Genomic DNA, 112,476 nt, shown 5'->3' with positions numbered 1-112,476 from the left:
GTTGGGCTCGGGTTCCAGGGCAGCGGTCGCCATCGTTGCCTATGCCGCCTTCTTCCCGATCCTGATCAACACCATCTCGGGCGTGAAGCGTATCGAGCCCAGTCTGATGCGCGCCGCGCTGACCATGGGGCTGGCGCCGCTGACGCGGATGCGGGTGGTGCTGCTGCCGGCCGCCTTGCCATCCATTCTGGTCGGCATGCGCATCGGCCTCGGCATCGCCTGGACGGCGATCATTGCCGCCGAACTTGCGGTCGGCGCCAAGTCCGGCAGCAGCGGCGGCATCGGCCAGATGATGTTCGTCTTCTACGCCTACTCGATCAACCTCAACGGCATGGTGGTCTGCATGATCGCGGTCGGCATCGTAGCCTTCGCGCTCGACCGCATCCTGCGTGCCGCACTCGCCTTCGCCGTACCGTGGAGCCAGCCATGAGCGATGCCAAGATCCGCCTCGACGGCGTCAGCAAATCCTTCGGGGGATCTGCCTCCGTGGTGGCGGTCGACAGCCTGTCGCTGGACATCAGGGCCGGCGAGTTCATGGCTATCGTCGGCCCGTCCGGATGCGGCAAGACGACCGTTCTCAACATGCTCGCCGGCCTCGACAGGCCGACGTCGGGCACGATGAGCCTGAACGGCAGGCCGATCGAAGGACCGGGGGCCGAACGCGGCGTGATGTTCCAGGACTATGCCCTGTTTCCCTGGCGCACCGTGCGCGGCAATGTCGAGTTCGGATTGATCTATGGGCCGGCCGGGCGAGGGCTTTCGCCCGCGCAGCGCGCCGACCGCGTCAACCGCACCGTCGAAATGGTCGGCCTGACCGGCTCCGAGGACAAGTACCCGCACCAGCTATCGGGCGGCATGCGCCAGCGCGTGGCACTGGCGCGCCTGATGGCGAACGAGCCGGAAATCCTGCTGATGGACGAGCCGCTGGCGGCGCTGGACGCGCAGACCCGCGTCATCCTGCAAGACGAATTGCTGCGCATCTGGGGGCAGGACCGCCCCGCCACCCTGCGGCGGACGGTCGTCTTCATCACGCACGCCATAGACGAGGCGGTGTTCCTGGCCGACCGGGTCGCGGTGCTCAGCAGCCATCCGGGCCGCCTGAAGCAGGTCATCGACATCGACCTGCCCAGGCCGCGCGGCGACGAGACGCGGCGCTCCGGCGATTTCGCCAGGCTCAGCCAATCGATCTGGGAACTGATCCGCGAAGAGGCTTACCGCGCAACGATGAACTGAAGCGACAACAGGGAGAGGATTGTCATGAGGAAACTTCTGGAAACCGCATTCAACCGACGCGCAGTCCTGAGTGGTGCCGCGGCTGCCGTGCTGGCCATGCCATCGATCGTGCGGGCGCAGGATCGCAAGCCGGCCAAGGTCTCAATCGGCCGCCAGCCTTACGCGGCCGGCAACTCGCCGCTGACGCAACGCATGATCAACGAAAAGCTGCTGGAGAAGGCGGCTGCCGAACTCGGCTACGACCTGACAGTCGACTGGCGCGACTATCCCTCCGCGCTGCCGATGGTGGAAGCTTTCGTCTCCGGCGATCTCGACATCGGCATGTGGGGCAACACGCCGATCGTGCGGCTGCTTTCGCAGGCGCAGCCGATCAACATTCTCACCGTCGGCGAGGGCCACATGCGCATGGTGCTGGCGACCCGCAAGGGCTCCGCCATCAAGAACATCGGTGACCTCAAGGGCAAGACCGTCGGCGCGCTTGTCGGCGGCGATCCCTACAACGCGCTCTCGCAAATGCTGCTGCAGGAACTGGGCGACGCCGACCCGCGCGCCTTCGGCATCAACATCGTCAACACGCCGACCCAGGCCGTTGCCGCGTCCCTGCCGGAGGGCATGGACGCGTCGGTGGTGATCTACCCGGCCTTCCTGAAGGCGAATGCCGAAACCGGCCTCACCGGGATCATGAATTCGTTCGGCTATACCGAGGCCGGCTACAGCGGACCCGCGGGCGAGGGCGAGGGGCACATGCTGCCCGGTGTCAAGAAGTCGAAATTCTACCCCGACGGCTACTACCTGCATCGCTCCTTCTGGATATGCAGCGATCGAATCGTCGGCGACGATGCCGCGCTCGGCCAAGCCTTCCTGACGGCCGCGCAACGCGCGCTCGCCGATCTCCAGAAGATCGACCCGCGGGAGATCTCGCAGTCGGTTGTCAAATATTGGGGGCTCGATCCCGCGCTGGGCGCCAAGGTCATCGGCGACGAGGTGCTTTTCCAGCGCGGCTGGATCTGGCCGACCGAAGGCGATGCAGCGGCGATCAGCCAGATCTCCCAGTTCATGGTTGCCGGCAAGATGATTCCTGAGGCGCTGAGCTGGGACCAGGTCAAGGCGGCCTTCGGCAAAGCGGCGCCGCTGCTTCAGAAAGCCTATGAGGGCACGGGCAAGGTCCCGGACGAAAGCGGCTTCACCGACAAGAATGCCAAGGATCTGCGTGGCCTGCCGGCATGGCAGCTCGACCAGTGGAAAGTGCCGTCCTGAGGAGTTCGGGCGGCACGCGCATTCGCAGTAGAGTCATTCAGGGAAGGAAGCTGATCCATGACGTCAGTCGGTTTTGTCGGACTTGGAACCATGGGCGCACCGATGGCCCGCAACGTGCTCAAGGCGGGGCACCCACTGACGGTCTTCGACCTCAATCCCGCGGCGGTGAAAAAACTGGTCGACGCCGGCGCCCGGGCGGCGGCGTCGCCGCGCGAGGTTGCGCAGCAATCGGAAATCGTCATCACCATGCTGCCGGATGCGCCTGATGTGGAGGCCGCCGTGCTCGGTGCCGACGGCATCGGTCAGGGCCTCAAGGCCGGCAGCCTCTATATCGACATGAGCACGATCGACCCGCAGACCACCCAGCGCATCGGAGCATGGCTGGCGCAGCGCGGCGTCGACATGATCGACAGCCCGGTCGGCAAGACGGTGGAGCACGCCATCGCCGGAACCTCGACGCTGATGATCGGCGGCGATGCCGCCGTGCTGGAGCGCGCCCGCCCGATCCTGTCGAGCATGGGGGCCGACCTCATCCATTGCGGCGGGCTCGGCATGGGGCAGGCAATGAAGCTCACCAACAACCTGCTGGCCAGCGTGCTGATCACGGCCAGCTCCGAGGCGCTGGTCGCCGGCGCCAAGGCGGGCCTGACGCTCGACACCATGATCAGCGTGCTGAAGACGACGATGGCCTGGAACCAGCAATTGGCGGTGGCGATGCACAATCGCGCGCTCAAGGGCGACTTCGAGCCCGGCTTCATGGTCAAGCTTGCCCACAAGGATTGCCGGCTTGCCCTGGCGATGAACGATGCGCTCGGCGTCGAGACGCCGGTCGGGGGCGCCACGCTCGCCGTGCTCAGGGAGGCGATGGACGCCGGCATGTCCGGCAAGGACGTCGGCGCCGTGCTGAAGCTGCGCGAAGACGCGACCGGCGTCCAGGTCCGGCTTGCCGGCGCATGACCAAGCCTGGAGCCATAGTGCTGCACGCTGACGACGACGTGGCTGTCCTCGTCGAACCAGTCGAGGCAGGCGCCGAAGTGACGACGCGAGGCGCCCGCGAGGGGCTTGTCCTCAAGGCCGGCGCCGCGCTGCAAGCCGGCCATAAGCTGGCGTTGCATGACTTGGCCGCCGGCTCCATCATACGCAAATACGGCGAGGCGATCGGCCGCCTGACGGCTGCCGTGGCGGCCGGCGACCACGTCCACGTGCACAATCTGCAAAGCCTGCGCGGACGCTGACGCCGGACCAGCATCCCGAACAGGCCGGACCTTATCGATCGGCCATGGCCACGCCGTCCTTGCGGTTGCCTCCTGGCCGGTTCACTGCCACATATTGCAACATCATTCGTTCGATATGAGGCTCTTCATGTCCCCCGACAGCCGTCTGCCGGCACGTGCCCTTGCTCCCCGCCGCCATGACGAGATCCTGAGGCGCCTGGGCGTCCAGGGCTCCGTCAGCGTCGCCGAACTGGCCGGTTTCTTCGACGTCTCGCGCGAGACCATCCGCCGCGACCTGAAGCTGCTTTCCGACCAGGGACGGCTCGGCATCGTGCATGGCGGCGCCGCTCGCTTCGAGCCGAGCGAGCCGGCGATGGAGCGCATCACCGCCCGCGCCACGGGATCGTAGCGCTGCCTCAGCCGGGTTTGCGTTCGACGATGTAGATGTGGTCCGCGGCCAGCACCACTTCATCGCGCTGGTTGATCACCTCGCAGCGCTCGATCACCCGGCCCGCGGCCGGCCGCTTCGGATCGTCCTCTTTGGCTGCGATGGTGGTGCGCGTGCGGATCGTGTCGCCGATGAACACCGGTTTGATGAAACGCAGCCGGTCATATCCATAGGAGAAGGCAACCGGGTTGACGACGCTCGCCGTCAGTCCGATCCCGACCGAGAACACCAGCGTGCCGTGTGCGATGCGCTGGCCGAACGGCGTCGTCTTCATGAACTCGGCGTCCATATGGTGTGGGAAGAAATCGCCGGTGTGTCCGGCATGGACGATGAAGTCGGTCTCGGTAATGGTGCGGCCGCTGGTCAGCCGCGAGGAGCCGATCTCGTAGTCTTCGAAATAAATTGTCTGTTCCATGTCCTGCCTTACGGCTTTTCGGCCAGCGGCGTCGCCGGCGCCGCGCTCGATTTATAGGCGGCTTCCACCAGCGCCATCGTGCTCCAGGCGTCCTCGACCGAGCTGACCAACTCCTCGTCTTCCCCGCAAGCAAAGCGCTGGACATTGGCCATGCGCCCGACAAAGGCATCGGGGAACCATTCGCCGGCGAGTGGCACGGCAATCCAATCCGTCCCGCCTTTCGGGTATATCTCCAGGACATCCGGTTCGCCGCGGGGATAGTCGAGATTGAGGCCGAGTTTGAGATAGGCCGCGCCCTCGGTGCCGCAGATGCGGAATTCGCAGGCCTGGTGCCGGCGCCCGAACTTGTGATCATGATTGATCGACAGCGCGCAGCGCACGGTGTCGCCATAATCGAGGATGGCGCTGGTGCGCGTCTGAGCCACGGTATGGTTGGGGTGGCCGAGCGTCTTGGCGTGCACCCCTTTGGGATCGCCCAGCAATTGCCTGACGAGGTCGAGATAGTGGATCGAATGCATGGCGATCTCGACACGCGGCGCCTTGAGCAGGAATTCCCACAATTCCCAAGGAGTCGCCAGCGCCAGCCAGGCGTCGAAGTCGACGAACTCGCCGAGCCACCCCTTGGCGATGGCATCCTTGAGCGCCAGCATCATCGGCGCGAAACGCAGTTGGAAATTCACCGCAGCCTTGAGTTTCCTGGAGCGGCAGATTTCGAGGATTTCGGTTGCCTCGCCGAGATAGTTGCCCATCGGCTTCTGGATCAGTGCGACGGCCCCCTCGGGAAGCGCCTTCAGGATCTCGGCATGCCGACCGGGCGGTGTCGCGAGATCGAAGATCGCGTCGTTGATTCCGGCGGCTTCTTCCACGGAGCGGAATGCGGTGACCCCCCATTTCTCGGCCAGCGTCCGCGCCTTGGCCTGGTCCGGATCATAGAGGCCGGCAATCGGAAACTTGGCCTTCCGGTAGGCGGGAAAATGGGCATCGCCGACAATCGAACCTGCGCCAAAGGTGACGATCGGCCGGGGCTTTGTAGGCTTAGGCCAGGACTGGATGAGTGAGGCAGGGTCGAAACCGCCATCAGTCATGATGGAAGACCTCGTCCATCGAAGCCCACCATTCGCCCTCCTTGCGGGTCGCCAGCGGCTCCTGGCAAGGCATGCAGAGGGCCCACCATTCCTGCGTTTTCGGGTCTGCCGCCATCTTGGCCATGTCGGCGGCATAGTCGGTGCCATGGTATTCGAAATAGGCAAACAGCAGGTTCTCCGGCCGCTTCAGGTAGATCGAATAGTTCTTGATGTTGCAGGCCGAGATCATGGTCAGCACGTCGGGCCAGACGGCGGCATGGAGGCGGACATACTCCTCGACCTTTTCCGGCTTCAGTCCCAGCACCATTCCCATCCGCTGCATATCAGTTCTCCTATTTGGTGATCGCCGTGGTGAATTCGGCGATGCTCATGGCCTTGACCGCGTCCCAGTCCCAATCGATGCCGATGCCGGGCTCGTCGGGTGCCAGCGCCTGCCCATCCTCGATGCGCATGCGCTTGCCGGTCAACTGGTCAAGCTGCGGAATGTACTCGACATACCGGCCGTTCTGAACAGCGCAGGTGAGGCTGACATGCAATTCCATAAGGAAATGCGGGCAGACCGGGATGTCGAAGGCCTCCGCCGCGTGCGCCACTTTTAGCCAGGGCGTGATGCCGCCAATGCGACCGACATCGACCTGCACGATCGAACAGGCGCCTTTCTGCATGTATTCGCGGAAATGCCTGATGGAATAGAGCGACTCGCCGATGGCGATCGGCGTCGGCGTCGAGTTCGACAGCCTGACATGCCCATCGATGTCGTCCGCCGGCAGCGGCTCCTCGATCCAGGCGAGATCGAGTTCACGCAGCCTCGCCGCGCGGCGGATCGCCTCATCGACCGAAAATCCCTGATTGGCGTCGGTCATGATCTCGTAGCCGTCGCCCACCGCCTTGCGCACCGCCGCCAGCCGCGCCAGATCTTCCGATCCGTGCGGTTTGCCGATCTTCACCTTCGAGCCGCGAAAGCCCTTGGCCTTGGCGGCCAGCGCGTCATCGACCAGCGCCTGCGTCTCGATGTGCAGCCAGCCGCCCTCTGTCGTGTAGAGCGGGCAGCGGTCCTTGGCGCCGCCGGCGAGCTTCCACAGCGGCAGGCCCTGTTTCTTCGCCCTGAGATCCCACAGCGCCGTGTCGATCGCGGCTATGGCTATGGCGGTGATCGCGCCGATGGTCGTTGCGTGGGTGGCGAATTCGAGATCGTGCCAGATCGCCTCGATCATGTCGGGGTCGCGGCCGATCAGGCGCGGCGCCAGATGGTCGGACAAAAGCCGCATCACCGACGAGCCGCCGGTGCCGATCGTGTAGCTGTAGCCGGTGCCGACGGCGCCGTCGGAATCGGTGATCGTGACGAGAGGCGTTTCCTGGCTGACGAAGCTCTGGATCGCATCGGTGCGCTTGACCTTGGGCACAAGGTCCACCATCCGCAGTTCTATTTTCTCGATCTTGGCCATGTCTCAGCTCCGCAATGACTTTCCGGTGTCGGCGGCAAACAGATGCGCCTGCGACAGGTCGAGGCTCATGGCCACCCGCTCGCCCGATCCAAGCGGTCGTGGGTTCAGCATCCGCGACACCCAGTCTTGGCGGTTGAATTCGACGAACACCAGCGTCTCGTTGCCGAGCGGCTCAGTGACCGTGATCGGCAATTCGATCTGGTGGACATCGGCCGCGCCGCCGGAACTGATACCATGGCCGGTCGGATAGATGTCGTCGGGCCGCAGCCCGAACACCACCTTGTCACCCCGGGCGACATTGGGTTTGAACTGGTTGGGCAGTGGCAGCTTCTCGCCACTGGCGAAAACCAGTTGGCCGTCATCGATCGTCGCCTCGTGCAAATTCATCGGCGGCGAGCCGATGAAGCCCGCGACGAACCGTGTCGCCGGCCGCCGGAACACCTCGTCTGGGGTGCCGACCTGTTCGATATGGCCGTCGCGCATGATCACGATGCGGTCGGCAAGCGTCATCGCCTCGACCTGGTCATGGGTGACATAGATCACCGTCGACCGCACCTTGGCGTGCAGCTTCTTGATTTCGGTCCGCATCTGCGTGCGCAGTTTGGCGTCGAGATTGGAAAGCGGCTCGTCGAACAGGAACACGTCGGGATCGCGTACGATGGCGCGGCCCATGGCGACACGCTGGCGCTGGCCGCCGGAAAGCTGCGACGGGCGACGGTCGAGGAGCGTGTCGAGGCCGAGGATGGCCGAGGCTTCGGCGACGCGGCGCTCCATGTCCTCCTTGGCGGCCCCGGCGATCTTCAGGGAGAAGCCGAGGTTCTCGCGCACCGTCATGTGCGGATAAAGCGCGTAGGACTGGAACACCATCGAGATGTTGCGCGAACGCGGCGGCAAATCGTTGACGACACGGCCGCCGATCTCGATCGAGCCGGCGCTGATCTCTTCCAGCCCGGCGATCATCCGGAGCGTCGTCGACTTGCCGCAGCCGGACGGACCGACCAGCGCGATGAATTCGCGGTCCGCGATGTCGAGGTCGATGCCGTGCACGATCCCGACATTGCCGTAGCGCTTGGTCAGCTTTTGGAGGGAAACCGTTGCCATGGGATCAGCCTTTCACCGCGCCGGAGGTCAAGCCGCCGACGAGGTGTTTCTGGACGATGTAGGTGAGGGTGAGCGCCGGGATGATCATCACCACGGCGAGCGCGCACATGCCGCGCCAGTCGATGGTGAACTCGGCCGTGTAGTCGAGCAGGCCGACCGGCAGCGTCTTGGCGCTGACCGAACGGGTCAGCTGCGAGGCCAGCGCAAACTCGTTCCAGCAGGTCAGAAAAGCAAAGATCGCGGCGGACGCGATGCCCGGCCCCGCAAGCGGGAACTCCACCTGCCAGAACGCCTGCCAGCGGGTGCAGCCGTCGATCTGCGCGGCTTCCGCGAGGTCCTTCGGCACCTGACGGAAGAAGCCGTCGATCAGCCAGATCGTAAACGGCACGTTGAGCGCGACATAGGCCAGGATCAGCCCGAAATGCGTGTCGATGATGCCGAGCCGCACGTAAAGGAAGAACAGCGGCAGCGACAGTGCGATGCCCGGCACCGTGCGCGTCAGCATCAGGCCGAGGAAGACGCCCGACTTGCCGCGGAAACGGTAGCGCGCGAAGGCATAGCCGCCGGCCATGCCGATGGCCACCGCGATCACCGTCGAGGTCACCGAGATGATCAGCGAGTTGCGGAAATATTCGATGACCGGGATGCCGCCCTTGCCAATGCCTGAGAACATCGCGACATAGGCGTCGAACGAGATCTGCTGGGGGATCCACACCGGCGGCTTGGCCATGATCTCCACCGTCGGCCGCAGCGACGAAAGCACGATCCACAGGCCGGGCAGGCAGATGGTCAGCATCGCCAGGAACAGGCCGATGCGATAGGCGATGCCCAGCAGCCGGCGCTTGAGGCGGGCGGAAGAATTCTCGTCCATCACCACTCCGCACCGATCTGCGTGCGCGCCGCGGCGAGCTTGTTGAAGAAATAGACGGTGAAGGCGATCGAAAGCAGGATCGAGAAATAGGCCATGGCGTTGGCCATGCCCATGCGCCCGTCGCTGTAGGCGGTGCGCGCCACCAGCGTCCACAAAAGCTCGGTGCGGCCGGCCGGTCCGCCATCGGTCATGATCTTGACGATGTCATAGGCGCGCGCGACGTCGAGCGAGCGTATGGTCATGGCGATATAGGCGAAAGGCATGACGAACGGCCACGTCACATAACGGAATGTCTGCCACGGCGTGCAGCCGTCGACGCGTGCCGCCTCGATGGGCTCCTTGGGCATGGCGAGCAGGCCGGCGAGGATCAGGATGGCGAAGATCGCCGTCGATGACCAGATCTCGGCGATCGAGATGGCGATGAAGGCTAGATGGCCTTCGATCAGCCACGGGATGGCATCCCTGGTGATGCCGAGCGATTGCAGGGCGTTGTTCACCAGGCCGATATTGTCGTTGAACATGAACTTGAACTGGAAGCCGACGAGGATCGGCGAGAACATCATCGGAAACATCATCAGCGTGCGCAGGATGCGCTGGCCTCGGGTCGCCTTTTCGACCAGCATGGCGAGGCCGAGGCCCAGCAGCATTTCGAGATTGAGCGCGATGGTCAGCAGCAGAACCGTGCGGCCGAACGCCCACCAGAAATCGGCGTTAGCCAGGATCGAGAGATAATTGCGGAAGCCGACAAAGACGAAGAACGTTTCGGGCTTGGTCAGCCGGAACGGCGTGAAGCTGGAATAGAGCGACAAAAGCAACGGCACCACGACGACCGCCGCCAGCACGATGATCGCCGGAAGCAGCAGCAGGAATGGCGCGGATGGCTTGAAGCCCTTCATTGGGACCCTGTGAGTTGCATTCGATTGCCGCCTGTCGAGCCCGGCGGGGCAGGCGTCGTCATCGTGGAACACCCGAGGCAGTGCGCGCCTTAAGACGCGCGCGCCTCCCCCATGACTGATGGGGGAGGCGGCCTTGGAGCGGTTCTACAGCTTGCCGGCGTCTTCGAGGATTTGCGTCGCCTTGGCGGCGGCTTCGTCGAGCGCCTGCTTGGACGTCTTGTCGCCGAGAATCGCCGCCTGCAATTCGGGATAGACGGCGTTCGAGATCTCGATCCATTCAGGCGTCTGCGGCACGGCGAAGGCGTGCTTGGCTTCTTCCTGGAAGGCGGAGAGAACCTCCTTCTTGTACGGATCGTTTTCGGCCTGCTTCAGGTCCCAGTCCCAGACCGCGGTGCGGGTCGGCAGCGGGCCCGCGGCGGCTTCCAGCTTCTGGCTGTCCTCGTTGGTGAGCCACCACACCAGCGATGCCGCGGCCTCCTTGTTCGGGCAGTTCTCGGTCACCGAGAAGCCATGGAAACCGGACCAGCCGGTGCGCTTGCCGGACGAGCCTTTCGGCGCGACCTTGACGCCGACATTGCCGGCGACCTTCGACGACTTCGGATCGTTGAAGAAGCCGGCCCAGCCCGGCCAGTCCAAGTTGATGGCAACGGTGCCGGAGGCAAAACCCTGGCCGAGATCGTCCCAGAGATAATTGGTGGTTCCGGCCGGCACGGCCTTGGCCTTGTAGAGGTTGACGAACCAGTCGAGCGCCCGCACGCCGGCTTCGGAGTTGAAGACCGGCTTGCCGTCCTTGTCGAGATACTCGCCGCCCTCGGCCACCACCATCTCGTAGAAGCGGCCGTTGATCGCCTCTTCCTTGCCGGCGAACTGTGTGCCGTAGAAATTGGGCGGGTTGGCGAAGAACTCGGCCTGGTCGGTGACCTCTTTCCAGGTGTCCGGGGGCACCAGATCATAGCCGTATTTCGCCTTGAACTTGGCCTTGTTGTCGGCGTTCTCGTAGAGGCTCTTCTGGTAATAGAGGGCAGAGACGTCGAACTGCGCGCGCGGCAGCATCTCCAGCTTGCCATCGATGGTCGCCGCCTTGATCGTCGACGGCACGAAGGCGTCGATCTCTTCCTTGGGCAACAATTTGCTGAGGTCGGTATAGAGGCCGGTATATTGCGGCGCGAAGGAGGAGTGATTCCAGCCGACGCACCAGTTGGTGCTGCCCGAGGCAATGTCGGACTTCAACTCCTTGTCGATGTCGAAGCCGTTCTTCTTGGTCAGGATGTTGACCTTGGCGCCGGTCGCCTTCTCCCATTCGGGGATGCGCTCGTAGAGCTTTTCATATTGCTGGCCGCCGATCAGCTTCACGTCGACGGTAACGCCTTCGAACTTGCCGGGCAGGTCGCCGGCAAGGGCTGCGCCTGCACCTGACGCAAGCAACAATGCGCCGGCGCACACGCCGGAAAGCAGTCTGTTCATTGGTATCCTCCCTGGGTGCGCCTCAGCGGCGACCGCAACTCGTCTGATGACAAGAAGCGTTACATTCATATACAAACAAAACATTCATGGATACGTCAAGGCGAAATTTGTTTCCGTCGGCTGCGTTCCTGCGTATATGAAGAATCGATTTCACTGGAGGGAAGCCCATGGATGATAGCGAAGACGAGCGGTATCGCGCGCCTGCGCTCGACAAGGGGCTCGACATCCTGGAACTGCTGGCCGGCGTCGACGGCGGCCTGACGCAGGCGGAAATCGCCAAGAAGCTCGACCGCAGCCCCAACGAGTTCTACCGCATGCTGGACCGGCTGGTGCGGCGCGGCTATGTTACGCGGCTCGACGGTGACCGCTATTCACTGACGCTCAAGCTGTTCGGCCTGGCGCAACTGCACGCGCCGGTGCGGCGGCTGGTTTCCTATGCGACGCCCTTGATGCGGGAACTGGCGGAGACATCGCAGCAGGCCAACCAACTTGTTGTTTTTGATCGCGGTTCCGCCGTGGTGATCGGCCAGCAGGAGGCGCCGAACTACTGGGGCATCTCGATCCGGGTCGGTGCCCACATCAGCCTCTTCGACACCGGTTCGGGACATGTGCTGCTCGCCTTCCGTTCGCAGGAGGAGCGCCAGATGATGATCTCCGAACATGTCCGCAGCACCGACAATACCGCGCAGCCGCCCGAGTTCTTTGCCCGTCTCGACCAGATCAGGGAACGGGGATATGAGATGATGGCCTCGATGCAGACCGCCGGGGTCTACAATCTGTCGGCACCGGTGCGCGGCTCCGACGGCAAGGCCATCGCGGCGCTTTCGATTCCTTACATCACCGTCGTCAACGCACCGTCCGCGCCGGACATGACCCGCACCATCGAACTGCTGCTGGCGACATGTGAAAAGCTGTCGCGTCTGGCTGGGTCGGCCGTCGGCTCATCGGTGTAATTCTTATTTGAATGAAGAATTCCTCCGTGAGATGATGGGAAAGACATAGGGAGGAGCCTTGCCATGATCGTCGACACCCACCTGCATCTCATCGATCGCTCGGCCCTGCGCTACCCGTGGCTTGCCGGCGTGCCGGCACTCGATCGCGACTTCTCCTATGAGGAGTATGCCGGGGAAGCCCAGCGTGTCGGCGTCGAGCGCGTGCTGCATATGGAGGTCGATGTCGATCCGGCCGACATCGAGGCCGAGACCCAACGTATCGAAGGCCTGTCGAGACAGGCCGGCAGCATGCTGGCCGGGGCGATCGCCGCCTGCCGTCCGGAAGAGGCCGGCTTTGCGGCCTATCTGGAGCGCCAGCGAGCAAAGCCGTTCGTCAAGGGTTTTCGCCGCGTCCTCCACGTCATGCCCGACGAACTCTCGGAAGGCGCGCTGTTCCGGGACAACGTCCGGCGGCTTGGCGGCACCGGGCTCACCTTCGATCTCGTCGTGCTGCCGCACCAGATTCCCAAGGCGATCGCGCTCGCCGACCTGGCGCCTGAGGTCCAGTTCGTCCTCGACCATTGCGGCGTTCCGGACATCAAGGGCAATGGCGAGCACCCGTGGCGCGAACACATGAGCGACATCGTGCGGCGTCCGAACGTCGTGGCCAAGATTTCCGGCGTCGTCGCCTATGCAGATCCCGGCAGTTGGACGGTCGAGACGTTGCGGCCCTATGTCGAACACACGATCGGTTCGTTCGGCTGGGATCGTGTCGTCTGGGGCAGCGATTGGCCTGTCTGCACGCTGGGTGGCGGTCTGTCGACCTGGGTGGCGGCGACCCATGCGCTGCTTGCCGGCTGCAGCGTTGCGGAACGCGACAAGCTCTTGTCGGCGAACGCCCGCAAGCTCTGGCGGCTTTAACCGGCTCTGCTTGGGGTTCTTCAGATCGTCGCCGAAACGTGCCGTTCGCGGCCGTAGAGCGAAACCAGCAGCACGATGATGAAGCCGAGTGCTGCCTGCACGGCCGAGGGCTGGAAGCCGAGCCCGATCAGCAGCGTGTTGATCTCGGTCAGCACCAGCACGCCGGCGATGGTCCCGAGATAGCTGCCGCGCCCGCCGACCAGCGCGGCGCCACCGACGACCACGGCCGCGATGGTCTGGAACAGGTAGGGCTGCCCGACATCGCCATAGGCCGAGCCGGTGAAGCCGAGCAGCAGCACGCCCGCCACCGCGGCGAAGAAGGCGCTTGCCGCATAGGTGATCACCCACATGCGGACGGGATCGATCAGCGCCAGCGGCGCGGCACCCGGATTGCTGCCGAGTGCGTAGAGCCGGCGTCCATAGGGCGTCCGCTCCAGCACCAGGACGACGAGCGCCGCCAGCACGACAAGGCAGGGCACCAGCCATGGAACCGGCAGCGGCCCGGCCGATCCGCCGATCGACACGAAGCTCGAAACCGCTTGCGGCGCGGAGCCTGAAGGGAAGCCGGCTGTCCACAAGAGCACCAGCCCTTGCACGACCATGCCGATGCCGAGCGTGACGATGAGCGGCTGGATGTCGAGGCTGCGCGCGATCAGCCCGTTGAGGCCACCGATCAGGATCGCCAGCACGCCGACGAGGCCGCAGACCAGGACAAAATTCCAGCCATCGCCGTAGAGTTGCGCGGCCACGACATTGGCAAAGCCGATGACGAAGGGGATCGACAGGTCGATGCCGCCCATGATGACGACCAGCGTCTGCCCGATCGAGGCGACGGCGAGCAGCGAGGCAAGCACCAGCATGGCGCGCACCGCAAACGGGCTGGAGTAACCCGGAATGAGGATGGTGCCGGCAAGATGCAGAAGGGCGGCAACACAGAAGGCGCCGACGACACGGGCATTGGTTGTCGCGAATAGATTTCGACCAGCCATGTCAGCGCCTCCCGATGGCAAAGCGTTCCTGCAGCGCGGTCAGCATCACCGCCAGCACCAGTATGGCGCCGTAGGCGATCTGCAGCACGAAGGTCGAGACGTTGAACGTCGTCAGCACGCTCTGCAGCAGGAAGATGTCGACAGCGCCGATCGCAGCACCCGCAACGCCACCACGGCCGCCGGCAAGACTGACACCGCCAAGCGCGACAGCCGCAATGGCGATCAGCGTGTAGGTCGGGCCGATGTTGGGATCGGCCGAACCGATCAGCGCGGTCAGCATCAGTCCGGCGCAGCCGGCAAGGATGCCGGTCATGACATAGGCGATGAAGCGCACGAGCGTGACGTCGACGCCGGCCGTGTAGGCGGCGCGATCATCGCTGCCGACAGCCATCAGTTGGTCGTAATAGGGGCTGCGCCGCACCAGCCACCAGAAAAGCAACATCAAGGCCAGCGGCAGAAGCGAGAACGGGCCTGCCAGGGCTTTCAGCCAGCCCGGCGCCGGGCCGATCGGCGCCGGCAGGATGGTCAGCGTCACCCCGGTCAGGATCAGATAGGTGCCGAGCGTGGCTACGATCGGCTGGATGCGCACGATTGTCGCCAGGAACCCGTTCGCCGCCCCGACCAGCGCCCCGATGAGTAGCGCCGCCGGAACAAGCACCAGCGGCGAGGATATTCCGGCGCGCAGAAACAGCACCTGGATCACGATGGCGTTGACGAAGCCCATCAGCGGCCCGACCGAAATATCGATGCCGCCGCGCCCGGCGAGGATAACCGGGGTCGAGGCGATGGCCGCGCCGATCAGCGGCGCCGCCAGCCCAACCAGCGCACCCCAGGAGCCCGGCTGGAACCGTGCCGGGCTCAGCATCAGGTTGACCACCAGCAGGACGATCAGCAGCACGACGGCGAAGCCGACGCTTCGCCCGAAGGACAACAGGCGTGCAAAGGGTCTCATGCTGCGCGTCCGAACATGGCTGCGATCACGTTCCCGGTGGTCATCGCCTGGCCGGCGATTTCCGCCGCGACTTCATTTTCGCGGAACACCAGCACGCGATGGCAGAGAAGAAGGATCTCCTCGATCTCGCTGGACAGGATGACGAGCCCCATGCCGTCGGAAGCCAGCCCGCGAAAGACGTCGTAGAGGACATGCCGGGTCGCCACGTCGACGCCGCGCGTCGGGTCGTTGAGAAGCAACATTGCGGGGTCCAGCGCCAGGGCTCGCGCCAAAAGCACCTTCTGCTGGTTGCCGCCAGACAGGGTGGTGATCGGCGCGTCGGGCCGGGGCGCTGATATCGACAGCCTTTCGCGATAGGCCTCGTAGCGCGCCTTGCGCGCCGCCGGGCTGATCAGGCCGAGGCGGGTGTCGCGCGACAGCGTCGAGACGGCGAAATTGTCGAGCACCGACTGGGTCGGGAAAATGCCATTGGCACGCCCGCGCGGAAGATAGGCGATGCCGCTCGATACGGCCTTGCGAAAGCCGGTGATGGCGCGGGATGCGCCGGGCAGATCGAGGGTGATCGAACCGCCAAGCGGTGCGACGAGGCCGGCGAGCATTTCGAGGAAAAGCTCCTGGCCATGGCCATCCAGGCCGGCGAGCCCAACGATCTCCCCGGGAGCTATTCGCTGCATGATCGGGCTGGCGCCCGGTGCGATGACGAGGTCGCGGATGGTGAGGGCGGCGCGATCAGCCATGCGCCAGCTCCGCGGCGGTGCGTGGCGCCATCGCCTTGAGAAGTTCCGCCGGCGTTGAGGCGCCGCGCTCCTCGGTGCGCACCACGCTGCCGCCGCGAAGGATGGAGATGCGATCCGAAAGCGACGTCACCTCGTCCATGCGGTGCGTGATGAACAGGATCAGGCAGCCATCGCCGGCAAGCCTGCGCATCAGCGAAAAAACCGATTCGCGGTCGGCGAAGTCGAGTGCTGCGGTCACTTCGTCGAGTATCAGGATCTTTGGATTGCGCACGACCGCACGGGCAAGAACGACGAGTTGCTGCGCTGCGAGCGGCAACTGCCCGGCGGGCATGTCGAGCGGCACGTAGGTGACGGCGAAACGTTTGAGCGCGGCGGCTGCCCTGTCGCGCCGCTCGTTGCGGGGAACCGCGCGCCGGACCAGGCCGTCGAGGCCAAGCAGGATGTTGTCGGTGACGCTGCGGTCCGGCGCGATCAGCACTTCCTGGAAGACCGTGGCGAAGCCTTGCGCCTGGAAGGCCGAGGGGATTCCGCCCGAAAACGGCCTGCCTTGCAGCAGGACCGCGCCGCTGTCTGGCTGAACGATGCCGGACAACAGCTTGACCATGGTGCTCTTGCCCGAGCCGTTCTCGCCCAGGATGGTGTGGATCGTCCCCGCCCGGAACGCGATCGAAGCGTCCGCAAGCGCGACCGTCTCGCCATAGCGTTTGGATATGTTTCTGATTTCAAGCATGTCGAGTTTCAAAGCTGGCAAGCCGGCCCTCCGAAAGAGCCGGCTTGTCGAGGTCCTATCTGGCCCAGGCGTCACTTCGCGCAGGCGTCAGGTACTTTCGAGTAATCCCATCCCTTGGTCGGCGCCGGGTTGGAGAAATAGGCGTCGAGCCATTCTTCCGGCATCGGATCCTTGGGCGGCACCGGGAAGATCGATACGGCATCCGTCGTCATGCAGTCCTTGTACCATTGGCCGAGATCGGCGTTGTGGACCGGCGGAATCGGAATGAGCAGCGTGTTCAGCTTCGGCTTCTGGCCGTCGAGCATGCGTTCGCCGACGCGAAACAACGTTTCGGCGGTCCAGTGCGGCAGCACGGCATGGCCTTCGAAGCGGTACTTGTCGGGGTTGGCCTTCCAGTAGCCCAGGGCATCGCCGGTGATCGAACCGGTGATCAGCGGCGCCGGCCGGCCGGCTTCGGCGAAGGCTTCCGCGACGACGCGGCTTTCGCTGCCTGTCGTCCATACCGCATCGATCGGGGCCGGGTTGGTGGCGATCGCCTGCAGCACGACCGTCTTGGTGACATTGGCCGTCCAATTGCCGTTGACCGTGCGCGAGACCTTCAGCTTGGGGTTCTCCGCCAACGCCTTGTCGGCGCCCTGGCGCTCCTGAACCACGATCGGGTGGCCGGCGATGCCCTCGACCAGCAGGATGCTGGCGCCATCAGGCTCGGCCTTGCCGATCGCCGTCATCATGTCGTAGCCCCAGCGCGCATAGTTGGAATCGACATTGATCGCGTTCGGGCTGGTCACCGAACCGGCGGCGGTGATGAATGGGATGCCGGCCTTGGCGGCGGCATCGATGGCGTCGTCGAGCGCTGTTGCCGAGCCCGGGATCGAGGTGATGATCGAGCACTTCTTGTCGATGAAGGCGCGGATCTGGTTGATCTGCTGGCTGGCGTCGTTGTTGGAATCCGACACTTCGAAGCTGGAGACGGTGCCGTCGGCGATCAGTCCGTCGACCAGGCGCTTCAGCTCCTTGGTGACGGTGACCCGCCAGGGGTTGCCCTGGTAGGATTCCGAATGGCACCATTTCCATGGCTTGGGCGGCGGGGTGAAATTGTCCCAGGCCGATGGCAGAACCTTCTGCGGCGCGCCGTCATATTGCGCCTTGAGTTCATCGGGCAGCCCGCTGATGACGCCTTGCACGTCTTCGGCAAGCGCGGTCGTTGCGAGTGAGGCGAAGGCGGTTGCGGCCACAAGGCCGCGGATCAGGCTTTTCATTTGTCTCCTCCGTTCGATTTCTTCAGGCTCCTCCACCGGCAGTGCCGGTCGCCTGCGTCGGGGCGCTCTGCCGAAACAGGCGATTGAGATCGGCAATGACCTGGCTGGAACGATGCCCTGAGGTGATGCCGGAATTGACGCGGTCGGACGCGGCCTGCTGGAACGCCATGTAACCATCATGGCGAGGCCGCACCCATGCGCCCTCCAGGGTCGCGCGCGTATCGCGATAGAAATTGCCGGTCGCCGCATTGACGGCCTGATCCTCCCAGGCCGCGGCATGGCCGGGCTGGCCGCCGGCCGCGGCATAGGGGCCCCGCTGGACCTCGCCGCTGGCGAGCCAGTAGGCGAAATCGGTTGCCGCCTCTTTCGCCTTCGAGAAGGCCGACACGGCTATGCCTGTGCCGCCAAGCGCCGTGCCAACCGGGCCGCTGGCGCCGACAACAGGGATGTCGCCAAAAGCCAGGCGATGTGGGCGAAACCCGGCCATCGCATAGGAAACGTAGCCATAGATCAGCGGCGAGCAGGCGATCGGGGATCCGGCCTCACCCATCCGCTCCGAGACGGCGATCGGGTCCATCTCGAGGCAGGCGGGGTCGACCAGCGCGGCGATCTCTCGCATTGTCTCGAAGACCTCGCTGCCGGCCTCGCCGTCGATGAGATCGCGCGATGGGTCGGTCGCGCAAGCATGCCCGAGATTGCCAGCGAGCGTGAAGAACACCATCATCGAATGCGGTGGCCGCAACGGCAGCAGCACGCGTCCCTGCCGGGCGAGATCGAGCACTTCGCTCCATCGCGATGGCGGTGCCTCGAGCGCATCGGGTCGCCATGCCTGCACCTGCGTCGCCGCATCGATGGGGAACGCCCACTGCCGTCCTTGCCATGTATAACTCGGATAGGACTGGCCGACGCTACCGGAGGAAAGGGCTGCGCGTTCCGCCTCGCGGCCGGCGACATCGAGCGGCTCCAGGCAGCGTTCGGCTGTGATCTGGCCGACATGCGGATGATCGATGACGATCAGGTCATAGGCGCGCGCCAGTTCCTCGACCGGGAAGGACTCGAAGTCCTGCAGCGAACGCTTGTCCCATTCGACGGCAATGCCGGTTTTCTGCTTCCACAGCGACGAGCAGGCGACCATCGGATCATAGCCGCGCGGATGGTTCCAGGTCATGCCCCTGAGCGTGGGTTTGAGGAAGCGCGTGGTCACAGGCCGAACTCCTCGCGGATCGCGGCGCTATGCTCGCCGATGCGCGGTGCTGCCCGATCGACCTTGGCCCTGATGCCGTCGACCCTGAGCGGCGAGCTGGTGGTGAGGATCGAGACATCGTCCTCGCGCGTCACCGTCTGCAGCATGTCGAGCGACTGGAACCCTCCGCTTGCCAACATTTCCGGCCACGTCAGCACCTTGGCGCACCAGATGTCGGCGGGTTCGAGAATGGCCAGCCACTCGTCGACCGTCCTGGTGGCGATCCTCTGCGCGATGATCGCCTTGATGTCGTCGCGCGCGGTGAACCACGATGCCGGCTCGTCGCGGTAGGGCGCCAGTTCCTCCAGCGACAGCAGGTCGGCGAGCTTCGGGATCGGCGTCATGGCGATGGCGAGGTACCCGTCCTTGGCGGGATAGACGCCGTAAGGCGCCGACAGATAGGCATGCGCGCTGCGGAAGCTGGAGCGGCGCGGCAAACGGCGGCCGTCATTGAGATGCGTGGTCAGTACCTCGAACTGGAAGTCGACCAGCGCTTCCAAGAGGCTGGTTTCGATATGGCTGCCCTGGCCGGTGATGCCGCGCCGCACAAGGGCGGCCAGTATGCCTTGCGCGCATGCCGCGCCCGCCAGCATGTCGCCGATGGCAAGCCCGAACGGCACCGGCCCCTGGTCCTCGTCGCCGTTCAGCCACATCACCCCGGAGCGCGCCTGCGCCAACAGGTCCTGGCCGGGCCGCTTGACCCATGGGCCTTCCTCGCCATAGCCGCTGATCGAGGCATAGACCAGGCGCGGGTTGACCTTGCGGACCGCCTCGTAGTCGAGGCCGAGCCGTTCGATGACACCCGGCCTGAAATTCTGGATCAGCACGTCGGCCTTGCCCAGCAGTCCGCGCAACGCCTTGAGATCCGCCTCGTCCTTGAGATCGATGGCGAGGCTTTCCTTCGCCCGGTTGATGGCATGGAAGATGGTGGAATCGCCGCCGATCTCGGTGTCGCTGAGATAGAGCCGGCGCGACAGGTCGCCGCCGTCCGGACGCTCGATCTTGATGACGCGGGCGCCGAGATCCAGCAGCCTGAGCGAGCAGTAAGGCCCGGAGAGGAACTGGCTCATGTCGACGACGACGAGACCGGCAAGCGGCAATTCGGCTGCTGCCGGCATTTCTACTTCTCCGTCTTGCCGACGAAATCGGCAGGGTTGCGGTACTTCACCGTCTGCAGATGCTCGCAATAGAGAACGAGTTCGCCTTCGCCCTTGAACACCTCGTAGCTGGCGCGGATCAGCCCCATTTCCTTGTAGCGCGGCGTCTTGTCGAGGTTGGAGCGGATCGAATAGATCGTATCGCCGATGAAGACGGGCTTTATGAAGCGGAGCTTGTCGTAGCCATAGGAAAACGCATTGACGCAGTTGGTTGCGACGAGCCCCAAGCCAGCCGAGAAGACGAAGGCGCCCGCCACCAGCCTCTTGCCGAAAATGCCCTCTGTCTCGGCAAATATCTGGTCCTGCACGTAAGGATGGATGTCGAGCACCAGCGTGTTGAAGAGGTGGCTGTCGCCCTCCGCCATGGTGCGGCGCAACGAGCGGATCTTCTGGCCAACCGGCCAGTCCTCGTAGAACCAGTTCTCGGCGTTCCAAACCGGCAGGGCGGCATGCGCCTCGGGCATGTTGGCCGGGTGCGTCGAGGCGACGCCGACGGTCGGTGCGAAGTCGTTCATCGCTGGCTCCGGAAGCCCTGCGCGAGGCACGGCACAAGTTTCGGAACACGCGTCAAGGCGCCAGATTGCACGACGTCTCCTCCCGTCAATCTTCTTTTGTAAATACTATTTTCACATATGGGGTTGCGTTGCAAGCGAGGACAGGCGAAATTTTGGCTGTTCCGCTGCGCTCGAGCCCGGCGGAACAGGGAGGAAAACATGCGCGATGCCTGTCTGGTCTTTGTCGGCAGCCTGAACCGGGAGGCGCCCTATTTCCAAGGCGCACGCGGCGTCGGTCTCGGCGTCTACAGTTTCGACGAGGAGACGCTGGAAACACGCAAACTGGCCGAGACCGGTGACATCGACAATCCGACCTTCCTGTCGGTGACGCCGGACGGTTCGCGCCTCTACGCCAATTCGGAAGTCTTCGCCTGGCGAGAAGGAACGGTTTCTGCCTACGGCTTCGACCGCGCCTCGGGCACGCTCACTTACCTGAACAAGCAGCCGTCGCTCGGCAGCATCACCGCGCATAACACCATCAGCCGCGATGGCACGAAGCTGCTGGTCGCCAATTACGGCATGGGCGAGGGCGGTCCGGATCGCGCAGTCGCGGTCTATGGCTTCGACAGGGATGGCGCCTTGTCGGCTCCTCTGGCCAGCGTTTCGCACAAGGGCACCGGCCCGAACGCGGCCCGGCAGGAGCGCTCGCATGCCCATAGCGTCACCGAAACCATCGCCGGCGGAACGGCCATCGTCGCCGATCTCGGCATCGACCGGCTGGTGTCCTACCGGATCGAGCACGATGGCAATCTGACCAAACTGGCCGAATCCGCTTTGCCGCCGGGCGCCGGTCCGCGCCATCTCGCCTTGCATCCGAATGGCCGTTTCGTCTTCGTCATGAACGAGCTGGATTCGACCATCGTGTCGATGGCGCTGGACGAGGCAAGCGGCAAGCTCTCGATCATCGACGCCAGGCCGGCCGTTCCTGCCGAGGCGCGCCAGGCCAATCACTGCGCCGATATCCAGATCTCGCCCGACGGCCGCTTCCTCTACGGCTCCAACCGAGGCCATGACAGCGTGGTCATCATGGCCGTCGACCAGCAAAGTGGTGCACTGAGCCTCCTCGGCTATGTCCCTTGCGGGGGCGCCACGCCGCGCAACCTGGCGCTGACGCCGTCAGGCGGCCATCTGTTCTCGGCCAACCAGAATGCAGACCGCATATCGATCTTCGCGCGCGACGCCGAGAGTGGCGGGCTGACCGACACCGGCCGTGCCATCGAGATCGGCACGCCGATGTGCGTCAAGATCGTGCGGTGAATCGTGCGCAACATCGGCATCGAAACCTCGGACTGAAACGGGCCGGAGCTCAGGCCAAGGCAACAAATCCGAGCTGATGGATCGCTCGGACCCTTCGCCGGAGCTGTTGACGGAGCCTTGAACGAAAAAACCCGCCTGCGCGGCGGGTTCCTGGCGCAACTCAGCACCATAGATAAATATCTACCATAGCTGCCTGCACCCAGTCAAGAAAAAATTCCTATCTTGAGCAGTTGCGGGCTATGGAAGGCTGCTGGCACAGCCGGACCGGCCGTCGTCAGGCCGCCTTTGTCAACTCGAGTTCACACTCTGGAGCTCAGGCCTGTTGTATTGCCGAGAGCTTCCAGCTCGAGCCATTCTGACGCGTGAAGGTCCACAGCTCCGTCGTCTCCGTGGGATGATCCTCGTCGCCCTCGACGACCTTGCCGCTGGCCCGTTCGCGCATCACGTCGCGCGATTCGTAACGCAGTGCGGCCGTGGCATAGTCGCGGTCATCCTCGCGCCAGCTTTCCGCGATGTCGGCCTCCAGGAGGGTGACGTCGGACACCTCGTTCCTGAGGCCCCTTTTCGCATTGTCGGCCAGCTCTTCCGACAAAAAGGACACCATTTCGGGCGTCAGCGCACGCCGCAAGGCGGCATGATCTTCACGCCCGAACGCTTCCTGGACATCGCTCAACAGCTGCTGGAATGCGTCGAGGTCGGCCTGGGCGAGCCGGATCTCATCGGAACCGGCGGCCGCCGCGGAGCCTCCGCCTGAACCGCCGCCAAAGCCGGGAATCGTGAAGGAACGCGCATTGTTCGCATCGCTCTGTCCGGCGGCGCGGTTTTCAAATCGCGAGGCATTGCCGGCGCCGGCGAGCGCAGGGGCGGGGCCACGCGCGGATTGCGACCGGAAGAACCTGATTGCCAGCATGATGGCGCCACCGATCAGCACGGCCTGCAGCAGGAAACCGAACATGCCGGCCAGCCCGCCGAAGCCTTGGCCCAGGAGCAGCCCGATCAGGCCCCCGATCAGCAGGCCGCGCATCATTGTCCCACCGAAGCCGCTCATGAAGCCGGGCCTCTGCGGGCCGGCCTGCGGCTGCCGGGCCGCGGTGTTCACGCCGGTGTTGGGTGTCATCGAACGCTCGACCGGAGCGGTCGGCGCCGGAGCGGTCCTGGTCGGCGGCGCCGATTGGAACGTGCGCATGCCGCGGCTGCCGAAACTGCCGCCGCGACGGGCCTCGGCATGATCGATCGCGACCATTGAGAATGCCAGGAACAGTCCGGCAAACAGGGCGGCAAATCGGCTTGTGCGGGAAGTCATCTGGACGGACCTTTTATCGATGTGGTTTCGGAAATTCTCGGCGGACGCCGACCCGGCTAACCGGGCGTCGTGCGGTCAATCGAACAGCTCTTCGAAGAACGATTTCTTCCGTTTCGGATAGCGGTGGCCCTGCGAGCGCGCATAGTCGTCATCGCGGTCCCGGCCATGCTGGGGCTGGGAGAACGCGGCCGGCTGTGGCGCGGGCGAGGCCTCCTTGGCCGACCGCTCGATGATCTTGTCGAGTTCGCCTCGGTCAAGCCAGACGCCACGGCACTGCGGGCAATAATCGATCTCGATACCCTGGCGTTCGCTCATCACGAGCGCGACGCGGCAGGAGGGGCAAACCAAGCCAAGAAGGGAAGAAGATGTCATATGGGGCTCCAAACCAAAAGAGATGAGCCCGCTTGACCGAAAGGATGGACGGGCCCGTTAAAGCGGTCCGACATCACGGTCGCGAGATGCGACAGTCAGAGGGGCCCGGCCCGCATGCGAGAATTAGGAACGCAGAGCGGCGCCTTCAAGGGCGACATTGTCCGCGAGGATCGAATTTGTTCCCCATCGCTGACGTCATTGCGCGTCGAGCGCTGGGTACCGCGCCTGCGCCCACGACCCCGGCGTCCCTGCTCAGACCGTCACCACGATCTCAGATCGTCACCACGATCTCAGATCGTGACCACGATCTTGCCGAACTGCTCGTTCGATTCGAGATAGCGATGCGCCTCGACGATGTGCTCGAACGGGAAGGTCCTGTCGATGATAGGCTTCAGCGCGCCGGCCTCCAGCCCTTCGAGGATGAATGCCTTGGCGGCTTCCAGCTTCGCTGGGTCGCCGGTGATCTCGTGGACGAGGTAGCCGCGCAGCGTCAATGTCTTGCCAAGCACGGCGGGCAAGGGAAACGGCGTCGGCTCGGGGCTCAACCCGCCATATTCGATGAGAATGCCACCACGGGACATCGCCGCCGCGAGCGGCTCGAAGATCGGGCCGCCGATCGCGTCCAACACGATGCGCACGCCTCGCGGCCCGGCGATCCGGCGTAGCCGCGTCTCCAGATCCTCCTCGGTCAGGACTACGACTTCAGCCGCGCCGGCGTCAAGCAGGGCCTGCTTCTTTGTCGAGGTCCGTGTCACCGCGATCGCCGTCGCGCCGAAGCTGTTGACGATCTGGATCGCGGCAAGCCCGACGCTGCTCGAGGCTGCCGTGATGACGACGAAGTCCTCGTTGCGCAGCCTGGCGATGTCGATCAGCGCGCCATAGGCGGTGAGGTACGCCATCCACATCGCGGCGGCGGTCTGCCAGTCGAGTGATGTCGGGTTTTTGACGACGAGCCCGGCGGGATAGGTAACAAGCTCTCCATAAGCCGGCCAGCGGATCATCGATTGTGGCGGGATGACGCTGACGGCATCACCCGGCGCCAGACCCGTCACAGCTTCGCCGACCGCTTCGATGAGGCCTGCGGCCTCCAGGCCAAGCCCGGACGGCAGGGTGGGCGTCTCGATATAGGTGCCCGCGCGCAGCAGCGCCTCGGCGCGATTGAGGCCGAGCGCCTTGACGCGGATCTGAACCTCGCCCGGGCCGGTTTGGGGAGGGTCCACATTTTCGATCCGCAAGACCTCGGGCCCACCATGCTGGTGAAAGCGAACGACGCGCGCCATTGGGTTACTCCAAATTGTCTGAACCGAAAGGAGCTATGCCCGTAAGACAAAGTTGGATAAATGGCATCGGAAGCAGGACAGTAGAAACCAGGAGTTTCGAATATGGATCGGCTTGAGAGCATGGCCGTGTTCGTCAGGGCGGTCGACCTCGGCTCGTTCGCGGCGGCCGCGGCCGCACTCGATCTGTCAGCACCGATGGTCGGCAAACACGTCCGGTTTCTGGAGGAGCGCCTCGGCATGCGCCTGCTCAACCGCACCACGCGCCGGCAGAGCCTCACCGAGTTCGGACGCGCCTATTACGACCGCTGTCGGCTGGTGCTGGCCGAGGCCGAAGCGGCCGATCAACTCGCCGCCGGCCAGCTCTCGGAACCGCGCGGCAAGCTGCGCGTCACCATGCCGGCGCATTTCGGCCGCCACTGCGTAACACCCGTGCTGCTGAACTTGGCGCGGCAATATCCGATGCTGGAACTCGACCTGTCGCTCAGCGACCGCTTCGCCGATCTTGCCGAGGACGGCTACGATCTTGCCATCCGAACCGGCGATCTGGAGGACAGGGCAGGCGTGATCGCGCGCCGCGTCGCTCGCCAGGGCATGGTTGTCTGTGCGGCGCCGTCCTATCTGAAAACCCAGGGCGAGCCACGGCGGATCGAAGACCTCGCCAATCATCATGCCATCGTATACCGCCGGCTCGGCCAAGCCGTTCAGCCTTGGCTGTTCCCGCGCGAGGGACAACCAGCACAGGAGATCATGCCCGGCGGCCGGCTGCGGCTCGACGATCTCGATGCCATCGCCGACGCTTCGGCCGAGGGCATGGGGCTCGCCTGGTTGCCCTGGTGGCTGGTTCGCGAGCGCATTCAGGCCGGCGCGCTGGTCGAGCTCCTGCCGGACCAGCCGCGATATCTCTATGACTGCCACGCCCTTTGGCTGCAGACGCCCCATTTGCCGCTGAAAGTTCGGCTGGCCGTCGATGCGTTGGCGGCCGCCTTGCCGAAACGGATGGCTTGATCGCCAGCGCTCGCGACCACTCCCGTTTGGGATCGCGCGGACATTTTGTGAAGAGGCGCCTCGGCTCTTTGAGGCATCGCTTTCCAGTGCCATATCAGGCAAAGCTGGCGGCATGCAGGCACATTGCAGGAGAGACGGTTGATGACCAAAGGTTCGGATCTGTTCGTGGCGGCCCTCGAGAACGAAGGGGTCGACCGGATATTCGGCATTCCGGGCGAGGAGAATCTCGACATCGTCGAATCCATCCGCCGCTCCTCGATCCAGCTCGTCCTGACCCGTCACGAGCAGGCGGCCGCCTTCATGGCAGCCACGTATGGCCGGCTCACCGGCAAGCCAGGTGTGTGCATCACCACGCTCGGCCCCGGCGCGCTCAATCTGACGACCGGCTCGGCCTATGCGCTGCTCGGCGCCATGCCGATGATCATGATCACCGGCCAGAAGGGAATCCTGTCGTCCAGGCAGGCGCGGTTCCAGATCGTCGACATCGTCGCGGCGATGAAACCGCTGACCAAGCTGTCGCGCCAGATCGTCTCGCCCAAAATGATCCCCTCGCTGGTGCGCGAAGCCTTCCGCGTCGCCCAGGAAGAGCGGCCAGGCCCCGTGCATCTGGAACTGCCGGAAGACATTGCGGCGGCGGAGTGCGATCCGGTTCCGCTGGTGCCGACGCATCCGGTCGAACTGCCGTTGGCCGGTGCGGGCGCGCTCGACCGCGCCGCCCGCATGATCATCGAGGCCAAACGTCCCCTGCTGATGTTCGGCGCCGCGGCGTCGCGGCCGCGCGTCACGCCTGATGTCGCCCAGTTCGTGCTGCGCACCCAAATTCCCTATTTCACCACGCAGATGGGCAAGGGCACCGTGCCTGGCGGCACCGAACTCTACATGGGAACGGCGGCCCTTTCGGAACGCGACTACGTGCACGAGGCCATAGAACAGGCCGACCTGATCATCACCATCGGTCACGATACGGTCGAGAAGCCGCCCTTCATCATGGGCGCCAACGGGCCGAAGGTCATCCATGTCGGCTATCAAACCGCCGATGTCGAGCAGGTCTATTTCCCGCAGACCGAGATCGTTGGCGACCTCGGCCCTTCGCTGGCGCTGCTGGCGGATCGCATCGAGGGCAAGATCCCCAACGCGCAGGCCCTGCTGCCGCTGCGCGAAGGCATTCTGAGCCGCATCGCCGCGCGCGCCACCGAGGACCGCTTCACGCCGCAACGCATCGTGCATGACGTGCGTTCCGTGATGCCGGCCGACGGAATCCTTGCCCTCGACAACGGCATGTACAAGATCTGGTTCGCGCGCAACTACCGCACGCGCATGGCAAATACGCTGCTGCTCGACAATGCGCTGGCCACAATGGGCGCGGGGCTGCCGTCGGCGATGATGGCGGCACTGCTCTATCCGCAGCGCCGCGTCATGGCCATCTGCGGCGACGGCGGCTTCATGATGAACAGCCAGGAACTGGAGACCGCCGTCCGGCTCAAGCTCAACCTTGTCGTCCTGCTGCTCGAGGACCACGCCTATGGCATGATCCGCTGGAAACAGGCGGTCGACGAGTTTCCGGATTTCGGCATGACCTTCGGTAATCCCGACTTCGTCAAATACGCCGAGGCCTATGGCGCCAAGGGAACCAGGGTCGGCGCGATCGCCGAATTCCGGCCGGCGCTGGAACAGGCCTTCACCGGCGGCGGCGTCCATCTCGTCGTCGTGCCCATCGACTATTCCGAAAACATCAGGGTGCTTGTTGACGAATTGCGTGAGCGGCTGCCGGCGGTGCAGGCGACCTGACGGCGGTCGGCGCCAAGGCGTTGCCGGCAAAGACCAGATTCGGTGCGATGGCTGCGCGGCTGGGGCAAACCCGCATGCCGCGCAGCCGGGACTCCTACAGCTTGCAGTAGGGCGTTACCGGAGCAATGGTGCCAAAGTCCTTGACGATCTCGTAGCTGATGCCATCGGTCGCCGCCTTGCCGACATAGGAATGGCAGAGCGTGTGGTTGTTGCTGGCGTCGACGCGGATCTTGCCCTGAGGCGCGTCGAACTCGATGGTCGGCAGTGCCTTGAGCACGTCGTCGTCCTTCAGCGACCCAGCTTTTTCGACGGCAAGCGCGTAAAGGTGCAGGCCGTTGTAGCCGGCCTCGCCGATACCGTTGACCATCTTCTCCTGGCCGAACTTTTCGCGGAAGCTCGAAATGAACTTCTTGTTGACCGGGTTGTCGAGCGCCATCCAATAGGGCTGCGGCGCATAGGTTCCGGCCGCCACGCCGGGCGGCAGCGCGTCCTTGTTGAACACCTCGTCGAGCGGCGCGATCAACGGCTGCTTGACGTCGAAGCTGCGGTACTGCTTGAGCTGCGTGACCGCGTCGTTGCCGACCACCATCGACCACACGACATCGGGCTTCAGCGACTTGATTTTCTGGAAGGCGGGACCGAAATCCGTCGTGCCGAACGGATAGTAGTCTGCGCCGATGATCTTGCCGCCGGCCTTTTCATAGGCGGCCGTGATCGCCTCGGTCATCTTCTGCGGCCAGGCGTAGTCTGAAGCCATGATGTAGATCGTCTTGCCGAGATTCTCCGCCACCCATGGCATCATCGGGTCGACCTGCTGCATCGGGATCGGACCGGTGGCGACGAAGTAGCGGTTGCACTCGCCGCCCTCGAAATTGGTCGGATAGAAGAACAGTTTCTTGGCCTTCGATGTCACCGACAGCGTGGCACTTCGCTCGGGCGAAATGATCGTGCCCATGATCACGTCGACCTTGTCTTCGTTGAGGAGCTTGCGCGCCTTGTCGATCGAGCCCTTGGTCGTGGTCTGGTTGTCCTCGACGAACAGTTCGACTTGGCGCCCGCCGATGCCATTGGCGGCGTTGAGCTCCGCGGCGGCGAGCTTATAGCAATTGAGCAGCGTCTCGCCGAGTATCGCCTGCAAGCCGGTGATCGGGATCGACAGGCCGATCTTGACGGTGTCGGCCGCGCGCAGGATGCCCGGAGCGCCGACTATGGCGAAGGCAGCCGCGGCGCCGCCGGATTTCAAGACAGTTCTTCTGCTTATCATTGTTGTGTTCCCTTCCAGTCCAGGCGCGCCCCATGCACGCCTTACAAAGTCAACAGGTTCCAGGCGCTTCAGGCGCGCCCTATAAGGCCAACAAATCCTTGAGCAGGCTCTCGTCGGCGAATGACTCCGGCGGGCCTTCGTGCACGATCCTGCCTTTCTCCATCACCAGACAGCGGTCCGCCGCCTTGAGGACGAGATCGAGATTCTGCTCGACCAGGACGATCGCGATGCCGCGCTCGCGCGCGATGCGCGGCACCAGTTCGGCGATCGTCTGGACGATGTTCGGCTGAATGCCTTCCGAGGGCTCGTCGAGCAGCAGCACCGATGGCAGGCCGCACAGCGCACGGCCGATCGCCAGCATCTGCTGCTGTCCGCCCGAGAGCGTGCCGGCGATTTGCGCCTCGCGTTCGCGCAGGATCGGAAAATAGCCGAAAATGTCGGCCGGAATGCCGCCGTCGCCACGATCTTTGGCGGCACGGGTGCCGACTTCAAGGTTCTGTCGCACAGTGAGCTGGTTGAAGATGCCGCGCCCTTGGGGCACATGCGCGATGCCGGCGCGCGCGCGGCGGAAGGCCGGCGCACTGGTAAGGTCCTGGTCACCGAGAACCACCGCGCCGCCGCTCGCCTTCAAACCGCCGGCGATGACGCGCAGCAGCGTCGTCTTGCCGGCGCCGTTGCGGCCGAGCAGGCCGACGACTTCGCCCGCCGCGACGCCGAGATCGATGCCGTTCAGCACCGGGAGCAGGCCATAGCCGGCCGAGACGGCAAGTGTCCGCAGCATGCTCAGCGCCTCCCAAGATAGACGTCGCGGACCATCTCGTCGGCTTCGATGTCGTGGAAGGGGCCGCTGCGCAACCGACGCCCCTGGTGCAGCACCAGCGTCTCGCAATTCAGCGCCCGCACGAAACGGATGTCGTGCTCGACCGCGACGATCGAGAACTCGCCCTTGAGCCGCAAAAGCATCTGCGCCGTCGCCAGCGTCTCCTGCGGCGTCATGCCGGCGGTCGGCTCGTCGAGCAGCAGCAGGCGCGGCTCGATCGCCAGCGCCATGCCGATCTCCAGCCACTGCTTCTGGCCATGCGCAAGTTCGCCGGCCAGCGTGGCGGAGCGGTTGCCGAGCGCGACCAGCTCCATCAACTCGCCGACCGGGCGCGCCGGGGAGGGGGCGCCCCAGCGCGCCACCTTCAGATTGTCTTCCACCGACAGGCTGGGGAACACCGACGGGATCTGGAATTTGCGGGCGATGCCGAGCCGGGCGATACGGTGCAGCGGCAGGCCGGCTATGTCGTGGCCGAGGAAACGCACGCTGCCGCTGGTCGGGCGCAGCGTGCCGGTCAGAACGTTGAGGAACGTGCTCTTGCCGGCTCCGTTCGGCCCGATGATGCAGCAGAGTTCCTTGTCGCGCACGGTAAGGTTCAATCCTTCCAGCGCTTGCAGCCCGCCAAAGCGGATGCCGACATTCTCGGCCTCGAGCAGGACGTCGCTCATTGCGTGCGCCTCCGGGCCCTGAACAGGTTTTTCAGCCGTGCATAGATCGACAGGATGCCGTCCGGCAGCACGAAGACGATGATGACGAAGACGCAGCCGAGCAGCAGCGGCCACAGGCTCGGGTTGAAGCTGCTGATCTGCTGCTGCGCGCGCTGGATGAAGATTGCGCCGAGCACCGGCCCAAGCAGCGTGCCGCGCCCGCCGACCGCCACCCAGACGATGACTTCCGTCGACAGAAGCAGTCCGGAGAGGTCCGGTGCCACCAGCCCGGCCATGCAGACGTAAAGCGCGCCGGCGAGCCCGGCGATTGCCGCCGATGCGATGAAGGTCACCAGCAGCCGCAGCGGAGCGTTGTGGCCCAGTGCTGCTGCCCGAACCTCATTGTCCTGGATCGCGGTCAGCACCGTGCCCCAGCGGCCACGGCCGATCGACCACAGCGTCAGCACGGCCACCGCCGCGATGGCCGCGACGAAGATATAGCTCGGCAGGTCCTGGCTGAGATCGACATGCAGACCGCCAAGATCGAATTCGATCGGCGGGATGCCTATCAGGCCGCTGTCGCCGCCCGTGACCGAACTCCAGGAGATGGCCGCCTGCTGGCAGATGACGCCCATGGCCAGCGTGACGATGGTGAAGTAGCTGCCGCGGATGCCGCCGAAGAACAGGAAGTAGCCGATGATGGCGGCGACGAAGGCCGCGCCCGCGACCGCGCCTGTGATGCCGACAAGGCTGGCGAAGGGGATCGCGTCATTGAGCGTGACCAATGCCATGATGTAGCCGCCGATGCCGAAGAAGGCGGCGTGGCCGAAACATAGGATTCCGGTGCGGCCCCAGAAGAAGTCGAGGCTCGCCGCGAACAGGCCGAAGATCAGCGCGTCGCGGATCACCGTCAGCTGGTAGCCGTCGGCGAAGAAGGGATAGACGATGGCAAGCGCCACGCAGACGCCGAAGATCAGCAGCCAGTTGCGGTCCCGGGCGATCATCGAGAAGCCCCGTTGAACAGGCCGTTGGGTCGCGCGCGCACGGCGACGATGGCCGCCAGCAGCACGACCGCCTGCGCCAGCGATGGCGAGATCTGGTAGTTGAGGATGCTGGTCAAGCCACCGACGAAGACGCTGCCGGCGACGAGGCCGCCGATCGAGCCGACGCCACCGACGATGACGACGAAGAAGGCGTTGGCGAGATAGTTCACCCCCATCTGCGGCAGCACGATCGCCAGCGGCGCGACCAGTCCGCCGGCCAGCCCCGCGATTGCCGCGCCGAAGGTGAAGGCGATGGCATAGGTGCGCCGCGTGTTGATGCCGACGCCCTCCGCCATTTCGCGATTCTGGATGACGGTGCGGATGTCGAGCCCGAACGACGTCCGGCTGATCAGCAGGATGACACCGAGCAGGGTCAGCATGGCGATGGCAATCAGGATCAGCCGGTAGGCCGGATAGACTGTGAAGAAGAGGTCGAGCGTGCCCTCGACCGGCGGCGTCACGGGCTTGGCGCCGAGGCCAAAGGTCAGTTCCAGCCCCTGCTGGAGGATGAGGCTGACGCCCCAGGTGGCAAGCACCGTCGACACCGGCCGCGAATAGAGGTGGCGAATGATGGCGAATTCCAGGATGCAGCCGACCACGGCGCCGGCGATGGGTGCGGCCGCCAGGCCCAGCCAGAACGAGCCGCCCATGCTCTGGATGAAGTAGACCGCGAAGGCGCCGACGCTGACGAACTCGCCATGCGCCAGATTGGTCACGTTCATCAGGCCGAAGCTGATGGCGAGTCCGAGCCCGACCAGCATAAGGATGCTGATCAGCGTCAGCGCATTGAGCAATGTCGTGATGGCGAAATCCATCGCTTCAGGCCGCGCTGGCGAGGCGTTGGCACAAGCCCGCGAGCAGGCCTTCGGCCGCATCGATCACCGCTGCCTGATGCGGCTGCAGGTCCTGCCCCGCCCAGTCGTCGATATGGTCCGACAGCGGGTCGACCACCTCGGTGCGGTGATTGGCTAGCGTCTCGATGACGGCGTGGCCGCAGAATGGCACATAGCCTTCGGAATAGCCGCCTTCATGGCTCATCATCAGCCGTCCGTTCGAGACTTCGGCGGCGAGGGCCACCATGCGTGCGGCAAGGCGGCGAAAACATTCGCTGTTGAGCATCATGCGGCCGAGCGGGTCGAAGCCGGACGCATCGAAACCGGAAGCGACGATGACGAGGTCCGGCTTGAACGCGCGCAAGGCAGGGCCGATGACGCGGTCGAACGTGGCTTCATAGGCGCCGGTGCCGCTGCCGGCCGGCAGCGGGACGTTGATGTTATAGCCTTCGCCGGGCCCCTTGCCGTTGTCGCGGAGCGCGCCGCGTCCGGTCGGATAGAGATTGTCCTGATGCACGGAAATGGTCAGCACCGAGGGGTCGGAATAGAAAACCGTCTCGGTGCCATTGCCATGATGCACATCCCAGTCGACCACGGCGGCGCGGCCGAGCAGGCCCTCATGCTGCAGCCGGCGGACGGACACGCCGATGTTGGAGAACAGGCAATTCCCTATGGCCTGGTCGGGCTCGGCATGGTGGCCCGGCGGCCGCGCCAGCGCGTAGGCGTTGTCGACACGGCCGGTCAGCACGGCGCGCATGGCGGCATAGGTCGTGCCGGCGGACAAAAGGGCGATGTCGAAACTGTTGAGGCCGATCGGGGCCTGCGGCCCGGCGAAGCCGGAACCGCGTTCGCTGAGCATCCTGATGTCGTCGACATGGCGACGCGTATGCACGCGCAGCAGATCCTCGACCGAAACCGGCTCCGCGATGATCGGCACGAGATGGCGTGACAGGCCACTGACCTGGATGAGATTGTTGAGCCGGCGCTTCGAGCCGGGTGACTCCAGGTGCCGGCCGGGCTCCACGAAACGGCCGGGAGGCATCATGTCGGCGCTGGAGCCGGTGTCATGCCACATCAGCTGTTCGTGAAAAACGTAACCTGTCGCCATCCGCAGCGTCCTCCAAAACGATTTCGAGGCTAACAGGCCTGAGCAGGCTTCGCCCGACCCGAAAGGATGGGTTGGCCAGTTGCCTATACCCCTCCTTTCGGAGGGGCATGCCGGCTCTCGGCGGCCTGGGCTGCGCGCACCGCCTGGACGCGATTGGTGACGGCCAGCTTGCCGAAGATGTTCTTCAGGTGCCATTTCACCGTGGTTTCGCTTACCGACAGGGCAACCGCTATATCGCGATTGGACATGCCTTCGGTCAGGCAGTGCAGCAGTTCGGACTCGCGCTGCGTGAGTTGCTCCTTCTCCGCGGCCGGTGCGGCTGGCTTGCGCGTCCCGAGGGCCATCGTCTGCGCCGCATCGATGATGCGCGTGGCATAGGCCGACAGTGCCGGATCCGACTTTGCCTGCGCCGCACGCAGCCGCATCAAGCCTTCGATGACGAGCCTTCCCTCGTCGACGAAGGAGCGGATGAAGCCGGACGGTCGGGCAAGCCGCAGCGCATCGAGCAGATAACGGTCGGCTTCGCGCATGTCATGGCTGGCACTGGCCGTCTTGGCGCGCAGGATCAGCGCCAGTATGTGCCGGCGGATGCGTCCGCCGCTTCTGGTCCGCGCCAGAAGAGCATCGAAAATCCCGGCCGCTTCGGCATGGGCTTTCTCGGCTGTCAGCAGGCGGCCTTCGGCAAAGAACTCGAACTCGTTGGCGGTGGTGATGGCCATCGGGGCTACGGCGTCACCGCGGTGCTCGGTCAGCAGTGCGCGCGCTTCGGCATTGCGGTTCTGGTCGAGCAGCATCCGTATGCGGTCATGCAGGACCATCGATGCCAGGCGACGGTACACGGTGCCGCGCACGCGCTGGTAGACGCGGTCGAGCATGTCGAGCGCGGCCTCCGGGCGGCCGGTCAATTGCAGCACGCGGGCATATGTCGGCACGCTGGCCAAGGGATAGACGATGACCGCCGCGCCCTCGATCAGCGGTCCGAGGTTCTCCACCAGCGCCAGGGCTTCGCCCGAGGAATTGGTCTCATAGGCGAGTTCGGCAAGCAGCGTTCCGGCGAGCGCCTCGGCATAGGAATTGGCGCCGATCCGGGCCCTCGCCTCGATGATGGCGTTGCGCAGCAGCCGTTCGGCGGCGGGCAGCCGTCCGGCCGAACGCTCGATGACAGCCATGTAGCAGTTGGCGATGGTAACGCCGAGCAGGCTGCCGCTTCGTTCATGCGCCAGCCGCGCGGCATCAATCGCGGCGCGTGCGCCATCGAGATCGCCCAGCGCATAGAGATTGTAGCCGATGACGTTGGCGGTGGCGCCCTCCATGAACCAGGCGTCGGGCGCGATGATGCGCAGGGCCGCCAATGCGGTGTCGCGCGCGTCCTCGAACTGCTCCAGAGTGCTGTGCACCGCGGCATCGAGCACCGCGAGTTCGGCTTCGATCGTGGTGCCGGCCAGCGTGCCCGGATCCTTGCCGTCAGCAGGCCCGCTTTCGACGAGCTTGCGCGAGGAGGCGAGTGTCTGCTTGGCAATCTCCGGTTGGCTGCTGTGCACCGCCAGCCACAGCACGACCAATTGCAGCCGGATGCGCTGGTCGATCAGTTTTTTTGGCAGCAGCGCCAGCAGCTGGCGCACATAGAGCAGCTGGCATTGGGCGATGAGATCGAGCGCGTTGTTCTCGACGAACACCGCCGCGCGGGCCTGGTCGCCGGCGGCCAGCGCGTGGCCGATCGCCTCGGTCAGCATCTTGCGTTCGCCGAACCATTCCGAGGCCGCCAAATGCAGCGGCGCGATCATTTCCGGTTCGCGCCGCTCCATTTCGCGGCTGAGGAAATCGCGGAACAGATGATGGTAGCGGAACCAGCGCCGCTCGTCGTCGAGCGGCACCAGGAACAGATTGCGCGTTTCGATTTCCGTGATCGCCGCCTCCGCGTCCGCAGCGCGCATCACCGCGCGGCAGGCGTCGGCGCAGAAGCGTTCGAAGATCGAGCTGTAGAGCAGGAATTTTGCAATGTCGGGCGGCAGTTCCCCGAACACTTCGCCCATCAGGAAGTCGGCCACGTTGCGGCTGGCGCCGGTGAAATTGCCGATGACGGTTTCAGGCGCACGCGCGGCGCTCAGCGACAACGAAGCGAGCTGCAGGCCGGCTGCCCAGCCTTCCGCGCGGGAACACAAGGTTTCCACCGTGGTGGCGCTGACGCTCAGGCCGAGTTTGTCGTTGAAGAACGCCTCGGCTTCGGATGAGGCGAAACGCAGATCGTCGGGCCCGATCTCGAACACGTCGCCGAGCACCCTGAGCTTGCCGAGCTGCAGGTCGGGCAAGCTGCGCGAACCGATGACGAAGGCGACATTGGCAGGCGCCTGCCGCGTCAGCCGTTCCATGAAGCGCTTCACGGCCGGCGCTTCGACGGCGTGATAGTCGTCGAAGAACAGGGTGATGTCGGCCTCACGGGCGGCAAAGCCCGCGACCAGTGCGGCAAGCACGACATCGAGCTGCGGGATCGGGCTCGACTGGAACGCAAGATCGAGTTCGGCCGGATTTTGCACGAGATGGCGAAGCGCCCCCACCAGGTGGGCGAGGAAAGCGCCTTCGTCATTGTCGCTCGCCTCGCAGGACAGCCATGCCGTCAGCCGGCCGAGGCGTGCCGTTTCAGCCATCCATTGGGCCATCGTGGTCGATTTGCCAAAGCCGGCGGGCGCCGAAAACAGCACGATGCGGGTGTCGACATGCCGGTCCAGCGTCGACAGGATGCTCTCGCGCCGTACCCATCGGCGGTGGTGGAGCGATGCCTGGCTGGCTGGTTGTGAAGGTGTTTTCATCTGGCGTGGGGACACCATTCCGTCTCGATCAAGGGAATCTGCGGCGCCGCGTCACGCGGCAATGTTCCCTTGATCCTGGGATCGTCGGCGATTTCGAAGCCGGTCGCAAAGGGCTCGAATCCGCAGGCCCTGTAAAAACCGATGACGCTGTGATGGTCGAAGCTGCTGGTGTGCAGCCAGATGCGGCTGGGCTTGAGGCGCCATGCCAGGTCGAGCGCGCCGGCCATCAGCCGCTTGCCGAAACCACGGCCGGTCACGGAGGGGAACAGGCCGAAATAGGTGATCTCGATCTCGTCGTCGGCCACCAAGAATTCGACCATGCCGACATGGGCGCCGCTTTCATCATGGCCGTGATAGAGGTGCTGGCGCGGATCGGCGAAATGCGTGGCGATCTCGGCATCCGACATTTCGGCAGCGCGATCCCAGAGCCAGGGTGCACCGATCTCCAGGAAGATCGTGCGGTAGGAAGCACTGTCGGGTTTCGTGATCCTTGTCATGGTCAATGGCCGAGCGAGATCCGGCACCGGTGCGAGCGCTTCCATCCATGTCACCGCATTGACGATCTTGCCGGCCGGCACGCGCCGATAGCCGACCGTCAGATTGGTGTTTTCATCAGGCAACCTGCCTTCGGTGACCAACATCTGTCCTCGACCTTTCGCCGCGTCGTGACACCGGCATGCAGGAAGCTGATGCCAACTCTGCGCTCGCCTGCCAAGGGGTTCTCGGGGTGGGTCAAGATTTTTGGCCCGCCTGTCCCTTGCATTTCACAGAGATGGCATATGAGATATGATACACCATCGAAGGGAAAGCGGAATATCATGCCTGAGCGAATTGCGGACGAGGCCATTTTGAACGCGGTCGACGACGGCTTCGCGCGGCAGGTGGAATTCCTTGCGGACCTCGTGCGCTTTCCCTCGCAACGGGGCGAAGAACACGCGGCGCAATCGTTCATGACAGCCGCGTATGAAGCGGATGGCTATACGGTGGACATGTGGCGCGTCGATGTCGATGCCATTCGCGACCTGCCAGGCTTTTCGCCCGTCGCCGTCTCCTATGACGACGCCTTCAACGTCGTCGCCACCCACACGCCGCGAAACGCGACCGGCCGCTCGCTGATCCTCAACGGCCATATCGACGTCGTGCCGACGGGGCCACTCGATCGCTGGCTGCGCGACCCCTATGACCCGGTCATCGAGGACGGCTGGATGCATGGCCGCGGCGCCGGCGACATGAAGGCCGGCCTCTCGGCCTGCCTTTACGCGCTGGCCGCATTGCGCAGCCTGGGCTATCAGCCGGCCGCGAAGGTCTTCCTGCAATCGGTGGTCGAGGAAGAATGCACCGGCAATGGCGCGCTCGCTTGTCTGCAGCGCGGCTACCGCGCCGACGCCGCCTTCATCCCCGAACCCCTGGAGCCGAAGCTGATGCGGGCGCAGGTCGGCCCGATCTGGTTTAGGGTCGAGGTCGACGGCGATCCCCAGCATGCGTCGGGCGCTTTCTCGGCCGGCGCCAACGCCATCGAAAAGGCTTTCCTCATCATCCAGGCGTTGAAGCAGCTCGAAATCGTCTGGAACGCGCGCAAGGTCGACGACAGGCATTTCTGCGATCACCCGCATCCGATCCGTTTCAATCTCGGCAAGATCGAAGGCGGCGAATGGACATCGAGCGTCCCCGCGCGCTGCGTGTTCGAGATGCGTGTCGCCACCTATCCCGGCCAGAAGCTGGAGGATGCGAGAGCCGAGCTCGAGGCCTGCATCGCCGATGCGGCCCGCGCCGATCCGTTCCTGGCCAACCGCCCGCCCAGGATGACCTACAATGGCTTCATGGCCGAGGGCTATGTGCTGGAGGGCGCCGACGAGATGGAAGCCGTGCTGCGCCGTAGCCATACCGCCGTCTGGGGTGAGCCGCTGCAGGAACACGTCACCTCGGCCACCACGGATGCGCGCTTCTTCGGCCTTTACGCCGACACGCCGGCCATCGTCTACGGCCCGATCTGCCGCATGCCGCATGGCTATGATGAAGCGGTGGACCTCGATTCCGTGCGCAAGGTGACCCAGACGATCGCGCTGTTCATCGCCGACTGGTGTGGGCTGGAGCCTGTCGACCCCGAGGCGAGGCCATGACCGGCGCCGTGACGGACGCATTCGGCGAGACACTGGCCGAGGACGCGCCCGATGTCTCGATCGCCGATGCGCTTGCCATCCTGAGCCGGCACTACGGCCTTGTCGGCACCGCTCAGCCCTTGCCTGGCGAGCGCGACCACAATTTCCACGTCCGCACCGATGGCAATGGCGAGTTTGTCCTGAAAATCTCGCATCCGGCGGAAGAGGCCGGCTTCACCGATTTCCAGAACAAGGCGCTGGACCACATCCTTGCGGTCGACCCCACCTTGCCGGTTCCTTCAGTGCGCAAAAGCCTCGATGGCGATGCGCAGTTCACCGTCGGCATCGGCGGCTCGCAGCCGCGCATCGTCCGCCTGGTCACCTATTTGCCCGGCCAGTTGCTGTCGCGCTCGCCGGTATCGGCTGCGCAAGATCGCAATCTCGGCATCTTCCTCGCTCGTCTTGCCCGGGCACTGCGCGGCTTTTTCCATCCGGCCGCCGGCAGCGACCTTTTGTGGGATATCCGCAAGGTCCCCAAGACGCGGCCCATGCTGGCGCATATCGCCGATGCCGGGCATCGGGCCATGGTCGAGCGCGTCATCGATGCCTTCGAGGAGCACGCCGCGCCCCTCATCCCCAGCCTGCGCGCCCAGATCGTCCACAACGACATGAATTCCTACAATGTGGTGATGGACGCATCGCGGCCGGAGATCGTCAGCGGCATCCTCGACTTCGGCGACATGATCCATTCGCCGCTGATCTGCGATCTCGCCATCGGCGCCGTCTACCGCTGGCCGGCCGACGGCCACCCGCTGGCGCCCGCCGCGCGCTTCGTCGCCGGTTATCAATCGGTGCAGCCGCTCGAGGCCGAGGAGATCGGCATCCTGTTCGACCTGATCCGTGCCCGCCTGGCGCTCATCGCCAACATCGCGACCTGGCAGGCGGAGCGCTTTCCGGCCAAGCGCGATTACGTGCTGCGCCTCATCACCGAGGTCTGGGCCTCGCTCGAGCGGCTGGACGGACTGTCACATGGCGACGCCCGTCGCTATTTCCTCGATCATTCCAATCCGGAGTAGATGTTCGTGTCCCAATCCTCGCCCGCAAATGCCTCCGCCGACGCCGGCGCATCAGCATCCGAACGTGCTTTGCTCGAGCGTCGCGCCAGGCTGCTCGGCCCGACCTATCGCGCCTTCTACCGCAATCCGATCCATCTCGTGCGTGGCAGCGGCGTCTGGCTCTACGATGCCCAGGGCCGCAAGTTTCTCGACGCCTACAATAACGTCGCCTCGGTCGGGCACTGCCACCCGCGCGTCGTCGAGGCGCTGTCGGGGCAGGCGGCCACGCTCAACACCCATACGCGTTATCTCAGCGAAATCATCCTCGACTACGCCGAAAGACTTCTCGGCACGCTTCCGCCCCATCTCGGTCATGCCATGTTCACCTGCAGCGGCAGCGAGGCCAACGATCTCGCCATCCGCATCGCCCAGCATTCCAGCGGCAATACCGGCGTGATCATCACCGATTTTGCCTATCATGGCGCCACCATTGCCACCGCGCAGCTGTCGCCGGCAGCGGTCGGGGCAAAGGGCGTGCCCGCGCAGCACAGGACCGTGGCGGCGCCGGACACGTTTCGCGATCAAGGCCGGGCCGCGCGCGATTTCGCCAGGAACGTCGCCGCCGCCATCGAGGACATGCGTGCGCAAGGCATCCGTCCGGCGGCGCTGCTGCTCGACTCCGCCTTTTCCAGCGACGGAATTTTCTTCCCCGATGCGTCGGTGATGTGCGAGGCGGCCGATCACGTCAGGAAGGCGGGCGGCATCGTCATTGCCGACGAGGTCCAGTCCGGCTTCGGCAGGCTTGGCCAGGGCATGTGGGGTTTCGCCAATTACGGCCTCGAGCCCGACATCGTGACCATGGGCAAGCCGATCGGTGACGGGCATCCGATGGCCGCGGTCATCGTGCGGCCGCAGCTTGTTGCCTCCTTCGGCTCCAACACCGGCTACTTCAACACATTCGGCGGCAATCCGGTCGCGGCCGCCGTTGGCATCGCGGTGCTCGACGTGATCCAAGGCGAGGGACTGATCGAGAATGCCCGCATGGTTGGGGCCTATACGGGCGAGCTGCTGCGCGCCTTGCAGGGTCGCCACGGCATGGTCGCCGATGTCAGGCATAACGGTCTCTATTTCGGCGTCGAGTTGACGGCGGAGGGAGACGAGGCGCTGGCCTCCACCAGGACGTCGGCGGTCGTCGAAGCGATGCGCGAGGATGGCGTGCTGATCTCGTCGTGCGGTCCGCGCGGCAACGTGCTGAAGATCAGACCGCCGCTACCCTTCGCCAGGGACAATGCCGAGCAACTGGTCGAAACGCTCGATCGCACCCTGTCGCGCTGGGGATAGGAAAGGGGCGGCGATCGACATGCTGAAGCTCGAACATCAGACCCTGAACGACCGCGCCTATGGCGCGCTCAAGCAGGAGCTGATTTCGGGCGGCTTCAGCCCGGGCCAGACATTGGTCATCCGCAAGCTTGCCGAGACGTTCGGCATTTCGACGACGCCGATCCGGGAGGCGCTGCAACGGCTCGTCGCCGAGCGGCTTCTGGAGTTGCAGAACAACCGCTCGGTCATCGTGCCCTTGCTGTCTGCGCCCGCCTTCGAGGAACTGACGCGCATCCGCGTCGCGGTGGAGGGACTGGCGGGCGAGATGGCCGCCTCGCGCATCACCGAAGACGGGCTGGTCGACATACAGGCCACGCTGGCGGGCATGCAGCGCGCGATCGAGGCGGGCGACGCCGGGGCCTATCTCACGCTCAACGAGGCCTTCCACTTCGCCATCTACCGGCATGCCGGCGCGCCGATCCTGCTTAACATGATCCGTGACCTCTGGGGACGGGTCGGCCCCTATCTCAAGCTCCTGATGCAGGCCGAGCGCTATATACCCCAGTCGAACGAGGCGCATCGCAAGATCGTCGCCGCGTTGGCGCAGCGCAATGGCGCCGGCGTCAGGGCCTTCATAGAACAGGACATCGCGACGGCGGCAGCCGTGCTGGCAGGGAATCTTCGCGCGGCCGAATGACGACGCGATCCCGTCGCGGCCCGGCGTTCGGCTATCCGGTCTTGTCCAGCCGGTCGCGAAGCATGCTCCACGGCAGCAGCGCGTTCGGCGCAAAGCGCAGCAGGCTGTGGAACGGCATCGGCGACGGCGGCGCAAAGGGCAGCGGCAGATCGCGGGCGTCGGTTCCGCCAGCCCAGTCCGCAAGCACCTTGCCCATGGCCGTGGTCATGGCGATCCCGCGTCCATTGCAGGCGCGACCGGCGATCAGCCCCGGTCCGAGATCGATGAGGTGGGGCAGGAAATCGGGTTCGACCGCTGCCATCCCCGACCAGCCATAAGCGAGTGGCGGCAGGTCCGGGAGCTCGAGATGCCGGGCCAGCCGCCGCCGGATCGTCTGCGGCAGGCGTCGGTCGGCACCGAGGCCGAAGACATGCATGCCGCCGCTGATCAGCCTGTTCTCGGCATCGAAGCGGTAGGTGAAGAGATTGCGTCTCGTGTCGCCGACGCCTTGCCCGCCGGGCAACAGGCGGCTGCGCACCTCGCGCGGCAGCGGCGCCGTCGCGATCTGGAAGATCTTCAGCGGGAAATAACTTTTCCGAAGCCCCGGATTGAGCTGTCCGCCATAGGCATTGGTGGCGATCAGCACCTTTCCGGTGCGCACCGAACCCATTTGCGTCTTCAGCGACCAGCCGTCCGCGATGGGGTCGATCGCGGCGACGCGCGTGTGCTCGAACAGGCGCGCGCCGGCTTTTTGCGCCATATCGGCCAGGCCGCGCGCATAGGCGACCGGATTGAGCACGCCGCCGGAGCGGTCCATCCAGCCGCCGGCATAGCCGCGCGCGCCGGTCAGCGCCCCGACTTCTTGGCGGTCCAAGACGACGGCCGGCCGGCCGCGCTGCGCCCATTGCCCTGCGCGTGATTTGACCTTCTCGAGCGCGGCGGGGGAATGCGCGGGCTGGATCCATCCGCTCTGCAGCGCGTCGCACTCGATGCCGTGCCGCCTGATCAGGCCGAAGACCAGGTCGGCGCTGCCGGCGGCGAAATCGATCAGCCTCTCGCCGCGCGCGGGTCCGAGATGGGCTTTTATCGCATCCGGATCCATTTTGGCGAAGTTCGGCACGACGAAGCCGGCATTCCTGCCGGTAGCGCCCCAGGCGATGGTTTCGGCCTCGAGAACGGCGACCGAAAGACCTCTGGCCGCGGCATGCAGGGCGGTCGAAAGCCCGGTGAAGCCGCCGCCGACGATGGCAAGGTCGACACTAAGCTCGCCTTCCAACGCCGGGCGGAGGCGGGTCTCACGGCTGACCGCATGCCACAGCGAAAGCGCTTCCTGCCGGGCCATTGCGGTCACGAGCCGCTCTTGCCGGCGGCAACATTCGCCCGCGTGCCGAGCCGTGCCCGGCGCGGGCGTTCCCCGAACAGGCCGTTGGGGCGGACCAGGAGGATGACGCACAGCATGACGCCGATTGCGACGATCTGCAAAGATGCGGCGCGGGCCTGTTGCTCCGGCGGGAACAGCGCGCTGGTCAGCGTGCCCGATCCGGCCCAGATCCCCCAGACCAGGATGCTGCCGACGACGGCGCCAGGATTGCTGCCCGAGCCGCCAACGATGAGCATCACCCAGACCTGGAAGGTCAGGATCGGCAGGTAATTGTCCGGCGCGATGAAGCCGGTGAAATGCGCCTGCAACGCGCCTGCCAGCGCCATGATGGCGCCGCCGACGGCGAAGGCCTGGACACGGTAGAAGCGCGCGCTCTTGCCGAGCGAGATCGCCGCCCGTTCATCCTCCCGCAGCGCCCTCAGCACCCGGCCCCACGGGCTTCGGGACAGGTGCTCCAGCGCCAGATAGGCGACCAGCGTGACCGCTGAGACGACGGCAAGGTTCGACAGGTTGAACAGCAGCGGCGTCTCGGCGAGGCTGCCGAAAGGGCGCGGGATGAAGCCGATGCCGAACGGCCCACCGGTCAGTTTCTGAGCGTTGAGCGCGACCAGTTGCACGACGACGGCGACGCCGAAGGTGGTGATGGCCAGATAGTCGGATCTGAGCCGCAGCGTGGCGATGCCCGTCAGGGCCGCGGCGATGCCGCCGACGACCATGGCGCCGACCCAGCCGGCCAGGATCGGTAGCCCAAAACCGCCCAGACGCGCGGCATCGTCCGGCGTCGTCAGCAGCGCCGACGTGTAGGCGCCGATGGCGACGAAGCCGGCGAGCCCGACATTGAAGAGCCCGGTCAGCCCCCACTGCAGATTGAGCCCCAGCGTGACCAGCGAAAAGATCAGCGCCGTGGTCAGGAAGAATGCGCCGTAGCCGACGAGGTCGATCATCTTTCCCGAACTCCGAAAAGGCCGATCGGCCGCACGAACAGCACCGCCATCAAGATGATGAAGGAGACGGCGGCGCGCCATTCGGCGCCGATCAACTGCACGGCGCCCGCTTCAGCAAGCCCGATGATCAGCCCGCCGAGCACGGCGCCGGGGATGCTGCCGATACCGCCGAGAATGGCCGCGGCGAACATTGGCAGCAGCATGTCGAAACCCATGAACGGGCGGATCTGCACCAGGATGCCGATCATCACGCCGGCGACGCAGGCAAGTGCTGCGCCGATGATCCAGGTGACACGCACCACCTTGGCGACGTCGATGCCGACGATGCGGGCAAGTGCCGCATTCTGGCTCAGGGCCTGCATGGAACGGCCGGTCTGCGTGCGCGTCATCAACAGATGCACGCCCAGCACCAGAATCGCCGTCAGCAGCAAAAGTGCGATCTGGTCGGGCGTGATGCGGATGCCGAAGCCGACCGGCATGGCGATCTGGATGGCGCGGCTGAAGTAGGTCGGCCGTGAGGTGAAGGTGAACTCGAGCAGGCTGCGCAGCGCCATCGAGGCGCCGAAGCTTGCCATCACCACGATGATGGCCTGGCCCTGAGAGCGCAGCCGCGCGAACAGCACCTTGTCCAGCAGCAGCGCCAGCAGGGCGGTGAATGCCATGCCGACAACCAGCGCGACGATGAGCGGCCAGCCAAAGGAAAGCGGGGCGATCGGCGCCACCTTGCCGACCGTGGCGCCGATGGCGCCGACGACGGCCAGCGTCGCATAGGTGCCCCAGGCCATGAAGTCGCCATGGGCGAAGTTCGAAAAGCGCAGGATCGAATAGGTCAGCGTCACGCCAATGGCGCCGAGGCCGATCATCGAGCCCGTCAGGAATCCGTCGACGATGAATTGCAGGTTCATGCCGCACTTCCGTTTCCTGAAGGCGCGGCCTTGCCGGCGCTGTTCGGGCGCTGGCCGAGATAGAGTTCGGCGACCACCGGATCGCTCCACAGTTCTGAGGCAATGCCCTCGTGCCGGTCCTTACCTTCGACCAGTACATAGGCGCGGTCGCCGATGGCGAGCGCTGCCTTGGCGTTCTGTTCGACCAGCAGGATGGTGACGCCGGACTTGCGGATGCCGGCCAGCATCTCGAACACCATCGAGACGAATTTCGGCGACAGGCCGGCCGACGGCTCGTCCAGCACCAGCACCTTGGGATGGACGATCAGCGCCCGTGCGACGGCCAGCATCTGGCGCTGTCCGCCCGACAGATTGCCGGCAGCGATGCGGCGCTGGCGCGCAAGGTCCGGGAAGGTCGCGTACATCTCGTCGATGCGGGCGGGGACCTCGCGGCGCTCGATGATGCCGCAGGCAACCCTGAGATTGTCGTCGACCGACATCAGTGGAAATACGTTCTCCGTCTGTGGCACGAAGGCGAGCCCAAGCCTCACCATGGTGTGGGCCGGTGCGGTGGTGATATCCTTGCCGTCGAGGAGGACCGTACCGCCGGTGACCGGGACGAGACCGGCAATTGCCTTGATCAGGCTCGACTTGCCGGCACCGTTGGGGCCGAGAACGATGACGATTTCACCCTTCCTCACCGTGATCGAGGCGCCGCGCACGATCGGCACGCCGGGTTCGTAACCGGCTTCGAGGTTGCGGACGTCAAGCACGGTTCCGCTCATGCCGTGCCCCCGAGATAAGCCTCGATGACGCGCGGATCGCGCGCCACCTCGTCGGCCGTGCCCTCGCACAGAAGCTCGCCGCCGGCCATCACCAGGACGCGATGGCAGAGCCGCGTCACCATGTCGATGTTGTGCTCGATCAGAAGAAAGGTGATGCCGCTTCTGTTGATGTCACGGATGCGGTCGATGATGACTTCGAGCAGCGTGGCGTTGACTCCGGCCGCGGGCTCGTCGAGCAGGATGATGGCCGGGTCGGCCATCATCACGCGGGCAAGTTCGAGCAGTTTGCGCTGGCCGCCGGAAAGCACCCGCGCCGGTTCGTCAGCCAGCCGGGTGAGCGAGACCAGTTCAAGCAGTTCGGCGGCCTTCTCGGCGGCTGCCTTCTCTTCGGCGGCGACCCGCCACGGAATCAGGAAATTGGCGAGCAGCCGCTCTCCGGCCTGACCTTGCGCGGCGAGCATGACGTTTTCGATCAGCGTGAGATTGGGCAAGGGCCGCGGAATTTGGAAGGTGCGCCCGAGACCGCGGCCAATGCGCAGATGCGCTGCTTCGCCGGAGACGAGCGCCCCGTTGAGACGGATCTCGCCGCTTGTCGGCAGGATGCTGCCGGCAAGCAGGTCGAACATCGTCGTCTTGCCAGCGCCGTTGGGGCCGATCAGGCCGAGGATCTCGCCCGGGCGGACCTCGAACGAGACGTTGTTGACGGCGACGAGGCCGCCGAAACGCCGCACGACGTTCTTCGCTGCCAGAACCGGCGCCTGGGTCTCCGTCCCATGCCGTTTCGCCGTGTCGTTCATCAAGCCCTCTGGCCGAAGCGACCTTTGCCGCTTTCTGATTTTTTGATTTGTGATCACGCTTGCTTTGATCACGCTAATCAGCTTTAATTTTCTCCGCAAGCCGAAAACAGGCCAGGCCGACGAAAAGGCCGAGATCGGGAACGCCATGCAAAGGGCTGCTGTCGAGCGCAACAACGAGGTCATCGCCGCGCAACTCGCGCCGGTCGGCCGCGAGACGGTGCAGGACCGCGTCTATTCCGAATTGCGCCGGGCGCTCATCGGCGGTCTGTTCGAGCCGAGCCAGGTTCTGACCATACGCGGCCTTGCCGATGCGCTGGTCACGTCCACCATGCCGGTGCGCGAGGCGCTCGGGCGGCTAATCACGGAAAAGGCGCTGGAAGCGCTTCCCAACCGGTCGGTGCGGGTGCCGCCGATCACGCTGGAACGCATCGACGACCTGCTGCGCGCCCGTGCCTTGATCGAAGGCGAGGCGATCGCGCTTGCCGCCGCGCGTATGGATCCGCGCCAGATCGCCACCATCGAAACCATTCTCGGTGAATGGGACGAGATGCGGGCGCTGAAGCACAAGAAGGATGTCGATCGCGAGGTGACGCTCAACCAGAGTTTTCATTTCGAAATCTATCGCGCCTGCGGTTCCGCCGTGCTGATCCCGATGATCGAGAGCCTCTGGCTGCAGTCGGGACCATGCATCCGCGTTGCGATCTATGCTTTTTCCGAGGCCGGCGAGGTCGACACCGCTCACTATCATCGCAGCATCGTCGCCGCGCTTGCCGCACAGGACGCCCAGGCCGCGCGCGAGGCGCTGGTGGCCGACATCAGCCGTCCCTTCGCTTTCCTGCGCGACAAGCTGAAGTTGACGGCGAAGGCGGAGTGAATGACCGATATGACCAGACGCGCCATCAGGATCACCGAGCCGCGTTCCGAGCTGTCGGTGACGGCGCAGTTGCTGCCGGAAAAAGCACCCGAGAACGCCGCGTTTTTGTGGTCCTATCTGGCCGAGCCGCGCGTCGTCGTGGGCATTCATGCCATGTGGACCGGCCCGGAAATCTCCTGTCCGATCCCCACGACACATCTGAAGGGCGAGGCCTTTGCCCAGGCCTTGCCAGCGGAGAACGCGACGCTGACGCCGCAGCCCGGCGATATCGTGCTTTCCTACGTGCCGCCGCGCATGTGGGGCGGCAACCCGCATGCGATCTTCGACATCGGCCTGTTCTACGGGCAAGGCGCGCGCTTGCTGTTTCCGATCGGCTGGCTGGCGGGAAGCGTCGTTGCGCAGGTGCTGCCCGAAGAACGCGATCAGTTCGCTTCTGCCTGCGGCATCATTCGCCGCAACGGCGCCTGCGATGTCACCTTCACGCGGCTGGAGAGCTGAAATGGCTGAACGCGACGACAGCTTCGAACTTTTCGACCTCCGCGTCGAGGCCGTCGTCCCCCAAGGCAAGCCGGTTTATTGCGGCGCCAGGCCCGGCGACTATTTCGAGCTGAAGGGCGAGATGCTGTCGATGCCGGCGGGCCAGGGATTCTCGATCTATTCCATAGCGGCCGTGCTGCCGCTGCTGGCGGCAAAGCAACGCCCCACCCATGCCAATGACTGGATGACCTCGGATGCCGAGATCGCCTGTCCCGATCCCAATTGCGCCAGCAGGCTCAGGATCGTCAGGACCGGCAAACGGCGGTTCAGCCACGCCGAGACCACGGCGGTGCCGCTGCCGAAGGAGAGTGGAGAGAGATGACCGCCAAGACTTTCGAACTCAGCCCCGGCTACACCATCTCGCGCGTCATTCGCGGTGGCTGGCAATTGGCCGGCGGCCACGGCGCGGTCGACCGTCAGCAGGCGGTGGCCGATCTGGTCGCCACTTTCGACGCCGGCATCTGGACCTATGACTGCGCCGATATCTACACCGGCGTCGAGGAGCTTATCGGAGCGGCGCGGCTGCGTCTGGCCAACGAACGTGGCCTCGATGCCGCCGCCAGGATGAGAGTCCACACCAAGCTGGTGCCGGACCTCGAGCGGCTCGCCGGCATCAGTCGCGATTACATCAGAGGCATCGTCGACCAGTCTCTGCGGCGGCTGAAGACCGAGCGGCTCGACCTCGTGCAGTTCCACTGGTGGGACTATTCGGTGCCTCGCTATGTCGACGCGATGGGCTGGCTCGACGAGCTCCGGCTGGAAGGCAAGGTGCGCAATGTCGGCACCACCAATTTCGATACGCAGCGTCTCGGCGAGATCCTATCGGCGGGCGTGCCAGTCGTCAGCCAGCAACTGCAATACTCCGTCCTCGACCAGCGCCCGGCGGCGAGCCTCGCCGCGCTCGCCGCACGCAACGGCGTCAGCTTTCTCTGCTACGGTTCGGTGGCCGGCGGCTTTCTCGGCGACAGATGGCTCGGCGTCGCCGAGCCGGACATGCCGCTCGAAAACCGCTCGCTGGTCAAATATAAGCTGATCATCGACGACTTCGGCGGCTGGGAGCTCTTCCAATCCCTGCTCAATGTGCTGAAGCGGATCGGCGATCGCCACGGCGTCGACATCGCCACTGTCGCCAGCGCCTGGGTGCTCGAGCAGCCGCAGGTGGCGGCCGTCATCGTCGGCGCCCGCAACCAGGCGCATGCGCTGGCCAATGCGAAAATCATGGATGTGGCGCTCGGGACCGAGGACCGGGCAGAGATCGGCGCCGTGATCGCCCAGGGCCGCGGTCCCCTCGGCGACGTCTACACGCTGGAGCGCGACCGTCACGGCCGCCACGGCTCGATCATGCACTACAATCTCAACGCGGCCCGGCCATGAGCACCGCCATCGAAAGCCTGTTTTCGCGGGCCAGCACCGAGATCGTCGAGTTGCATCGCTTCTTCGTCGACTGGTTCGTCGCATCGCGCGCCGACAAGGCCGATTTCAGCCGCTTCGAACGCGTCATGGGCGAAGGCTTGGCCATGGTCACGCCGGACGGCAAGGTCCTCGATCGCGATGCGGTCGTCGACCACGTCCGCACGAGCCGCGCTTCCTGTGACGAAGCCTTCGCCATCTCGATCGAGGACATCCGGCCGGGCTGGCAAACCGGCGACGCGATCGTCGTGCTCTATGTCGAGGCGCAGTTGCGGGGCGGCAAGCACAGCCGCCGTCAGTCGAGTGCGCTCTTCACCACCAATCCATCGGCGCCCAACGGCGTCGAATGGCGACATCTGCATGAAACCTGGCTGCAGGTGCCGGAAAGCTGAACAGGCTCCAGACGTGAAATTTGGTTCGTGTAACTCAATTCGTGTAGCTCAAGGGGAACAACAATGAGAAAGACGATACTCCAACTCACCACCGCGCTCGCTCTCGTGACGCTCGCCGGCGCGGCCCATGCCGCCGACTGCAAGATCACGGTCGGCCTCGTCATGGAATTGACCGGACCGGCCGGTGAATACGGCCAGGCCGGCGCAAAATCGGTCGAGATGGCCTTCCGCGACATCAACGACGCCGGCGGCGTTCGCGGCTGCGATCTGGTGACCGACACGCGCGACAGCCAGAGCCAGGGCAATATCGCCGTCGATGCGGCGACCCAGCTGGTTCAGGTCAAGAAGGTGCCGGTGATCATCGGCGGCATCATCTCCTCGGTGTCGATCCCGATCCTGACCTCGGTCACCGCACCGGCCAAGATCGTCCAGGTCTCGCCGGCGTCCTCCTCGCCGACGCTGACCGCGCTCGGGCGCGACGGCAAGACCAACGGCATCTTCTTCCGCACCATCACCTCGGATGCGCTGCAAGGCGTGGCCGCTGCCAAATACGCCATCGACAAGGGCTTCAAGAAGCTGTCGATCATCCATGTCAACAATGATTTCGGGGTCAACATGGTGGCCGAATTCTCGCGCGCCTACAAAGCGCTCGGCGGCACCGTCGTCTCCGACACGCCCTACAACGAGAAGCAGTCGAGCTATGCCTCGGAAGTCACGGCGGCCATGGCCGGCGAGCCGGACGGGCTTTACCTCGTCAGCACGCCGGTTGACGGCGCCACCGTCGCCCGTACCTGGATTTCGCAGGGCGGCGTGCAGAAATTCCTGCTCAATGACGGCATGAACAGCCCTGATTTCATCGAGTCCGTCGGCGCCGACTATCTCAAGGAGGCCTATGGCACCTCCTCCGGCACCAGCCCGACCGCCTCCACCGATTATTTCACCAAGAACTACAAGGCGTTCTCGGGCATCGAGCCTTCGAATCCCGCGGCCGACCGTTCCTATGATGCCGGCGCCATTGTCGGCCTGGCAATCGCCATCGCCGGCTCAGAGGATCCGGCCAAGATCAAGGACGCCATGTACAAGGCGGTCGATCCGGCCGGCGCGCCGATCTTTGCCGGCAAGGAAGAATTCGCCAAGGCGCTCGGATTGATCAAGGACGGCAAGCCGATCCGCTACGAAGGTGTCATCGGCCCGGTCGCCTTCGACAAATATGGCGACATCACCGGTCCGTTCCGCTTGTGGAAGATCGTCGACGGGAAGGTGACGACCGACGGTGAAATGACCACCGACGACGTCAATGCCCTGCAGGCGAAGCTCCAGTAGGCCGTCACATCGGCAGTCCGGCACCGGTCGCTCCATGCCGGACTGCTCGCAATGCCGCTCCCGCGGTCCAAAGCGCGTCGCGCCGAAACGGATTCATGCGACGCGCTTTAGGTCTTTGTTTTTATGCATGTCGTTTTCCCAAAACCGAGGTCACTTTTGGGCGACATGCATTAACTCCGTGCCGCCACGGCAACGGCGTCCAGGCTCATTCTCCGGATTCGCGTGACAACCAGCGCCTGCGCGCTTCGCGCTGTTCGGCGAGTTCGGCCTCGTCCCAGTAACCGATCAGCACGCCGGGCTCGATCAACGGATCGAAGTGCCGCATCTTGTCGTCGTTTCCCGTCAGCCACTCGTCGGCGGCGGTGATGCGGTTGTTGGGCAGGGCCAGCCAGCGGAACAGCGCCTGCCGCAAGCGTTCGATGTCGGCCGCCGCCGATGCTTCGGTGCCGAGATCGTTGAGTTCGTACGGATCGCTGTGCAGGTCGAAGAACATCGGCGCCAGGCCCTCGCCATGGACCAGTTTGAAGCGACCGTCGGTGATCATGTAGAGCTTGCAGTCGGCGACCGGCATGGCGAGCTTCAGCCGCGCGGCATCGCCGCCATAGTCGTACTCGCTCACCGCGTGGCGCCGCCAGTTCACGTCCTGGCCGGCCAGCAGCGGCGCCAGCGAGCGGCCCTCGAGGATGTGAGGCTTCGCCTTGCCGCCGAAGAAGTCGAGGAAGGTCGGCGCGAGATCGATCATCTCCACCAGCGCATCCGATGTCGTGCCGCGCGTCGCGTCGGCCTGCCGGCGTGGATCGTAGACGATCATCGGCACCTTGGCCGCGACGTCGTGGAACAGGTATTTTTCGCCCAGCCAATGGTCGCCGAGATAGTCGCCATGGTCGGAGGTGAACACGATCATCGTGTTGTCGAACAGGCCGCGCTCTTCCATGAACTCGAACAATCTGCCCAACTGATCGTCGATCTGCCTGATCAGGCCCATATAGCAGGGAACGACCCTCTCGCGGACCTCGTCGCGGGAGAAGTTCCTGGAGTAGCGCTCCTGCTGGAAGGCTTCGAAGATCGCGTGAGGCGAGACGCGTTCTGCTTCGCTGCGCACGACCGGCTTTATGTCGGCCGTGCCGTACATGTCGTGATAGGGCGCCGGCACGATATAGGGCCAGTGAGGCTTGATGTAGGACAGATGCGCGCACCAGGCCTCGCCCTTTGCCTCGGCCTCCTCGATGAAGCGCATGGCGCGGCGCGTCATGTAGGGTGTTTCCGAATGCTCCTCGGGGATGCGCGCCGGCTTGTCGGCATGGACGAGCAGCCAGCCGTTGAAATTCTCGCCATCCTCGCCTTCACCGGAATTGGCCCAGTGCTCCCACGGATTGGCGGCGTCGAAGCCGTGCTCGCGCAGATATTGGTCGTAGGCCGGGTCGGGATCGTAGGCGGATGACGGATGCAGCCCGTCATCGCGCTCGAACGGTTCGAAGCCGCATTCGGCAACGCGCACGCCGATGATGGACGTCTTGTCGATGCCGAGGCGCTCCATGCCTTCCTCGTCGGCCCTCATATGCGTCTTGCCGATCAGCGCGCAGCGCACGCCGATCTCGCGCAGATGCTCGCCGAGCGTAGGCTCGCCGACCCTGAGTGGCACGCCGTTATGCGTCGATCCATGCGAGCGGACATAGCGGCCTGTATAGGCGCTCATGCGCGAGGGCCCGCACACGGTCGATTGCACATAGGCGTTGGTGAAGCGCACCCCCCGGCTGGCCAGCCGGTCGATGTTCGGCGTGTGCAGGGTCTTGTGTCCGGCGCAGCTCAGATAGTCGAAGCGCAACTGGTCGCACATTATGAAAAGGACGTTGCGGCGGTCTGTCATTGGTTGTCCGTCATTGTGGTCTCGCAAGACCGGTGTGCCAGAACGGCGGATGTCCTTCAACGATGCCTCAAAATATCATTTTACCGAACCAAATGCCTCATGCACTGTGGGAGCCGGAGGGTCGAAATCGTGCCGTTCGTCACCATTGGCGGCCTTGCGCTGCACCATCGTTACATCGAGGCGACCGGCACCGCGCGGCCGGTGGTGTTCATCAATTCCCTGGGTACCGATTTGCGCATCTGGGACGATGTCATCTCGCAATTAAGCGGTGACAGGCCTCTGCTGGTCTACGACAAGCGCGGCCACGGACTGTCCGACATCGGCGGCGGCATCCGGTCGATCGATGATCATGTCGACGACCTCCTGGGCCTCATCGATCACTTCGATCTCGGCAGGGTCGTGCTGTTCGGCCTGTCGGTCGGCGGCCTGATCGCACAGCGGCTCTATACCCGTCATCCCAGCTGCGTGGAGGCTCTGATCCTGTCCGGCACGGCGCACAAGATCGGCACGGACGAGAGCTGGAACACGCGCATCGCCACCGTCGAGCGCGATGGGATCGAGGCGATAGCCGACGGCGTGATGAAAGCATGGTTCACGCCGGATTTCCATGCCGCGCGCGCTGCCGACCTTGCCGGTTGCCGCAATATGCTGACCAGGCAGGCGCTGCCGGGTTATATCGGGACATGCAAGGCGGTCCGCGATGCCGACCTCACCGAGGCCGCGCGGCGCATCGCGGTGCCCACGCTCTGTATCGTCGGCGACCAGGATGGCTCGACGCCGCCCGATCTCGTCCGCTCGCTGGCAGCGCTGATCCCCGGCGCCCGCTTCGAGATCATCCCTAACGCCGGCCACATTCCCTGCATGGAACAGCCGGAGGCGGTGGTCGCATTGATCCGCGATTTTATCGCGTCGCTTCCCCCGGGGGAGAAACCTTTGAGCGCGGCTACCCCTTGATCGCCGAGCCGACGATGGAATCGACGAAGAAGCGCTGCAGCAGGACGAAGAGGATGAGCGGCGGCAGCACGGCAAGCGTCGCGCCTGCCATCACCAGCCCGGTGTTGACGGCGCCTCTGTTGTAGCTCAAGAGCCGGCTGAGGCTGATGACGATCGGATAGGCGTCGGCATTGCCTTGCAGCACGGTCAGCGGCCACAGATAGCTGTTCCAGCGATAGACGAAGGCAAACAGCGCCAACGCCGCGATCGCCGGCGCCACGCTGGGCGCCACGATCTTGAACAGGATCAGCAGTTCGGATGCGCCGTCAATGCGCGCGGCGTCGATCAGATCGTCGGGCACGCCCGCAATGAACTGGCGCATCAGGAAGATGCCGAAGCCATTGGCGAGGTTGGGCACGATGATGCCGGCGAGGCTGGCATTGAGGCCGATCGAGCCGACGAGGAATGGCGCTGCGAGTTCCATCCCCCGGCGCATCTCCTGCAGCCGCCCGGCGCGCCGGGCATGGAGGCGGCCGGCATCATCGAAGCCCGTCGCACGACGGGGGGCGCTGGTTCTGGCGCCGGTGTAGCCAACTCGGGGCCATCTCCCTCGGGTTGCTTCGACGCTCCGGTGTTTTTAAGCGTAAAAAAATAATTTGACGCGCGTAATAATTGTGCGTTGTATGGGAACCGTTAAAACTTGACTGGACAAGTTCGGTCGAGCATTGCTGCTTCCAGGCAACGGCCGCATGGCTGGTGTCGGCTGGAGCGATGGAACCGACGGGCGAGGGCAAGGGACCCTGAATATCGATGGCGGAAAAGACGCACCGCACGATGGATGACTTCGCCCGGGCGTGCGGTGTGTCACGGCCGACCCTGTCCAAATATTTCGATGATCCGGCGAGCGTCAAGCCGGCGACGCGGGCCCGCATCGAGGCCGCACTTCGCTCCTCGGATTATCAGCCGAACCTCTTCGCCCGCAATCTCAACCGCAAGCGCACCCGCAATGTCGGCATCGTCGTGCCGGCGATTACCGATCCGTTCTATGCCGAGATGGTCAGCCGCATTGAACTACGCTGCCGCGACGAGGGTTTTTGGCCGATCGTCATCTCCTCGCACGGTTCGCCCAGGCTTGAGTCGGAATCGGTCAAGACGCTCACCTCGCTGAAGGTGGCGGGCGCCATCGTGGCCCCGCTGGGATCGGTTTCCGAGCCGGGCGTCTTCGAACGGATGGGCGAGGACATCCCGATCGTCTATTTCGACACCTATATCGAGGGCGACACGCCCTTCGTCGGCAACGACAACCACCAGAGCACGTCGATCATGGTCGATTATCTCTGCCGGTCCGGCGAGCCGCCGGTGTATGTCGACATCCCGCACGTCAACCACAATTCGGGCGAGCGGCTGCAAAGCTACATCGAGACGATGCGGGCCGCCGGCCTTGAGCCTGTCGTCATCGACGCGGCGCGTGATTACACCTGGGACTTCGAGCGGATCGGCCATGAATGGATGGAAAGGACGCTCGACAAGGGAGGCCTGCCTGGCCGCACCATCCTGTGCGCCAATGACCGTCTTGCCTTCGGCATCATGTCGGCTGCCTTCACGCGCGGGCTGAAGATCGGCCGCAAGCCCGATTGCGACTTCCGTGTCGCCGCCCATGACGACCACCCGTTGAGCCGCTACACTTGCCCGCCGCTCACCACCATGGCGCAGGACTTCGCGGCAATGGCCGGCCGCAGCGTAGAGATCTTGCTGGCGTTGCTCGACGAGGCCGGCCCGCCCGCGCATGACATCGTGCGAAACGTCAAGCTCGGCGCGACCCTGGTGATGCGTCAGTCGGCCTGAGCGCGCGTTTGCAATTCGAACCAGGCCGCGGCCTCGCTCATCGCTTGCCGCGCGGCGAGAATATAGCGGCCCATCGACACGAAGCCGTGGATCTGGCCCGGCCAGTGCCGCAGGACCAGCGGCACCCCCTCGGCGAGCAGGCGTTCGCCATAGGCGGTCCCTTCATCGACCAGGATATCGTGACCGGCGGTCACGACAAACGCCGGCGCCGCGCCTGCAAGGCTCGGTGCCAGCAGCGGCGAAACGCGCCAGTCCTTGATGTCGTCCGGGGTGCGCACATAGTGGTCGCGGAACCAGGCCATGGTGGCGGCGGTCAGTCCAAACCCATTGCCGAAACGGCGGTAGCTGTCCGCCGCCTGGCGGGCATCGGTGTTGGGATAAATCAAGATCTGGGCGGCAAGCGGCGGTGCTTGCCCATCGCGGGCGAGCAGTGCCAGCACGGCGGCAAGATTGCCGCCGGCGCTGTCGCCGGCAACGGCGATGCGAGCCGGGTCGATGCAGAGCTCCCCGGCGTCTTGCGCCATGAAGCGAAGCGCTGCCGCGCAGTCCTCGAGCCCGGCGGGGAATTTGTGCTCCGGTGCCAGTCGGTAGTCGGGGCAGACGACGACGGCATTGGCCAGATTGGCCAGCCAGCGGCAGATCTCGTCATGCGAATCGAGATTGCCGATGACCCAGCCGCCGCCATGCAGATAAAGCACGGCGCGCGCCCCGGTTCGCGGTGCGCCGATGCCGCGATGCACGCGGATCGGAACCGGGCCGTTCGGTCCGTCGATCTGCCGCTGCGAGGTCGCCGCGACCGGCTCATGTTCGCCCTGCTGCGTCGGGAACGAAGCGTTGTAGGCGGCCCGCGCCGCCGCCACGCTGCCGTTCTCGAACGGCTCACCACCGGCCGCGCGGCCGATTTCAAGGGCACGCAGAGCATCAGGATCGAGCGTCATCGCAATCTCCGTCATGATCGCATCTAGGCGAGCAGGCCGCGGGCTTCGTCCTCCGAGAGTAGGGCCGGCTGCACGACATCGCCAGCAATAGCGACGGAGCTTTTCGTTTCGCCCGAGAGCAGGATCGCCTCCATGATCTCCAGCACGTGCAGCGCCAGATTGCCCGACGCGCGGGGCGTGGCACCTGTCGCGCGCGAACGCACGAGGTCGGCGACGCCGAGCATGCGATAGTTGGCGCGGTCGGGCGCGGCATAGGGCCAGTTGCGGGCGCCGTAGAGTTCGCCCTCGCTGGCGAAATCCTTCCAGTCGGCGCCGCGCTCGGACAGCGACACGGTGCCGCCGAACGTGTCGGGGTCGGGCAGGCGCAGCGAGCCCTCCGTGCCATGCAGCTCGATCGGATGATTGGAGTGCTTGAACACGTCCCATGAGGCGCCGAAGGTGACTGTCGCTCCTGACCGGAATTCGAGCAGCGACAGCACGTTGGTCGGTGTGCCGACCTTGAAGGTCGTGTTCTTGAACGGTCCCTCGGCCGATATCAGCCGCTCCTGCTGGCCCCGCGTAGCCATCGCCATGACGCGGCTGACCGGGCCGAGCAGATTGACCAGCATGGTCAGATAGTAGGGCCCCATGTCGAACACCGGGCCGCCGCCCGGCTGGTAGTAGAATTGCGGGTTGGGGTGCCAGTGCTCCATGCCGCGCCCCATCATGAAGGCGGTGCCGGTGACCGGCCGGCCAATGGCGCCTTCATCCATCAGGCGCCGCGCCCGCCGCCCGGCGGCGCCGAGGAAGGTGTCGGGGGCCGAGCCGAGCAGCAGCCCCCGCTTGGCCGCCTCCGATACCAAGCGGCGCCCATCGCTGGCCGAGGTCGCCAGCGGCTTTTCGGTAAACACATGCTTGCCCGCCGAGAGCGCCGAAAGCGAAACGTCGAAATGTGCTGCCGGGATGGTCAGATTGAGGACGAGATCGATCTCGGGATCGGCCAGCATGGCGTCGACGCCGAGCGCACGGATGCCATATTCCCTCGCCCGCAGCGCCGCCATGTCGGCCGAGATGTCGGCGCAGGCGCGCAGCTCGATGCCGCCGAAAAGCGCGGCATTGCGCAGATAGGTCATCGAGATGTTGCCGCATCCGACGACGCCGATCCCAAGCTTCGTCCTCGATCTTCCGTGCATTTTCTTGTCGCTCTTCCGATGCATGGCCTGCCCAATCCGTTGCGCCGGCAGCCGATCACGTCTGGCAAACCGCTATACAGCATTTTGAATATTGACGCGCGTAAAATTTTTATAGAACATGCGAAAAAGCTGGCGATATCGGGAGGCTGCCAGCCCTAGGAGGAGAAAATGACAGATATGAAAAAACGGCCAATCGCCGCATCTGAGCCTGTGGGTCATGTAACGATTGCCGACCGCCGGCAATTTCTTATCGGTTCCGCCGGCCTTCTGGGCGCGGCGGCGTTCGGGGCAGGGACCTCTCTCGGCATTGGACGTGCTCGCGCCCAGTCGCGCGCCGAAATAAGCTTCGCCAGCGCTGCCTTCTTCGGCAAGGAGACCTTCGGCGACCTGATCAAGGCCTTCAACGAATCGCAGGACCGCGTCCTGGTCAAGAACATCGAACTGCCCCCGCCGAGCTCCTCGACGGAAGTCTACCAGGGGCTGGTGCAACAGCTTGCCCGCCGCAGCGGCACGCCGGACGTTTTCAGCCAGGACGTGATCTGGATCGCCGGCTTCGCTGCCGCCGGCTGGGCGCTGCCGCTCGACGAGTATTTCCCAGCCGACAAGCGCACTGCTTACTTCACCGGAACGCTCAACGCCTGTACCTATGGCGGCAAGCTCACAGCACTGCCGTGGTTCATGGATTCGGGCATGTTCTATTACCGCAAGGACGTGCTGGACAAGCACGGCGGCAAGGTGCCGGACAACTGGGCCGATATGGCGACGCTCGCCGCTGCCGCGCAGAAGGCCGGCGACGTCGATTTCGGCTATCTCTGGCAGGGCAAGCAGGCTGAGGTTCTGGTCTGCGACGCGGTTGAGATCATCACCTCCAACAACGGAGCGATCCTGGCGCCCGACGGCAAATCGTCGCTGATCAACCAGAAGGGCGCGGTGGAAGCGATCCAGTTCCTGCACGACACCATCGCCACGACCAAGATCAGCCCGCAGGACGTGTTGTCCTGGGATGAGGAGCCGTCGCGCCAGCCCTTCACCTCCGGAAAGGCGATGTTCATGCGCAACTGGTCCTATGTCTATCCTATCGCGCAGGACCCCAAGGCCTCGCAGGTGGTCGACAAGGTCGGCGTTGCGCCGCTGCCCGCCTTCCCTGGCGGCAAGAGCTCGGCCTGCCTCGGCGGCTATCAGCTCGGCGTCAACGCCAACTCGAAGCAGCGCGAGGCCGCGATCGAGCTTTTGACCTGGCTATCGTCGACCGAGACCCAGCACCGCATCGCGCTGAACTTCGGCCTGGCGCCAACACGGCCGGCGCTGTTCCAGGATGAGCAGATCAAGAAGGAACAGCCGTTCATGGCGAGCCTGGAGAAAGTCTTCACCGGCGCCACGGCGCGGCCGATCACGCCTGAATATGCCAAGGTGACGCTGGCGCTGCAGTCCGGCATCTCCAAGGCCCTGGTCTCCGGCAAGGTCCAGGCCGAGATGGACGCGCTCGCCGACCAGATCAACAAGATCGTCGCCTGATCATGACCGCGGCCGCCACCGTTTCGGGCTCCGGCCGGCCGCGGCGGCTTGGCAAGGCGCTTCCCGGCGCCTTCTGGGCCCTCATCCTGCTGACGCCGGCCTTCGTGTCGCTGGCGTCGGTTTCCTTCTACCCGATCGTCAACGGGCTCTATCTCTCGCTGACCAACACCTCGCTGATCACGCAGGATCAGGATTTCACCGGCTTGGCCAATTACGTCCAGCTCTGGGGCGATCAGCAGTTCTGGAATGCCTGGTGGCATACGATGTGGTTCACCGCTGCCTCGACGGTGCTGGAGACGGTGATCGGGCTCTGCATGGCGCTCATCCTGTGCGAGGCCTTCAAAGGGCGCGGGCTCGTCCGCGCGGCCATGCTGGTGCCGTGGGCGATGCCCACAGTCGTCACCTCGAAAATGTTCGGCTGGCTGTTCGACGGCCAGAACGGCATCATCAATTACATCCTCCTGCATGCGGGCCTGATCGACCACAACATCAACTGGTACGGTTCCCCCGATACGGCGATGACCACCATCATCATCGCCGATGTCTGGAAGACGACGCCGTTCATGGCGCTGCTGCTTTTGACAGGGTTGCAGACCGTGCCCAATTCGCTGATCGAGGCGGCGCGCATGGACGGCGCCAGGGGCTGGACCACCTTCTGGCATATTCGCCTGCCGCTATTGATGCCGACCTTGCTGATTGCCGGCCTGTTCCGGGCGCTCGACGCTTTCCGCGTCTTCGACCTTGTGTACGTGCTGACCGGCGGCGGCCCGGCCGATTCGACCGAAACGCTGTCGACCCTGTCCTACAAGGTGCTGTTCTCGACGCTGCAATTCGGCTACGGCTCGGCCGTGTCGACGGCGATGTTCATCACCGAAGGCATCATTGCGCTGGCCTTCGTCCTCTACCTCGTCAGACAGATCAGGAGGGCGCAATGAACCGGACGCGCCCGCCGCTGCAAAGCCTCGCCATCTATGCCGGCGCCGTGCTGATCCTGATCTGGTCGGCCGGACCGTTCATCTGGCAGTTCTCGACCTCGTTCCAGCTCGACAAGATGCTGACGTCGGGCTCGCCGTCGCTGATCCCGCACCCTTTCACGCTGGAGCACTACTACAACGCCTTCGTCGAGAAAGAGCTTCACCGTTATGTCTGGAACTCGCTGGTGGTGTCGCTGGCGACGACATTCCTGTGCCTCTTCGTCGGCTCGCTGGCCGCCTTCGCGCTGTCGCGGCTCAACGTCAAGGGCCGCTTCGGCATCCTGATGGTCATCCTGTCGGTGTCGATGTTCCCGCAGATCGCGCTGGTCGGACCGCTCTATCTGGTGGCTACCAATCTCGGCCTGCTCGACACCTACACGGCTCTGATCATCACCTATCTGGCGCTCGGCCTGCCTTTGGTGACCTGGGTGCTGTTCGGCTATTTCGAGACGCTTCCGCGCGAGATCGACGAGGCGGCGCGCATGGACGGTGTCAGCGTTCCCGGCCTGCTCTGGCGCATCATCCTGCCGATGTCGCTGCCCAGCCTGGTGACGACAGGCCTGCTCGCCTTCATCACCGCGTGGAACGAATTCCTGTTCGCGCTTGCCTTCACCTCCAACATCGACCGGCAGACGATCCCGGTCGGCATCGCCAATTTCACCAACCTCTATTACGTCCCCTGGGGCGACATCGCCGCGGCCTCCGCCGTGGTCACCGTGCCGCTGATCCTCCTGGTGCTGTTCTTCCAGCGCCACATCATCGAGGGATTGACCCAAGGCGGCGTCAAGGAATGAACGACATGACGAAGACGAAGCTCAAGGTCGGCTGCCAGACCTTCACCTGGGAGATGCTCGGCAAGGCCTGGACCGGCGGCCCCGACGATCTCCTCAAGGCGATCGCCGATGGCGGCTATGCCGGCATCGAGATCACCGACACCATGATCGGCCGCTATGCAGGCAAGCCGGTCGAGTTTGCCGCGGCGCTGGAGTCATCCGGCCTGATCCTGGTCTCCTTCGCCTTCGGTTCGAAAAGCGGCTTCACGCTGAAGGACGAGATCGGCGCCGACCTCGACACCGCAAAGCGCTGGATCGACTTCGCCGCCGCCTTCCCCGGCGCGCTGGTGTCGATGGGCTCGGCGACCGTCGTCTCCGACGGTTCGCGCGACGACAAATTCGCCATCGCCGCGGAGGTCTATAACAGGGCCGGCGAACTCGGGCGTAAGGCCGGCGTCCAGGTCGCCGTGCATCCGAGTTCCCACCACAACACGCTGCTGTTCGACCGCGCCGACTACGACGCGATCTTTGCCTTGCTCGAACCCGACCTGGTCGGCTGGGTGCCCGATACCGGCCACATCCTGCGCGGCCACAAGGATATGGCCGATACGCTCACCACCTACCGCGACCGTATCCGCTACATCCATCTGAAGGACGTCGACGCCAAGGGCGATTGGGCGATGCTGGGTGAAGGCGTCTGCGACACGCCTGAAGTGATCGAGATCGTCGGTGCGGCGCCGCGCTTCAACGGCTGGCTGGTGCTTGAGGAAGAATCCGACACGGCCGCTGCCGATCCCGCCGGCGCGGTCAAGACCAACCGCCAGACGATGCGCGGCTACGGAGCCTGAGACCATGATCAGGAAACAGGACAGGCGCCTCAGGGTCGGCGTGCTCGGCTGCGGCCCCATCGCGCAGTTCGCGCATCTGGAATCCTGTGCAAAGGCCGGGAATGCCGACCTTTACGCCATTTGCGACGCCGCACCCGACCTGCTCGCCCGCATGGGCGCCACCTACGAACCGCGGAAGATGTATGCCGACTATGACGCGATGCTCGCCGATCCCGAGCTGGAAGCCGTCATCGTCGCCACGTCGGACGCCTATCACGTGCCGATGTCGGTCAAGGCGCTCGACGCGGGCAAGCATGTGCTGTGCGAAAAGCCGATCGGCACTTCGGTCGAGGAGGGCGAGGCGCTGGCGGCGGCAGTGAAGCGCTCCGGCAGGATCCTGCAGGTCGGCCACATGAAACGCTTCGATCCGGCACTGGAGGCGGCGCGCGACTTCGTGCGCGACGAAATGGGCGAGGTGCTGGCGCTGAAGGCCTGGTATTGCGATTCCACCCACCGCTACACCAACACCGATGCGGTGCAGCCGCTGCCTGTCACCAGCAAGCTGGCGAAGAAACCGTCCGGCAATCCGAAGGCGGATCTCCGGCAGTATTTCATGCTGGCGCACGGCTCGCATTTGGTCGACACCGCGCGCTTCCTGTGTGGGGACATCCTTGCTGTCCGCGCGCGCCTCAACGAGCGCTTCGGCGCCTATTGCTGGTTCGTCGAGACCGAGTTCGCCAGCGGCGCGCTTGGCCATCTCGATCTCACCGTCGCCGTACGCATGGACTGGCACGAGGGTTTCCAGCTCTATGGCGAGAACGGCTCCGTCATCGCCAAGACGTTCAATCCCTGGTACTTCCGCGCCAGCGAGGTCGACATCTTCCATGAGAAGGACGCGACCTCGCGAAAACCGCTCGGCGCCGACGGCCATTTCTTCCGCCGCCAGCTGGAAGGTCTCGCCGACACGGTGCTGAACGGCGCGCCGATGCGCGGCGCCAATGTCGAGGACGGCATCGCCTCAATCCGCGCCATGGTCGCCATTGCCCGCTCCGTCGAGACCGGCGAGCGGATTGAGCTCGCCTCGGTCTCGGGTGCGGTCTGATGCGTCTCGGCATCTTCGCCAAGACCTTTGCGGGCACCGAGCCGGCTGCTGTGCTGAAAGCCGTGCGGCAGGCGGGTTATGAGACGACGCAGTTCAATCTCGCTTGCGCGGGCCTGCCGTCGATGCCCGATGCCGTGCCTGACGCAGCCATTCCTGCCATCCGCGCCGCCGCCCGATCGTCAGGCATATCGCTCGCCGCCCTGTCGGGCACCTACAACATGGCGCATCCCGACAAGGCGGTTCGCGACGATGGTCTTCGCCGTCTTGCCGTCGTCATCGGTACGGCGGCCGCCCTCGACATTCCGCTGGTCACGCTCTGCACCGGCTCGCGCAATGCAGCCGACCAATGGGCTTACCATCCCGAGAACGCCACACCGGCCGCCTGGTCCGACATGGCCGCAGAGATGGAAAAGGCGCTGGCGCTGGCCGAAGAGGCCGGCGTCGATCTCGGCATCGAACCCGAGCAGGCCAACATCGTCACCTCGGCGAAGGATGCCACCCGGTTGATGGCCGACATGGGCTCGAAGCATCTGAAGGTCGTGCTCGATCCGGCGAACCTGTTCGAACATGCGACTGCGGATGAAGCGCGCGCCATCGTCGCGGCGGCGATCGACGAGGCCGCCGGCCATATAACCATGGCGCATGCCAAGGACCGCTTTGCCGACGGACGCTTCGCCACCGCCGGCCGGGGCGTTGTCGACTTTCCGGATTTCGTCGGGCGGTTGAAGGCTGCCGGGTTCGACGGCTCGCTCGTCACCCACGGGCTTGCCGCCGAAGAGGCGCCTGGCGTCGCCGCGTTTCTGCGCGGGCTGCTCTGATGGTTGCCGCGCCGACGATCATCCTTCGCGACGATGCCGCGCTTCGCGTCTTCGATACGGGGCAGGGCGGGCTTCCCGTCGTCTTCCAGCACGGCCTCGGCGGCGACGCCGCCCAGGTGGCGCAGAATTTTCCCGACGGCCCGACGCGACGCCGGCTCACCGTCGAATGCCGCGCGCAAGGCGGCTCCGGTGCCGGCCACAAGCGCCCCTTTTCGATCGCCATGTTCGCCGACGACGTGCTGGCCGCCGCCGATGCGGCCGGCATCGAACGCTTCGTCGCCGGCGGCATCTCGATGGGTGCGGCGATCGCGCTGCGCCTGGCCGTCCGGCATCCCGAGCGCGTCACCGGCCTGGTGCTGGTCCGTCCGGCCTGGGCCTTCGACGCGGCCCCTGAAAATATGCGTCCCTATGCGGAAGTGGCCGAGCTCATCCGAAACCGTCCGCCGAACGAGGCGCGCGCCGTCTTTGCCGCTTCGGCCACGGCGGCCCGGTTCCGCGCCGAAGCACCCGACAATCTGGCGTCCCTGCTCGGTTTCTTCGAGCGCGACAACGCAGCGATCTTCGCCGAAATGATGCAGGCAATCGCCGCCGATGGACCCGGCGTCTCGCGGGCCGCAGCCTTTGCTCTGTCAATCCCCACGCTCGTCGTCGGAAGCGGCGTCGATCTCGTCCACCCACTGGCGACCGCGCGCGAACTCGCCAGAACCATCCCCGACGCGGTCTTCGCCGAAGTGGCGCCGAAGGCCACCGACAAGGCCCTTCATTTCACCGAGATCCGCGCCGCCATCGGCAGTTTTCTCGAAACGAATTTCAATCAACGGGACCACCACGACTCATGACCTCCAAACCCCTTTCAGGACAGGCCGCCATCGCCGCCTTGCCGCGCGATCGTCTGATCGCCGAGTTCTCGCTCTGGTCGGCCGATCTCGCCAATTTCGAGAGCGACCTCCGGCGCATTGAACCCTATGTCGATCTGCATCACATCGACGTAGCCGACGGTCTCTTCGCCCCGTCCTTCCTGTTCTTTCCCGATCTCGTCGCCCGCATCGCCAAACTGACGGCCAAGCCCATCCACGTGCACCTCATGGTCGACGCAGGGATTGTCGAGGCGCAGACGCGCCAGTTCATCGAGGCCGGCGCCGACATGATCAGCGTCCATGCCGAAAACGGCGAGGCGGGTCTGCGCGCGGTTCGGCTGGCACGACAACTCGGCGCCGAGGCCGGCGTCGTGCTGCGGCTGGAAACGCCGGTCGAGACGGTGGCGCCTTTCGTCTCCGAAGTCGCCTTCGTCACGCTTCTGGGAACCGCGATCGGCGTCAAGGGGCAGGGCCTTTCGGAGAAAGCCTGCGACAGGTTGGTTGAGGCCCGCGCCATCCTGCGCAAGACCGGCCGCGAGGCGGCCGTCGTTTTGGCAGCCGACGGCGGCATCCGCCATGAGACGGTGCCGCGGCTTCGCGCCGCAGGCGCCGAGACCGTGGTGCTCGGCTCGCTCGCCTTCGGCGACAAGGATCTGGCCGGCCGCATCGGCTGGCTGCATGGGCTGAAAGTCGCGGCATGAGCAACGAAGCCGCTCTCGCGATCGATCTGGGCGGCACCGAGCTTCGTGCCGCCCTGGTCGACCGCGAGGGCAAGATACTGGCATTCGCGGCGGTGCCGACACAGGCGCAGGCCGGTCCCGAAGTGGTGATCGGCCAGATCGAGGCTCTCGCCGCGACCATCCATGCCGAGGCACCGGCGCTCGCCATACTCGGTGTCGGCGTCGGTGCGCCCGGACCGCTCGATCCGCTGGCCGGCATCGCGGTCGGGCCGCCGACGCTTGCCGGCTGGCTGGACGTGCCGCTGGCCGACATCCTCGAGCGGCGGCTCGGCTTGCCGGTGCGGCTGGAGAACGACGCCAATGCCGCAGCACTTGGCGAGTGGCGCTTCGGCGCCGGCCACGGTGCCCGCTCGCTCGTCTTCGTCACCGTCTCGACCGGAATCGGCGGCGGCGTCGTCGTCGACGGGCGCATCCTGCATGGCCGCCGCGGGCTTGCCGCCGAGATCGGCCATATGACCATCACCAACGAAGGCGAGCGCTGCATGTGCGGTGTCGTCGGCTGTTTCGAGGCCATCGCCTCGGGCACCGCGCTCGGCCGCCGCGCCAATGCCGCGACTTCAGCCTTCGACGGCTCGACGCTGCGCCGCCTCTCGGCCAACGGCGAGGTTACTGGCCGCCATGTCGTCGATGCGGCGCGGCTGCAGGACGATCTCGCCCTGGCCCTGCTCGAGGAGGAGGCGCGCTGGCTGGGCGTCGGCTTCACCAACCTCCTGCATCTCTATTCGCCCGACGTGCTGGTCGTCGGGGGCGGCATCGCCAATGGCCTCGATCTAATGGCTCCGGCAATAGAGGCGACCGTCCGCCAGCGCGCCATGCGCGCCTATCGCGACGTGCCGGTGGTTCAGGCCCAGCTCGGCCGCCACGCCGGGCTGGTCGGCGCGGCAAGCCTTGTCCTGTTCGACGACGGCACGGCCCGCGTGCCTGTCGAAGGGCCGAGCAGATATCCCGGACATGGGGAGGGACACTGATGGCCGAGCTGCGCGGCGTGCGCAAGTCCTGCCGCCTCACACCGTGAACACACGAAAAATGGCCGGAGGCAGCAATGCCTCCGGCCATTTGCTATCGCTGCGCGGCCGCTGCGATTACTCGGCGGGAACGATGTCCGCCGGCAGGCTATCGTCGGTCCCCGCCAGCGCCCTGGCCAGCTTGGCCTCGTCGAGTTCGCCTTCCCAGCGCGCCACCACCAGCGTCGCCACCGCATTGCCGACGAAGTTTGTCAGCGCCCGGCATTCCGACATGAAGCGATCGACGCCGAGGATCAGCGCCAGCGCGATGCCGAACAGCACCGAAAAGAACAGCACCTGCAATATGTCGCCGTCCGCGAAGGCGCCGACGATGGTCGCAGGGATGATGTTCATCAGGAAGCCGGTGACCGACTGGTCGTGCGCCTTGGCGGCGTAGCTGTTGACGGTCGCGGCGTCGAGCGTCGCCGGGTCGATGTTGAAGCCGGCGCCGGGCTGCACGACATTGGCCACGATCAGGCCGATGATGAGCGCCAGTGTCGAGAAGGTGAGGAAATAGAGCATCGCCTTGCCGGCGACACGCCCGACCTTCTGCAGGTCGCTCATGCCGGCGATGCCGGTCGCGACCGTCAGGAAAATGACCGGGGCGATGATCATCTTGACCAGCTTGATGAAGGCGTCGCCGAGCGGCTTCATGCTCTCGCCGAGCGACGGATAGTAATGGCCGAGCAGGATGCCGACGGTGATCGCCACCAGCACCTGCACGTACAGTTGGGCATAGAGCGGCTTGCGCTGCGCGGCGGGCGCGCGTGATTGGTTTGCCATGTGCATCTGCTATCTCCCTGGCCGGAGGGGACGGCGCGCGCCGCCCCGCAAGACTTCTCCCATCGCGGCGCTCCGGTCGCTCGCCGCTGTCGAGAGTTTTGCAAGCGCCGTGCCAGATCGAGAAAACGCCGGACCTACGGATTTCCGGCAGTTTTGTCACCGTTTCGATGGAGGCGTGTGCGGATTTCCGCACTCACCCCTTGTTTGCCTGGGCGGAGTTTCGCATTACAGTGGCTGCTGAACAGCGAACGGTGGAGAGGTCAGACGCCGCAGGCAGGCACCGATAGCGGATATCCGGAGTTTGCCGGCCGCGACCTGCTGCGCGAAGCGATGGCCAGGCTGCGTGACGGCCGCTGGCTCATTCTCCTGATCGCCCTGGCAATGCTGGCGGGAGCGGTCGCGATTGCCGGGCGCCTTGCCGCCAACCAGGCCGCCGGCGATCTGCGCGACGGAGCACTGGCGGCCTTGCCGCTGGCGGCGGGCACCCTGACCGGCGAAATCGAAAAGCAGCGTCTCGTTCCCTTGGTGCTGGCACGCGACGATGCGGTGCGCGACGCGTTGCGCCGGGCCGGCAAAACGCAAGAGACAGCGCTCGATGACAAGCTCCGGGCCATTGCCGCGGACGCCTCGGCATCCGCCATCTATGTCATCGACACGGCAGGCATCGCAATATCCGCCAGCAACGCCGGCGAGCCGGGCAGCTTCGTCGGCATCGACTACAACTTTCGTCACTATTTTACCGATGCCATGGTCAAGGGCGCCGCCAGTCAGTATGGCCTCGGCACGATCAGCGGCAGGCCGGGACTTTATCTCGCCAGCCGCGTCGACGACGGCAACACGCCGCTCGGCGTCGCGGTGCTGAAAGTCGAGCTCGACGGCGTCGAAGCCAATTGGCGCTCCAGCGGCTTTGTCGTCTTCGTCACCGACGAGCGCGGTGTCGTGCTGGCCACCAGCCGGCCCGAGTGGCGGTTCCACGCGCTTGCTCCGCTCTCCGCCGCGGACGCCGCGACAGCCCACGAGCAGCTTCAACTCGCCGAAGCCGGCTTCGAACCGCTGCCCATACGACGCGGTGCCGGCGACGGCCTGGCGACGATCGACGATGCCGGAAAGCCGCGCCGGTTCGTCGAGGTGGTGCAGGACCTGCCCGGCGCGGTTCCTGGCTGGCGTCTGTGGCTGCTCACACCTGCCGATGCCGCCTTGACGTCGGCCGCCAACACGGCGCGCCTGACCACGCTGCTGGCGCTGCTGCTGACGGGTTTGCTTGCCTATGTGCTTCTCAGGCGCCGCCGTGCCCGCCGCCTGAGGCAGGAAGCGCTGGCGCGCATGAATGCCGAACTGGAGAGCAGGGTAAGCACACGAACGGCGGAACTGACCCGCTCCAACGCGGCCCTCGCCGGCGAGATCGCCGAGCGCGAAAACGCCGAGGCCAAGGTCCGTCGGCTGCGCGACGATCTCGCCCAGGCCAACCGGCTTTCCATCCTCGGCCAGATCGCCGCCGGCGTCGCGCATGAGATCAACCAGCCGGTGGCGGCGATACGCACCTATGCCGAGAATGCCGGCCGCTTTCTGCATGGCGGCAAGGTCGAATCCGTTTCCGGCAACCTGACATCGATCGTGTCGATGACCGAACGCATCGGCGCCATAACCGGCACGCTGCGCACCTTCGCGCGGCGGCCAGGCGTCGCCGCCTCGCCATTGCCGGTGCGCGAAGCGATCGACGGCGCGCTGTCGCTCCTGTCCGGCCGCATCCGCGATTCCGGCGTGACCATCGTCAAGCCGCGCGGCACTGCCTCGCCGATGGTCATGGCCAGCCGCATCCGGTTGGAGCAGATCCTGGTCAATCTCTTGCAGAATGCGTTGGATGCCCTGAAGGACCGGCCCGATCCGCGCATCGAGATCGAGCTTGCGGAGCGCGACGACAGGGTGCTGGTTTCGGTGCGCGACAACGGCCCTGGTGTCGGGCCGGAAGCGGCCGGCAATCTGTTCATGCCGTTCCAGACCACCAAGGAGAAGGGGCTTGGCCTCGGTCTGGTGATCTCGCAGGAGATCGCCCAGGAACTGGGCGGCACGCTGCGCCTCGATCCCGACTGCACAAAAGGCGCGTCCTTCACCATAGATCTGAGGCGAATTGAATGACGCAGGGATCAGGGCTGGTCGCGCTCGTCGAAGACGACGCGGATCTGCTTCACGCCACCACGCAATTGCTCGAGCTTGCCGGCTTCAACGTGATCGCGTTAAAGGCCGCGGAGGCAGCGCTTGCCGCCGTCGACCGGGATTTCCAGGGCGTGGTTGTCAGCGATATCCGTATGCCCGGCATGAATGGCTTGCAGCTGTTCGATCGGATCAGGGCGATCGACATCGACATACCGGTCATCCTGGTCACCGGGCATGGCGATATCGACCTCGCGGTGGCCGCGCTCAAGGATGGCGTCTACGACTTCATCCCGAAACCCTATGCCGGCGAGCGCCTTGTCGAGGCGCTGAAGCGGGCAAGCGAAAAGCGGCGGCTGGTGATGGAGAACCGGCGGCTGCACGAGGCCGCCGCGCAGGCCGCCGACGGCCTGCCGTTGATCGGCGAGGCGCCCGCCATCCGCCGCCTGCGCGAGACCTTGCGCCAGATCGCCGACATGGATGTCGACGTGCTGGTGGAAGGGGAGACCGGCACCGGCAAGGAAGTGGTCGCGGACCTCCTGCACCGATGGGGGCGGCGCCGTGCCAAACCTTTCGTGGCGCTGAATTGCGGCGCCCTGCCGGAGACCGTCATCGAGAGCGAGCTGTTCGGCCACGAGCCGGGCGCATTCACCGGCGCGCAGCGGCGGCGGATCGGCCGCATCGAGCATTCCAGTGGCGGCACGCTTTTCCTCGACGAGATCGAATCCATGCCGGCGCAGCTCCAGGTCAAGCTGCTGCGGGTGCTGGAGACGCGCAGCCTCACACCGCTCGGCTCCAACGAAACGCGCCGCCTCGATCTGCGGGTCGTGGCGGCAACGAAAATCGACCTCGGTCGGCCAGACCAGCGCGGCGATTTCCGCGAGGATCTCTATTTCCGTCTAAACGTGGTGACGCTGCGCATCCCGCCGTTGCGAGAGCGGCGCGGCGACATCCCGATGCTGTTCGGGCATTTCCTGGGCAAGGCCTCGCAGCGTTTCGGCCGTCCTGTCGCGGCCGTGAATGCCGCGGTGAGCGACCATCTCCACTCGCATGACTGGCCGGGCAATGTGCGCGAGCTCGCCCATTTTGCCGACCGGGTCGCGCTTGGCCTCGGGCCCGACGAGGAGGCCGGGGCGACGTCCGCGCGCTTGTCGGAGCCCGCGGGGGCGCTGTCCGAACGGGTCGGCCGCTACGAGGCGCAACTCATTCGCGAGGCCTTGCGCGATCACGCCGGAGACGTGCGCGGCGCCATCGAGACACTCGGCGTTCCGCGCAAGACTTTCTACGACAAGCTCAAACGCTACGGCATTTCCGCGTCCGAATACCGCAATGGCGACCCGGATATGCCCGGTTCGAGCACGGGCGTAAAGCTTGCCCGCCCTTCGTAACGCTTCATTCCCAGCCAACTGGGCACTCCGGAAAGAGCCATGAACACGACACTGGAAACAACGGCAAACCCCTTGCCGGAAGAACTCGCCTTTCTCGGCGAGCGCCTGGCGGCGTTCAACGACGGCGATGTCGGGGCATCCGAAAGGAAGGCCCTGGCGGTGTTCGTACGCGACGAACATGGCGCGGTCGTCGCCGGCATTTCCGGCTACACCGCCTGGGGCTGGCTCTACGTGCAATGGCTGTGGGTCGACGAAAGGCTGCGCGGCCGGCACATGGCCGGCAGGATGCTGGACGCGGCCGAGAAGGAGGCGGTGGCGCGCGGTTGCCAGAACGCCTGGATCGACACCTTCAACCCGAACGCCGCCAGGGTCTATCAGCGCCAGGGCTACCGGCCCTTCGGAACGCTTGCCGATTTCCCCGTCGGCCGCAGCCGCGTCTTCCTGCAGAAAAAGCTTGGCGACTGATCAACCAGCCAGCCGTCCGCCGCGCATTGGCTGCGGCGCGCCCGTCGTGCTGGGGAAACTGATCGGCAGGCCGCGCAGCACGCGCACCGCCAAAAAGGCAAAACACTCCGCCTCCACCGCGTCGCCGCTCCAGCCGAGGCTTTCGGCCTGCACCACCTCGACACCGGCGCGGCTGGCGATCATTGCCATCATCGTCGGGTTGTGGCGGCCGCCGCCGCTGACCACCAGTCTTTTCGGCCGGCTCGGCAGAAGATCAAGTGCCTTGCCGACCGCGGCGGCGGTGAAGGCGGTCAAAAGCGCGGCGCCGTCTTCCGCGTTCAGGCCATCCGCCATGGCGGCGCCGAAATCGAAGCGGTCGAGCGATTTCGGATAGGCCTTGGTCAGATAGGGGTGCTGCAACAGCTTGGCGAGCCGGGCTTCGTCGACCGTTCCCGCCCGGCCAAGCGCGCCGTCGCGGTCCATTTCGCCGAGCCCCTTCGACTTGATGAAGTCGTTGAGTGGCGCGTTGGCGGGGCCGGTGTCGAAGGCAACGACATTGTCGCCGCCGTCCCACCAGGTGATGTTGGCGACGCCGCCGAGGTTGAGCACGGCCACCTCGCCGCTGGCGCCGGCGCTGCGCATCAGCGCGGTGTGATAGGCGGCCGCCAAGGGCGCGCCCTGTCCCCCGGCGCGCATGTCGGCAGAGCGGAAATCATAGGCAACCTTGGTGCCCAGGAGCGCATGCATCAACTCGCCGTCGCCGAGCTGGCGGGTCTGGCCGAGCCGGCCGATTTGCGGCGCGCGATGCAGCACGGTCTGGCCGTGGAAGCCGACCACGCCGATGTCCGCCATCCTCATCCCATAGCCTTCGACAAGCTCCCTGACCGCCGCCGATTGCGCGCGCGTCAGCGCTTCCTCGGCCTCGCGGAAGATCGCCGGCTCCGGTCCGGTGAAATTCCAGGCCCGCGCCTGCTTCAGCGTCTCCTCGAGCAGTGAGCGGATCGACGGGGGGTAGGGCATCAGCCGGTAGGTGCCGAAATCGTCGATGCGCTCGCCATCGGTCTTGATCAGGGCGACATCGATGTTGCCGTCCAGCACGGTGCCGGTCATCAGGCCGACGGCCCAGATGGATTCCATTATCGAACTCCATTGATGAGATCGCCGACCGCTTGGCGAAGCGCGACGATTCCGCTGTCGAAATGACGTGTCGGATGGATCCGGTTGGTAAGCAAGGTCCAGGCCTTGCCCCTGTCGAAGTCGATCCACAGCCCCGTGCCGGTAAAACCGGTATGGCCTATCGTTCCCGGGCTGCACAAGGCGCCTCCGGACCAGCCGTCATAGGGACGCTCCCAGCCATGGGTGCGGGTGGCGGACAAGGGCTGCCGCATCAGCGTGGTCGAGCGTTCGGATGCGCCGGTCAGCAGCCCTTGCGCGAAATCGAGCACCGAGGCCACAGTGCCGAACAGGCCGGCATGGCCGGCGCCTTGCAATGCCGCGCAATTATCGTCATGGACTTCGCCGGACAGAACCCGATGGCGCCAGGTGCAGTCCTCGGTCGCCGCAGCGACATCGGACTCGGCAGACCACGCAAAGCCCGGGCCGGGCTCCATGTCGCGGATCGTCTTGCCCGACAGCCGCTCGAGCGCAAAGCCCAGAAGAATGAAATTGATGTCGGAATAAACCGGATCGCGGGCCCGCCATTCCCGTTGCAGGATGAAGGCGCGCAGCAGGTCGGGATCGCGCCCATAGGTGTAGATCGGTTCAACGGCCGGGAAGGGCGTCTGGTGCCCGAGGCACTGGCGAAACGTCACCTTCCGCTCCCAGGCCCCGGCGTCGTATTGGCGCAGGTCCGGCAGCACCGAGATCAGCGGTGCGTCGAGATCGATGGCACCGTCCTGCGCCAGCGCCAGAATGCGCGGCGTGGTGAAGATCACCTTGGTCAGGGACGCCAGGTCGAACCAGGTTTCCTCCCGCATCGGCCGCACATTCGGTACCAACTGCGCCGCGCCGATGGCTCTGGTGATGCGTTGGCCATTGCTATCGACAATGCCGAGCACGCCCCCGGGAATGCGCCTGGCGGCCACTGCTGCCGCCAGTGGTTCGAAGGCGCGGTCGAAAAGTGGGGCGAGGTTGGTCAATGTCTGCCTCCCTCGGAGAGGCAGCGATCCTTCGCGCCCCCCTCTGGCCTGCCAGCCATCTCCCCCACGAGGGGGGAGATTGGCAGCGTTGATGTTCCGCCAACCCTACAACGCTGGAGATTGGCGAAAGTAGTGATGAAATCCGATCTCCCCTCTCGTGGGGGAGATGCCCGGCAGGGCAGAGGGGGGCGCTGGCCCGCCGACCTCGCATATCCCAGGGCGCCACTCCTCATCACCCTTCCACCCTCGCCATATGATCCCCGCCAAACCGCTCCCATCTCGCCGGTGCCGGCTCAAACCCCCGCGGGCGCAACAGCGACGGCACCTGACGTGTGTCGATCTCGAAACGCTCATGCCGCCGGTCGATGGCCGGAACCGCTGATATGAGCTTCTTCGTATAGGAATGTTTCGGCGCCGACAGCACCGAGGCCGCGTCGCCGATCTCGACGATCTGGCCGGCATAGATGACGGCGATGCGGTGGGCGATCCGCTCGACGACAGCCATATCGTGCGAAATGAACAGATAGGCCAGCCCGAACTCGCGCTGCAGGTCGACCAGCAGCTCAAGCACCTTGGCCTGCACCGAAACATCGAGGGCGGAAACCGCTTCATCAAGAACGACGACCGACGGGTTGAGCATCAGCGCGCGGGCAATGCACAGCCTTTGCCGCTGGCCTCCGGAGAACTCGTGCGGATAGCGCTGCAAACTGTTCTCCGGCAGGCCGACGCGCTCCAGCAGGCTCGCCATCCTGGCTCGCGTTTCGGCATCCGCCCGGCCGCCATTGGCGATCACCGGCTCCGCCAGGATGCTTTCGATGCTCAGCCGCGGGTTGAGCGAAGCATAGGGGTTCTGGAAAACCATCTGCACGGGCTTGGCGCTGTGCTTTGCCGAGGCTGTCCGGGCGGCGACCGAGAAGCTGCCGCGCGTCGAGCGCACAAGCCCAAGGAGTGCTTTCGCGGTGGTTGATTTGCCCGAACCGCTCTCGCCGACAATGGCCAATGTCTCGCCCGGCATCAGGTCGAAGTCGACACCGTCGACGGCGTGCACGGCGCCGCTCGCATGGCTGAAGAAATTGCTCCTGAGCGGAAACCGCACCACCAGGCCGTTGACCTCCAGGGCCGGGCCGGTCCTTGCATTCTTGTCGCGCTGTCGGTCCGCGCGTGTCGCGCGGCCGTGGGCGAAATGCGGCACATCCCGCAACAGATGCTGCGTGTAGGCGTGCTGCGGCCCGTCGAGGATCTGATTCAATTCGCCCTGTTCCACGGCCTGCCCGTTCTGCATCACCATCACCTTGTCGGCGATGCCGGCGACAAGGCCGATGTCGTGGGTGATGAAAATCATCGACATGCCGCTTTCCTGCTTGAGCTCTGCAAGCAGCGCCATGATCTGCGCCTGTACCGTCACATCGAGCGCCGTGGTCGGCTCGTCGGCGATGAGCAGGCGCGGATTGCAGGCGAGCGCAATGGCGATCATCACCCTTTGCAGCATGCCGCCCGACAGCTGGTTGGGCGTGTATTTCAGCCGCCTTGCCGCATCGGGGATGCGCACGCGGTCGAGCGCGTCCTTGGCCGCCGCGGTGGCTTGTCTTCCGGTCAAACCACGGTGCAGCCGGAACGATTCCTCGATCTGCGTGCCGATCGTCAGCACTGGATTGAGCGAGGTCATCGGCTCCTGGAAGATCATGCCGATCTCTGCGCCGCGAATGCCGGTCAGTTGCGGCTCGGTCGCGGTCGTCAGGTCGAAGAGACTGCCGTCGGCCCGTTTCAGTCTCATGGCGCCGGCGGTGATGCGGCCGCCGCCGAAATCGATGAGACGGTTGATCGACAGCGCGGTGACCGACTTGCCCGAACCGCTTTCGCCGACAATGGCCAGCGTTTCGCCATCGGCGAGGTCGAAGCTGACGCCGCGCACCACTTCATTGACTTGCGGATCGCGTCCGAAGCCGACGCGCAGGTCGCGAATGGACAGAAGCGGGATCATGCGAGCGCTCTCCGCATCCTGGGATCGAGGATGTCGCGCAAGGCGTCGCCCAGCAGGTTGAAGCCCAGAATGCTGATCATGATCGCCAGGCCCGGGAAGATCATCAGCCATGGCGCGGTTTCCATCAAATTGCGGCTGTCGCTCAGCATCAGGCCGAGCGAGGCGGCCGGCGGCTGCGTGCCAAGCCCGAGAAAACTCAAGCCGGCTTCGGTGAGCAGCGCCCAAGCCAGCGCCAGCGTCACCTGGACGGTCAGGGGCGCCACCAGATTGAGCAGCAAATGCCGCGTGACGATATAGAACGAGCTGCTGCCGAAGGTGCGCGCGGCGTCGACGAATTCGCGCGCCTTGAGCGACAAAGCGGGACCGCGCACCACGCGCGTGAAGATCGGCGTGTAGACGACGCCGATGGCGACCACGCTGGTCCATGTGCCAGGTCCGGCAACGGTGACGATCAGCAGCGCCAGGAGGATGGCCGGGAAGGCCAGCAGCACGTCCATGATCCGCATCACCATGCCGTCCCAGCGGCGCCCGAGCCAGGCGGCGGCGAGCCCGAGCACGGTGCCGGCAAGCGCGGCGAAGGCGACCGAAAAGAACGCCACTGTGAAGGACTGGCCGACACCCGCCATCAGCCGGCTCGCCACGTCGCGGCCGAACAGGTCGGTGCCCATCCAGTAAGTGCCATCAGGCGCGTGCAGCCGGTCGATCCGGTATTGCGTGATCGGATTGTGCGGCGTGAGCCCCAGCAGGCCGAGGGCGGCGACCAGGAGATAGACGCCGACGATCACGCCGCCGATACGGCCGCTGCCGTGCCCGAAGATGGCGCGCAGCATGCGCATCACTGCTCGCCCAGCCGGATGCGCGGATCGAGCGCGACATAGGCGAGGTCCACCAGAAGATTGACGATCATGAAGTTGAAGGCGATGAACAGCACGCTGCCCTGCACCAGCGCGTAGTCGCGCTGGAGGATGGCATCGAGCACCATGCGGCCGAGGCCGGGCAGGGCGTAGATCTGCTCGACGATGACCGCGCCGCCCAGGAGATAGCCGAATTCGATGCCGCTCAACGTCACCACCGGGATCAGCGCGTTGGGGAGCGCATGCCGCCAGATGACGCTGCGCGCCGAGGCGCCCTTGCTGCGGGCGGTGCGCACATAGTCGTCGCTCAACACGTCGAGCATGGCCGAGCGCGAGATGCGGGTGACCGAGGCGGCGAAGGCGAAGCCGAGCGTGATGGCCGGCAGGATCAACTGGCTGAGATTGCGCAACGGATCCTGCCGCAGCGGCGCGAATTCGCCCATCGCCGGCAGCACGCCGAAACCGGCCGACAGCGCGTAGATGATCAAAAGGCCAAGCACGAAGCTCGGCGTCGACTGGCCGATCATGGCGACGATGCGCACTCCGAGGTCGGACAATTTCTCGCTATGCGTGGCGGCGTAGATGCCCGCCGGCATGCCGACGGCGAGCGCGATGATCATCGACAGCACGGCCAGTTCCAGCGTCAGCGGGAAGCGCTCGAGGATGACGTCCAATACCGGCCTGCCATAGGTGACGGAGATGCCGAAATTGCCGTGCAGGATGCCGCCGATCCAGCGCCAGTACTGGACGAACCAGGGCTGGTCGATGCCGAAATAAGCTGCGAGCGCATCCCGTTGCGCCGGCGTCAACAGGCCGGCCTCGGTGCCCAGCATCGCGGTAATCGAATCCCCCGGCACCATCCGGATCGCCACGAAGACCAGGATCGACACACCAAGCAGGACGAGAGGAAACGCCGCCAGTCGTCGCATCAGATAGTTCACGCGAAGAAGTCCTCTCGTCCGATGCCTGCGGCTACTGCTGGATGGTAACCTTGCTGAGGCTGAACAGCGTGCCCGTCGGCGTCGGCACGAACCCGGCGATGTTCTTCTGCTGCGCCGTATAGCTGTAGGACGTGTAGAGCCAGATCCAGGGCGAAACTTCGGCGAGGTGCTTCTCGAACTCGGCGAAGATCGCCTTGCGCTTGGCCGGATCGGTCTCGGCGCGCCCCTTCTGCATCAGGCTGTCCAGCGTGTCGTCTATGTAGTTGGCCACCTTCTGCAGATTGCCTGCCTTGGTCCAGTAGCGGTTGTACATTGTGTAGGGGTCGGCGCGGCCGCCGTTCAAGGCGATCGCCATGTCGAAATCGCCCTTCAGCCAGGCGTCGACATAGACGTTGAGCTCCATCATCTTGATGTCGAGCTTGACGCCGATCTCGGCGAGCTGCGACTGGATGACCTGGGCTTCTGCCGCCGCCGTCGGCGGCTCGCCGGTGGCGCCGATCACGGTCGCCGAAAAGCCGTCGGCAAAGCCCGCCTCCGCCATCAGCTTCTTGGCCTTCTCGACATCGCGCTTGTAGCAGAAGAGCTGGCTTGGTTCGGTCGCAAGTGCTGGGATGGTCAGCGGTCCGGTGACCTTGCCTTCACCGAGCGCGGCGGTGTCCAGCACCTCCTGCCGGTCGATCGCGCAGGAGATCGCCTGGCGCACCTTGAGCTCGGTCATCGGCTTGCGTGACGGATTGAGCTGCAGCACGTTATAGGCCAGCACCGGCGCGCGGTTCAGTTGCAGGCTGGCCTCCTTCGGCACAAGCGTGGCGACGAGCGGATCGTTGAGCAGCGCGAAATCGACCTGCTTGGTGCGCATGGCGGCGAGGATCGCCGCTTCATCGGGCAACACGCTGATCTCGATGCCGTCGACGCCGGTCGCGCCGCCGGCCCATTCCTTGTTGGCGCTCAAGACTTCCTTGGCGTTGGGGTCCCATTTGTCGAGCTTGAACGGTCCGGAGCCGACCGTTTTGGTGCCGATCGAGCCGGCCTTGATCTCGGCCGCCGGCACGATGGCCGCGTTGATGTCGCTCATCGCAGTCAGGATCGGCGCGTCGGGCTGCGATAGATGGAAGACGACGGTTCCAGCGTCCGGCGTGTCGATGCTGGTGATCGACAGGAAGTTGGCGCGGGCGGCGGCGCCGGTCTTCTCGTCCAGGATGCGCTCGAACGATGCCTTGACGTCGGCCGGGGTCACGGCAGCGCCGTCCTGGAATTTCGCCTTGGGATCGAGCTTGAAGGTCAGATCCTTGCCGTCCTTGGAGAATTCCCAGGACGTGGCGATGGCCGGGATGATCCGCAGGCTGGCATCGACCCGCACCAGCGGCTCATAGATCAGCTCCAGGAGCCGCAGCGAGGAAAAGGCCGTCTGCTTGTGAGGATCAAGTCCCGTTGCATCCTGCGACCAGGCCATGTGCAGCGTTGCCGCCTGCGTCGAAACAGTGGCGATGCCAAGCATGGCTGCCAGCGTGATGCCCGACAGCAGCTTTCTTGTGAGGTGAACCATTCTCGTCTCCCATCTTTGCTTGAACCCGATGCCCTTGCAGTTCTGCGGACCGCTTCCAAGACACACGCGCTTTGGTGCATCGGCCCAGTCTATGCGGCTTCGCGCCGTCTTGTCTAAGTGGCTTCATGCCGCCTTGTCTAAAGCGCCTTCATGCGTCTTGTCTCAAGCGCCTTCACGCCGTCTTGTCTCAAGCGCCTTCAGGCGTCTTGTCGCTGATTGCCTTTCGCAGGAAACCCCCTGCCTTGGCGAGGGCTGCGCGTGCCTCCTCGACCTCAAGCCCGGTGATGGTCAGCAGGATCGCCAGCTTCACGTCGTTGCCGGTCCGGCCGAGCGCCTGGCGCGCCTGCGCCGCCGTGCAGCCTGTGGTCTGCATCACGATCCTGGTTGCCCTGGCGACCAGTTTCCTGTTGGACGGATTAAGGTCCACCATCAGGTTCTGGTAGCTCTTGCCGATGCGGATCATCGAGGCCGTGCTCAGCATGTTGAGCACCAGCTTCTGCGCCGTTCCGGATTTCAGCCGCGTCGAGCCTGTCAGCACCTCGGGACCGACGACCGGCGAGATGGCGATGTCGGCAATACCCGCTATGGTCGATGCCGGATTGCAGGACAGGGCGACCGTCGTTGCCCCCACCTGCTTGGCATGGTTCAGCCCGCCGATCACATAGGGCGTGCGCCCGCTGACCGCGATGCCGACCACCACGTCGTCCCGGGTGAGCCTGATGTCCTGCAAGGCCCTGGCGCCCCTCTTGGGATCATCCTCGGCGCCTTCGGTCGAGCGCACCAGCGCGTCGGGCCCGCCGGCGATCAGGCCAATGACCATGCCTTCCGGCACGCCGAAAGTGGGCGGACATTCCGAGGCGTCGAGCACGCCCAGGCGGCCGCTGGTGCCGGCGCCCATATAGATGAGCCGGGCGCCTTTCTGGAAGGCGAGGACGATGCGGTCGACCGCGGCCGCGATGTCCGGCAGCACCTTTTCGACCGCTGCCGGGACCTCCCGGTCCTCGTCGTTGATCTTGCGCAGCACATCGATCGTCGGCAGTAGGTCGATGTCCATGGTCCGCGGATTGCGGCCTTCGGAAACCAGCCGGTCCAGCTCGGACATCAAACCTTGCTCGCTCATCTCACGCTTTCAAAATCAGGCCAGTGCTTTCAAAACTAGGTCGCTCAGCCGTGAGGGGAGCGGTTCCTCAACGGCTCCGGTACACGCGCACTTTGATCTATTGTCGCTACGCTGTTTCGTTAACGTCTTAGAATTCCATATTCGTTTCGTCAACGAAAAGATGGAATAAATTATTCCTCCGGTGCTAGCGCTCGCCGGGCGACCTGCGGGCAAGAATGATCGCCCCGGAAACCGCGTCGCCATCGGCGGGTTTCAGGCGCCGGCGAACGTCGGGTGCGAGCCATGGTTCGAGCGGACTGGCGAGCCCGCCCAGCAGGGTCACGCGCGGCGCGCCTTTTTCGAACAGAACCCGTACCAGCGTGTCGATCTGTTCGGCGGCCTTTTGCACGATGCGCCGCCCGGCCGGATCGCCTTGGTCGGCGTGGCGCATCACCATCGGCGCCAGGGCCGCATAGTCGGTGGCGCTGGCGCGGTCCATCCAGGCCACGGCTTGCATAGGGTCGCTGTCGAAACGCTGCATGACCTCCGCCAGCAGCGCCGTGCGCTCATGTCGGCCGTCATGGGCGCGCAATGCCAGCTGCACGGCCTTCAAGCCGAGATCGGCGCCGCTGCCTTCGTCGGAGATCGGAAAGCCATAGCCGCCGGCGCGCAGGTCGCGCCCTTCGACGAAGCCGAGCCCGATCGAACCGGTGCCGGCGATGACGATGGCGCCGTCCTGGCCCGAATGCGCGCCGAGGCAGGCGGCGACGCCGTCGCTGACGAAATCGATGCTGGCAAAAGGATGCGCGATCGCCCGCAGCGCCTCCAGCGCGCCCTTGCGGCCGATTCCGGCAAGGCCGATGCCGGCGTGGATCCGGTTGGTCTCGGCCGCGCCGAACCCTGCCTCCTCGATCGCCGCGCCAAAGGCCTTGGCAACCGACGCCCAGGCCGCATCGATGCCGAGCCGCGTCGACGCCGGACCGGAGAGGCCCTGTCCCAGCACAGTCCCCTTCGCATCCTCGATGCGGGCGCGGCAGCCGGTGCCGCCGCCGTCGACGCCGAGAAAATAATCGGAGCGGCCGTCATTCATGCGCTCAACCGCTCGATGTCGGCGCCGCACAGACGCAGCTTGCGGTCCAGTTGCTCATAGCCACGATCGAGGTGATAGACGCGGTTGATGGTCGTCTCGCCCTCGGCGACCAAGGCCGCCAGCACCAGCGACACCGAGGCGCGCAAATCGGTGGCCATGACTTGCGCGCCATGCAGTTTCTCGCCGCCGCGCACCAGCGCGGTGGTGCCTTGCAGCTTGATGTTGGCGCCGAGCCGCATCAGTTCGGGAACATGCATGAAGCGGTTCTCGAAGATGGTTTCGCGCAGCAGCGAGGCGCCCTGCGCGCAGCACATCAGCGCCATGAACTGCGCCTGGAGATCGGTCGGGAAGCCCGGATAGGGCTCCGTCGTGACGTCGGCGGCCTTGAGCGGCCGCTCGCGCGACACGATGAGCCCGCGGTCGCCGGGCCAGACGCCGACGCCGGTCGCCTCCAGCAATTGCACCACCGAGGCCATGTGCTCGAGCCGGGCATGCGTCAGTTCCAGCTGCCCGCCGGTGATCGCCGCGGCGATGGCATAGGTGCCGGCCTCGATGCGGTCCGGGATGATGTCGTGCCTGGCCGCGCGCCAGTCCGTGTCGCCGGCGATCAGGATGCGATGCGTGCCGGCGCCTTCGATGCGCGCGCCCATGGCGTTGAGGCAAGCGGCGAGGTCGGCCACTTCCGGCTCGCGCGCCGCGTTGAGGATTTCGGTTTCGCCCTTGGCCGTGGTCGCCGCCATCATGGCGGTTTCCGTCGCTCCGACGGATGGCGAGCTCAGCACGATGCGCGTGCCGGTGAGCCCGTTCGGCGCCGAGGCGACGATCAGCCCGTTCTCGATGGCGATCCGGGCGCCCAGTGCCGCGAGTGCGGCGACATGCATGTCGACTGGCCGCGCGCCGATCGCGCAGCCGCCGGGCAGCGAAACCCGCGCATGGCCGAAACGGGCGAGTAGCGGCGCCAGCACCAGCACTGTCGCGCGCATCTTTCTGACGGTGTCGTAGGACGTCTCCTTGGAAACGGCGGCACTGGTGTCGATCGTCGCGGCGTGGGCCGATCGCGTCACCTCGGCGCCGTGCAGCCGCACCACGCCGAGCATGTTCTCGACGTCGGTCACGTCGGGCAGGTTGGTCAGTTCGAGCGGGTAGGGACTGAGCAGCGCCGCCGCGATCTGCGGCAGAGCGGCATTCTTGGCGCCCGATATGGTGACCGCGCCTTGCAGCCTTTGCCCGCCGACGATGCGCAGTCTGTCCATGGCTGAAACCTTATGCGACCAGTGCCGGGCCGCGTCCGGCGTAGCGCGCTCGAAAGCCTGCTCCCAATCCGGTGCCTAATCCGGCCCGGTTCGAGAATTAATTCCGCGTTCTTGGCTGTCAATCGAAATTGGAATAAATTATTCCTCGGCCGTGCGGCTGGACGCCAAAGCGCAAGGGGAACCATGTCCGTTCTGAACAGGATCAATGCCAAGCTCGACGGCATGGCGCCCGGCGATCGTGAGATCGGCCAGTACATCGTCGACAATCCCGACGAGATGCTGCGGCTGTCGACGGCTGCTCTTGCGGCCGAGATCGGGCGCAGCCAGTCGAGCGTCGTCAAGTTCAGCCAGAAGCTCGGCTATGCCAGCTACCAGGAGCTCAAGCTCGCCGTCAGCGAAGCCAAGGCGCGGGAATGGCAGATGCCGGCCGGTATGATCCACGGTTCGATCGAGGTCGGCGACGGCTACCAGGTCATCCTGAAGAAGCTGATCGGCAGCAAGCTTCTGTCGATGGAGCGAACCGTCGCCGCCAACAGCGAGCGGATCATCTCCAGGACGTTGGAATTGCTGAACGGCGCGCGCCGCATCCATCTGGTCGGCGTCGGCGCCTCCTCGCTGGTGGCGCGCGATTTCTCCTACAAGCTGATGAAGCTTGGCCGCAATGTGCTGCATGACAGCGACAGCCATATCCAGATGGCCAATGCCTCGACGCTCGGGCCTGGCGATGTGCTGTTCGCGCTCTCCCATTCGGGCGCCAGCATCGAAACCTTGCGCATAGCCGAACTGGCCCGCCGGCGCGGCACCATGGTGATCGCCGTCACCGGCCCGCATGACAATCCGCTGAGCCGCGTTGCCGACATCTGCCTCTACACCATCGCCGACGAGGAGCGTGCGCGCTCATCGTCCATCACCGCGCGCGATGCGCAACTGGCGCTGACCGACCTTCTGTTCATCCTCTTGGTGCAGAAGCAGCCGGACGCCAATGATTATGTCCACAACAGCGAGGCGGCGGTCCAGGTGCTGAAGGCCGAACGGCCCTCGTAGCCTGCCTGGACGCCGAGTCAGCCTTGGCGCGGCACGCCCTTGGCAAGCAGGTAGACGAGGTAAGGTCCGCCAAGCAGCGAGGCGAACAGGCCGACAGGCAGTTCGTACGGGAAGGCCGCCATGCGCGACAGCCAGTCCGATATGGTCATCAGCAAGGCGCCCAGAAGCATCGCCCCGGCAAGATGAACGCGTGCGCGCGAAAAGCCGAGGAGCCGGGCAAGGTGTGGCGCGATCAGGCCGACGAAGCTCAACGGGCCGACGATCAAAGCGGCCAGCGCGGTCAGGAGCGCGCTGACAACGACCAGCATCAGCCGCCCGCCGGCTACGGGCACGCCAAGTCCGCGCGCGCTGTCCGGCCCGAGCGGCAGGATGTCCAGCCAGCGCGCGGCAAGGAAAAGCGGCAGCGTCAGCGGCAACAGGCAGGCCAGTGCAACGGATGCGTCCAGGGCGGCCGCCTGGCCGGTCGAACCGCTCAGCCAGCGCAACAGCACATAGGACTGTGCATTGCCCATCGCGATCGTAGCGGTGATCAGCGCGCTGCACAGTGCGCTCATGGCAATGCCGGCAAGCAGCAATCGGTCGGCGCCGAATTTTGCCTTGGCGGCGATGGCCAGCATGGCGGCCAGTGCCGCCAGTGAGCCCAAGGCCGAGCCGGCGAGCTGCCAGCCCAGCCCGGCGGTTGCGCTGACCGTCAACACGGCGGTCAGGCCGGCGCCCGCGCCGGTGCCGACACCAAGCACTTCGGGGCTCGCCAGAGGGTTGCCGGTAACGCGCTGGATGACCACGCCCGCCGCCGCGAGCATTGCGCCGGCGGCCGCGGCCACGCCGACCCGGGGCGCGCGCCAGGAGACGAGATCGGCCAGCAGGTCGCCGCCGGCGATCGACCACCCTGCCGGTCCGCGACCGACCACGAGGGCCAAGGCGGCGGCGGCAAATGTGAGCGCAAGCAGGACGAGGATGACGCGCCAAGGCCGGCGGGCCTTGCGCGGCGTCATGCCATTGGAACCGAGATGCGGCCATTCGAACATGCGCAGCCGCGGCAGCAGCCAAAGCAGCAGTGGGCCGCCCAGAAGCGCGGTTCCCGCGCCGGTCGGAATGCGCTCGCCGCCAGGGCCGGCGGCGAGCTGGACCAGCCCGTCCGTCAGCCACAGCAGTACTGCGCCGATCAGCGGCGCGGCGATCAGCTTCTGCCGCAGCGTGCGCGCGCCCGAAAGCGTGGCGAGCGCCGGCGCGGCAAGGCCGACGAAACCGATGACGCCGATCTGCGCCGCGACGCTCGTCGCCATCCATACCGCAAGCGCGATGATGAGAAAGCGGCTGGTGTGGCGGGCAACGCCAAGGCCGCGCGCCGAGGCGTCGTCGAGGCCAAGGATGGTCAGCGGCCGCAGCAGCATCAATGCCGCGACAGCGCCGGCCGCCAGCCTCATCGTCAGTGCGATGGCCGGTCCCCAATCCTGCTGCACCAGCGACCCGCCGCCCCATATGAACAGCGAGAACAGGTAATCGCCATTGGCGAGGATCAGCGCGGCGCTGACGGAACTCGCAGTCAGCGCCACCATCATTCCGGCGAGCACGACCGACACCGGCTCCAGCCCGCGCCGCCAGGTCAACGCCAGCACAAGCAGCACAGCGGCGGTGCCGCCGGCAAAGGCCACCAGCCCTTGCGACCGCTCCATCAGCAACGGCGCGTAAAGCGAGGCTGTGGTCATCGCCAGTTGCGCGCCGCCCGAAATGCCGAGCGTCGATGGTTCCGCCAGTGGATTGCGCAGCACATGCTGCAACAGCAGGCCGGACAGGCCGAGCACGGCGCCCGCCAGCACCGCCACGACGGCGCGCGGCAGCGTGCTGTAGAACAGGATGACATGATGGAGATCGCCCGGCAGCGACGCCGGCTGCTGTATGCCGACGCGCCATGCGAACAAGAGTGCGGCCAGCCCGGCGAGCAGGCCCCACAGGATGATAGGCGACAGCGCGCCGCCGATCATGCGGTGAGGTATCGCGCTTCGGGCCACAGCGCGCCCCGTCATGAAGCATGATCCGCAAGCGCCGCCGCCGCCAGGCGCGCGAAGCGGCGCGCCGACGGAAGGCAGCCGAAATGGTTGATGGCTTCGAGCACCGCGACGCGGCCCTGGCGCACCGCCGGCAGCGCGTTCCACAACGCATTGGTGGGAAGCGAGCGCCCGACATCCGCCGGCAAGGGCGAGACGATCAGGATAGAGGCCTCGGGCACCCGCGCCAGCGCCTCCAGGCCGACGGGTGCTGCCGCGCTGTAACTTGTCTCGTCGGACCAGGCATTGACCAGGCCGAGCCGCGTGAGCACGTCACCGAACATGGAGTCGCGGCCGAAGGCGCGGAAGTGCCTGGAGTCGCCGAGGCTGATGACAAAGACCGGCCGTGCGGACGTCGTTGGCAAGGCGGCGCGACGCCGCGCTATATCGTCGGCGGTGTCGCCGACGTAACGTTGCGCTTCGGCCGCTCGTCCGAGCTTTTCGCCCAGCGCCAGCGTTGCTGCCTCGGCGAGAGCGTAGGGCGGCACTCCGGCATCGTAGACGGTTTGCGCGAACACCGGCGCTATGCGCTCCAGAATCGGGCGTTGGTACTCGTAGAAATTGGAGATGATGATCAGGTCCGGCGCGACGATGCGCAACAGCTCGTAGTTGGGCGTGCCGCGCAGTCCCAGATCGGTCACGGATTGGGGAACGGCAGGCTCGACCGCAATCCTGCGGAACTGGATCAGTTCGGTCGCCGCCGCCGGCTCGACGCCGAGCGCCAGAAGCGTTTCCAGCATGCCCCAATCGATCGCGGCAACATTTGTCGTCGCGGTCCTGCCGGCAACCGGCGGCAGCAAGGCCGCGGCCGCCAGCGCAAGCACCTGCCGTCTGTTGGGCGGATGGATCATCGCCGGCGGGTTTGGTCCATGACTACCAACTCGTGTGCGCCTTCAGCTTGAAGGAGCGGCCTTCGCCGTAGGAGCAGGTGAGCGTTGTCTGGCAGCCCGACACATAGGTCTTGTCGAAAAGGTTGGTGATGTTGAGGTCGACGCCCCAGTTCTCCTTCTCGTAGCCGAGCTTCAGGTCGGCCAGCGTCACCGCCGGAACCTTCGCCGTATTCTCATTGTCTGCCCATGAGGAGCCGATATAGCGCAAACCGCCGCCAATCGAGATGCCGTCATACCAGTCGCCACGGAAGGTGTAGTCGACCGATGCGGAAGCCATCACTTCCGGCACGATGAAAGGCGTCTTGCCGATGAGAGCCGGATTGGCGTCCCTGGTGATGTCGATATCGTAAGCCGTGAATGCACCGGTAACCCGGAAATCCTCCGTCACGTTCACCTTGCCTTCGAGCTCAACGCCGCGTGAACGCAACTCGCCGGTCTGCATCTGGGTGAAGGGAGTGACATTCGACGGTACGTTCTGACGGGTCAGGTCGAATAGCGACAGGGTGAACAGGCCATCGATAAAAGTCGGCACATACTTCACGCCGACTTCGTACTGCGTGCCCTCTTCCGGCTTGAACAGATTGCCCGTCGCATCGGTGCCGATGATCGGATTGAAGAAGGTGGCGATGCTGGCATAGGGGGTTACGCCGTTGGCGAATTCATAGGCCAGGCCGGCGCGGCCGGAGAAATCGCCAACCGTGCTGCTCTGCGTGCTGGAGCCCGCCGAGTAATAGGTCGGGCGGTTGTCGGCTTCGAGCCAGCCACGGTCGTAGCGGCCGTTCAGTGTCACCAGCCAGCCATCCCCGAAGCGCATTTGATCCTGTGCATAGAAGCCAAGCTGCTTCTGCGTCAGGTCCTGATTGAGATAGCTGACACGAGGCGTCAGCGGCGAACCGTACACCGGATCGAAAGCGTCGATCGGGTTGTCATAATTGGGATCGTAGAGGCCGGACGACTGTACCTGGTCGATGTTGTAATATTTGAAATCGACGCCAGCGAGGATCGTATGTTCGATCGCTCCGGTCGCCACCTTGCCTTCGATCTGGTTGTCGGCGAGGAAGGTCTTGGCCGCGGTGTCATGATCGAAATTGATCCGCGCCAGCTCGGTCGGCCCTCCGATGGTTGACCAGCCGTTCGGATAGACGCTGACCTCGTTGATGTCGGCGGCGGTGAAACGGGCGTTGGAGCGAAAGGTCCAGTCATTGTCGAACGTGTGCTCGAACTCGTAGCCGAGCGAGCCCTGCTCGCGTTTGTAGAGGTCGATGTTCGGTTCCGTGAAGTTCGCATCGGGATCGATGCGGCCATAGTTCACGCCGCCGACAATGTGATCGATCACGGTTCCATCATAGGGCAGGAAGCTGCCGCCGTTATGGTTCTCGTCGATGTGGCTGTAATTGGCCAGTATGGTTAGCGTGGTCGCTTCGTCCGGCTTCCAGCTAATGCTCGGCGAGATGAAGCCGCGCCAGCCGTTCTGCAGGTCGCTGTAGGTATCGCCGCCGGCGACCTTGCCCGTCATCCGGTAGCTGACCGTGCCGTTGTTGGCGACATCGCCGATGTCGAAGCCGAGATAGACATTGCCGGCATCGTTGACGCCGGTTTCGACATAGCGCGTGCGTTCGAAGTCCGGGCGCTTGCTGACATAGTTGACCATGCCGCCGGGATTGCTGCCGCCATAGAGCACCGAGGCCGGGCCTTTCAGCACTTCGATGCGCTCAAGGCCAAAGCTGTCGACATAGAAACCGCCGAAACCATAGCTGAACAGCTGGAGGCCATCCATGTAGGTGCCGGTGGCCGTTGCATCGAAGCCGCGAATGTACATCCAGTTGGTGTCGCTGTCGGGGCCAAAAGGCTGCGCAAAGACGCCGGCGGTGTAGCGCAGCGCCTCGTCAGCCTTCTGTGCACCCTGATCCTCGATCTCCTGCCGTCCGACCACCGAGACGGATTGCGGGACTTCCTTGATGTCGGTCGCGGTCTTGGAACCGGTTCTGGTCGTCTTGGCGACGACGCCCTCGACCGGCCCGGTCGCGCTGTCTCCAACCTCGCCTTCGACCACGACCGGTTCGAGCTGGATGCTGGATTGCGCCGTCTGCGCGAGCGCTGGCGGGATCATCGCGACCGCTGCCACGCCGGCCGCCAGAAGCGCCTTGATCCGGTAGATTCTGCTCATCAGGAAAGTCCCCGCCTGTCGTCGTTGAGATACTTGATGATTTATATCAACTTATCTGCGGGTCATTGGATGGATTTGGCTGGGTTGTCCGTTCTTGTCCAAACCACGGACATCGCGGCACTATGTTGCGGAAATGTCACTGGCGGTTGGCGCTCTTCATCCACGCACCGGGCGTCAATCCGACCACGGACTTGAACACGCGGGTAAGGTGCGCCTGGTCGAAGAAGCCGGTGGCCTGGGCGATGTCGCCAAGCGAGGCCGCCTCATGCGCCATCATCGCCTTTGCCCTGTCGATCCGCGCCTGCATTTGCCAGCGGTGCGGCGGCACGCCCGTTGCCGCCTTGAAGGCATGGCTGATCGCCGTTTCGGACAGGCCGGTCAGCGCGGCAAGATCAGCAAGGCGGATCCTGTCCAGGCAGTGGGCGTCGATGTAGTCGGTGACGAGCCGCAGCTTGCGGCGGGACAGGGGCGTCCGGCGCCTGGCGGCACTTGGCCGGTCTATCTGGAAAACGCATGCGAACAAGGCGTTGAGCAGACCTTCGCCATAAAGATCATGCACCTTCCGCTCGCTGCCGCATTCAGCGGCGATCAGGCCGGCAAGCGTGGCGATCCGATCATCGCGAAACTGGAGGCGCGACATCTGCAAGGCATCGCGATCGAGGCTGCGGCCGAAGCGGCGGGTCAGTGTGGCCGCGTCGAAATGCAGGTCGAGATGCCTGATCCGCTTCAGTCCCTCGACCCGGCCGCGGATCGGCACCCCGGCCGGTATATAGGCCATGGAAAACGCCTGGTTGTGACGGCGCGGCTCGCCCTGGGCGCCTTCGACGACGAAGGCGCCGTCGCCGGTGACGCCGAGAGTGACGAACAGCCGGGGGTCGGGAGAGACGTAATAACCCTCGGCATTGTCACCGCATGAGACATCCCAGAGATCGGCGACCACGCCGTCCCAGACGTGCCATTTCAGGTCGCCGATCACGGCAAATCCCTGAATCCGGCTCTCCATGCGCGCAACGAAGGTCAATTCTGTTTATCCCGGGCATAATACATGACAAAAACTATCATGTTTATGCCCGGTCAGCGACTGCACCGCAAGCCCTTGCGGTTCGAAGGTCGTCCTGAACCGACGCCGCCGCTGTCCGTCAGCGCGGCCTCAGACGCTTTCGAGGTAGGTCTCGATCTCGAAGTCGCTGACGTTGAGCGCGAACGTATTCAGTTCCTGGCGTTTGCAGGCGATGAAAGAGTGGCGCAGGATCGCCGGGAAGATCTCCGCCACATGCGTCCCGCTTTCAAAGGCCGCGATCGCGGATGCCCAGTCCGGCGGCAGCTTGGCCGGGGCAAGGCCTTGCCCGTCGTTCCCGGTGGGGTCGCCCGGTGACATCTGCCTTTCGATGCCGACCAGTGCCGCGCCCAGTATGGCGGCAAGCACAAGATAGGGATTGGCGTCCGCTCCCGATACGCGATGCTCGATGCGGCGCGCACCGGTCGGGCCGCCGGGAATGCGGATCGCGACCATGCGGTTCTCGTAACCCCAGGCGACAGCGGTCGGCGCGTAGGATCTCGGCCGGAGCCTGCGGTAGGAGTTGAAGTGCGGCGCGAACACCAGCGTGCTCTCGGCCATCGCCGCCAGCAGTCCGCCGACAGCGTGGCGCATAATGCCGGAGCCCTGGTCGGTGCCGTCGTCGAAGACGTTGCGCCCGTCGGCGTCGAGCAGGCTGAAATGGACGTGGAAACCATTGCCGGCCCGGTCGCCATAGGGTTTGGCCATGAAGCAGGCGGCAAAGCCGTGCTTGCGGGCGATGCCCTTCACCGTGCGCTTGAACAGGACGGCGTCGTCAGCTGCCCGCAGCGCGTCCGCGACATGGTTCAAATTGATCTCGAACTGGCCGACGCCGTTCTCCGCGATTGCCGTATCGACGGGAATGCCTTGTGCCCGGCAGGCTTCGTAGATGTCGTGGATGAAGGCCTCGAAGTCGTCGATCTCGTCGATAGACAGTGCCGCGTCGGAATCCAGACGCCGCCCGGTGACCGGCGAGACGGGCCCGACCGGCCGCTGCGATTGCGGATCGACAAGGTAGAATTCGAGCTCGGTCGCGGCGACCGGGGTCAGGCCCAAGGCCTTGTAGCGGTCGAGGATGCGGGCCAGCGCCCGCCGGGGATCGCCGAGATACGGTGCGCCGCTTTCGTCGGCGAGCCAGAGCGGGATGAGGGCGGTCGGATGCGCAGTCCAGTTCACGGGAAGGATGCCGCGGCCGGTCCACTGGCACAGTCCGTCTGCGTCGCCGGTCGAGAACACCAGCGCGTTGCCTTCGATATCCTCGCCCCAGATGTCCAGCCCGATCAGCGAATAGGGCATGCGCAGCTTGCCATCCAGCGCCTTGCGCGCCTGCTCGACGGGGATGCGTTTTCCCCGCATGATGCCGTTGAGGTCGCACACCGCGGCCCTCAGGCTCTGGATGTCGTTTCGGCTCTCAAGCCAGTTCAGAACGTCCGCGATTGCATCGCCCAATTTCCAACCTCTGGTTTCGAAGGGTGCCCGCGCCCTGATCGGCTGCACTATCCCTGGTAAAAATGGCTTGTGAATTTTCGGAACCCGTATCCGGCCGCAGCCGGAACGTTTCCCTATTTTTTCAAGTCACTAGCTGGGATGTCGGGAGGCATTTCAAAACCAATTGCGCGATCTGCGATCGCAACATAGAGGTAAGGACGCGGAAAGCCAAGGCTCGGCATCAGGCTCGGCATCGGGCTCAGCGCGCAGCGTCTGCAGCCGCATGAAGGCCCGGGATGCCGGCATCACTCTCGGGCATGCGCGGCCGTCATGGGGATATGAAACGCCCCTATCACAAATCTTGACCTTCCCCGCACTTGCACCTCTGGCCGCTCTCTGGCTTTTTGGGACACCCATCCGAGCGGACTGATTCGTCACGCCGCTCTGCGTCGGTTGCCGTTTTGCGGTGTGATCGATCTGGCGGGGCGTGAAGCGCGAGCGACTGGCGAAGGAGAAGAGGCATGGCCGAGTTCAAGAAGCCCGAGATCTCCGAGATGAGACCCAAGATCACCGTTGTCGGCGTCGGCGGCGGCGGCGGCAACGCCATCAACAACATGATCGCCGAGCAGCTTCAGGGCACCGAATTCATTGCCGCCAACACAGACGCACAGGCGCTCACCATGTCCAAGGCGACGCGGCTGATCCAACTCGGCGCGCATGTGACCGAAGGGCTGGGCGCCGGATCGCTTCCCGAGATCGGCCGCGCCGCGGCCGAGGAATCGCTGGACGAGATCATGGACCATCTGGCCGGCACCCATATGTGCTTCGTCACCGCCGGAATGGGCGGCGGCACCGGAACCGGCGCCGCGCCGGTGATCGCCCAGGCCGCGCGCAAGGCGGGCATTCTGACGGTCGGCGTCGTCACCAAGCCGTTCACTTTCGAGGGCAGGCGCCGCATGCAGATGGCCGAAGAGGGGATCGAGCGGCTGCGCGAAAGCGCCGACACCGTGATCGTCATCCCCAACCAGAACCTGTTCCGGATCGCCGACGCCAAGACCACCTTCGCCGATGCCTTCGTCATCGCCGACCGGGTTCTCTATGCCGGCGTCAGTTGCATCACCGATCTCATCGTCAAGGAAGGCCTGATCAACCTCGACTTCGCCGACGTCAAATCGGTGATGCGCGGCATGGGCCGCGCCATGATGGGAACCGGCGAGGCGTCGGGCGATAGCCGGGCGATGAAGGCGGCGGAAGCCGCCATCGCCAACCCGCTGCTGGACGAGATGTCGATGAAGGGAGCCAAGGGCGTGCTGGTCTCGATTTCCGGCGGCCGCGACATGACCCTGTTCGAGGTCGACGAGGCCGCCACGAGAATCCGTGAAGAGGTCTATGAAGACGCCGATATCATCGTCGGCGCCATCTTCGACAAGAGCATGGAAGGCCGGTTCCGGGTTTCCGTGGTGGCCACCGGCCTCGACCGCGGGCTCGGCGTGGAAGATGCCGATGCCGGCATGGCGCACGACCATTCCATGCCGTCCGCGGCGCGGACGTTGCAATAGGCCCTGCTCGCCGTCGGCCTTTGCCGCCGCGGGGGGCATCGACGTCGCTCGGCCCATCGCGGTCCGGCCTGGACCTGATCACCGAAAGCGGCTTGCCGAATGCTGCGATCCGCTCACCGGCGGGCCGCTGGGCGGCGGCGCTTCACCTGGATGGCGGCCATGGTGATCGGGTTCCTGCGCGAACATAAGCCGACACCGTTTTCTTTCGAGCGTTGCCGTGGCCCTGATAGGTGCCGCGTGTCAGGTGTCCGCATGTCCATTCTCGTTGACAATCAGCGCCCGTTTTTGAACCTCGCGTTGTTTTGCAGGCGCTTGGCGCTTGACTCCGACGCGTCGGTGTGAAAAATTTTGCAGAAACTGAAAAAAATATCAAAGGGCGGAACGTGGTTGGATTTGGAAACGGCCTCTTGCGCGATGATGAAACCGGCATGGCGGCACGCGCCGCCTGGCTTCATTACGCCGGCGGCCTTACCCAGTCCGAGGTTGCCAAGCGCCTCGGGCTGACCAGCCTCAAGGCCCACCGCCTGATCACCAAGGCCAATCAGGAAGGGCTGGTGAAGGTCTATATTGACGGCGAAGTCTCGGAATGCGTCGAGCTCGAGGACGAGCTGTCGCGCCGCTACGGCCTCGATTATTGCGAGGTGGTTCCCGATTTCGATTCCGAGGAGTTGCCGCTCAAGGCGCTCGGCATCGCCGGCGCGCAATTCCTCAAGCGTGAGATCGAACGCGGCGAGCAGGCGCTGATCGGCGTCGGCCATGGCCGCACGCTCGCCGCCTGCGTGGAATACCTGCCGCGCAGCTCGACAGACAAGATCCGCTTCGTTTCGCTGCTCGGCGGCCTGACGCGGAAGTTCTCGGCCAACCCGCATGACGTCATTCACCGCCTCGCCGAGCGCACCGGCGCCGAAGCCTATGTGATGCCGGTGCCGATGTTCGCCAACACTGTGGACGACCGCGCGGTGTTGCTGGGACAGAAGGGCATCAGCGAGGTTTTCGATCTCGCAAGATCCGCCGACCTTTTGTTTGCCGGCATCGGCACGGCCGAACGCGAAGCCTCGCTCGTCGCCACCGGCATGATCGAGAAGGGCGAGATGGAGGAGATCCGCCGCAATGGCGGCGTCGGCGAATTGCTCGGCCATTTCTTCGACGATGCCGGCAAAGCGGTGGCAACAACCCTTTCCAACCGGGCGCTGGCGCTGGCGCGCGAGGACATCGCCAGCCGCCGGATCGTCGCGGTAGCCGGCGGCAAGGTCAAGGTTCGAGCGGTCAAAGCGGTGCTGGAGGGCCGCTATCTCAAGGGCCTGATAACTGATGAGCGGACAGCGCGATCGCTCGTGGAGGAGACGCCAGTCGGGTAGCCGGCGTCGGTTCAGTTAAAACTACCCTGTGGAGGAGAAGACCAAATGCATGAGAAAGAGAAAGACCTCATTGACGCTTTCCTGCGCGGACAAGTCGACCGTCGTGGGCTGATCAAGGGCCTGGGTGCGATGGGCCTTGCCGCCGGCACGGCCGGTACGCTGCTCAATCTTGGGCAGACCCGGGCGCTGGCCGCCGACTTCGACTGGAAGGCGCACCAGGGCAAGACCATCAAGCTCCTGCTCAACAAGCATCCCTATGCGGATGCGATGATCGCCAACCTCGAAAACTTCAAGCAGTTGACCGGCATGAATGTCGTCTACGACGTGTTCCCGGAAGACGTTTATTTCGACAAGGTCACGGCCGCGTTGTCGGCGAGCTCGCCCGAATACGATGCCTTCATGACCGGCGCCTACATGACCTGGACCTACGGCCCAGCCGGCTGGATCACCGACCTGAATGAATGGATCAAGGATCCGGCCAAGACCAACCCCAACTATGCCTGGGACGACTTCCTGCCCGGCGTCAAGAACTCCTGCGCCTGGAACGGCAAGCCGGGCGGGGCTCTGGGCTCCGAAGACGCCAAGCAATGGTGCATTCCGTGGGGCTTCGAACAAAACAACATCACCTACAACAAGGGGATGTTCGACAAGGCGGGCGTCAAGGTTCCCGGCAATATGGACGAGATGGTGGCCGCGGCCGCCAAACTCACCAAGGATGTCGGCGGCGGCGTCTACGGCATTGGCGTGCGCGGGTCGCGCTCCTGGGCGACGATCCATCCGGGCTTCCTGTCGGCCTACGCGAATTTCGACCAGAAGGACCTGAACGTGTCGGCCGACGGCAAATTGTCGGCCGCCATGAACACTGCCCAGTCCAAGGCTTTCCACAAGCAATGGGTGCAGATGATCCAGGAAAGCGGTCCGAAGGACTGGTCGACCTACACCTGGTACCAGGTCGGCGCCGATCTCGGCGCCGGCGCCTCGGCGATGATCTTCGACGCCGACATCCTCGGCTACTTCATGAATGGCGGCGACAACAAGATGGCCGGCAAGCTTGCCTTCGCCGCCTTCAAGGCCAACCCGGAGGCCAAGGCGCCAACGCCGAACATCTGGATCTGGTCGCTGTCGATGTCCAACTTCTCCAAGGACAAGGACGCCACATGGTACTTCATGCAATGGGCCTCCGGACCCGAGCATGCGCTGTTCGGCGCCACCAAGATGGATTTCGTCAATCCGGTCCGCCAGTCGGTCTGGAAGGATGAGACATTCCGCGAGAAGCTGAACAAGAGCTATCCCGGCTACGTCGAGATGTTCGACGCCTCGGCGCCGGGCGCCTCGATCAAGTTCACCGCGCAGCCGCTGTTCTTCGATCTCACCACCGAATGGGCGGCGACGCTGCAAAAGATGGTGGCCAAGGAAGTGCCGGTGGACGAGGGGCTCGACAAGCTGGCCGAAAGCATCAACGGCCAGCTCAAGGAAGCCGGCCTCGGCTAGATGTAACGGAGGACCGGCCAGCCCTGGCAGGCCGGTCCGACCTTTTCAAGCTTGCGACGCGGTGCCGTAAGGTGGCCGCTAATTCGCCCGACCGGCCGCCTTGCTCCCTTGGGCGGCCGGCAGGGCGGAGCGACAAGGACAACGGAGCAGCACGATGACTGCGGTGGTATCGCAAAGGCCCAAGCCCTCGGGCTTCAGGATCAGCAAGAGAGTGCTGCCCTACGTGCTCAGCCTGCCGGCTCTGCTGGTCTGTATCGGCATCCTGATTCCGTTCCTGACCTCGGTCGTCTATTCGTTCCAGCGCTATCGGCTGAGCCAGCCCTGGGCGCGGCAGTTCAACTGGGGCGACAACTACATCTCCTTTTTCACGGATCCGAAGTTCTGGAACACGCTCAAGGTCTCGCTGCTCTATGCCGGCACCACGGTGGTGCTGGAACTGCTTCTCGGCCTGGCCATCGCGCTGCTTTTGCAGAAGCGCTCGACCCTGAACAACTTCATCTCGATCATGCTGCTGATGCCGCTGATGACGGCGCCGGCGCTGGCCGCGCTGATGTGGAAGCTGATGACCAATCCCGGCTTCGGCGTGCTGAGCTATCTCGCCAGCCTCATCGGCTTACAGGATTTCCGCTGGGCCTCGTCGCCGTCGACGGCTTTGTTCACCGTCGTTCTCGTCGATATCTGGGTCTACACGCCCTTCATCATGATCCTGCTGCTTGCCGGCTTGCGCAGCCTGCCGACGCAGCCTTTTGAAGCCGCAGCCCTCGACGGCGTGCCGAGGAGCTTCGTCTTCTTCCGCATCACGCTGCCGATGCTGACGCCCTACATCCTGACGGCGACTTTGTTCCGCCTGCTCGATTCCATCCAGCAGTTCGACATCATCTACGCCATGACGCAAGGAGGACCGGGCGACACGCTGACCGTGTTCCAGGTCGAGGCCTATCTCAACTTCTTCCAGTCGACCAATGTCGGCCGCTCGGCGGCGCTGATGATCATCCTGTGGGCGATCACCTATTTCCTCTCCAACATCTTCATCAAGAACTGGCTCAGGCTGCGCGAGCGCGCCCGTGGCCAAGCATAGGAGGAGGCAGCCATGGAACACACCTCCTTGCTTGAACGCACCCTGCGCGGCGCGGCACTCACGCTGGTCGTGATCTTCTTCATGTTCCCGATCGTCTGGATCCTGATGATGTCGTTCCAGACCAACGAGACCATCCTGCGCATTCCGCCGCAGCTGGTCTTCGAGCCGACGCTTGCTAACTACACCGCGCTGATCACCGGCAAACTGACGACCGCCGCCGGCACGCTCGACATCGCCTTCATGCGCAACCTGTGGAATTCGGTGTTCCTGTCGGTGACCTCGGTCGCGGTGTCGCTGCTGCTCGGCGTCCCGGCGGCCTACGCCTTCGCGCGGCACAAGTTCCGCGGCTCGGAGGACATCGCCTTCACGCTGCTGTCGTTCAGGTTCGCGCCGGCCCTGCTGGTGCTGTTGCCGCTCACGCTCTATTTCCAGAAGCTCGGGTTGGCCAACACCTATATAGGGCTGATCTGGGTCTACCAGCTGATCTGCCTGCCGCTGATCCTGTGGATCGTGCGCGGCTATTTCGAGGATATTCCGGCCGACATCGAATATGCCTATCGCATCGGCGGCCATTCCTGGTTTGCCACCTTCCGCAGAATAGCGCTGCCGCTCGCCGGCCCAGGCATCGCCGCGGCCGGCCTGCTCGCCTTCATATTCGCCTGGAACAATTTCGTTTTCGCGCTGGTGCTGGCCTCGGCCGACAAGCAGCCGGTGACGGTCGGCGCGCTCGCCTTCATCACCTCCTCGGGCATCCAGTACGGCCAGATCTCGGCGGCCATCGTTTTGTCGATCACGCCGACGCTGGCGCTCGCCCTCTATGCGCAGCGCTACCTTGTCGAAGGCCTGTCGCTCGGCGCGGTGAAGGGGTAGTTCCATGGCCAGCCTCGAACTCAGAAAAATCGTCAAGCGCTACAAGAGCCAGACCGTGCTCGACAATCTGTCGCTGACCGTCGCCGATGGCGAGACGCTTGTCCTGTTCGGACCCTCCGGCGCTGGCAAGACGGTGCTGTTGCGCCTCGTCGCCGGCGTCATCGACCCCGATGAAGGCAAGATCCTCATCGGCGGCGAGGACATGACCGATGTCGACGCTGAATTCCGTGGCGTCGGCATGGCGTTCCAGAATTTCGCGCTGTTTCCGCATATGAGCGCGTTCGACAACATCGCTACGCCGCTGGAGGCCAAGCGGTCGTCGCAGGGCGCGATCAAGGCGGGCGTCGAGAGCGTCGCCAGGCTGCTGAAAATCGCCCATGTGCTCTCGCATAAGCCGCGTGCTCTTTCCAACGGCCAGAAGCAGCGCACAGCACTTGCCCGTGCGCTGGTCGGCTCGCCGCCGCTGCTGCTGCTCGACGATCCCTTGCGCAATGTCGACGCCAAGCTGCGCTTCGAGATGCGGCTCGAACTGCCGCGCCTGCTCGCAGACCGCGGCGCCACCGTCGTCTACGTCACCCAGGACTACAAGGAAGCCATGGCGCTCGGCGACCGCATCGCGGTCATGTCGCAAGGCGTCATCAGCCAGCTCGGCACGCCCGAACAGATTTATCGCGAGCCGGCAAATGTCGAGATCGCGCGGCTGTTCGGCGATCCGACCATCAACCTGCTCGACGTCAAGCCGGCGCTTGGCGCCAAGGGAATCCATGTCGCCTTATCGAACGTGCAGGTCCATCTCGGCGGGGCTCCCGAGACCGCGGTCGGCCGCGACTGCATCATCGGGCTCAGGCCGGAAGCCCTGCATTTCGTCGGCGAAAATGAACCCGGCGCCATTCCGGTGACGGTCGAGGCCGAAACGCCGCTCAACGAAAAGATCGTCACGCTGGTGCGCACGCTGCGCGGCCGCGAGATCCTGGTTTCGCGGCCGGCCGGAACACCGGGCCGCAGCGAAGGCAAGGCTTATATCGCCGTAGACGGCAAGAGCGCCCTGTTGTTCGATCGCGCCAGCGGCGAGCGCATCGGCTCCAAGAACGTCGTCAGTTTGCGCAACGGAGAAGCCGCATGAGCGCCAGCGCACTCACCATTTCCGGCGTCGACAAATTCTATGGCCCGATCGACCGCGGCGTCCACGCCGTCAAGAAGCTGACGATGGAGATCGACAAGGGCGAGATCGTGGCGCTGCTTGGTTCGTCCGGCTGCGGCAAGACCTCGACGCTGCGCATGATCGCCGGCTTCGAGGAGGTGTCGCGCGGCGCGATCTCGGTCGCCGGCCGCCAGGTGCACACGCTGCCGCCGGTCAGGCGCAACGTGGCGATGGCCTTCGAGGGCTATTCGCTCTACCCGCCGCTGACGGTGCGCGAGAACATGGCCTTCGCGCTCAAGGCGGCCCGGCTGCCCAGAAGCGAGGTCGAGGCCAGGGTCGCCAGCATCGCCAAGCTGCTCGAGATCGAGGACATATTGGAGCGTTACCCAAGCTCCATCTCCGGTGGCCAGCAGCAGCGCGCCAGCCTTGGCCGGGCGCTGATCCGCGACGCCGACCTGCATCTGCTCGACGAGCCGATGGGGCAGCTCGAACCGCAGCTGCGCGCCGTGCTGCGCGGCCGCATCAAGCATTTCATCAAGGAACGCGGCTTGACCGCGATCCTGGTCACCCACGACCAGACCGAGGCCAATGCGCTTGCCGACCGCATCGCGGTGATGGAAGGCGGCGTGCTGCAGCAGTTCGATACGCCGGACCGGATCAAGGAACGTCCGGCGAACCTGTTCACCGGCACCTTCGTTGGCGAGCCGCCGATGAACGTCTTCGAGGCCTATGTCGGCGCCACCGCCGGCCGCATCAATCTCAAGCTGCCCGATGGCCTGTCGCTCGACTACGACAAGGACGCCTTCAGCGCTCCCGTCCGCGACCAGCTGCTCAGCCGCGAGCGGGTCGTCATCGGCATTAGGCCTTACGCGGTGCGGCGCTCGAAGGAGGGTGTCCCCGCCAGGGTTTCGGCCAATCAATGGCTTGGCGACCAGACCCATATAGCGGCCGATTTCGCCGGCGGCTCGCTGGTCCTGGTCGAGCACGACCGCACCCGGCTGGACCTTGGCGCGCCGATTAATGTCAGCATCGACCCGAAGAACCTGCATGTCTTCGACCAGGCGAGCGGCGAGGCCATCTCGCACGGCATGGAGCTCGCCTGATGCGTGATCTCTTGATCGGCATCGACGCCGGCACCTCCGTCATCAAGTCCATCGCCTTCGACACGAAGGGCCGGCAGATCGCCGCCGCGGCAACGCCGAACCGGTACGAGACGCTGCCAGGCGGCGGCGCCGAACAGGATCTTGCGCGCACATGGGCGGATGCGGCGGCGACCTTGCGCCAGCTCGCCGAGAAAGTGCCCGATCTCGCCGGCCGGACCATCGCCATCGCGGTGACCGGGCAGGGCGACGGCACCTGGCTGATCGACGGCAGGGGCGAGCCGGTGGCGAAGGGCTGGCTCTGGCTCGACGCGCGCGCCGCAGGCGTCGTCGAGGAAATACGCGCGCGACCGGAAGACAGACTGCGCTTCGAAAAGACCGGCAGCGGGCTCGCCGCCTGCCAGCAGGGCTCGCAATTCGTGTTCATGAAGCGCAACATGCCAGAAATGCTCGCCAAGGCGGCGACGGCGTTTCACTGCAAGGACTGGCTCTATTTCAAGCTGACCGGCGAACGTGCCACCGATCCCTCCGAGGGGACCTTCACCTTTGGCGATTTCCGCACCCGCGACTATAGCGAGCATGTGCTCGACGTGCTTGGCGTCGCCGACCTCAGGCATTTGCTGCCGCCGGTCACAGACGGCACCACGCACAGCGCCGCACTGTCGCAGGCGGCGGCCGCCGCCACCGGCATGCTTGCCGGCACGCCGGTCGTGCTCGGCTATGTCGACGTCGTCTGCACCGCGCTTGGCGCCGGCCTGCTCGACCGCGAGCGCAAGCCCGGCTGCACCATCATCGGCTCGACCGGCATGCATATGCGGCTTGCCGAGACGCCGGACGACGTGCAGCTCAACGAGGCCGCGACCGGCTACACCATGGCCATGCCGGCGCCCGGCGTGTTCGCGCAGATGCAGTCCAACATGGCGGCGACGCTCAACATCGACTGGGTGCTTGGGCTGGCCTCCGGCATCCTCGCCTCGCAAGGCATCACCCGCAGCAATGGCGAGATGATCGCGCTCGTCGACACCTGGATCGCCGCATCGCAGCCGGCGTCGTTGCTCTACCAGCCCTACGTGTCCGAGGCCGGCGAGCGGGGGCCGTTCGTCGATGCCAATGCCAGGGCCGGCTTCGTCGGCATTTCCTCGCGTCACGGTTATGCCGATCTGGTGCGCGCCGTCTTCGAGGGATTGGCCTTCGCCGCGCGCGATTGCTACGCCGCCATGGGGCCATTGCCGCGCGAGATCCGGCTGACCGGCGGCGCCGCCCGAAGCCCGGCGCTGCGCAAGATCCTCGGTGCCGCCGTCGGCGCAGACATCCGCACCAGTGAGCGCGAGGAGGCCGGGGCGGCCGGCGCGGCGATGATCGCGGCGGTATGCGTCGGCCTGTATAAGTCGATGGACGAATGCGTCGCGGAATGGGTAACGCCGCTGCTTGGCGAGGCCGAGCCGAGCGATCGGAACCTCGCCGCGATCTATGACAGGATGAGCCCGTCCTACATGTTGGCGCACCAGGCGTTGCGGCCGGTCTGGCGCGCGATGGCTTCAGTGCAGGCAAATTGAGAAGTCGAGTATGCCCAGGAAAATAGCGATCATTGGCGACAACTTCATGCTTCCGGAGGTGTTTCGCGCCAAAATCGAGAAGGTCGCGAGCGGTGACCTCGATGTCAGGACATTGCAGACGGCCTGGCCCGACGAGCCGATGGAATTCGGCGACCCGGCGCTCGGCCTCGACAAGGTCAAGGAGTATTTCGGCCGTCCCGACGAGGTCGTCGAGTTCATCGCCGATGCCGAGATCCTCGTCACCCAGCTCGCGCCCTTGTCGGAGGGCATGATGCGGCGCCTGCCGGCGCTGAAGCTGGTCGCGGTTTCGCGCGGCGGCCCGATCAACATCGACATGGAAGCGGCCCGCACGCATGGCATCACCGTCGTCAATGTGCCCGGCCGCAACGCGACCGCCGTGGCCGAATTCACCATCGGCGCCATATTGGCCGAAACGCGGCTGATCCGGGTCGGCCACGAAGCGCTGCGCAGGGGCGAATGGCGCGGCGATCTCTACCGCGCCGACCGCACCGGCCGCGAGCTTAGCGAGATGACCGTCGGCGTCGTCGGTTATGGCAATATCGGAACAAAGGTAGTCAGGCTGCTGCGCGCTTTCGGCTGCCACGTCCTGGTCAGCGACCCCTATGTGCAGTTGAGCGCCGAGGACCGCAATGCCGGCGTCGAGCTCGTCGCTCTGGACGATCTCCTGTCCCGTTCCGATGTGGTCACGCTGCATTCGCGGGTGACGCAGGAGACGCGCGGCCTGATCGGCAGGGACGCCATCGCGCGGATGAAACCCGGCGTGATCTTTGTCAACACGGCGCGCGGACCGCTGGTCGACTATGACGCCCTATACGAGGCGCTTGTTTCGGGACAGGTCGCAAGTGCCATGCTGGAGACGTTCGCGGTCGAACCGGTGCCATCGGACTGGCCCTTGCTGCGGCTTCCCAACGTGACGCTGACGCCGCATATCGCCGGTGCTTCGGTGCGCACCGTGACCTATGCGGCCGAGCAGGCCGCCGAGGAGGTGCGCCGCTATATCGCCGGGCTGCCTCCGGTCAATCCTTGCTGAGAGCGGCAGCCATGGCGCGTAAATCCGGCAGCGAGATCGTGACGAGATGAGCGGCGGACCCGAAATCGTCGATCTCTTCGTCATCGGCGGCGGCGTCAACGGCGCCGGCATCGCCCGCGATGCGGCAGGCCGCGGCCTCTCCGTCATTCTGTGCGAAAAGGACGATCTGGCGGAAGGCACCAGTTCGCGATCGGGCAAGCTCGTCCATGGCGGCCTGCGCTATCTCGAATATTATGAATTCCGCCTGGTGCGCGAGGCGCTGATCGAGCGCGAGGTGCTGTTGGAATCGGCGCCGCACATCATCTGGCCGATGCGCTTCGTGCTGCCGCACAGCCCTGACGACCGGCCGGCATGGCTGGTCAGGCTCGGCCTGTTCCTCTACGACCATCTTGGCGGCCGCAAGCGGCTGCCGGCCACCCGCACGCTCGATCTGCGTACCGCGCCCGAAGGCGCGCCGATCAAGGATGAATTCAAGCGCGGTTTCGAATATTCCGACTGCTGGGTCGACGACGCCCGTCTCGTGCTGATCAATGCGCTGGACGCGCGCGAGCGCGGAGCCAAGGTCTTCACCCGAACCGCCTGCACCGCCGCCCGCCGGGAAGGCGGCCTCTGGTCGGTGGAGATGCGCGACGGCAAGACCGGCGTGAAAACCACCGTGCGGGCGCGTGCGCTGGTCAATGCCGCCGGCCCCTGGGTCAACGACATCATCAACCGTGTGGCTGGCCAGAACTCGACGCGCAATGTCCGCCTGGTCAAGGGCAGCCATATCGTCGTGCCCAAATTCTGGGAGGGGCGTCAGGCTTACCTCATTCAGAACAGCGACAAGCGGGTGATCTTCATCAATCCCTATCAGGGCGATCTCGCCTTGATAGGCACCACCGACATTCCCTATGACGGCCGACCCGAGGATGTGGCGGCGGACGAGAGCGAGATCGAATACCTGATCAGGGTGGTCAACCGCTATTTCAAGCGCGGCCTCGCGCGCGGCGATGTCGTCTATTCGTTCTCCGGCGTCAGGCCGCTCTATGACGACAATGCCGACAACCCGAGCGCCGTGACCCGCGACTATATTTTCGAACTCGACGCGCCGGATGCAGAGGCGCCGCTGCTGTCCGTCTTCGGCGGCAAGATCACCACCTTCCGCAAGCTCGCCGAGCACGCGCTGGACAGGATCGCTCCGTTCTTCCCCCGGATGGGCAAGCCCTGGACGGCGAAGGCGCATCTGCCTGGCGGCGACATCGCCAATGCCGATTTCGAGCAGTTTCTAGGAGATCTCGGGCGGGAGTATCCATGGATGCCTGCATCGCTGCTCAAGCACTACGGCCGGCTCTATGGGACCAGGACACGCCTTCTGGTCGGCGCGGCCCACTCGCTAGCGGAACTCGGGCGATGCTTCGGCAAGGATTTCTTCGAGCGCGAGGCCAGTTACCTGTTCGAGCAGGAATGGGCTGAGACACCGGCCGACATTCTCGAACGGCGCACCAAGCACGGCCTGCATCTTTCCGCCGAGGAGAGATCGGCTTTCGAACACTGGTGCGCGAGCCGGCTGGCGAGGGCAGGGTGATGGCAATCATCGCCAATGTAGCGCGACAGGGCTGAGAGGATCGCGATCGTGGCATTCACGCTCTCCCTCAACACCAATCCGCTGGTCAACCGCTTTGCCGAGCCTGACGACCTGGTCGATACCATCGCCTACGACATCGGCATCAGGGACATTCAGCTCACGCATGAATTCGTCAATCCGGGCTGGCCGGCGGCGACGATCGTGAAATTCGTCCGCCTGTTCCGCGGCGCCTTGAACCGCACCGGCGTGCGTGTGACATCGGGCATGACCGGTCCTTACGGCCGGCTCAACCATTTCGGCCATCCAGACGCCGACGTGCGCCGCTACTATGTCGACTGGTTCAAGATCTTTGCCGACATCTCGGCCGAGCTTGGCGCCGGCGGCATGGGTACCCAATTCGCGATCTTCACCCATCGCGATTATGATGATCCCGCGCGCCGCGCGCGCCTGTTCGACATTGCGCTGGAATGCTGGCGCGAGGTCGCCGAACACGCCCGCGCGGCCGGGCTTAACTACCTGTTCTGGGAGCCGATGTCGGTCGGCCGCGAGTTCGGCCACACGATCGAGAATTGCCGGCTGCTGCAGGATGCGATCGACGCGGCCGGCATGGCCATTCCGCTGGAGATGATGGTCGACATCGACCATGGCGACGTCACCTCCAGCAACCCGGCCGATATCGATCCCTATGCCTGGGCCGAGGCTTTCCCCAGGAAGTCGCCGATCATCCACATCAAGCAATCGTCGATGAACAAGGGCGGCCACTGGCCGTTCACCGCGGCTCACAACAGGAACGGCCGCATCACGCCTGAAAAGCTGCTGGAGACGGTGCGGCGCGGCGGCGGCACCGACAACGAGATCTGCCTCGAACTGTCGTTCCGCGAGCGCGAACCGGTCGACCATCAGGTGGTCGCCATGATCCGCGAGTCGGTCGACTACTGGGCGCCGTTCATCGACACGGGCAGGCCTGATCTGCTGCCGAAAAACGGGTAGAAATCGGGGCGGGAGCCGGTGCCGCTCGCGCCTGTTGACGGTCCAACTGGCCCGCCAGCGAAGTAACCAGATATCCTGATTTATTAGATAATGCGAGTATTGGGGAAGCCTGCGCTGCTGATTGCTATCAGAGTACAATGCAAAAGATACTTTTGCTTAACTTTGCCGTGCATACTGCGAATTGGTCCGATTTGTCTGTCCGGCTTCCCTCGCTAACCAGAGAATCCGCATGTCGGTTACACGTCGCACGCTGCTCACGGCCGGAAGCGTCGGCTTGCTGGCCGCGCAAGCCCGGGCGGCCAACACTCCAGGACAGCAGGCGGAGATCGCTCCCGTCGTCAGCGACAATGCGCTGCGCATTGCAATGCCGGCCTTTGCCTCCGATCCATTCTTCCCGGCCGATGGATCGGGGGACAGCGGCATAGACATGGAACTGGCCCGCGGCATCGCAGCGGAGCTCGGCGTCGAGCCGGTGTTCGACCGATCCGCCGCAACGTTCGACGGCATGGTGAAACAGCTGACTTCCGGCCAGGCGGACATAGCCATCGGCAAGCTCAGCCGAACTCTTCGCCGTGGCCGGTCGATCCTCTATTCCCGACCCTATGCCATGCTGCACCAAGGCCTCATCGCCAATCGCCTCAATCTGGCGCGCATCGCGCAAGGCAAGCCACCCGAGCAGATCATCCGCGATTTCTCGGGCGATCTCGGCGTGATCGAGGGCTCGTCATTCGCAACCTATGCCGCGACGACCTTCCCGCATGCACAAGTTCATCGTTTCGCAGGCTGGGATATGGTGGTCGATGCGATCCGCGACGGGACGATCGACATGGCGTATCGCGACGATTTCGAGATCAAGAAGCTGATGGTCGACGATCCGTCGATGACGGTCGCCGCGCGCTCGATCACGCTGACCGACAAGGTAGACACGATCGCAATCGGCGTGCGACCGGACAATCCGCATCTCGCGGCCTTTATCGACCTTTACCTCGATCTCGCGCGCGGCCAGCAGGTTCTCAACACTGACGAGATCATCGCGCGCTACCGGTTGGGGAGCAAAGCCTGACGATGGCCATCTCGGAAGCAGCCGGACCCTTGGCTTTCGATTGGCGCCTGGCGGCAAGGCGCATATTGCGCTCGCCCGCGACGACGATCGCGATGATCGGGGCGGGCATCCTTTGCGGCCTCTACTATCCAGCATTTGCCCATGCGATCAGCCCTGTGGCGCAACTCTACCTGAATTTCCTCAAGATGGTCGTCCTGCCCTACCTGGTCTCGTCGGTCATCTTCTCGATCATGTCGATGGTTCAGGATCCGAACTCGGTCCGTTACCTGGGCCGCGTGGGTATGGCGGTGCTGGTCGTGTCGTTCCTGAGCGTATTGGTGAGTGGCACCTACTCGCTTGTCCTTCAGCCGGGCCAGATCGAGAATCCGCAATCGCGCATCGAGCTTGGCGAGTTCATCAATTCGCAGGGCAGCGTATCCACCGATCTCGCATTCCCCTACCAACCGCCACCTGACGAGGGGGCCGACAGCGGGCACTCGATACTGCTCGATCTCGTGCCGAACAACGTGTTCAGCGCGCTGGCCTCAGGTCAAACCATCCAGGTCCTGCTGTTCTGCCTGCTGTTCGGGCTCGCGATGGGCAAGATTCCCCAGCCTTCGTCGATGAGCCTGTCTCAGGCGCTGAACGCGGTTTACCGGGCCTGCACGGTCCTTACCAACTGGTTCATCTGGGGATTGCCGTTTGCAACCTTCATCCTGATCGCGGATCAGACCGCGTCGACCGGAACCAAGCCGCTCACGCTGATGGGCGGTTATCTGCTGGTGATGGGTCTTTCCTGCCTCACATTCATCGCCGGCGCATTCGCCGTCATCGCCATCCGCTCTCGGCGAAGCTACTGGGTCACGATCAAGACGTGTCAGCCCCTTCTCATGGTGGCCATCACCACCCGCTCTACCGTCGCCTCGCTTCCGTGGGTCATCAACCTGCTGAGCGAGCGTCTGCGGTTCAGCCTGGTGGTCGTCGAACTGCTCGTGCCTTTGCAGGCGGCATTGCTGCGGACAGGCCCGGCGCTGCTTTACACGTCGGGTGTTCTTTTCATCGCTCAGCTTTACGGCCGCCCCCTGGCAATCCCCGACCTCCTGCTCGTCGGCATCACCTCGGCGCTTCTCGCGCTTACGACCGGCGGCATGGGCAGCCTGCTCATCCTGTCCCAGATGTCGATCGTCTGTGGGTACCTGAAGATTCCCTTCGAGGCGGCATTCGCCCTGTTCGTCGCGGTCGACGCGGCCGTCGACACGTTCATGACGCTGTCCAGCGTCTGCACCGTGGCGGCGAGCACCGCAATGATCGCGCCCAGCCATAGGGAGACGACGCAGTCTGTCGAAGCGGCCTCGGAACAGCTCGAAGCCGAGCCCGTCCGATGATCGACCATGGCATCAGCCTCCAGCTCGGCGTCATCGGCGGCCTCGGGCCGTTGGCATCGGCTGACTTCTACTTCAAGCTGACCCGAATGACCCAGGCATTCCGGGACAATGAGCATGTGCCCGCCGTCATCCTCAGCGTGCCACAGCTGCCTGACAGGACCGAGGCGATCCTTGCCGGCCATGACGGTCCGCTGCCGTCTTTGAAAGCCGCGGTCTCGACGCTCAATGCGCTCGGCGTTGCCTGTATCGCAATGCCGTGCAACACCGCCCATCATTGGTATGAGCAACTGGCCGCAAGCTCGCAGGCGCGGATCATCCATATCGCCGACGCGGTCGTAGCTGAAACCCATCGTAGCCTGGGCCGAGGCAAGGTTACGATCCTCGCCACGCAGGGCACGCTGGTCTCCGGCTTCTATCGGGACAAGATGTTGGCGGCGGGATTTGAGCTCTGCTTCCCCGCGGGTACGGAATTCCAGGGTCGCGTCGACAGAGCGATCGGCCTCGTCAAGCGTGGTTCGATCGCGGAGGCGGCGAGCGAAACCGAGCGTGCGCTTGAAATCGCGCGATCGGCCGGCGCCGACACGGCCGTTCTCGGCTGCACCGAACTGTCGGTGGTGGCCGCCAGCCTCAACCCTACGAACGGATTGATCGTCATCGACAGCAATGCGGCCCTGGCGCGAGCCTGTTTGACACGGTTGGGCTTCGCCGCGCAGGACGTTCCGCGACCTCCCCCGGTGTTCTCATCCCGTAAAGAGTTGGCCCGTAAAGAGCTGGAGCGGTTCGGCGGTTCTATCCAACACTGAACCGCTCCGGGAACTGCTCGTTCAGCCGAATTTCGGATCAAGGCTGCCCGCTTTGTAGCGCTTGGCCATTTCCGAGACCGGCAGCGGCTTGATTTTCGGCGCGTTGCCTGCGGTGCCGAACTGCTCGAAGCGCTCCTTGCACAGCTTCCTCATCGCCGCCATCGCCGGCGTCAGATATTTGCGCGGGTCGAATTCGGAGGGGTTTTCCGTCAGCACCTTGCGGATCGCGCCGGTCAGCGCCATGCGGTTGTCGGTGTCGATGTTGATCTTGCGCACGCCGTGCTTGATGCCGCGCTGGATCTCTTCCACCGGCACGCCCCAGGTCGGCTTCATCTGGCCGCCATATTTGTTGATGATCTCCTGCAATTCCACCGGCACGGAGGACGAGCCGTGCATGACCAGGTGCATGTTGGGCAGGCGGCGGTGGATCTCCTCGATGACGTTCATCGCCAGCACCGCGCCGTCCGGCTTGCGCGAGAATTTATAGGCGCCGTGGCTGGTGCCCATGGCAACCGCCAGCGCGTCGACATGGGTGTCGCGCACGAACTGTTCGGCCTGCACCGGATCGGTCAAAAGCTGGTCGTGGCTGATCGCGCCTTCGACGCCGTGGCCGTCCTCCTGCTCGCCGCCGCCGCTCTCCAGCGAGCCCAGCACGCCGATCTCGCCTTCGACCGACACGCCGCCCCAATGCGCCATATCGACGACGCGCTTGGTGATGCCCGAATTATAGGCGTAGTCGGCCGGCGACTTGCCGTCTTCCTTGAGCGAGCCGTCCATCATCACCGAGGTGAAGCCATGCTGGATCGCGGTGACGCAGGTGGCCTCGTTGTTGCCGTGGTCGAGATGCATGCAGACCGGGATGTCGGGATGGATCTCCACCAGCGCATCGATCAGCTTGGCCAGCACCACGTCATTGGCATAGGCACGCGCACCGCGGCTTGCCTGCAGGATGACCGGCGACTTGGTCTCCTCCGCCGCCTCCATGATGGCGAGGCCCTGTTCCATGTTGTTCATGTTGAAGGCCGGCACGCCATAGCCGTATTCGGCGGCGTGATCGAGCAATTGTCTCAGTGTGATGCGAGCCAACGAATAGTCTCCCGTATCTGGTTTCGAACCTGTGTTGCGGGCTGTCCGCGCATCGTCCAGCCCACCGATGCTTCTGGCCGGATTTCCGCGCAACCGCAACCGTCAGACACCATCCCGGCAGCAATTCTTGTTACAGCGTCGTGATGAAAGCCAAGGGAATATCCCAGAAAAATATCTCATTATAACAAAAATCGTGATAGTTTCAGGAAGAACTATGTTATCTTATCGAGGAGGCAGCGTCGGTTGGCGGACATCGGCAGCAATGAAGAGCGATAACAGGCGTCAAGGCATCATGGACCATCTGATGGACGTCGGCGCGGCGAGCGTCGACGATCTTGCCTCACGCTTCGGCGTCTCCAGGATGACGGTGCATCGTGATCTCGACGACCTTGAGGAGAGCGGTTTCCTGCGCAAGGTGCGTGGCGGCGCTTCGATCCAGCCGAGCGGTCTCTTCGAAAGCGATTTTCGTTACCGGCAGAAGCAGGCGACAGGGGAAAAGCAGCGCCTCGCGGCGGCAGCCGTGGCGATGATCGAACCCGGCCAGACCGTCATCATCGACGACGGCTCGACGGCTGGCGGCATCGCGCGGCATCTCGCCGATTTCAGGCCGCTGACGGTGATCTCCAACAATCTGGCCGTCATCCAGGATCTGGCCGGCGCCGGGGGCATCGACCTCATTGCGCTCGGCGGCCAGTACAGCAAGAAGTTCCACGGCTTTTTCGGCCTGCTCGCCGAGGCTTCGCTGAGATCGCTGCGCGCCGATGTCGCCTTCCTGTCGTCATCGGCTATCCACGGCGCCTCCGCTTTCCACCAGGACCAGGAGGTGGTGCAGATCAAGCGGCTGATGATGGAAGCGGCGACGCGTAAATATCTGTTGGTCGATCACGGCAAATTCGGCCGCACGGCGCTACATTTCCTGACCGACCTCAAGGCCTTCGACGCCGTCTTCACCGGGCGCGAACCCGAGCCGGGAATTCGCGGCACGCTGGATGCCGCCGGCGTTTCGTTGACGGTCGTGGCCAACAAGGATTGAGGATCAAGGAGCGCAAGCGTGGTTTATTGGGTCGGTACAAGCTGGAAGATGAACAAGACGCTCGCCGAGGCGCTGGATTTCGCCGGAGCGTTGGCGGGCTTCGTGCCAGGCTTCGACGAGCGCATCCAGCCTTTCGTCATCCCGCCTTTCACGGCGGTGCGCGAGGTCAAGCAGGCGCTGTCGTCGACGCGCATCAAGGTCGGTGCCCAGAACATGCACTGGGCCGATGCCGGGGCCTGGACCGGCGAGATCTCGCCGCTGATGCTGAGCGACTGCGGCCTCGATCTGGTCGAACTTGGCCACAGCGAACGGCGCGAGCATTTCGGCGAGACCGATCGCACCGTCGGTCTGAAGACGGCGGCCGCCGTCAAGCACGGATTGATACCGCTGATCTGCGTCGGCGAGACGCTGGCGGAGCGGGAAAGCGGCAAGGCCGATGCGGTGTTGACCCGCCAGGTCGAGAGTGCGCTGCGGTTCCTCGAAAGCGAGGCGAAGGCGGCAAAAATTCTGTTTGCCTATGAGCCGGTCTGGGCGATCGGCGACAAGGGTATTCCGGCCAGCTCCGCCTATGCCGACAAACAGCACGCGCTGATCAAGAAAGTGGCCGGCGGCCTGCTGCCGTCCATCCCGCCGGTGCTCTATGGCGGCAGCGTCAATCCCGGCAATGCGGCCGAGTTGATCGGCCAGCCCAGTATCGATGGCCTCTTTATCGGCCGCTCGGCCTGGCAGGCGGAGGGCTACATCGACATCCTCAGGCGCGCCTCGGCGGCGATCTGAACAAACGAAATCATTCAAGAAAGGACACGACCATGAAAATAGCCATTGGAGCCGACAGCGCCGGCAAGCCGCTGCTCGATGTCATCGCCGCGCATCTCGCGACAAAATCCGGCCTCACCGTCAGCGATCTCAGCCAGGCCGGCTTTTATGCCGACCTGTCGCAAAAGCTCGCCCAGACGATCGTCGACGGCGAGAACGACCGCGGCATCCTGTTCTGCGGCACCGGCATCGGTGTTTCGATCTCGGCCAACAAGGTGCCGGGCATCCGCGCCGCACTCACCCACGACACCTATTCAGCCGAGCGCGCCGCCAAATCCAACAACGCGCAGATCATCACCATGGGCGCCCGGGTCATCGGCCCGGAACTCGCCAAGGCGATCGTCGATACCTGGTTGGCCTCGGAGTTCGACGAGAAGGGACCGTCGGCCGGCAATGTCCAGGCGATCAACAAGCTCGATGAAGCGAAGCAGGCCTAAGCCAGGCTTTCGCGCAACGCCTCGATGACGGTTACGGCCGAGGCGGCGCCGGGGTCGATATGGCCGAGCGAGCGTTCGCCGAGCCGCGACGAGCGGCCCTTGGCGGCGATCATGTCCTTGGTCGCTTCCGCCCCCCGCCGCGCCGCGCACACTGCCGCGTCGAGGCTTTCGGCAAGGCCCTTTCCGGCCGCATTGCTGGCGCCGGCCGCTTCCGCCGCCGGCGACCAGGCGTCGATCATCGTCTTCTCGCCGATCTCGGCCTTGCCGCGATCGCGGATGCCTTGCGCCATCGCCTGGAACAGCGCGACGACATCCGCATCGGCCAGCGTGGTCTTGCCCTTGACGGCGGCGGCGGCGCGCATGAAGGCGGTGGCATAGAGCGGGCCAGACGAAGCACCGACGGCGTTGAGGAACGATTTCGCCGCCATGTTGAGAAGCGCGGTCGGCTCGGTCGCCGCCAGGTCGAGTGGCGCCAGCGCGTCGCGCACGGCGTTGAATCCGAGCGCCATGGCGATGCCGTGATCGGCGTCGCCGATGACGCCGTCGAGCTGGCAGAGCCGGTCCTTGTCGGCTTCGATCGCCACCGCGATCGCATCGAACATTCTCTTCAGGTCAACGCTATCGATGCTCACGGATCGCTCCTCAGCCGGCGCGGAACATGGCGCAGTCGCATGGATGGTCGAGCATCGTCTGCAACTCGCCATCGAGATGGAACAGCGTCACCGAGGCGCCGGCCATTTCGAGCGACGTGCAATAACTGCCGACCCAGGTCGCATGGATGGAAACGCCGATGTCGTCGAGACGCTGCTTGACCCGCCGGTTCATGATGTAGAGTTCCATCAACGGTGTCGATCCCAGCGAATTGACCAGTACCGCGACCTTGTCGCCGCGTTGCGGCGCCATCTCGGCAAGGATCTTGTCCAGCATCTCGTCGGTGATCTCGTCGGCGGTCCCGAGCTTGCCGCGCGCGATGCCCGGCTCGCCATGGATGCCCATGCCGATCTCCATCTCGTCGGCCCCGATCTCGAAATTCGGCCGCCGGGTCTGCGGCAGCGAGCAGGGCGACAGCGCCACGCCCATGGTGAAGGTATGGTCGTTGGCCTTGCGCGCGATGCGCTCGCATTCGTCGAAGGAGAGCATGCGGTCACAGGCCGCGCCGGCTGCCTTGAAGACGAAGAAATTGCCGGCGACGCCGCGGCGCTTCTGCCGCTGGTCGCGCGGTGCCGAGGCGACATCGTCGGTGGTCAGCACCGTGCGCACCTCGATGTCGTCCATGGCGGCCATTTCGGCCGCCATGTCGAAATTCATCACGTCGCCGGCATAGTTGCCGTACGTGAACAGGACGCCGGCGCCGCCGTTCGCCGCCTTGGCGCATTCAAGGATGGGATCAGGTGGCGGCGAGGCAAAGACATTGCCGATCGCCGCCGCATCCGCCAAGCCCTTGCCGACAAAACCGAGAAAGGTCGGCTCATGGCCCGAGCCGCCGCCGACCACGAGCCCGACCTTGCCGGGACGCGGCCCGTTGCGGGCGATGATCGAGCG

General features: G+C 64.9%; 106 protein-coding genes and 1 pseudogene (2 of these 107 only partly in view). 53 read left to right on the top strand and 54 right to left on the bottom strand.

Translation table 11 applies throughout. The features are described from left to right. The 6 genes and pseudogenes from LB566_RS05315 to LB566_RS05290 all read left to right on the top strand — a co-directional run. On the top strand, window positions 1–430 hold the 3' portion of the coding sequence (locus LB566_RS05315) for an ABC transporter permease (protein WP_224623573.1). 323 nt of this gene lie to the left of the window's left edge; 430 of the gene's 753 nt are visible here — the last part of the coding sequence; its start codon lies beyond the left edge, outside the window; it ends in the stop codon at window positions 428–430. After that, complete coding sequence (locus tag LB566_RS05310) at window positions 427–1,233, top strand: ABC transporter ATP-binding protein (protein WP_224623572.1); 807 nt, start codon at window positions 427–429, stop codon at window positions 1,231–1,233. The genes LB566_RS05315 and LB566_RS05310 overlap by 4 nt, the downstream gene beginning before the upstream one ends. 24 nt (window positions 1,234–1,257) lie before the next feature. After that, a complete protein-coding gene (locus LB566_RS05305) occupies window positions 1,258–2,490 on the top strand; it encodes an ABC transporter substrate-binding protein (protein WP_224623571.1) in 1,233 nt (410 codons plus the stop codon). 57 nt (window positions 2,491–2,547) lie between these two features. Continuing rightward, window positions 2,548–3,447 (top strand): NAD(P)-dependent oxidoreductase, encoded by a 900-nt coding sequence (locus LB566_RS05300; RefSeq protein WP_224623570.1) that lies wholly within the window; start codon window positions 2,548–2,550, stop codon window positions 3,445–3,447. Beyond that, window positions 3,444–3,725 carry a UxaA family hydrolase gene (locus LB566_RS05295; RefSeq protein WP_140551265.1) on the top strand — a complete coding sequence of 94 codons (282 nt, stop codon included), beginning with the start codon at window positions 3,444–3,446 and terminating at the stop codon, window positions 3,723–3,725. The genes LB566_RS05300 and LB566_RS05295 overlap by 4 nt, the downstream gene beginning before the upstream one ends. 127 nt (window positions 3,726–3,852) lie before the next feature. Continuing rightward, window positions 3,853–4,080: pseudogene (locus LB566_RS05290) on the top strand (DeoR family transcriptional regulator); the annotation flags it as partial. Window positions 4,081–4,120: 40 nt separating this feature from the next. Here LB566_RS05290 and LB566_RS05285 read toward each other — a convergent pair. The 8 genes from LB566_RS05285 to LB566_RS05250 all read right to left on the bottom strand — a co-directional run bounded on the left by LB566_RS05285 (window position 4,121) and on the right by LB566_RS05250 (window position 11,429). Beyond that, on the bottom strand, window positions 4,121–4,567 hold the full coding sequence (locus LB566_RS05285) for a MaoC/PaaZ C-terminal domain-containing protein (RefSeq protein WP_224623569.1): 447 nt from the start codon (window positions 4,565–4,567) through the stop codon (window positions 4,121–4,123). Between the two features lie 8 nt (window positions 4,568–4,575). Then, the gene (locus LB566_RS05280) at window positions 4,576–5,652 is read right to left on the bottom strand and encodes a Gfo/Idh/MocA family protein (RefSeq protein ID WP_224623568.1); all 1,077 of its coding nucleotides are present in this window, start codon (window positions 5,650–5,652) and stop codon (window positions 4,576–4,578) included. Next, entirely contained in the window at window positions 5,645–5,974 is a 330-nt protein-coding gene (locus tag LB566_RS05275) for an L-rhamnose mutarotase (protein WP_224623567.1), read from the bottom strand. The genes LB566_RS05280 and LB566_RS05275 overlap by 8 nt, the downstream gene beginning before the upstream one ends. A gap of 10 nt (window positions 5,975–5,984) precedes the next feature. Continuing rightward, on the bottom strand, window positions 5,985–7,097 hold the full coding sequence (locus LB566_RS05270) for a mandelate racemase/muconate lactonizing enzyme family protein (protein ID WP_140551261.1): 1,113 nt from the start codon (window positions 7,095–7,097) through the stop codon (window positions 5,985–5,987). 3 nt (window positions 7,098–7,100) lie between these two features. Next, on the bottom strand, window positions 7,101–8,198 hold the full coding sequence (locus LB566_RS05265; RefSeq protein ID WP_224623566.1) for an ABC transporter ATP-binding protein: 1,098 nt from the start codon (window positions 8,196–8,198) through the stop codon (window positions 7,101–7,103). A 4-nt stretch (window positions 8,199–8,202) separates the two neighbouring features. Beyond that, entirely contained in the window at window positions 8,203–9,069 is an 867-nt protein-coding gene (locus LB566_RS05260; protein ID WP_140564375.1) for a carbohydrate ABC transporter permease, read from the bottom strand. Beyond that, on the bottom strand, window positions 9,069–9,965 hold the full coding sequence (locus LB566_RS05255) for a carbohydrate ABC transporter permease (RefSeq protein WP_224623565.1): 897 nt from the start codon (window positions 9,963–9,965) through the stop codon (window positions 9,069–9,071). The genes LB566_RS05260 and LB566_RS05255 overlap by 1 nt, the downstream gene beginning before the upstream one ends. A gap of 144 nt (window positions 9,966–10,109) precedes the next feature. Further along, on the bottom strand, window positions 10,110–11,429 hold the full coding sequence (locus tag LB566_RS05250) for an ABC transporter substrate-binding protein (RefSeq protein WP_140655549.1): 1,320 nt from the start codon (window positions 11,427–11,429) through the stop codon (window positions 10,110–10,112). 167 nt (window positions 11,430–11,596) lie between these two features. Between LB566_RS05250 and LB566_RS05245 the strand changes: the two genes are divergently transcribed. Further along, window positions 11,597–12,382, top strand: a complete 786-nt coding sequence (locus LB566_RS05245) for an IclR family transcriptional regulator (protein WP_140514524.1) — start codon at window positions 11,597–11,599, stop codon at window positions 12,380–12,382. Window positions 12,383–12,445: 63 nt separating this feature from the next. Beyond that, the gene (locus tag LB566_RS05240) at window positions 12,446–13,282 is read left to right on the top strand and encodes an amidohydrolase family protein (RefSeq protein ID WP_224623564.1); all 837 of its coding nucleotides are present in this window, start codon (window positions 12,446–12,448) and stop codon (window positions 13,280–13,282) included. Window positions 13,283–13,302: 20 nt separating this feature from the next. Here the strand turns inward: LB566_RS05240 and LB566_RS05235 are convergent, their stop codons facing one another. From LB566_RS05235 to LB566_RS05200, 8 genes are all read right to left on the bottom strand, one after another. Further along, window positions 13,303–14,271: an ABC transporter permease gene (locus LB566_RS05235; protein ID WP_140551255.1), complete on the bottom strand. Its 969-nt coding sequence runs from the start codon at window positions 14,269–14,271 to the stop codon at window positions 13,303–13,305. A gap of 1 nt (window position 14,272) precedes the next feature. After that, the gene (locus LB566_RS05230; protein ID WP_224623563.1) at window positions 14,273–15,223 is read right to left on the bottom strand and encodes an ABC transporter permease; all 951 of its coding nucleotides are present in this window, start codon (window positions 15,221–15,223) and stop codon (window positions 14,273–14,275) included. Continuing rightward, the gene (locus LB566_RS05225) at window positions 15,220–15,960 is read right to left on the bottom strand and encodes an ATP-binding cassette domain-containing protein (protein WP_224623562.1); all 741 of its coding nucleotides are present in this window, start codon (window positions 15,958–15,960) and stop codon (window positions 15,220–15,222) included. The genes LB566_RS05230 and LB566_RS05225 overlap by 4 nt, the downstream gene beginning before the upstream one ends. After that, window positions 15,953–16,690 (bottom strand): ATP-binding cassette domain-containing protein, encoded by a 738-nt coding sequence (locus tag LB566_RS05220; protein WP_224623561.1) that lies wholly within the window; start codon window positions 16,688–16,690, stop codon window positions 15,953–15,955. The genes LB566_RS05225 and LB566_RS05220 overlap by 8 nt, the downstream gene beginning before the upstream one ends. A 71-nt stretch (window positions 16,691–16,761) precedes the next feature. Beyond that, a complete protein-coding gene (locus LB566_RS05215; protein ID WP_224623560.1) occupies window positions 16,762–17,949 on the bottom strand; it encodes an ABC transporter substrate-binding protein in 1,188 nt (395 codons plus the stop codon). 22 nt (window positions 17,950–17,971) lie between these two features. Next, the gene (locus LB566_RS05210; RefSeq protein ID WP_224623641.1) at window positions 17,972–19,117 is read right to left on the bottom strand and encodes an ABC transporter substrate-binding protein; all 1,146 of its coding nucleotides are present in this window, start codon (window positions 19,115–19,117) and stop codon (window positions 17,972–17,974) included. Between the two features lie 32 nt (window positions 19,118–19,149). Next, complete coding sequence (locus tag LB566_RS05205) at window positions 19,150–20,310, bottom strand: CaiB/BaiF CoA transferase family protein (protein WP_224623559.1); 1,161 nt, start codon at window positions 20,308–20,310, stop codon at window positions 19,150–19,152. 2 nt (window positions 20,311–20,312) lie between these two features. After that, entirely contained in the window at window positions 20,313–20,864 is a 552-nt protein-coding gene (locus LB566_RS05200; protein ID WP_224623558.1) for a MaoC family dehydratase, read from the bottom strand. A gap of 198 nt (window positions 20,865–21,062) precedes the next feature. Here LB566_RS05200 and LB566_RS05195 point away from each other — a divergent pair, with 198 nt between their 5' ends. Further along, complete coding sequence (locus tag LB566_RS05195; protein WP_224623557.1) at window positions 21,063–22,160, top strand: lactonase family protein; 1,098 nt, start codon at window positions 21,063–21,065, stop codon at window positions 22,158–22,160. A 313-nt stretch (window positions 22,161–22,473) separates the two neighbouring features. Here LB566_RS05195 and LB566_RS05190 read toward each other — a convergent pair whose 3' ends face one another. From LB566_RS05190 to LB566_RS05180, 3 genes are all read right to left on the bottom strand, one after another. Beyond that, complete coding sequence (locus LB566_RS05190) at window positions 22,474–23,463, bottom strand: Tim44 domain-containing protein (RefSeq protein WP_224623556.1); 990 nt, start codon at window positions 23,461–23,463, stop codon at window positions 22,474–22,476. 75 nt (window positions 23,464–23,538) lie between these two features. Then, window positions 23,539–23,835: a zf-TFIIB domain-containing protein gene (locus tag LB566_RS05185; protein WP_140497640.1), complete on the bottom strand. Its 297-nt coding sequence runs from the start codon at window positions 23,833–23,835 to the stop codon at window positions 23,539–23,541. 290 nt (window positions 23,836–24,125) lie between these two features. Continuing rightward, on the bottom strand, window positions 24,126–25,115 hold the full coding sequence (locus LB566_RS05180) for a zinc-dependent alcohol dehydrogenase family protein (protein ID WP_224623555.1): 990 nt from the start codon (window positions 25,113–25,115) through the stop codon (window positions 24,126–24,128). A gap of 102 nt (window positions 25,116–25,217) precedes the next feature. Here LB566_RS05180 and LB566_RS05175 point away from each other — a divergent pair, with 102 nt between their 5' ends. Both LB566_RS05175 and LB566_RS05170 read left to right on the top strand, forming a co-directional pair. After that, a complete protein-coding gene (locus LB566_RS05175; RefSeq protein ID WP_224623554.1) occupies window positions 25,218–26,120 on the top strand; it encodes a LysR family transcriptional regulator in 903 nt (300 codons plus the stop codon). Between the two features lie 141 nt (window positions 26,121–26,261). Beyond that, window positions 26,262–27,908 carry an acetolactate synthase large subunit gene (locus LB566_RS05170; protein ID WP_224623553.1) on the top strand — a complete coding sequence of 549 codons (1,647 nt, stop codon included), beginning with the start codon at window positions 26,262–26,264 and terminating at the stop codon, window positions 27,906–27,908. Between the two features lie 94 nt (window positions 27,909–28,002). Here the strand turns inward: LB566_RS05170 and LB566_RS05165 are convergent, their stop codons facing one another. The 8 genes from LB566_RS05165 to LB566_RS05130 all read right to left on the bottom strand — a co-directional run bounded on the left by LB566_RS05165 (window position 28,003) and on the right by LB566_RS05130 (window position 37,071). After that, on the bottom strand, window positions 28,003–29,172 hold the full coding sequence (locus tag LB566_RS05165) for a substrate-binding protein (RefSeq protein ID WP_224623552.1): 1,170 nt from the start codon (window positions 29,170–29,172) through the stop codon (window positions 28,003–28,005). Window positions 29,173–29,251: 79 nt separating this feature from the next. Continuing rightward, on the bottom strand, window positions 29,252–29,953 hold the full coding sequence (locus LB566_RS05160) for an ABC transporter ATP-binding protein (RefSeq protein WP_140551242.1): 702 nt from the start codon (window positions 29,951–29,953) through the stop codon (window positions 29,252–29,254). Between the two features lie 2 nt (window positions 29,954–29,955). Further along, on the bottom strand, window positions 29,956–30,660 hold the full coding sequence (locus LB566_RS05155) for an ATP-binding cassette domain-containing protein (RefSeq protein WP_224623551.1): 705 nt from the start codon (window positions 30,658–30,660) through the stop codon (window positions 29,956–29,958). Next, window positions 30,657–31,643 carry a branched-chain amino acid ABC transporter permease gene (locus LB566_RS05150; RefSeq protein WP_140551240.1) on the bottom strand — a complete coding sequence of 329 codons (987 nt, stop codon included), beginning with the start codon at window positions 31,641–31,643 and terminating at the stop codon, window positions 30,657–30,659. Before LB566_RS05150 ends, LB566_RS05155 begins: the two co-directional genes overlap by 4 nt. Further along, a complete protein-coding gene (urtB, locus tag LB566_RS05145) occupies window positions 31,640–32,497 on the bottom strand; it encodes an urea ABC transporter permease subunit UrtB (RefSeq protein ID WP_224623550.1) in 858 nt (285 codons plus the stop codon). The genes LB566_RS05150 and urtB overlap by 4 nt, the downstream gene beginning before the upstream one ends. Window positions 32,498–32,501: 4 nt before the next feature. Then, window positions 32,502–33,623 carry a class II histone deacetylase gene (locus LB566_RS05140; RefSeq protein WP_224623549.1) on the bottom strand — a complete coding sequence of 374 codons (1,122 nt, stop codon included), beginning with the start codon at window positions 33,621–33,623 and terminating at the stop codon, window positions 32,502–32,504. Window positions 33,624–33,706: 83 nt separating this feature from the next. Beyond that, window positions 33,707–36,430 (bottom strand): LuxR C-terminal-related transcriptional regulator, encoded by a 2,724-nt coding sequence (locus tag LB566_RS05135; RefSeq protein ID WP_224623548.1) that lies wholly within the window; start codon window positions 36,428–36,430, stop codon window positions 33,707–33,709. Next, the gene (locus LB566_RS05130) at window positions 36,427–37,071 is read right to left on the bottom strand and encodes a GNAT family N-acetyltransferase (RefSeq protein WP_224623547.1); all 645 of its coding nucleotides are present in this window, start codon (window positions 37,069–37,071) and stop codon (window positions 36,427–36,429) included. The genes LB566_RS05135 and LB566_RS05130 overlap by 4 nt, the downstream gene beginning before the upstream one ends. Window positions 37,072–37,248: 177 nt before the next feature. On the opposite strand from LB566_RS05130, the gene LB566_RS05125 reads away from it, so the two are divergent. Genes LB566_RS05125 through LB566_RS05110 form a run of 4 tightly spaced genes read left to right on the top strand, consistent with a single transcriptional unit; the run spans window position 37,249 to window position 41,601 of the window. Next, window positions 37,249–38,550 (top strand): ArgE/DapE family deacylase, encoded by a 1,302-nt coding sequence (locus LB566_RS05125; protein WP_224623546.1) that lies wholly within the window; start codon window positions 37,249–37,251, stop codon window positions 38,548–38,550. After that, entirely contained in the window at window positions 38,547–39,605 is a 1,059-nt protein-coding gene (locus LB566_RS05120; RefSeq protein ID WP_224623545.1) for a phosphotransferase, read from the top strand. The genes LB566_RS05125 and LB566_RS05120 overlap by 4 nt, the downstream gene beginning before the upstream one ends. Next, window positions 39,606–40,925: an aspartate aminotransferase family protein gene (locus LB566_RS05115; protein ID WP_224623544.1), complete on the top strand. Its 1,320-nt coding sequence runs from the start codon at window positions 39,606–39,608 to the stop codon at window positions 40,923–40,925. A 19-nt stretch (window positions 40,926–40,944) separates the two neighbouring features. Next, the gene (locus LB566_RS05110) at window positions 40,945–41,601 is read left to right on the top strand and encodes a GntR family transcriptional regulator (RefSeq protein ID WP_224623543.1); all 657 of its coding nucleotides are present in this window, start codon (window positions 40,945–40,947) and stop codon (window positions 41,599–41,601) included. 31 nt (window positions 41,602–41,632) lie between these two features. Here LB566_RS05110 and LB566_RS05105 read toward each other — a convergent pair whose 3' ends face one another. From LB566_RS05105 to LB566_RS05085, 5 genes are read right to left on the bottom strand one after another with little or no spacing between them, the layout of a single operon-like run. Continuing rightward, window positions 41,633–42,931, bottom strand: a complete 1,299-nt coding sequence (locus LB566_RS05105; protein ID WP_318012819.1) for an FAD-dependent oxidoreductase — start codon at window positions 42,929–42,931, stop codon at window positions 41,633–41,635. Further along, complete coding sequence (locus LB566_RS05100; protein ID WP_224623542.1) at window positions 42,928–43,905, bottom strand: branched-chain amino acid ABC transporter permease; 978 nt, start codon at window positions 43,903–43,905, stop codon at window positions 42,928–42,930. Before LB566_RS05100 ends, LB566_RS05105 begins: the two co-directional genes overlap by 4 nt. Continuing rightward, complete coding sequence (locus LB566_RS05095) at window positions 43,902–44,810, bottom strand: branched-chain amino acid ABC transporter permease (RefSeq protein WP_224623541.1); 909 nt, start codon at window positions 44,808–44,810, stop codon at window positions 43,902–43,904. Before LB566_RS05095 ends, LB566_RS05100 begins: the two co-directional genes overlap by 4 nt. Further along, window positions 44,807–45,574 carry an ABC transporter ATP-binding protein gene (locus LB566_RS05090; RefSeq protein ID WP_224623540.1) on the bottom strand — a complete coding sequence of 256 codons (768 nt, stop codon included), beginning with the start codon at window positions 45,572–45,574 and terminating at the stop codon, window positions 44,807–44,809. Before LB566_RS05090 ends, LB566_RS05095 begins: the two co-directional genes overlap by 4 nt. Further along, window positions 45,571–46,371: an ABC transporter ATP-binding protein gene (locus LB566_RS05085; RefSeq protein ID WP_224623539.1), complete on the bottom strand. Its 801-nt coding sequence runs from the start codon at window positions 46,369–46,371 to the stop codon at window positions 45,571–45,573. Before LB566_RS05085 ends, LB566_RS05090 begins: the two co-directional genes overlap by 4 nt. A gap of 145 nt (window positions 46,372–46,516) precedes the next feature. On the opposite strand from LB566_RS05085, the gene LB566_RS05080 reads away from it, so the two are divergent. The 6 genes from LB566_RS05080 (at window position 46,517) to LB566_RS05055 (ending at window position 50,907) form a co-directional block, all read left to right on the top strand. Beyond that, the gene (locus LB566_RS05080; protein ID WP_140638486.1) at window positions 46,517–47,245 is read left to right on the top strand and encodes a GntR family transcriptional regulator; all 729 of its coding nucleotides are present in this window, start codon (window positions 46,517–46,519) and stop codon (window positions 47,243–47,245) included. After that, on the top strand, window positions 47,246–47,743 hold the full coding sequence (locus LB566_RS05075) for a DUF3830 family protein (RefSeq protein WP_224623538.1): 498 nt from the start codon (window positions 47,246–47,248) through the stop codon (window positions 47,741–47,743). Window position 47,744: 1 nt separating this feature from the next. After that, window positions 47,745–48,104: a TIGR04076 family protein gene (locus tag LB566_RS05070; RefSeq protein ID WP_140551228.1), complete on the top strand. Its 360-nt coding sequence runs from the start codon at window positions 47,745–47,747 to the stop codon at window positions 48,102–48,104. After that, a complete protein-coding gene (locus LB566_RS05065) occupies window positions 48,101–49,156 on the top strand; it encodes an aldo/keto reductase (protein WP_224623537.1) in 1,056 nt (351 codons plus the stop codon). Before LB566_RS05070 ends, LB566_RS05065 begins: the two co-directional genes overlap by 4 nt. Continuing rightward, the gene (locus LB566_RS05060) at window positions 49,153–49,584 is read left to right on the top strand and encodes a DUF4440 domain-containing protein (protein WP_224623536.1); all 432 of its coding nucleotides are present in this window, start codon (window positions 49,153–49,155) and stop codon (window positions 49,582–49,584) included. Before LB566_RS05065 ends, LB566_RS05060 begins: the two co-directional genes overlap by 4 nt. Window positions 49,585–49,647: 63 nt before the next feature. Continuing rightward, window positions 49,648–50,907, top strand: a complete 1,260-nt coding sequence (locus LB566_RS05055) for an ABC transporter substrate-binding protein (RefSeq protein WP_224623535.1) — start codon at window positions 49,648–49,650, stop codon at window positions 50,905–50,907. Window positions 50,908–51,112: 205 nt separating this feature from the next. Here LB566_RS05055 and LB566_RS05050 read toward each other — a convergent pair whose 3' ends face one another. Beyond that, window positions 51,113–52,774, bottom strand: a complete 1,662-nt coding sequence (locus LB566_RS05050; protein ID WP_224623534.1) for an alkaline phosphatase family protein — start codon at window positions 52,772–52,774, stop codon at window positions 51,113–51,115. Between the two features lie 129 nt (window positions 52,775–52,903). On the opposite strand from LB566_RS05050, the gene pcaD reads away from it, so the two are divergent. Further along, on the top strand, window positions 52,904–53,728 hold the full coding sequence (gene pcaD / locus LB566_RS05045) for a 3-oxoadipate enol-lactonase (protein ID WP_224623533.1): 825 nt from the start codon (window positions 52,904–52,906) through the stop codon (window positions 53,726–53,728). On the opposite strand, the gene LB566_RS05040 is transcribed toward pcaD, so the two are convergent. After that, window positions 53,718–54,191: a carbohydrate ABC transporter permease gene (locus LB566_RS05040; protein WP_224623532.1), complete on the bottom strand. Its 474-nt coding sequence runs from the start codon at window positions 54,189–54,191 to the stop codon at window positions 53,718–53,720. The two genes, pcaD and LB566_RS05040, sit on opposite strands and share 11 nt — an antisense overlap. 326 nt (window positions 54,192–54,517) lie before the next feature. Between LB566_RS05040 and LB566_RS05035 the strand changes: the two genes are divergently transcribed. Beyond that, window positions 54,518–55,552, top strand: coding sequence for a LacI family DNA-binding transcriptional regulator (locus tag LB566_RS05035; RefSeq protein WP_140551222.1), 1,035 nt, complete (start codon window positions 54,518–54,520; stop codon window positions 55,550–55,552). Here the strand turns inward: LB566_RS05035 and LB566_RS05030 are convergent. Both LB566_RS05030 and LB566_RS05025 read right to left on the bottom strand, forming a co-directional pair. Next, entirely contained in the window at window positions 55,540–56,505 is a 966-nt protein-coding gene (locus LB566_RS05030; protein ID WP_411910454.1) for an alpha/beta hydrolase, read from the bottom strand. The genes LB566_RS05035 and LB566_RS05030 overlap by 13 nt on opposite strands. An 8-nt stretch (window positions 56,506–56,513) precedes the next feature. Then, window positions 56,514–57,662: a Gfo/Idh/MocA family protein gene (locus LB566_RS05025; RefSeq protein ID WP_224623531.1), complete on the bottom strand. Its 1,149-nt coding sequence runs from the start codon at window positions 57,660–57,662 to the stop codon at window positions 56,514–56,516. A gap of 168 nt (window positions 57,663–57,830) precedes the next feature. Here LB566_RS05025 and LB566_RS05020 point away from each other — a divergent pair, with 168 nt between their 5' ends. Genes LB566_RS05020 through LB566_RS04980 form a run of 9 tightly spaced genes read left to right on the top strand, consistent with a single transcriptional unit; the run spans window position 57,831 to window position 66,236 of the window. After that, window positions 57,831–59,177 (top strand): ABC transporter substrate-binding protein, encoded by a 1,347-nt coding sequence (locus LB566_RS05020; RefSeq protein ID WP_224623530.1) that lies wholly within the window; start codon window positions 57,831–57,833, stop codon window positions 59,175–59,177. A gap of 2 nt (window positions 59,178–59,179) precedes the next feature. Next, complete coding sequence (locus LB566_RS05015; protein WP_224623529.1) at window positions 59,180–60,112, top strand: carbohydrate ABC transporter permease; 933 nt, start codon at window positions 59,180–59,182, stop codon at window positions 60,110–60,112. Beyond that, window positions 60,109–60,945, top strand: a complete 837-nt coding sequence (locus tag LB566_RS05010) for a carbohydrate ABC transporter permease (RefSeq protein ID WP_224623528.1) — start codon at window positions 60,109–60,111, stop codon at window positions 60,943–60,945. Before LB566_RS05015 ends, LB566_RS05010 begins: the two co-directional genes overlap by 4 nt. 5 nt (window positions 60,946–60,950) lie before the next feature. Further along, a complete protein-coding gene (locus LB566_RS05005; RefSeq protein WP_224623527.1) occupies window positions 60,951–61,772 on the top strand; it encodes a sugar phosphate isomerase/epimerase family protein in 822 nt (273 codons plus the stop codon). A 4-nt stretch (window positions 61,773–61,776) separates the two neighbouring features. Next, complete coding sequence (locus LB566_RS05000) at window positions 61,777–62,853, top strand: Gfo/Idh/MocA family protein (protein WP_224623526.1); 1,077 nt, start codon at window positions 61,777–61,779, stop codon at window positions 62,851–62,853. Then, window positions 62,853–63,671 carry a sugar phosphate isomerase/epimerase family protein gene (locus tag LB566_RS04995; protein ID WP_224623525.1) on the top strand — a complete coding sequence of 273 codons (819 nt, stop codon included), beginning with the start codon at window positions 62,853–62,855 and terminating at the stop codon, window positions 63,669–63,671. Before LB566_RS05000 ends, LB566_RS04995 begins: the two co-directional genes overlap by 1 nt. Then, a complete protein-coding gene (locus tag LB566_RS04990) occupies window positions 63,671–64,510 on the top strand; it encodes an alpha/beta fold hydrolase (RefSeq protein ID WP_224623524.1) in 840 nt (279 codons plus the stop codon). The genes LB566_RS04995 and LB566_RS04990 overlap by 1 nt, the downstream gene beginning before the upstream one ends. Then, window positions 64,507–65,229 carry a ribulose-phosphate 3-epimerase gene (locus LB566_RS04985; protein ID WP_224623523.1) on the top strand — a complete coding sequence of 241 codons (723 nt, stop codon included), beginning with the start codon at window positions 64,507–64,509 and terminating at the stop codon, window positions 65,227–65,229. Before LB566_RS04990 ends, LB566_RS04985 begins: the two co-directional genes overlap by 4 nt. Further along, complete coding sequence (locus LB566_RS04980) at window positions 65,226–66,236, top strand: ROK family protein (protein WP_224623522.1); 1,011 nt, start codon at window positions 65,226–65,228, stop codon at window positions 66,234–66,236. Before LB566_RS04985 ends, LB566_RS04980 begins: the two co-directional genes overlap by 4 nt. 114 nt (window positions 66,237–66,350) lie before the next feature. Here LB566_RS04980 and LB566_RS04975 read toward each other — a convergent pair whose 3' ends face one another. Next, window positions 66,351–67,061: a cation:dicarboxylate symporter family transporter gene (locus tag LB566_RS04975; protein ID WP_224623521.1), complete on the bottom strand. Its 711-nt coding sequence runs from the start codon at window positions 67,059–67,061 to the stop codon at window positions 66,351–66,353. A 324-nt stretch (window positions 67,062–67,385) separates the two neighbouring features. Between LB566_RS04975 and LB566_RS04970 the strand changes: the two genes are divergently transcribed. The 3 genes from LB566_RS04970 to LB566_RS04960 are packed head-to-tail and all read left to right on the top strand — an operon-like array spanning window position 67,386 to window position 71,059. After that, window positions 67,386–69,191, top strand: coding sequence for a sensor histidine kinase (locus LB566_RS04970; protein WP_224623520.1), 1,806 nt, complete (start codon window positions 67,386–67,388; stop codon window positions 69,189–69,191). After that, the gene (locus LB566_RS04965) at window positions 69,188–70,594 is read left to right on the top strand and encodes a sigma-54-dependent transcriptional regulator (protein WP_224623519.1); all 1,407 of its coding nucleotides are present in this window, start codon (window positions 69,188–69,190) and stop codon (window positions 70,592–70,594) included. The genes LB566_RS04970 and LB566_RS04965 overlap by 4 nt, the downstream gene beginning before the upstream one ends. Window positions 70,595–70,633: 39 nt before the next feature. Continuing rightward, a complete protein-coding gene (locus LB566_RS04960; RefSeq protein ID WP_224623518.1) occupies window positions 70,634–71,059 on the top strand; it encodes a GNAT family N-acetyltransferase in 426 nt (141 codons plus the stop codon). Here LB566_RS04960 and LB566_RS04955 read toward each other — a convergent pair whose 3' ends face one another. The 9 genes from LB566_RS04955 to murA form a co-directional block, all read right to left on the bottom strand. Continuing rightward, complete coding sequence (locus LB566_RS04955) at window positions 71,060–72,175, bottom strand: anhydro-N-acetylmuramic acid kinase (protein WP_224623517.1); 1,116 nt, start codon at window positions 72,173–72,175, stop codon at window positions 71,060–71,062. It lies immediately after the preceding gene. Continuing rightward, a complete protein-coding gene (locus LB566_RS04950; protein WP_224623516.1) occupies window positions 72,175–73,176 on the bottom strand; it encodes a serine hydrolase domain-containing protein in 1,002 nt (333 codons plus the stop codon). Before LB566_RS04950 ends, LB566_RS04955 begins: the two co-directional genes overlap by 1 nt. A 232-nt stretch (window positions 73,177–73,408) precedes the next feature. Next, window positions 73,409–75,157 (bottom strand): ABC transporter ATP-binding protein, encoded by a 1,749-nt coding sequence (locus tag LB566_RS04945; protein WP_224623515.1) that lies wholly within the window; start codon window positions 75,155–75,157, stop codon window positions 73,409–73,411. Continuing rightward, window positions 75,154–75,993: an ABC transporter permease gene (locus tag LB566_RS04940; RefSeq protein WP_224623514.1), complete on the bottom strand. Its 840-nt coding sequence runs from the start codon at window positions 75,991–75,993 to the stop codon at window positions 75,154–75,156. Before LB566_RS04940 ends, LB566_RS04945 begins: the two co-directional genes overlap by 4 nt. Then, entirely contained in the window at window positions 75,993–76,952 is a 960-nt protein-coding gene (locus LB566_RS04935) for an ABC transporter permease (protein WP_140551201.1), read from the bottom strand. Before LB566_RS04935 ends, LB566_RS04940 begins: the two co-directional genes overlap by 1 nt. Before the next feature lie 31 nt (window positions 76,953–76,983). After that, window positions 76,984–78,498, bottom strand: coding sequence for an ABC transporter substrate-binding protein (locus tag LB566_RS04930; RefSeq protein WP_224623513.1), 1,515 nt, complete (start codon window positions 78,496–78,498; stop codon window positions 76,984–76,986). A gap of 187 nt (window positions 78,499–78,685) precedes the next feature. Then, on the bottom strand, window positions 78,686–79,618 hold the full coding sequence (gene murQ, locus LB566_RS04925) for an N-acetylmuramic acid 6-phosphate etherase (RefSeq protein ID WP_224623512.1): 933 nt from the start codon (window positions 79,616–79,618) through the stop codon (window positions 78,686–78,688). Window positions 79,619–79,802: 184 nt separating this feature from the next. After that, window positions 79,803–80,687, bottom strand: a complete 885-nt coding sequence (locus tag LB566_RS04920) for an N-acetylglucosamine kinase (protein ID WP_224623511.1) — start codon at window positions 80,685–80,687, stop codon at window positions 79,803–79,805. Then, window positions 80,684–81,940, bottom strand: coding sequence for a UDP-N-acetylglucosamine 1-carboxyvinyltransferase (gene murA, locus LB566_RS04915; protein WP_224623510.1), 1,257 nt, complete (start codon window positions 81,938–81,940; stop codon window positions 80,684–80,686). The genes LB566_RS04920 and murA overlap by 4 nt, the downstream gene beginning before the upstream one ends. Window positions 81,941–82,123: 183 nt before the next feature. On the opposite strand from murA, the gene LB566_RS04910 reads away from it, so the two are divergent. Then, window positions 82,124–82,984: a MurR/RpiR family transcriptional regulator gene (locus LB566_RS04910; protein ID WP_224623509.1), complete on the top strand. Its 861-nt coding sequence runs from the start codon at window positions 82,124–82,126 to the stop codon at window positions 82,982–82,984. A gap of 17 nt (window positions 82,985–83,001) precedes the next feature. On the opposite strand, the gene fhuB is transcribed toward LB566_RS04910, so the two are convergent. From fhuB to LB566_RS04885, 5 genes are all read right to left on the bottom strand, one after another. Further along, window positions 83,002–85,011, bottom strand: coding sequence for a Fe(3+)-hydroxamate ABC transporter permease FhuB (fhuB, locus tag LB566_RS04905; protein WP_224623508.1), 2,010 nt, complete (start codon window positions 85,009–85,011; stop codon window positions 83,002–83,004). Further along, window positions 85,008–85,883 (bottom strand): iron-siderophore ABC transporter substrate-binding protein, encoded by an 876-nt coding sequence (locus LB566_RS04900; RefSeq protein WP_224623507.1) that lies wholly within the window; start codon window positions 85,881–85,883, stop codon window positions 85,008–85,010. The genes fhuB and LB566_RS04900 overlap by 4 nt, the downstream gene beginning before the upstream one ends. A gap of 22 nt (window positions 85,884–85,905) precedes the next feature. Next, window positions 85,906–88,089 (bottom strand): TonB-dependent siderophore receptor, encoded by a 2,184-nt coding sequence (locus LB566_RS04895; RefSeq protein WP_224623506.1) that lies wholly within the window; start codon window positions 88,087–88,089, stop codon window positions 85,906–85,908. Between the two features lie 136 nt (window positions 88,090–88,225). Continuing rightward, window positions 88,226–89,110 (bottom strand): helix-turn-helix domain-containing protein, encoded by an 885-nt coding sequence (locus LB566_RS04890; protein ID WP_224623505.1) that lies wholly within the window; start codon window positions 89,108–89,110, stop codon window positions 88,226–88,228. Window positions 89,111–89,239: 129 nt separating this feature from the next. Then, complete coding sequence (locus tag LB566_RS04885; protein WP_224623504.1) at window positions 89,240–90,595, bottom strand: glutamine synthetase family protein; 1,356 nt, start codon at window positions 90,593–90,595, stop codon at window positions 89,240–89,242. Between the two features lie 500 nt (window positions 90,596–91,095). Between LB566_RS04885 and ftsZ the strand changes: the two genes are divergently transcribed. The 14 genes from ftsZ (at window position 91,096) to LB566_RS04815 (ending at window position 107,562) form a co-directional block, all read left to right on the top strand. Then, window positions 91,096–92,133, top strand: coding sequence for a cell division protein FtsZ (gene ftsZ / locus LB566_RS04880; protein ID WP_140551191.1), 1,038 nt, complete (start codon window positions 91,096–91,098; stop codon window positions 92,131–92,133). Window positions 92,134–92,516: 383 nt separating this feature from the next. Next, entirely contained in the window at window positions 92,517–93,491 is a 975-nt protein-coding gene (locus LB566_RS04875) for a sugar-binding transcriptional regulator (RefSeq protein WP_181165158.1), read from the top strand. Window positions 93,492–93,536: 45 nt separating this feature from the next. Continuing rightward, entirely contained in the window at window positions 93,537–94,982 is a 1,446-nt protein-coding gene (locus tag LB566_RS04870) for an ABC transporter substrate-binding protein (protein WP_140497757.1), read from the top strand. 154 nt (window positions 94,983–95,136) lie between these two features. Further along, complete coding sequence (locus LB566_RS04865; RefSeq protein ID WP_023777019.1) at window positions 95,137–96,060, top strand: carbohydrate ABC transporter permease; 924 nt, start codon at window positions 95,137–95,139, stop codon at window positions 96,058–96,060. 12 nt (window positions 96,061–96,072) lie between these two features. Further along, entirely contained in the window at window positions 96,073–96,930 is an 858-nt protein-coding gene (locus LB566_RS04860) for a carbohydrate ABC transporter permease (protein WP_224623503.1), read from the top strand. A 4-nt stretch (window positions 96,931–96,934) separates the two neighbouring features. Further along, window positions 96,935–98,053, top strand: a complete 1,119-nt coding sequence (locus LB566_RS04855; RefSeq protein WP_224623502.1) for an ABC transporter ATP-binding protein — start codon at window positions 96,935–96,937, stop codon at window positions 98,051–98,053. After that, on the top strand, window positions 98,050–99,174 hold the full coding sequence (locus LB566_RS04850; protein ID WP_224623501.1) for an ABC transporter ATP-binding protein: 1,125 nt from the start codon (window positions 98,050–98,052) through the stop codon (window positions 99,172–99,174). The genes LB566_RS04855 and LB566_RS04850 overlap by 4 nt, the downstream gene beginning before the upstream one ends. Continuing rightward, the gene (locus tag LB566_RS04845) at window positions 99,174–100,727 is read left to right on the top strand and encodes an FGGY-family carbohydrate kinase (RefSeq protein ID WP_224623500.1); all 1,554 of its coding nucleotides are present in this window, start codon (window positions 99,174–99,176) and stop codon (window positions 100,725–100,727) included. The genes LB566_RS04850 and LB566_RS04845 overlap by 1 nt, the downstream gene beginning before the upstream one ends. 10 nt (window positions 100,728–100,737) lie before the next feature. After that, window positions 100,738–101,778 (top strand): 2-hydroxyacid dehydrogenase, encoded by a 1,041-nt coding sequence (locus LB566_RS04840; protein WP_224623499.1) that lies wholly within the window; start codon window positions 100,738–100,740, stop codon window positions 101,776–101,778. Window positions 101,779–101,824: 46 nt separating this feature from the next. Continuing rightward, entirely contained in the window at window positions 101,825–103,342 is a 1,518-nt protein-coding gene (locus tag LB566_RS04835; protein ID WP_224623498.1) for a glycerol-3-phosphate dehydrogenase, read from the top strand. 48 nt (window positions 103,343–103,390) lie between these two features. Continuing rightward, on the top strand, window positions 103,391–104,332 hold the full coding sequence (locus tag LB566_RS04830; protein ID WP_224623497.1) for a sugar phosphate isomerase/epimerase family protein: 942 nt from the start codon (window positions 103,391–103,393) through the stop codon (window positions 104,330–104,332). A 229-nt stretch (window positions 104,333–104,561) separates the two neighbouring features. After that, complete coding sequence (locus tag LB566_RS04825; protein ID WP_224623495.1) at window positions 104,562–105,395, top strand: substrate-binding periplasmic protein; 834 nt, start codon at window positions 104,562–104,564, stop codon at window positions 105,393–105,395. A 92-nt stretch (window positions 105,396–105,487) separates the two neighbouring features. Further along, a complete protein-coding gene (locus LB566_RS04820; protein WP_263497971.1) occupies window positions 105,488–106,759 on the top strand; it encodes a dicarboxylate/amino acid:cation symporter in 1,272 nt (423 codons plus the stop codon). Beyond that, a complete protein-coding gene (locus LB566_RS04815) occupies window positions 106,756–107,562 on the top strand; it encodes an aspartate/glutamate racemase family protein (RefSeq protein WP_224623491.1) in 807 nt (268 codons plus the stop codon). Before LB566_RS04820 ends, LB566_RS04815 begins: the two co-directional genes overlap by 4 nt. 21 nt (window positions 107,563–107,583) lie before the next feature. On the opposite strand, the gene fba is transcribed toward LB566_RS04815, so the two are convergent. Next, a complete protein-coding gene (gene fba / locus LB566_RS04810; protein ID WP_140551181.1) occupies window positions 107,584–108,648 on the bottom strand; it encodes a class II fructose-bisphosphate aldolase in 1,065 nt (354 codons plus the stop codon). Between the two features lie 262 nt (window positions 108,649–108,910). On the opposite strand from fba, the gene LB566_RS04805 reads away from it, so the two are divergent. The 3 genes from LB566_RS04805 to LB566_RS04795 are packed head-to-tail and all read left to right on the top strand — an operon-like array spanning window position 108,911 to window position 110,934. Next, window positions 108,911–109,681 carry a DeoR/GlpR family DNA-binding transcription regulator gene (locus LB566_RS04805; RefSeq protein ID WP_140551180.1) on the top strand — a complete coding sequence of 257 codons (771 nt, stop codon included), beginning with the start codon at window positions 108,911–108,913 and terminating at the stop codon, window positions 109,679–109,681. Window positions 109,682–109,699: 18 nt separating this feature from the next. Continuing rightward, window positions 109,700–110,458 carry a triose-phosphate isomerase gene (locus LB566_RS04800; RefSeq protein WP_224623488.1) on the top strand — a complete coding sequence of 253 codons (759 nt, stop codon included), beginning with the start codon at window positions 109,700–109,702 and terminating at the stop codon, window positions 110,456–110,458. A gap of 32 nt (window positions 110,459–110,490) precedes the next feature. Next, complete coding sequence (locus LB566_RS04795; RefSeq protein ID WP_140551178.1) at window positions 110,491–110,934, top strand: RpiB/LacA/LacB family sugar-phosphate isomerase; 444 nt, start codon at window positions 110,491–110,493, stop codon at window positions 110,932–110,934. Here the strand turns inward: LB566_RS04795 and dhaL are convergent. Further along, window positions 110,931–111,566, bottom strand: coding sequence for a dihydroxyacetone kinase subunit DhaL (gene dhaL / locus LB566_RS04790; RefSeq protein WP_224623487.1), 636 nt, complete (start codon window positions 111,564–111,566; stop codon window positions 110,931–110,933). The genes LB566_RS04795 and dhaL overlap by 4 nt on opposite strands. Before the next feature lie 10 nt (window positions 111,567–111,576). Further along, window positions 111,577–112,476 carry the 3' portion of a dihydroxyacetone kinase subunit DhaK gene (locus LB566_RS04785; RefSeq protein WP_140551176.1) on the bottom strand. The gene runs 108 nt beyond the window's last position, so 900 of the gene's 1,008 nt are visible here — the last part of the coding sequence; its start codon lies beyond the right edge, outside the window — the gene reads right to left on this strand; the stop codon is at window positions 111,577–111,579.

Origin of the sequence: Mesorhizobium sp. CA13 (assembly GCF_020165235.1) — a bacterium.
GTDB lineage: Bacteria > Pseudomonadota > Alphaproteobacteria > Rhizobiales > Rhizobiaceae > Mesorhizobium.
This window is presented reverse-complemented; position numbering and strand designations above follow the sequence as displayed.

What these genes read in the sequence shown, in the direction of transcription:
- LB566_RS05310 (WP_224623572.1), top strand. Translation starts at nt 427, where the DNA reads ATGAGCGATGCCAAGATCCGCCTCGACGGCGTCAGCAAATCCTTCGGG.
- LB566_RS05305 (WP_224623571.1), top strand. Translation starts at nt 1,258, where the DNA reads ATGAGGAAACTTCTGGAAACCGCATTCAACCGACGCGCAGTCCTGAGT.
- LB566_RS05300 (WP_224623570.1), top strand. Translation starts at nt 2,548, where the DNA reads ATGACGTCAGTCGGTTTTGTCGGACTTGGAACCATGGGCGCACCGATG.
- LB566_RS05295 (WP_140551265.1), top strand. Translation starts at nt 3,444, where the DNA reads ATGACCAAGCCTGGAGCCATAGTGCTGCACGCTGACGACGACGTGGCT.
- LB566_RS05285 (WP_224623569.1), bottom strand. Translation starts at nt 4,567, where the DNA reads ATGGAACAGACAATTTATTTCGAAGACTACGAGATCGGCTCCTCGCGG.
- LB566_RS05280 (WP_224623568.1), bottom strand. Translation starts at nt 5,652, where the DNA reads ATGACTGATGGCGGTTTCGACCCTGCCTCACTCATCCAGTCCTGGCCT.
- LB566_RS05275 (WP_224623567.1), bottom strand. Translation starts at nt 5,974, where the DNA reads ATGCAGCGGATGGGAATGGTGCTGGGACTGAAGCCGGAAAAGGTCGAG.
- LB566_RS05270 (WP_140551261.1), bottom strand. Translation starts at nt 7,097, where the DNA reads ATGGCCAAGATCGAGAAAATAGAACTGCGGATGGTGGACCTTGTGCCC.
- LB566_RS05265 (WP_224623566.1), bottom strand. Translation starts at nt 8,198, where the DNA reads ATGGCAACGGTTTCCCTCCAAAAGCTGACCAAGCGCTACGGCAATGTC.
- LB566_RS05260 (WP_140564375.1), bottom strand. Translation starts at nt 9,069, where the DNA reads ATGGACGAGAATTCTTCCGCCCGCCTCAAGCGCCGGCTGCTGGGCATC.
- LB566_RS05255 (WP_224623565.1), bottom strand. Translation starts at nt 9,965, where the DNA reads ATGAAGGGCTTCAAGCCATCCGCGCCATTCCTGCTGCTGCTTCCGGCG.
- LB566_RS05250 (WP_140655549.1), bottom strand. Translation starts at nt 11,429, where the DNA reads ATGAACAGACTGCTTTCCGGCGTGTGCGCCGGCGCATTGTTGCTTGCG.
- LB566_RS05245 (WP_140514524.1), top strand. Translation starts at nt 11,597, where the DNA reads ATGGATGATAGCGAAGACGAGCGGTATCGCGCGCCTGCGCTCGACAAG.
- LB566_RS05240 (WP_224623564.1), top strand. Translation starts at nt 12,446, where the DNA reads ATGATCGTCGACACCCACCTGCATCTCATCGATCGCTCGGCCCTGCGC.
- LB566_RS05235 (WP_140551255.1), bottom strand. Translation starts at nt 14,271, where the DNA reads ATGGCTGGTCGAAATCTATTCGCGACAACCAATGCCCGTGTCGTCGGC.
- LB566_RS05230 (WP_224623563.1), bottom strand. Translation starts at nt 15,223, where the DNA reads ATGAGACCCTTTGCACGCCTGTTGTCCTTCGGGCGAAGCGTCGGCTTC.
- LB566_RS05225 (WP_224623562.1), bottom strand. Translation starts at nt 15,960, where the DNA reads ATGGCTGATCGCGCCGCCCTCACCATCCGCGACCTCGTCATCGCACCG.
- LB566_RS05220 (WP_224623561.1), bottom strand. Translation starts at nt 16,690, where the DNA reads ATGCTTGAAATCAGAAACATATCCAAACGCTATGGCGAGACGGTCGCG.
- LB566_RS05215 (WP_224623560.1), bottom strand. Translation starts at nt 17,949, where the DNA reads ATGAAAAGCCTGATCCGCGGCCTTGTGGCCGCAACCGCCTTCGCCTCA.
- LB566_RS05210 (WP_224623641.1), bottom strand. Translation starts at nt 19,117, where the DNA reads ATGACCTGGAACCATCCGCGCGGCTATGATCCGATGGTCGCCTGCTCG.
- LB566_RS05205 (WP_224623559.1), bottom strand. Translation starts at nt 20,310, where the DNA reads ATGCCGGCAGCAGCCGAATTGCCGCTTGCCGGTCTCGTCGTCGTCGAC.
- LB566_RS05200 (WP_224623558.1), bottom strand. Translation starts at nt 20,864, where the DNA reads ATGAACGACTTCGCACCGACCGTCGGCGTCGCCTCGACGCACCCGGCC.
- LB566_RS05195 (WP_224623557.1), top strand. Translation starts at nt 21,063, where the DNA reads ATGCGCGATGCCTGTCTGGTCTTTGTCGGCAGCCTGAACCGGGAGGCG.
- LB566_RS05190 (WP_224623556.1), bottom strand. Translation starts at nt 23,463, where the DNA reads ATGACTTCCCGCACAAGCCGATTTGCCGCCCTGTTTGCCGGACTGTTC.
- LB566_RS05185 (WP_140497640.1), bottom strand. Translation starts at nt 23,835, where the DNA reads ATGACATCTTCTTCCCTTCTTGGCTTGGTTTGCCCCTCCTGCCGCGTC.
- LB566_RS05180 (WP_224623555.1), bottom strand. Translation starts at nt 25,115, where the DNA reads ATGGCGCGCGTCGTTCGCTTTCACCAGCATGGTGGGCCCGAGGTCTTG.
- LB566_RS05175 (WP_224623554.1), top strand. Translation starts at nt 25,218, where the DNA reads ATGGATCGGCTTGAGAGCATGGCCGTGTTCGTCAGGGCGGTCGACCTC.
- LB566_RS05170 (WP_224623553.1), top strand. Translation starts at nt 26,262, where the DNA reads ATGACCAAAGGTTCGGATCTGTTCGTGGCGGCCCTCGAGAACGAAGGG.
- LB566_RS05165 (WP_224623552.1), bottom strand. Translation starts at nt 29,172, where the DNA reads ATGATAAGCAGAAGAACTGTCTTGAAATCCGGCGGCGCCGCGGCTGCC.
- LB566_RS05160 (WP_140551242.1), bottom strand. Translation starts at nt 29,953, where the DNA reads ATGCTGCGGACACTTGCCGTCTCGGCCGGCTATGGCCTGCTCCCGGTG.
- LB566_RS05155 (WP_224623551.1), bottom strand. Translation starts at nt 30,660, where the DNA reads ATGAGCGACGTCCTGCTCGAGGCCGAGAATGTCGGCATCCGCTTTGGC.
- LB566_RS05150 (WP_140551240.1), bottom strand. Translation starts at nt 31,643, where the DNA reads ATGATCGCCCGGGACCGCAACTGGCTGCTGATCTTCGGCGTCTGCGTG.
- urtB (WP_224623550.1), bottom strand. Translation starts at nt 32,497, where the DNA reads ATGGATTTCGCCATCACGACATTGCTCAATGCGCTGACGCTGATCAGC.
- LB566_RS05140 (WP_224623549.1), bottom strand. Translation starts at nt 33,623, where the DNA reads ATGGCGACAGGTTACGTTTTTCACGAACAGCTGATGTGGCATGACACC.
- LB566_RS05135 (WP_224623548.1), bottom strand. Translation starts at nt 36,430, where the DNA reads ATGAAAACACCTTCACAACCAGCCAGCCAGGCATCGCTCCACCACCGC.
- LB566_RS05130 (WP_224623547.1), bottom strand. Translation starts at nt 37,071, where the DNA reads ATGTTGGTCACCGAAGGCAGGTTGCCTGATGAAAACACCAATCTGACG.
- LB566_RS05125 (WP_224623546.1), top strand. Translation starts at nt 37,249, where the DNA reads ATGCCTGAGCGAATTGCGGACGAGGCCATTTTGAACGCGGTCGACGAC.
- LB566_RS05120 (WP_224623545.1), top strand. Translation starts at nt 38,547, where the DNA reads ATGACCGGCGCCGTGACGGACGCATTCGGCGAGACACTGGCCGAGGAC.
- LB566_RS05115 (WP_224623544.1), top strand. Translation starts at nt 39,606, where the DNA reads ATGTTCGTGTCCCAATCCTCGCCCGCAAATGCCTCCGCCGACGCCGGC.
- LB566_RS05110 (WP_224623543.1), top strand. Translation starts at nt 40,945, where the DNA reads ATGCTGAAGCTCGAACATCAGACCCTGAACGACCGCGCCTATGGCGCG.
- LB566_RS05100 (WP_224623542.1), bottom strand. Translation starts at nt 43,905, where the DNA reads ATGATCGACCTCGTCGGCTACGGCGCATTCTTCCTGACCACGGCGCTG.
- LB566_RS05095 (WP_224623541.1), bottom strand. Translation starts at nt 44,810, where the DNA reads ATGAACCTGCAATTCATCGTCGACGGATTCCTGACGGGCTCGATGATC.
- LB566_RS05090 (WP_224623540.1), bottom strand. Translation starts at nt 45,574, where the DNA reads ATGAGCGGAACCGTGCTTGACGTCCGCAACCTCGAAGCCGGTTACGAA.
- LB566_RS05085 (WP_224623539.1), bottom strand. Translation starts at nt 46,371, where the DNA reads ATGAACGACACGGCGAAACGGCATGGGACGGAGACCCAGGCGCCGGTT.
- LB566_RS05080 (WP_140638486.1), top strand. Translation starts at nt 46,517, where the DNA reads ATGCAAAGGGCTGCTGTCGAGCGCAACAACGAGGTCATCGCCGCGCAA.
- LB566_RS05075 (WP_224623538.1), top strand. Translation starts at nt 47,246, where the DNA reads ATGACCGATATGACCAGACGCGCCATCAGGATCACCGAGCCGCGTTCC.
- LB566_RS05070 (WP_140551228.1), top strand. Translation starts at nt 47,745, where the DNA reads ATGGCTGAACGCGACGACAGCTTCGAACTTTTCGACCTCCGCGTCGAG.
- LB566_RS05065 (WP_224623537.1), top strand. Translation starts at nt 48,101, where the DNA reads ATGACCGCCAAGACTTTCGAACTCAGCCCCGGCTACACCATCTCGCGC.
- LB566_RS05060 (WP_224623536.1), top strand. Translation starts at nt 49,153, where the DNA reads ATGAGCACCGCCATCGAAAGCCTGTTTTCGCGGGCCAGCACCGAGATC.
- LB566_RS05055 (WP_224623535.1), top strand. Translation starts at nt 49,648, where the DNA reads ATGAGAAAGACGATACTCCAACTCACCACCGCGCTCGCTCTCGTGACG.
- LB566_RS05050 (WP_224623534.1), bottom strand. Translation starts at nt 52,774, where the DNA reads ATGACAGACCGCCGCAACGTCCTTTTCATAATGTGCGACCAGTTGCGC.
- LB566_RS05040 (WP_224623532.1), bottom strand. Translation starts at nt 54,191, where the DNA reads ATGGAACTCGCAGCGCCATTCCTCGTCGGCTCGATCGGCCTCAATGCC.
- LB566_RS05035 (WP_140551222.1), top strand. Translation starts at nt 54,518, where the DNA reads ATGGCGGAAAAGACGCACCGCACGATGGATGACTTCGCCCGGGCGTGC.
- LB566_RS05030 (WP_411910454.1), bottom strand. Translation starts at nt 56,505, where the DNA reads ATGACGGAGATTGCGATGACGCTCGATCCTGATGCTCTGCGTGCCCTT.
- LB566_RS05025 (WP_224623531.1), bottom strand. Translation starts at nt 57,662, where the DNA reads ATGCACGGAAGATCGAGGACGAAGCTTGGGATCGGCGTCGTCGGATGC.
- LB566_RS05020 (WP_224623530.1), top strand. Translation starts at nt 57,831, where the DNA reads ATGACAGATATGAAAAAACGGCCAATCGCCGCATCTGAGCCTGTGGGT.
- LB566_RS05015 (WP_224623529.1), top strand. Translation starts at nt 59,180, where the DNA reads ATGACCGCGGCCGCCACCGTTTCGGGCTCCGGCCGGCCGCGGCGGCTT.
- LB566_RS05010 (WP_224623528.1), top strand. Translation starts at nt 60,109, where the DNA reads ATGAACCGGACGCGCCCGCCGCTGCAAAGCCTCGCCATCTATGCCGGC.
- LB566_RS05005 (WP_224623527.1), top strand. Translation starts at nt 60,951, where the DNA reads ATGACGAAGACGAAGCTCAAGGTCGGCTGCCAGACCTTCACCTGGGAG.
- LB566_RS05000 (WP_224623526.1), top strand. Translation starts at nt 61,777, where the DNA reads ATGATCAGGAAACAGGACAGGCGCCTCAGGGTCGGCGTGCTCGGCTGC.
- LB566_RS04995 (WP_224623525.1), top strand. Translation starts at nt 62,853, where the DNA reads ATGCGTCTCGGCATCTTCGCCAAGACCTTTGCGGGCACCGAGCCGGCT.
- LB566_RS04990 (WP_224623524.1), top strand. Translation starts at nt 63,671, where the DNA reads ATGGTTGCCGCGCCGACGATCATCCTTCGCGACGATGCCGCGCTTCGC.
- LB566_RS04985 (WP_224623523.1), top strand. Translation starts at nt 64,507, where the DNA reads ATGACCTCCAAACCCCTTTCAGGACAGGCCGCCATCGCCGCCTTGCCG.
- LB566_RS04980 (WP_224623522.1), top strand. Translation starts at nt 65,226, where the DNA reads ATGAGCAACGAAGCCGCTCTCGCGATCGATCTGGGCGGCACCGAGCTT.
- LB566_RS04975 (WP_224623521.1), bottom strand. Translation starts at nt 67,061, where the DNA reads ATGCACATGGCAAACCAATCACGCGCGCCCGCCGCGCAGCGCAAGCCG.
- LB566_RS04970 (WP_224623520.1), top strand. Translation starts at nt 67,386, where the DNA reads ATGGCCAGGCTGCGTGACGGCCGCTGGCTCATTCTCCTGATCGCCCTG.
- LB566_RS04965 (WP_224623519.1), top strand. Translation starts at nt 69,188, where the DNA reads ATGACGCAGGGATCAGGGCTGGTCGCGCTCGTCGAAGACGACGCGGAT.
- LB566_RS04960 (WP_224623518.1), top strand. Translation starts at nt 70,634, where the DNA reads ATGAACACGACACTGGAAACAACGGCAAACCCCTTGCCGGAAGAACTC.
- LB566_RS04955 (WP_224623517.1), bottom strand. Translation starts at nt 72,175, where the DNA reads ATGGAATCCATCTGGGCCGTCGGCCTGATGACCGGCACCGTGCTGGAC.
- LB566_RS04945 (WP_224623515.1), bottom strand. Translation starts at nt 75,157, where the DNA reads ATGATCCCGCTTCTGTCCATTCGCGACCTGCGCGTCGGCTTCGGACGC.
- LB566_RS04940 (WP_224623514.1), bottom strand. Translation starts at nt 75,993, where the DNA reads ATGCGCATGCTGCGCGCCATCTTCGGGCACGGCAGCGGCCGTATCGGC.
- LB566_RS04930 (WP_224623513.1), bottom strand. Translation starts at nt 78,498, where the DNA reads ATGGTTCACCTCACAAGAAAGCTGCTGTCGGGCATCACGCTGGCAGCC.
- murQ (WP_224623512.1), bottom strand. Translation starts at nt 79,618, where the DNA reads ATGAGCGAGCAAGGTTTGATGTCCGAGCTGGACCGGCTGGTTTCCGAA.
- LB566_RS04920 (WP_224623511.1), bottom strand. Translation starts at nt 80,687, where the DNA reads ATGAATGACGGCCGCTCCGATTATTTTCTCGGCGTCGACGGCGGCGGC.
- murA (WP_224623510.1), bottom strand. Translation starts at nt 81,940, where the DNA reads ATGGACAGACTGCGCATCGTCGGCGGGCAAAGGCTGCAAGGCGCGGTC.
- LB566_RS04910 (WP_224623509.1), top strand. Translation starts at nt 82,124, where the DNA reads ATGTCCGTTCTGAACAGGATCAATGCCAAGCTCGACGGCATGGCGCCC.
- fhuB (WP_224623508.1), bottom strand. Translation starts at nt 85,011, where the DNA reads ATGACGGGGCGCGCTGTGGCCCGAAGCGCGATACCTCACCGCATGATC.
- LB566_RS04900 (WP_224623507.1), bottom strand. Translation starts at nt 85,883, where the DNA reads ATGATCCATCCGCCCAACAGACGGCAGGTGCTTGCGCTGGCGGCCGCG.
- LB566_RS04895 (WP_224623506.1), bottom strand. Translation starts at nt 88,089, where the DNA reads ATGAGCAGAATCTACCGGATCAAGGCGCTTCTGGCGGCCGGCGTGGCA.
- ftsZ (WP_140551191.1), top strand. Translation starts at nt 91,096, where the DNA reads ATGGCCGAGTTCAAGAAGCCCGAGATCTCCGAGATGAGACCCAAGATC.
- LB566_RS04870 (WP_140497757.1), top strand. Translation starts at nt 93,537, where the DNA reads ATGCATGAGAAAGAGAAAGACCTCATTGACGCTTTCCTGCGCGGACAA.
- LB566_RS04865 (WP_023777019.1), top strand. Translation starts at nt 95,137, where the DNA reads ATGACTGCGGTGGTATCGCAAAGGCCCAAGCCCTCGGGCTTCAGGATC.
- LB566_RS04860 (WP_224623503.1), top strand. Translation starts at nt 96,073, where the DNA reads ATGGAACACACCTCCTTGCTTGAACGCACCCTGCGCGGCGCGGCACTC.
- LB566_RS04855 (WP_224623502.1), top strand. Translation starts at nt 96,935, where the DNA reads ATGGCCAGCCTCGAACTCAGAAAAATCGTCAAGCGCTACAAGAGCCAG.
- LB566_RS04850 (WP_224623501.1), top strand. Translation starts at nt 98,050, where the DNA reads ATGAGCGCCAGCGCACTCACCATTTCCGGCGTCGACAAATTCTATGGC.
- LB566_RS04845 (WP_224623500.1), top strand. Translation starts at nt 99,174, where the DNA reads ATGCGTGATCTCTTGATCGGCATCGACGCCGGCACCTCCGTCATCAAG.
- LB566_RS04840 (WP_224623499.1), top strand. Translation starts at nt 100,738, where the DNA reads ATGCCCAGGAAAATAGCGATCATTGGCGACAACTTCATGCTTCCGGAG.
- LB566_RS04835 (WP_224623498.1), top strand. Translation starts at nt 101,825, where the DNA reads ATGAGCGGCGGACCCGAAATCGTCGATCTCTTCGTCATCGGCGGCGGC.
- LB566_RS04825 (WP_224623495.1), top strand. Translation starts at nt 104,562, where the DNA reads ATGTCGGTTACACGTCGCACGCTGCTCACGGCCGGAAGCGTCGGCTTG.
- LB566_RS04820 (WP_263497971.1), top strand. Translation starts at nt 105,488, where the DNA reads ATGATCGGGGCGGGCATCCTTTGCGGCCTCTACTATCCAGCATTTGCC.
- LB566_RS04815 (WP_224623491.1), top strand. Translation starts at nt 106,756, where the DNA reads ATGATCGACCATGGCATCAGCCTCCAGCTCGGCGTCATCGGCGGCCTC.
- LB566_RS04805 (WP_140551180.1), top strand. Translation starts at nt 108,911, where the DNA reads ATGAAGAGCGATAACAGGCGTCAAGGCATCATGGACCATCTGATGGAC.
- LB566_RS04795 (WP_140551178.1), top strand. Translation starts at nt 110,491, where the DNA reads ATGAAAATAGCCATTGGAGCCGACAGCGCCGGCAAGCCGCTGCTCGAT.